This is a genomic window from Thermococcus sp. GR6, assembly GCF_012027415.1.
Taxonomy (GTDB): domain Archaea; phylum Methanobacteriota_B; class Thermococci; order Thermococcales; family Thermococcaceae; genus Thermococcus; species Thermococcus onnurineus.
Window position 1 is genome coordinate 1 of the sequence record NZ_SNUM01000002.1, and the last position, 113675, is coordinate 113675.

The 113675-nt window shown below is 49.4% G+C and carries 118 protein-coding genes, 4 tRNA genes and 1 rRNA gene (1 of these 123 running past the window's edge); 71 read left to right on the forward strand and 52 right to left on the reverse strand.

Annotated elements, in window-relative coordinates; translation table 11 throughout:
- Positions 1-3 precede the first annotated feature (3 nt).
- Positions 4-125, reverse strand: a 5S ribosomal RNA gene (gene rrf / locus E3E32_RS06275).
- Between the two features lie 100 nt (positions 126-225).
- On the opposite strand from rrf, the gene scpB reads away from it, so the two are divergent.
- The 4 genes from scpB to E3E32_RS06295 all read left to right on the forward strand — a co-directional run bounded on the left by scpB (position 226) and on the right by E3E32_RS06295 (position 3183).
- Positions 226-813 (forward strand): SMC-Scp complex subunit ScpB, encoded by a 588-nt coding sequence (scpB, locus tag E3E32_RS06280; protein ID WP_012572918.1) that lies wholly within the window; start codon positions 226-228, stop codon positions 811-813.
- Between the two features lie 124 nt (positions 814-937).
- Positions 938-2002, forward strand: a complete 1065-nt coding sequence (locus tag E3E32_RS06285; protein ID WP_167731033.1) for an OB-fold nucleic acid binding domain-containing protein — start codon at positions 938-940, stop codon at positions 2000-2002.
- A complete protein-coding gene (locus tag E3E32_RS06290; protein WP_167731034.1) occupies positions 2003-2380 on the forward strand; it encodes a replication protein RepA in 378 nt (125 codons plus the stop codon). It begins immediately after the preceding gene.
- Entirely contained in the window at positions 2377-3183 is an 807-nt protein-coding gene (locus tag E3E32_RS06295; protein WP_167731035.1) for an OB-fold nucleic acid binding domain-containing protein, read from the forward strand. The genes E3E32_RS06290 and E3E32_RS06295 overlap by 4 nt, the downstream gene beginning before the upstream one ends.
- 44 nt (positions 3184-3227) lie before the next feature.
- Here E3E32_RS06295 and E3E32_RS06300 read toward each other — a convergent pair whose 3' ends face one another.
- From E3E32_RS06300 to E3E32_RS06310, 3 genes are read right to left on the reverse strand one after another with little or no spacing between them, the layout of a single operon-like run.
- Entirely contained in the window at positions 3228-3608 is a 381-nt protein-coding gene (locus E3E32_RS06300) for a hypothetical protein (RefSeq protein WP_012572914.1), read from the reverse strand.
- A gap of 12 nt (positions 3609-3620) precedes the next feature.
- Complete coding sequence (locus E3E32_RS06305) at positions 3621-4451, reverse strand: geranylgeranylglycerol-phosphate geranylgeranyltransferase (protein WP_167731554.1); 831 nt, start codon at positions 4449-4451, stop codon at positions 3621-3623.
- 44 nt (positions 4452-4495) lie between these two features.
- Positions 4496-5563 (reverse strand): Clp1/GlmU family protein, encoded by a 1068-nt coding sequence (locus tag E3E32_RS06310; RefSeq protein ID WP_167731036.1) that lies wholly within the window; start codon positions 5561-5563, stop codon positions 4496-4498.
- 162 nt (positions 5564-5725) lie between these two features.
- Here E3E32_RS06310 and E3E32_RS06315 point away from each other — a divergent pair, with 162 nt between their 5' ends.
- Positions 5726-6190, forward strand: coding sequence for an Lrp/AsnC family transcriptional regulator (locus E3E32_RS06315; RefSeq protein WP_167731037.1), 465 nt, complete (start codon positions 5726-5728; stop codon positions 6188-6190).
- On the opposite strand, the gene engB is transcribed toward E3E32_RS06315, so the two are convergent.
- Positions 6137-6748, reverse strand: coding sequence for a GTP-binding protein EngB (gene engB / locus E3E32_RS06320; RefSeq protein ID WP_167731555.1), 612 nt, complete (start codon positions 6746-6748; stop codon positions 6137-6139). The two genes, E3E32_RS06315 and engB, sit on opposite strands and share 54 nt — an antisense overlap.
- Before the next feature lie 93 nt (positions 6749-6841).
- Between engB and E3E32_RS06325 the strand changes: the two genes are divergently transcribed.
- Positions 6842-7504: a hypothetical protein gene (locus E3E32_RS06325; protein WP_012572909.1), complete on the forward strand. Its 663-nt coding sequence runs from the start codon at positions 6842-6844 to the stop codon at positions 7502-7504.
- Here E3E32_RS06325 and E3E32_RS06330 read toward each other — a convergent pair.
- Positions 7501-7671: a preprotein translocase subunit Sec61beta gene (locus E3E32_RS06330; RefSeq protein WP_167731038.1), complete on the reverse strand. Its 171-nt coding sequence runs from the start codon at positions 7669-7671 to the stop codon at positions 7501-7503. The two genes, E3E32_RS06325 and E3E32_RS06330, sit on opposite strands and share 4 nt — an antisense overlap.
- Before the next feature lie 144 nt (positions 7672-7815).
- Between E3E32_RS06330 and E3E32_RS06335 the strand changes: the two genes are divergently transcribed.
- The 7 genes from E3E32_RS06335 (at position 7816) to E3E32_RS06365 (ending at position 13881) form a co-directional block, all read left to right on the forward strand.
- Positions 7816-8193 carry a 30S ribosomal protein S6e gene (locus tag E3E32_RS06335; protein ID WP_012572907.1) on the forward strand — a complete coding sequence of 126 codons (378 nt, stop codon included), beginning with the start codon at positions 7816-7818 and terminating at the stop codon, positions 8191-8193.
- Positions 8194-8312: 119 nt separating this feature from the next.
- Positions 8313-9545, forward strand: coding sequence for a translation initiation factor IF-2 subunit gamma (gene eif2g / locus E3E32_RS06340; protein WP_167731039.1), 1233 nt, complete (start codon positions 8313-8315; stop codon positions 9543-9545).
- Between the two features lie 28 nt (positions 9546-9573).
- On the forward strand, positions 9574-9984 hold the full coding sequence (locus E3E32_RS06345) for a PIN domain-containing protein (protein WP_167731040.1): 411 nt from the start codon (positions 9574-9576) through the stop codon (positions 9982-9984).
- A gap of 99 nt (positions 9985-10083) precedes the next feature.
- The gene (locus tag E3E32_RS06350) at positions 10084-10854 is read left to right on the forward strand and encodes an HD domain-containing protein (protein ID WP_167731556.1); all 771 of its coding nucleotides are present in this window, start codon (positions 10084-10086) and stop codon (positions 10852-10854) included.
- 21 nt (positions 10855-10875) lie between these two features.
- Entirely contained in the window at positions 10876-11538 is a 663-nt protein-coding gene (locus E3E32_RS06355; protein WP_167731041.1) for a DUF434 domain-containing protein, read from the forward strand.
- 619 nt (positions 11539-12157) lie between these two features.
- Positions 12158-12796: a DUF432 domain-containing protein gene (locus E3E32_RS06360; RefSeq protein ID WP_167731042.1), complete on the forward strand. Its 639-nt coding sequence runs from the start codon at positions 12158-12160 to the stop codon at positions 12794-12796.
- 2 nt (positions 12797-12798) lie between these two features.
- Positions 12799-13881 (forward strand): mechanosensitive ion channel family protein, encoded by a 1083-nt coding sequence (locus E3E32_RS06365; RefSeq protein WP_167731043.1) that lies wholly within the window; start codon positions 12799-12801, stop codon positions 13879-13881.
- Here E3E32_RS06365 and E3E32_RS06370 read toward each other — a convergent pair.
- The 5 genes from E3E32_RS06370 to dph2 form a co-directional block, all read right to left on the reverse strand.
- Entirely contained in the window at positions 13878-15206 is a 1329-nt protein-coding gene (locus tag E3E32_RS06370) for an RsmB/NOP family class I SAM-dependent RNA methyltransferase (protein WP_167731044.1), read from the reverse strand. The genes E3E32_RS06365 and E3E32_RS06370 overlap by 4 nt on opposite strands.
- A gap of 57 nt (positions 15207-15263) precedes the next feature.
- Entirely contained in the window at positions 15264-16133 is an 870-nt protein-coding gene (locus E3E32_RS06375) for a HEAT repeat domain-containing protein (protein ID WP_167731045.1), read from the reverse strand.
- 50 nt (positions 16134-16183) lie between these two features.
- Positions 16184-17155 (reverse strand): hypothetical protein, encoded by a 972-nt coding sequence (locus E3E32_RS06380; protein WP_206205248.1) that lies wholly within the window; start codon positions 17153-17155, stop codon positions 16184-16186.
- A 65-nt stretch (positions 17156-17220) separates the two neighbouring features.
- The gene (locus tag E3E32_RS06385) at positions 17221-17832 is read right to left on the reverse strand and encodes an METTL5 family protein (RefSeq protein ID WP_012572897.1); all 612 of its coding nucleotides are present in this window, start codon (positions 17830-17832) and stop codon (positions 17221-17223) included.
- The gene (dph2, locus tag E3E32_RS06390; protein WP_167731047.1) at positions 17829-18863 is read right to left on the reverse strand and encodes a diphthamide biosynthesis enzyme Dph2; all 1035 of its coding nucleotides are present in this window, start codon (positions 18861-18863) and stop codon (positions 17829-17831) included. The genes E3E32_RS06385 and dph2 overlap by 4 nt, the downstream gene beginning before the upstream one ends.
- 118 nt (positions 18864-18981) lie before the next feature.
- On the opposite strand from dph2, the gene E3E32_RS06395 reads away from it, so the two are divergent.
- From E3E32_RS06395 to E3E32_RS06420, 6 genes are all read left to right on the forward strand, one after another.
- On the forward strand, positions 18982-19311 hold the full coding sequence (locus tag E3E32_RS06395; RefSeq protein ID WP_167731048.1) for a heavy metal-binding domain-containing protein: 330 nt from the start codon (positions 18982-18984) through the stop codon (positions 19309-19311).
- A 5-nt stretch (positions 19312-19316) separates the two neighbouring features.
- On the forward strand, positions 19317-20021 hold the full coding sequence (locus E3E32_RS06400; protein ID WP_167731557.1) for a YhfC family glutamic-type intramembrane protease: 705 nt from the start codon (positions 19317-19319) through the stop codon (positions 20019-20021).
- Between the two features lie 5 nt (positions 20022-20026).
- Positions 20027-20383, forward strand: a complete 357-nt coding sequence (locus E3E32_RS06405) for a PadR family transcriptional regulator (protein WP_167731049.1) — start codon at positions 20027-20029, stop codon at positions 20381-20383.
- Complete coding sequence (locus E3E32_RS06410; protein ID WP_167731050.1) at positions 20377-21180, forward strand: DUF1648 domain-containing protein; 804 nt, start codon at positions 20377-20379, stop codon at positions 21178-21180. The genes E3E32_RS06405 and E3E32_RS06410 overlap by 7 nt, the downstream gene beginning before the upstream one ends.
- A 4-nt stretch (positions 21181-21184) precedes the next feature.
- Entirely contained in the window at positions 21185-21907 is a 723-nt protein-coding gene (locus E3E32_RS06415; RefSeq protein WP_167731051.1) for an SdpI family protein, read from the forward strand.
- Positions 21908-21986: 79 nt separating this feature from the next.
- Entirely contained in the window at positions 21987-22775 is a 789-nt protein-coding gene (locus E3E32_RS06420; RefSeq protein WP_167731052.1) for a class I SAM-dependent methyltransferase, read from the forward strand.
- A 15-nt stretch (positions 22776-22790) separates the two neighbouring features.
- Here E3E32_RS06420 and E3E32_RS06425 read toward each other — a convergent pair whose 3' ends face one another.
- Positions 22791-23168, reverse strand: coding sequence for a multidrug transporter (locus tag E3E32_RS06425; protein WP_167731558.1), 378 nt, complete (start codon positions 23166-23168; stop codon positions 22791-22793).
- A 251-nt stretch (positions 23169-23419) separates the two neighbouring features.
- A complete protein-coding gene (locus tag E3E32_RS06430) occupies positions 23420-24214 on the reverse strand; it encodes a nitrilase (protein WP_167731053.1) in 795 nt (264 codons plus the stop codon).
- 514 nt (positions 24215-24728) lie between these two features.
- On the opposite strand from E3E32_RS06430, the gene E3E32_RS06435 reads away from it, so the two are divergent.
- Entirely contained in the window at positions 24729-25379 is a 651-nt protein-coding gene (locus tag E3E32_RS06435) for a metallophosphoesterase (protein WP_167731054.1), read from the forward strand.
- A 69-nt stretch (positions 25380-25448) separates the two neighbouring features.
- Positions 25449-25790 carry a transcriptional regulator gene (locus E3E32_RS06440; RefSeq protein WP_167731055.1) on the forward strand — a complete coding sequence of 114 codons (342 nt, stop codon included), beginning with the start codon at positions 25449-25451 and terminating at the stop codon, positions 25788-25790.
- Here the strand turns inward: E3E32_RS06440 and E3E32_RS06445 are convergent.
- Both E3E32_RS06445 and E3E32_RS06450 read right to left on the reverse strand, forming a co-directional pair.
- Entirely contained in the window at positions 25787-27475 is a 1689-nt protein-coding gene (locus tag E3E32_RS06445) for a DUF4910 domain-containing protein (protein ID WP_167731056.1), read from the reverse strand. The two genes, E3E32_RS06440 and E3E32_RS06445, sit on opposite strands and share 4 nt — an antisense overlap.
- Before the next feature lie 64 nt (positions 27476-27539).
- On the reverse strand, positions 27540-28598 hold the full coding sequence (locus tag E3E32_RS06450; protein WP_167731559.1) for a glycosyltransferase: 1059 nt from the start codon (positions 28596-28598) through the stop codon (positions 27540-27542).
- 79 nt (positions 28599-28677) lie between these two features.
- Here E3E32_RS06450 and E3E32_RS06455 point away from each other — a divergent pair.
- The 16 genes from E3E32_RS06455 (at position 28678) to E3E32_RS06530 (ending at position 38334) form a co-directional block, all read left to right on the forward strand.
- Positions 28678-28755: transfer RNA gene (locus E3E32_RS06455), tRNA-Pro, on the forward strand.
- An 827-nt stretch (positions 28756-29582) separates the two neighbouring features.
- Positions 29583-29658, forward strand: a tRNA-Gln gene (locus E3E32_RS06460).
- A 403-nt stretch (positions 29659-30061) separates the two neighbouring features.
- On the forward strand, positions 30062-30277 hold the full coding sequence (locus E3E32_RS06465) for a hypothetical protein (protein ID WP_167731057.1): 216 nt from the start codon (positions 30062-30064) through the stop codon (positions 30275-30277).
- A gap of 4 nt (positions 30278-30281) precedes the next feature.
- On the forward strand, positions 30282-30716 hold the full coding sequence (locus E3E32_RS06470; RefSeq protein ID WP_167731058.1) for a hypothetical protein: 435 nt from the start codon (positions 30282-30284) through the stop codon (positions 30714-30716).
- 182 nt (positions 30717-30898) lie between these two features.
- Positions 30899-31534 (forward strand): DUF1102 domain-containing protein, encoded by a 636-nt coding sequence (locus E3E32_RS06475; RefSeq protein ID WP_167731560.1) that lies wholly within the window; start codon positions 30899-30901, stop codon positions 31532-31534.
- A 1-nt stretch (position 31535) separates the two neighbouring features.
- Positions 31536-32072, forward strand: a complete 537-nt coding sequence (locus tag E3E32_RS06480; RefSeq protein ID WP_167731059.1) for a DUF1102 domain-containing protein — start codon at positions 31536-31538, stop codon at positions 32070-32072.
- 58 nt (positions 32073-32130) lie between these two features.
- The gene (locus tag E3E32_RS06485; protein ID WP_167731060.1) at positions 32131-32640 is read left to right on the forward strand and encodes a DUF1102 domain-containing protein; all 510 of its coding nucleotides are present in this window, start codon (positions 32131-32133) and stop codon (positions 32638-32640) included.
- Positions 32637-33701, forward strand: coding sequence for a signal peptidase I (locus tag E3E32_RS06490; protein WP_167731061.1), 1065 nt, complete (start codon positions 32637-32639; stop codon positions 33699-33701). Before E3E32_RS06485 ends, E3E32_RS06490 begins: the two co-directional genes overlap by 4 nt.
- A complete protein-coding gene (locus E3E32_RS06495) occupies positions 33698-34591 on the forward strand; it encodes a hypothetical protein (protein WP_167731062.1) in 894 nt (297 codons plus the stop codon). The genes E3E32_RS06490 and E3E32_RS06495 overlap by 4 nt, the downstream gene beginning before the upstream one ends.
- Before the next feature lie 307 nt (positions 34592-34898).
- Positions 34899-35921, forward strand: a complete 1023-nt coding sequence (locus E3E32_RS06500; RefSeq protein WP_167731561.1) for a DUF5305 family protein — start codon at positions 34899-34901, stop codon at positions 35919-35921.
- Positions 35922-36032: 111 nt separating this feature from the next.
- Positions 36033-36569 carry an inorganic diphosphatase gene (locus E3E32_RS06505; RefSeq protein ID WP_167711930.1) on the forward strand — a complete coding sequence of 179 codons (537 nt, stop codon included), beginning with the start codon at positions 36033-36035 and terminating at the stop codon, positions 36567-36569.
- Between the two features lie 39 nt (positions 36570-36608).
- Positions 36609-37175 (forward strand): DNA-directed RNA polymerase, encoded by a 567-nt coding sequence (locus tag E3E32_RS06510; protein ID WP_012572876.1) that lies wholly within the window; start codon positions 36609-36611, stop codon positions 37173-37175.
- Positions 37172-37357, forward strand: coding sequence for a transcription elongation factor subunit Spt4 (gene spt4 / locus E3E32_RS06515; protein WP_012572875.1), 186 nt, complete (start codon positions 37172-37174; stop codon positions 37355-37357). Before E3E32_RS06510 ends, spt4 begins: the two co-directional genes overlap by 4 nt.
- Positions 37357-37890 carry a GTP-dependent dephospho-CoA kinase gene (locus E3E32_RS06520; protein ID WP_167731063.1) on the forward strand — a complete coding sequence of 178 codons (534 nt, stop codon included), beginning with the start codon at positions 37357-37359 and terminating at the stop codon, positions 37888-37890. Before spt4 ends, E3E32_RS06520 begins: the two co-directional genes overlap by 1 nt.
- Positions 37880-38176: a 30S ribosomal protein S24e gene (locus E3E32_RS06525; protein WP_012572873.1), complete on the forward strand. Its 297-nt coding sequence runs from the start codon at positions 37880-37882 to the stop codon at positions 38174-38176. Before E3E32_RS06520 ends, E3E32_RS06525 begins: the two co-directional genes overlap by 11 nt.
- A 2-nt stretch (positions 38177-38178) precedes the next feature.
- Entirely contained in the window at positions 38179-38334 is a 156-nt protein-coding gene (locus tag E3E32_RS06530) for a 30S ribosomal protein S27ae (protein ID WP_012572872.1), read from the forward strand.
- A 107-nt stretch (positions 38335-38441) separates the two neighbouring features.
- On the opposite strand, the gene E3E32_RS06535 is transcribed toward E3E32_RS06530, so the two are convergent.
- Together E3E32_RS06535 and E3E32_RS06540 are read right to left on the reverse strand one after the other, a co-directional pair.
- The gene (locus E3E32_RS06535) at positions 38442-39722 is read right to left on the reverse strand and encodes a S8 family peptidase (RefSeq protein WP_167731064.1); all 1281 of its coding nucleotides are present in this window, start codon (positions 39720-39722) and stop codon (positions 38442-38444) included.
- 304 nt (positions 39723-40026) lie between these two features.
- Positions 40027-41307 (reverse strand): S8 family peptidase, encoded by a 1281-nt coding sequence (locus E3E32_RS06540; protein ID WP_167731065.1) that lies wholly within the window; start codon positions 41305-41307, stop codon positions 40027-40029.
- Between the two features lie 258 nt (positions 41308-41565).
- Between E3E32_RS06540 and E3E32_RS06545 the strand changes: the two genes are divergently transcribed.
- Positions 41566-42147: a HemK2/MTQ2 family protein methyltransferase gene (locus E3E32_RS06545; RefSeq protein ID WP_167731066.1), complete on the forward strand. Its 582-nt coding sequence runs from the start codon at positions 41566-41568 to the stop codon at positions 42145-42147.
- Here E3E32_RS06545 and E3E32_RS10175 read toward each other — a convergent pair.
- Positions 42144-42278, reverse strand: coding sequence for a hypothetical protein (locus tag E3E32_RS10175; protein WP_255453211.1), 135 nt, complete (start codon positions 42276-42278; stop codon positions 42144-42146). The two genes, E3E32_RS06545 and E3E32_RS10175, sit on opposite strands and share 4 nt — an antisense overlap.
- 132 nt (positions 42279-42410) lie before the next feature.
- Between E3E32_RS10175 and twy1 the strand changes: the two genes are divergently transcribed.
- The 11 genes from twy1 to E3E32_RS06600 all read left to right on the forward strand — a co-directional run bounded on the left by twy1 (position 42411) and on the right by E3E32_RS06600 (position 55834).
- The gene (twy1, locus tag E3E32_RS06550; protein ID WP_167731562.1) at positions 42411-43397 is read left to right on the forward strand and encodes a 4-demethylwyosine synthase TYW1; all 987 of its coding nucleotides are present in this window, start codon (positions 42411-42413) and stop codon (positions 43395-43397) included.
- Between the two features lie 70 nt (positions 43398-43467).
- Positions 43468-45687: a prenyltransferase/squalene oxidase repeat-containing protein gene (locus E3E32_RS06555; protein WP_167731067.1), complete on the forward strand. Its 2220-nt coding sequence runs from the start codon at positions 43468-43470 to the stop codon at positions 45685-45687.
- A 7-nt stretch (positions 45688-45694) separates the two neighbouring features.
- Complete coding sequence (locus E3E32_RS06560) at positions 45695-46786, forward strand: cell division protein FtsZ (protein WP_167731068.1); 1092 nt, start codon at positions 45695-45697, stop codon at positions 46784-46786.
- Positions 46783-47412, forward strand: coding sequence for a hypothetical protein (locus tag E3E32_RS06565; RefSeq protein WP_167731069.1), 630 nt, complete (start codon positions 46783-46785; stop codon positions 47410-47412). Before E3E32_RS06560 ends, E3E32_RS06565 begins: the two co-directional genes overlap by 4 nt.
- A 39-nt stretch (positions 47413-47451) precedes the next feature.
- On the forward strand, positions 47452-48087 hold the full coding sequence (locus E3E32_RS06570; protein ID WP_167731070.1) for a class III signal peptide-containing protein: 636 nt from the start codon (positions 47452-47454) through the stop codon (positions 48085-48087).
- Complete coding sequence (locus tag E3E32_RS06575; protein WP_240910599.1) at positions 48084-48533, forward strand: hypothetical protein; 450 nt, start codon at positions 48084-48086, stop codon at positions 48531-48533. Before E3E32_RS06570 ends, E3E32_RS06575 begins: the two co-directional genes overlap by 4 nt.
- A gap of 160 nt (positions 48534-48693) precedes the next feature.
- Positions 48694-48987, forward strand: a complete 294-nt coding sequence (locus tag E3E32_RS10120) for a hypothetical protein (protein WP_240910600.1) — start codon at positions 48694-48696, stop codon at positions 48985-48987.
- Positions 48984-50465, forward strand: a complete 1482-nt coding sequence (locus tag E3E32_RS06585; protein WP_167731073.1) for a hypothetical protein — start codon at positions 48984-48986, stop codon at positions 50463-50465. Before E3E32_RS10120 ends, E3E32_RS06585 begins: the two co-directional genes overlap by 4 nt.
- On the forward strand, positions 50462-52588 hold the full coding sequence (locus tag E3E32_RS06590) for a TPM domain-containing protein (protein ID WP_167731074.1): 2127 nt from the start codon (positions 50462-50464) through the stop codon (positions 52586-52588). The genes E3E32_RS06585 and E3E32_RS06590 overlap by 4 nt, the downstream gene beginning before the upstream one ends.
- Positions 52588-55092 (forward strand): DUF2341 domain-containing protein, encoded by a 2505-nt coding sequence (locus tag E3E32_RS06595; RefSeq protein ID WP_167731075.1) that lies wholly within the window; start codon positions 52588-52590, stop codon positions 55090-55092. The genes E3E32_RS06590 and E3E32_RS06595 overlap by 1 nt, the downstream gene beginning before the upstream one ends.
- A 4-nt stretch (positions 55093-55096) precedes the next feature.
- Positions 55097-55834, forward strand: a complete 738-nt coding sequence (locus E3E32_RS06600; RefSeq protein ID WP_167731076.1) for a DUF2101 family protein — start codon at positions 55097-55099, stop codon at positions 55832-55834.
- Here E3E32_RS06600 and E3E32_RS06605 read toward each other — a convergent pair.
- The 3 genes from E3E32_RS06605 to guaA all read right to left on the reverse strand — a co-directional run bounded on the left by E3E32_RS06605 (position 55786) and on the right by guaA (position 57728).
- Complete coding sequence (locus E3E32_RS06605) at positions 55786-56064, reverse strand: TonB-dependent receptor (RefSeq protein WP_167731077.1); 279 nt, start codon at positions 56062-56064, stop codon at positions 55786-55788. The two genes, E3E32_RS06600 and E3E32_RS06605, sit on opposite strands and share 49 nt — an antisense overlap.
- A 163-nt stretch (positions 56065-56227) precedes the next feature.
- Entirely contained in the window at positions 56228-56794 is a 567-nt protein-coding gene (locus E3E32_RS06610; RefSeq protein ID WP_167731078.1) for a GMP synthase subunit A, read from the reverse strand.
- Between the two features lie 10 nt (positions 56795-56804).
- Positions 56805-57728 (reverse strand): glutamine-hydrolyzing GMP synthase, encoded by a 924-nt coding sequence (gene guaA, locus E3E32_RS06615; protein ID WP_167731563.1) that lies wholly within the window; start codon positions 57726-57728, stop codon positions 56805-56807.
- A gap of 449 nt (positions 57729-58177) precedes the next feature.
- Here guaA and E3E32_RS06620 point away from each other — a divergent pair, with 449 nt between their 5' ends.
- Positions 58178-58357 (forward strand): hypothetical protein, encoded by a 180-nt coding sequence (locus tag E3E32_RS06620; RefSeq protein ID WP_167711627.1) that lies wholly within the window; start codon positions 58178-58180, stop codon positions 58355-58357.
- A gap of 231 nt (positions 58358-58588) precedes the next feature.
- On the opposite strand, the gene pdxT is transcribed toward E3E32_RS06620, so the two are convergent.
- The 7 genes from pdxT to guaB all read right to left on the reverse strand — a co-directional run bounded on the left by pdxT (position 58589) and on the right by guaB (position 66469).
- On the reverse strand, positions 58589-59182 hold the full coding sequence (gene pdxT / locus E3E32_RS06625) for a pyridoxal 5'-phosphate synthase glutaminase subunit PdxT (RefSeq protein WP_167731079.1): 594 nt from the start codon (positions 59180-59182) through the stop codon (positions 58589-58591).
- A gap of 33 nt (positions 59183-59215) precedes the next feature.
- A complete protein-coding gene (pdxS, locus tag E3E32_RS06630) occupies positions 59216-60223 on the reverse strand; it encodes a pyridoxal 5'-phosphate synthase lyase subunit PdxS (RefSeq protein WP_167711637.1) in 1008 nt (335 codons plus the stop codon).
- 133 nt (positions 60224-60356) lie between these two features.
- Entirely contained in the window at positions 60357-61190 is an 834-nt protein-coding gene (gene nadC, locus E3E32_RS06635; RefSeq protein ID WP_167731080.1) for a carboxylating nicotinate-nucleotide diphosphorylase, read from the reverse strand.
- Positions 61177-62487: an ATP-binding protein gene (locus E3E32_RS06640; RefSeq protein WP_012572851.1), complete on the reverse strand. Its 1311-nt coding sequence runs from the start codon at positions 62485-62487 to the stop codon at positions 61177-61179. Before E3E32_RS06640 ends, nadC begins: the two co-directional genes overlap by 14 nt.
- A gap of 77 nt (positions 62488-62564) precedes the next feature.
- On the reverse strand, positions 62565-63464 hold the full coding sequence (nadA, locus tag E3E32_RS06645) for a quinolinate synthase NadA (protein WP_167731081.1): 900 nt from the start codon (positions 63462-63464) through the stop codon (positions 62565-62567).
- A gap of 64 nt (positions 63465-63528) precedes the next feature.
- On the reverse strand, positions 63529-64929 hold the full coding sequence (locus E3E32_RS06650) for an L-aspartate oxidase (RefSeq protein ID WP_167731082.1): 1401 nt from the start codon (positions 64927-64929) through the stop codon (positions 63529-63531).
- 79 nt (positions 64930-65008) lie between these two features.
- Positions 65009-66469, reverse strand: a complete 1461-nt coding sequence (gene guaB, locus E3E32_RS06655; protein WP_167731083.1) for an IMP dehydrogenase — start codon at positions 66467-66469, stop codon at positions 65009-65011.
- 440 nt (positions 66470-66909) lie between these two features.
- On the opposite strand from guaB, the gene E3E32_RS06660 reads away from it, so the two are divergent.
- On the forward strand, positions 66910-67194 hold the full coding sequence (locus tag E3E32_RS06660; protein WP_370456361.1) for a hypothetical protein: 285 nt from the start codon (positions 66910-66912) through the stop codon (positions 67192-67194).
- Positions 67195-67226: 32 nt separating this feature from the next.
- Here the strand turns inward: E3E32_RS06660 and E3E32_RS06665 are convergent, their stop codons facing one another.
- Together E3E32_RS06665 and E3E32_RS06670 are read right to left on the reverse strand one after the other, a co-directional pair.
- Positions 67227-68534 carry a hypothetical protein gene (locus tag E3E32_RS06665; protein ID WP_167731085.1) on the reverse strand — a complete coding sequence of 436 codons (1308 nt, stop codon included), beginning with the start codon at positions 68532-68534 and terminating at the stop codon, positions 67227-67229.
- Positions 68535-68538: 4 nt separating this feature from the next.
- A complete protein-coding gene (locus E3E32_RS06670) occupies positions 68539-69432 on the reverse strand; it encodes a hypothetical protein (RefSeq protein WP_167731086.1) in 894 nt (297 codons plus the stop codon).
- A 239-nt stretch (positions 69433-69671) separates the two neighbouring features.
- On the opposite strand from E3E32_RS06670, the gene E3E32_RS06675 reads away from it, so the two are divergent.
- Both E3E32_RS06675 and E3E32_RS06680 read left to right on the forward strand, forming a co-directional pair.
- Positions 69672-71654 carry an IGHMBP2 family helicase gene (locus tag E3E32_RS06675; RefSeq protein WP_167731564.1) on the forward strand — a complete coding sequence of 661 codons (1983 nt, stop codon included), beginning with the start codon at positions 69672-69674 and terminating at the stop codon, positions 71652-71654.
- A gap of 6 nt (positions 71655-71660) precedes the next feature.
- Positions 71661-72254: a hypothetical protein gene (locus E3E32_RS06680; protein ID WP_167731087.1), complete on the forward strand. Its 594-nt coding sequence runs from the start codon at positions 71661-71663 to the stop codon at positions 72252-72254.
- 6 nt (positions 72255-72260) lie between these two features.
- Here the strand turns inward: E3E32_RS06680 and E3E32_RS06685 are convergent, their stop codons facing one another.
- The 4 genes from E3E32_RS06685 to E3E32_RS06700 form a co-directional block, all read right to left on the reverse strand.
- The gene (locus E3E32_RS06685; protein ID WP_167731088.1) at positions 72261-73328 is read right to left on the reverse strand and encodes a DUF1464 family protein; all 1068 of its coding nucleotides are present in this window, start codon (positions 73326-73328) and stop codon (positions 72261-72263) included.
- 123 nt (positions 73329-73451) lie between these two features.
- Positions 73452-75086 carry a thermosome subunit beta gene (thsB, locus tag E3E32_RS06690; RefSeq protein ID WP_012572840.1) on the reverse strand — a complete coding sequence of 545 codons (1635 nt, stop codon included), beginning with the start codon at positions 75084-75086 and terminating at the stop codon, positions 73452-73454.
- Between the two features lie 104 nt (positions 75087-75190).
- Positions 75191-75943 carry an anaerobic ribonucleoside-triphosphate reductase activating protein gene (locus E3E32_RS06695; RefSeq protein ID WP_167731089.1) on the reverse strand — a complete coding sequence of 251 codons (753 nt, stop codon included), beginning with the start codon at positions 75941-75943 and terminating at the stop codon, positions 75191-75193.
- Positions 75944-75971: 28 nt separating this feature from the next.
- Positions 75972-77816: an anaerobic ribonucleoside triphosphate reductase gene (locus tag E3E32_RS06700; RefSeq protein WP_167731090.1), complete on the reverse strand. Its 1845-nt coding sequence runs from the start codon at positions 77814-77816 to the stop codon at positions 75972-75974.
- 305 nt (positions 77817-78121) lie between these two features.
- Between E3E32_RS06700 and E3E32_RS06705 the strand changes: the two genes are divergently transcribed.
- Positions 78122-79147 (forward strand): tetratricopeptide repeat protein, encoded by a 1026-nt coding sequence (locus E3E32_RS06705; protein ID WP_167731091.1) that lies wholly within the window; start codon positions 78122-78124, stop codon positions 79145-79147.
- Here the strand turns inward: E3E32_RS06705 and E3E32_RS06710 are convergent.
- The 6 genes from E3E32_RS06710 to E3E32_RS06735 form a co-directional block, all read right to left on the reverse strand.
- Complete coding sequence (locus E3E32_RS06710) at positions 79144-79368, reverse strand: DUF2283 domain-containing protein (RefSeq protein ID WP_167731092.1); 225 nt, start codon at positions 79366-79368, stop codon at positions 79144-79146. The two genes, E3E32_RS06705 and E3E32_RS06710, sit on opposite strands and share 4 nt — an antisense overlap.
- A gap of 78 nt (positions 79369-79446) precedes the next feature.
- Positions 79447-79722 (reverse strand): elongation factor 1-beta, encoded by a 276-nt coding sequence (locus tag E3E32_RS06715; RefSeq protein ID WP_012572829.1) that lies wholly within the window; start codon positions 79720-79722, stop codon positions 79447-79449.
- 19 nt (positions 79723-79741) lie between these two features.
- The gene (locus E3E32_RS06720) at positions 79742-79921 is read right to left on the reverse strand and encodes a zinc finger domain-containing protein (protein ID WP_012572828.1); all 180 of its coding nucleotides are present in this window, start codon (positions 79919-79921) and stop codon (positions 79742-79744) included.
- Between the two features lie 1017 nt (positions 79922-80938).
- Positions 80939-82054 (reverse strand): ATP-binding protein, encoded by a 1116-nt coding sequence (locus E3E32_RS06725; protein WP_167731093.1) that lies wholly within the window; start codon positions 82052-82054, stop codon positions 80939-80941.
- An 871-nt stretch (positions 82055-82925) separates the two neighbouring features.
- Positions 82926-83003, reverse strand: a tRNA-Ile gene (locus tag E3E32_RS06730).
- Positions 83004-83016: 13 nt separating this feature from the next.
- Positions 83017-83094 (reverse strand) — tRNA-Glu (locus E3E32_RS06735).
- A gap of 452 nt (positions 83095-83546) precedes the next feature.
- Between E3E32_RS06735 and E3E32_RS06740 the strand changes: the two genes are divergently transcribed.
- From E3E32_RS06740 to E3E32_RS06795, 12 genes are all read left to right on the forward strand, one after another.
- Entirely contained in the window at positions 83547-84437 is an 891-nt protein-coding gene (locus E3E32_RS06740) for a glycosyltransferase family 2 protein (protein WP_167731094.1), read from the forward strand.
- 296 nt (positions 84438-84733) lie between these two features.
- Positions 84734-85006, forward strand: a complete 273-nt coding sequence (locus E3E32_RS10230; protein ID WP_255453216.1) for an acyltransferase — start codon at positions 84734-84736, stop codon at positions 85004-85006.
- Positions 84996-86114 carry a 3-hydroxyacyl-CoA dehydrogenase gene (locus E3E32_RS06750; RefSeq protein ID WP_167731095.1) on the forward strand — a complete coding sequence of 373 codons (1119 nt, stop codon included), beginning with the start codon at positions 84996-84998 and terminating at the stop codon, positions 86112-86114. The genes E3E32_RS10230 and E3E32_RS06750 overlap by 11 nt, the downstream gene beginning before the upstream one ends.
- Positions 86115-86127: 13 nt before the next feature.
- Entirely contained in the window at positions 86128-86979 is an 852-nt protein-coding gene (locus tag E3E32_RS06755; protein ID WP_167731096.1) for a polysaccharide deacetylase family protein, read from the forward strand.
- Between the two features lie 39 nt (positions 86980-87018).
- On the forward strand, positions 87019-88272 hold the full coding sequence (locus tag E3E32_RS06760; RefSeq protein WP_167731097.1) for a nucleotide sugar dehydrogenase: 1254 nt from the start codon (positions 87019-87021) through the stop codon (positions 88270-88272).
- Positions 88273-88277: 5 nt separating this feature from the next.
- Complete coding sequence (locus E3E32_RS06765) at positions 88278-89300, forward strand: DUF354 domain-containing protein (protein ID WP_167731098.1); 1023 nt, start codon at positions 88278-88280, stop codon at positions 89298-89300.
- Between the two features lies 1 nt (position 89301).
- On the forward strand, positions 89302-90522 hold the full coding sequence (locus E3E32_RS06770; protein ID WP_167731099.1) for a hypothetical protein: 1221 nt from the start codon (positions 89302-89304) through the stop codon (positions 90520-90522).
- Between the two features lie 12 nt (positions 90523-90534).
- Positions 90535-92379, forward strand: coding sequence for an asparagine synthase (glutamine-hydrolyzing) (gene asnB, locus E3E32_RS06775; protein ID WP_167731100.1), 1845 nt, complete (start codon positions 90535-90537; stop codon positions 92377-92379).
- On the forward strand, positions 92376-93314 hold the full coding sequence (locus E3E32_RS06780; RefSeq protein ID WP_167731101.1) for a sulfotransferase: 939 nt from the start codon (positions 92376-92378) through the stop codon (positions 93312-93314). The genes asnB and E3E32_RS06780 overlap by 4 nt, the downstream gene beginning before the upstream one ends.
- Positions 93311-94306, forward strand: a complete 996-nt coding sequence (locus E3E32_RS06785) for a hypothetical protein (RefSeq protein ID WP_167731102.1) — start codon at positions 93311-93313, stop codon at positions 94304-94306. Before E3E32_RS06780 ends, E3E32_RS06785 begins: the two co-directional genes overlap by 4 nt.
- An 11-nt stretch (positions 94307-94317) precedes the next feature.
- On the forward strand, positions 94318-95412 hold the full coding sequence (locus E3E32_RS06790) for a glycosyltransferase family 4 protein (RefSeq protein ID WP_167731566.1): 1095 nt from the start codon (positions 94318-94320) through the stop codon (positions 95410-95412).
- Between the two features lie 193 nt (positions 95413-95605).
- On the forward strand, positions 95606-97129 hold the full coding sequence (locus E3E32_RS06795) for a hypothetical protein (protein WP_167731103.1): 1524 nt from the start codon (positions 95606-95608) through the stop codon (positions 97127-97129).
- Here E3E32_RS06795 and E3E32_RS06800 read toward each other — a convergent pair.
- Together E3E32_RS06800 and E3E32_RS10190 are read right to left on the reverse strand one after the other, a co-directional pair.
- The gene (locus E3E32_RS06800) at positions 97101-98330 is read right to left on the reverse strand and encodes a lipopolysaccharide biosynthesis protein (RefSeq protein WP_167731104.1); all 1230 of its coding nucleotides are present in this window, start codon (positions 98328-98330) and stop codon (positions 97101-97103) included. The genes E3E32_RS06795 and E3E32_RS06800 overlap by 29 nt on opposite strands.
- A 116-nt stretch (positions 98331-98446) precedes the next feature.
- Positions 98447-98575 (reverse strand): hypothetical protein, encoded by a 129-nt coding sequence (locus E3E32_RS10190; protein WP_255453212.1) that lies wholly within the window; start codon positions 98573-98575, stop codon positions 98447-98449.
- Positions 98576-98928: 353 nt separating this feature from the next.
- On the opposite strand from E3E32_RS10190, the gene E3E32_RS06810 reads away from it, so the two are divergent.
- Positions 98929-99585, forward strand: a complete 657-nt coding sequence (locus tag E3E32_RS06810) for a hypothetical protein (protein WP_167731105.1) — start codon at positions 98929-98931, stop codon at positions 99583-99585.
- A gap of 154 nt (positions 99586-99739) precedes the next feature.
- On the opposite strand, the gene E3E32_RS06815 is transcribed toward E3E32_RS06810, so the two are convergent.
- A complete protein-coding gene (locus tag E3E32_RS06815; protein ID WP_167731106.1) occupies positions 99740-100144 on the reverse strand; it encodes a hypothetical protein in 405 nt (134 codons plus the stop codon).
- A gap of 107 nt (positions 100145-100251) precedes the next feature.
- Between E3E32_RS06815 and E3E32_RS06820 the strand changes: the two genes are divergently transcribed.
- Together E3E32_RS06820 and E3E32_RS06825 are read left to right on the forward strand one after the other, a co-directional pair.
- On the forward strand, positions 100252-103146 hold the full coding sequence (locus E3E32_RS06820) for a hypothetical protein (protein WP_167731107.1): 2895 nt from the start codon (positions 100252-100254) through the stop codon (positions 103144-103146).
- A complete protein-coding gene (locus tag E3E32_RS06825; protein WP_167731108.1) occupies positions 103143-105161 on the forward strand; it encodes an ATP-dependent helicase in 2019 nt (672 codons plus the stop codon). Before E3E32_RS06820 ends, E3E32_RS06825 begins: the two co-directional genes overlap by 4 nt.
- Before the next feature lie 110 nt (positions 105162-105271).
- Here the strand turns inward: E3E32_RS06825 and E3E32_RS06830 are convergent, their stop codons facing one another.
- From E3E32_RS06830 to E3E32_RS06860, 7 genes are all read right to left on the reverse strand, one after another.
- Positions 105272-105700 (reverse strand): hypothetical protein, encoded by a 429-nt coding sequence (locus tag E3E32_RS06830; protein WP_167731109.1) that lies wholly within the window; start codon positions 105698-105700, stop codon positions 105272-105274.
- A 111-nt stretch (positions 105701-105811) separates the two neighbouring features.
- Positions 105812-106060 carry a hypothetical protein gene (locus E3E32_RS06835; protein WP_167731110.1) on the reverse strand — a complete coding sequence of 83 codons (249 nt, stop codon included), beginning with the start codon at positions 106058-106060 and terminating at the stop codon, positions 105812-105814.
- A gap of 636 nt (positions 106061-106696) precedes the next feature.
- Entirely contained in the window at positions 106697-107026 is a 330-nt protein-coding gene (locus tag E3E32_RS06840) for an RNA-binding domain-containing protein (protein WP_206205250.1), read from the reverse strand.
- Positions 107027-107664: 638 nt separating this feature from the next.
- Positions 107665-108312, reverse strand: coding sequence for a hypothetical protein (locus tag E3E32_RS06845; protein ID WP_167731111.1), 648 nt, complete (start codon positions 108310-108312; stop codon positions 107665-107667).
- Positions 108313-109057: 745 nt separating this feature from the next.
- Entirely contained in the window at positions 109058-109207 is a 150-nt protein-coding gene (locus tag E3E32_RS06850; protein ID WP_167731112.1) for a hypothetical protein, read from the reverse strand.
- Complete coding sequence (locus E3E32_RS06855; RefSeq protein ID WP_206205251.1) at positions 109204-109548, reverse strand: DUF234 domain-containing protein; 345 nt, start codon at positions 109546-109548, stop codon at positions 109204-109206. The genes E3E32_RS06850 and E3E32_RS06855 overlap by 4 nt, the downstream gene beginning before the upstream one ends.
- 154 nt (positions 109549-109702) lie before the next feature.
- Positions 109703-110698: a sugar phosphate nucleotidyltransferase gene (locus E3E32_RS06860; protein WP_167731114.1), complete on the reverse strand. Its 996-nt coding sequence runs from the start codon at positions 110696-110698 to the stop codon at positions 109703-109705.
- Between the two features lie 87 nt (positions 110699-110785).
- On the opposite strand from E3E32_RS06860, the gene E3E32_RS06865 reads away from it, so the two are divergent.
- A complete protein-coding gene (locus E3E32_RS06865) occupies positions 110786-111739 on the forward strand; it encodes an NAD-dependent epimerase/dehydratase family protein (protein WP_167731115.1) in 954 nt (317 codons plus the stop codon).
- Position 111740: 1 nt separating this feature from the next.
- Here E3E32_RS06865 and E3E32_RS06870 read toward each other — a convergent pair whose 3' ends face one another.
- The gene (locus E3E32_RS06870; RefSeq protein ID WP_167731116.1) at positions 111741-111980 is read right to left on the reverse strand and encodes a hypothetical protein; all 240 of its coding nucleotides are present in this window, start codon (positions 111978-111980) and stop codon (positions 111741-111743) included.
- A complete protein-coding gene (locus E3E32_RS06875) occupies positions 111971-112690 on the reverse strand; it encodes a hypothetical protein (RefSeq protein ID WP_167731117.1) in 720 nt (239 codons plus the stop codon). The genes E3E32_RS06870 and E3E32_RS06875 overlap by 10 nt, the downstream gene beginning before the upstream one ends.
- 51 nt (positions 112691-112741) lie before the next feature.
- Between E3E32_RS06875 and E3E32_RS06880 the strand changes: the two genes are divergently transcribed.
- Positions 112742-113675, forward strand: the 5' portion of a protein-coding gene (locus E3E32_RS06880; protein ID WP_240910601.1) for a DUF4129 domain-containing protein. It continues 815 nt past the right edge of the window; only the first 934 of its 1749 coding nucleotides appear in the window; the start codon lies at positions 112742-112744; its stop codon lies off the right edge, out of view.

A 113675-nucleotide genomic window follows, 5' to 3' on the forward strand; every position in this document is an offset into this window, starting at 1 on the left:
AGTGGCCGGCGGCGTCCCCGGTTTCCCGCCCCCTCTCGGAGGGCAGTACACCCGGGATCGCTGGCGGGCTTAACTTCCGGGGTCGAAACGAGACCGGGTGTGACCCCGCCGCTATGACCGCCGTACCGCTATTGACCTATCGGGATGGGTTTATAAAGATTACGGTCAAGGAAGGAGAAAAGATTATAGTCATCGCCGGAGAGGCTTTAGGGAGAGGTGATAATAATGGGACTCCTAGAGGACAAGGCCCTTGTCGAAGCTGCCCTTTTCGTTTCTGGTCGGCCGCTGAGCATTAAAGAGCTCTCAAGAGCCCTCGGGATAAGGTCGCTGGATTACCTCGAGAAGCTCATCGAGCTTATAGCAGCTGAATACGCTGAGAGAAAGAGCGCAATCGAAGTGGTTCGCGTTTTGGGCGATAAATACGTCATGCAGGTAAAGCAGGAGTATTCGCAGAGGGTCGTCCACCTGATGCCGAGACCAGACTTAAGGACTGGCGAGCTGAAGACCCTGGCCCTTATAGCCTACCTCCAGCCTATAGAGCAGAGCAAGCTTGTTAAACTCCGCGGGAGTCAGGCCTACGAGCACATAAGGAAGCTCCTCGAGATGGGACTTATCTACGCCGAGCCCTATGAGAGGACAAAGCTCCTTGGAACGACCCCCAAGTTCGCAGAGCTCTACGGCTTCCCAGAGAACGACCCCATGATGATCAAGGAAGCATTCAAGAAAGTGGTTCATGCCGAGTACAGCGACCTGATAGCAAAACTCGAAGGGAAAGAAGAAAAAGAAGAAATGCCTCAGGAAAGCGAAGAGTAATTTCTTGACCCTTCAGTTTACTTATTTCTGTTCTTGGGAGGAATACGGAAGCTTTTTCCGGAAACTCGGCCTCCGGAGAAAAGTTTAAATACCACCACCCTGTATTACCATTAAGGTGAGTGTTATGGTAGTGCTGACAAAGGAGCAGATCATCGAGATGATCGAGATGCAGAAGGGCCTCTCGAGGAATGAAATTGAGGAGAGGATAGCGGAGATAGCATCCCGCGAGGGTATTTCCGAGCACGCGGCAGCTTTAATGCTCGCGGAGGAACTGGGCGTTAATCTGGAGGGCAAGGAGGAACTTCTCCACATAGTGGACCTTGTCCCCGGGATGGCCAACGTCAACATAGTCGCGAGGATCCTGAGGAAGTACCCGCCGAGGGAGTACCAGAAGAGGGACGGCTCAACCGGCCAGGTTGCAAACGTGATAATCTACGACTCAACCGGAAAGACAAGGCTCGTTCTCTGGGACGCTCAGGTGGCAAAGTACTACAACGAGCTGAACCCGGGCGACGTCATCAAGATCATTGATCCGAGCGTTAGAGAGGGAAGGAGCGGAGTTGAGCTCCACGCCAACTTCAGGACGAGGATAATACTCAATCCGGAAGACCCGCGTGTCGAGGAGATACCACCGCTGGAGGAAGTGAGAAGCTACAACTACAGAAGAACAAAGATAGGCGAGCTCATGGGCGGCGAGCGCTTTGTTGAGGTCAGGGGGACGATAGCGAGGCTTTACAGGGTTACCGTTTACGACGCCTGCCCTGAGTGCAGGAGGAAGGTTGATTACGAGCCGGCAACAGATACGTGGATATGCCCCGAGCACGGCGAGATCCAGCCGATAAAGATAACCATCATCGACTTTGGCCTCGATGACTCAACTGGTTACATAAGGACGACGCTCTTCGGTGACGATGCGGCCGAGCTTCTCGGAAAAGACCCAGAGGAGATAGCAGAAAAGCTCAGGGAGCTGGTGGAGGACGGACTGACCCTCAAGGAAGCCGGCAGAAAGCTCGCGGAGGAGGAGTACTACTACCTGCTCGGAAGGGAAATAGTCGTCAGGGGCAACGTCGTGGACGACAAGTTCCTTGGGCTAATCCTCAAGGCCTTTGGCTGGGACGAGGTGGACTACAAGAGAGAGATAAGCCGCGTCAGGGCCGAGCTGAAGGAGGTCATTAAGGAGGTGCTGTGAATGGAGGAGGTCAGGTACAGGCGGCGCAAGCCTGCCGTCGAGAGGAAGATAGGCGAGATGAGGGAAGACGACACGAGAGTTGCGCTTATAGGCAAGGCTTTCAAGGTTGACAAGATGGATTACACCTTCTGGCTCGACGACGGAACCGGGGTCATACTCATCGAGAGCGAGGAGAACGTCCTCCCCCAGAACGGCCAGACCGTTAGGGTTGTCGGCAGGGTCATCAGGAACGAAGAAGGCATTCACATCTACGGCGAGGTTATACAGGACTTCAGCGAGGCAGATTTGGAAGCGCTGGAGGAGATTAGGGAGCTTGAGAGGAAGGTTCTCCCCAGGGTGGAGAGCGTCATCGAGTTCTTTGGAGGTGAGGAGCTATGAAAAAGCGCCTTCCAGCGAGCAGGGTCTACATCAAGGACATCATCGACGGCTACTACGTTAAGAGTGAAGGGGACTTCGAGCCCAACTACCTTATAACGAAGGACGCGAGAAAGGTCTACCGCGTCAAGGTCGTCGCCACCGTCGTTCGCGAGCCGGTTATAAGCGACGACGAGACCTATGGAAAGCTCCAGATCGACGACGGAACCGGAACCATCTGGGTGCTCGGCTTCAGAGACGACACGAGATTCATCAGGCTCGTCAAGAAGGGTGACCTCGTCCAGATAATTGGCAAGGTTGCCGAATGGCGCGATGACAAGCAGATACTTGTCGAGGGTATCTCCAAAGTCCACCCCAACATGTGGATACTCCACCGCTTTGAGACGCTGAAGGAAAAGGTCGAACACGCCAAGAAGGCTCAGATAGCATTCGAGATTTACGATAAGTACGGCATCACTGCGAAGGCCAAGGTTATAGCCAAGAACAAGGGCGTTAGCGAAGACCTACTGCTGACAATTGACGAGCTCTACACGATAATGCTCGAGCACAGGAACCTCGAGGAGGAGCTCTTCGAAGAGGAAGTTCCTGAAGTCGAGGAAAAGACTGAGGAGAACCCAGAGCTCGAAAAGGCTAAGAAGGCCGTCCTTGATCTGTTGAAGGAGAAGCAAAAGGCACTGTCCCACAAGTTCATCATCAAGAAGCTCTCGAAGGAGTTCGACGAGGAGCTCATCGAGGAGGCCATAACACAGCTTCTGGCTGAAGGAGAAATCTACGAACCGGAGATAGGCTACTACGAGCCGCTGTGAGCTCTTTCTCTTTTAATCCCCTCGAAAAATAGAAAAAGCAGGAATCAATACTGCTCCCTCATCGTCCTTATGACAGGGTCGTGAATGAGAGTCGAGGTTATGCTGTCCACCATGCGGAAGAACTCGTCGCGGCCCTTGATGAGATCCATGTTCTCAATCCTTATCAGCTTGCATTTGCCTCCGAGTATCCACTTGCCAAGCACTATCTTCTCCTTTCCGTCTTTTTTCGCGTCTATTCTGACTAAACCATAGGGAATGTCAGCCGTCCACCAGTTGGCCTTAAACGTTATCCTCCAGCCAGCATCTTCAAGTGCCTCTACGAGCTTTTCCAGGGTCTTTCCCGGACCATGAGGGGTTTTGAATGTGATGACTGTCCAGAGCTCTTCCCCCTCAAGGCTTCTTATGAGCTCATCCTTAAACTCCATGATCTCACCTCCTCAAACTATCGCTGCTATAAGGAAAGCCATAACCGCCAGGAAAATGCTCATCTTGAGCAGCTTCTGTGATTTATGTGCAACCTCCCTGTCCTGGCTCCTCAGGATCAGGTAGGCTGCGTAGAGTATGAGTAAATCAACAGGAACCATCGCGTAGTAGCCGACGCCAACACTTGCCTTGACAGGAAGGAACGAAGCGATGACCGTCAGCAGCGCAAAGAGGGCCCCAACGTAGGCCGCTCTCTTCTTCCCCCAGATTATGGGTAGTGTTTTAGCGCCTTTGGCCATATCGCCCTCCACATCCTCGATGTCCTTAATAACCTCCCTGGCAACGTTCACGAGGAAGGCACAGATCGCTAAATAGCCAGCCAGCCCGAGGTGTTCAACAGCGACCGCACCGTAGAGCGGAGTTGCACCGGTAAGGCCGGCAACGACAATGTTTCCGACGAACGGAAGGGGCTTGAGCTTCCAGGCGTAGATGAACATCGTGACGTAGGCTATCACCCCAAGGATGAAGGCGTAGATGTTTATCATGTATGCCAGGGCAAGACCAACCGCAAAGAGGAGCATCGAGTAGTAGAGTGCAACCTTCCTGCCCATTGCTCCCCTTGGCAGAGGCCTCTCGGGACGGTTGATTTTATCTATCTCATAGTCGAAGTAATCGTTTATCGTGTTTCCTCCGGCGCAGCCCAGAGTGACCACTAAGAAGACAAGTAGGGCCGTTTTTGGGTCGGGGAAGTGACCAAGGGCCACTATCGAGCCCAGAAGGCCCACTATCCCGGCAAGGATGCAGTTATGAGGCCGGGTTATCTCGATGAACGCCTTGAGCTCCATTAGGGTCACCTAATTCAATTAGGTTATTGACTTAAAAATCTTTGCTAGAGCTCCTCCCTTCTCAACAGGCCAAGCTCTTCGCCGCTTTCGAGCACCCTTATGCGCCCAAAGCGAAGCTCGACTGCTCTCTCGAGTTCTTCTAAAGATATGGGCGTCAGGACCTGGGCATTCATCTCGCTGAAGTTTATCCACTTCAGTATCCCAACGCCGAGGCAGAGACCGTCTTTATCGATGAAACCAACCAGCAAGTTGCTCAGCTTTTCGAAGTCAACAGCGTGAATAACGAACTTGCTGTAGTGCCTTGGAATGCTCTCGATATCAGCCTTGACGACGGTGTAACGCTCGCCCTTCCAGCCAGACAGAACGAGCCACTTGAAGAGGGACGATAGAAGTTCCTTTTCCTCGGCCGTTAACGGTCTGCCTCTGAAGAGTTCCGTTCCGGTCGGAACGACATTATTCAAATCAACATTAATCAGACCAGCACTTGAGAAGTAAGCCTCCCACTTCTCCCGCCTTATTTCCCTGCGCTCCTCCCTCGAGTGTTCCCTCGCTCTGTCGCTCACTGAGAGGCTCAGGACTTCACCGTAGGGAGAGAGGAGCCGTTTTATGTGAGAGAGCTCGTTCTCCCTCTCAAGGAAAACTATCAGTTCAGGTCTCACGAGCTCGGCTTTGAGGCGCTTCATCTCTACGCCCGGGCCGGTGACGAAGCCGGTAGTATCTACCAAAACGACATCCGCATCCTGAACGGCAATATCAACCAATCTCTTGACACCAACTGCCATCTCACCTGTATACTGGCCGGGAGAAGTGGTTCCAATGAAGTAGTGAGCGTGAGCCTTTAAATTGCTGATCGAGTCAAAGAGACCTTCAGGGAAAGCTAAGCTCACCGTTGCCGGGGGGAGAACTCCTTTCTGGCCGACATCGCTGTCGATTATCGCAACTCTGAGACCCATTTCAATGAGACCGTTCGCAAGGAACGTCAGGAGGGTCGTCTTTCCGCTGTCGGTTCCGCCGATGAGCATTACCCTAAGGGGCCTCTCTGACTGGGCTATCTTGTCAAGGAGTTCAAACCTGTCCGGGGGAACGTCCTCAGTATAGCCCGCTTTGTTCATGTGAGTTGATTAGAGCTGGGAATTAAAAAGCTAACTTTGAGAAAAACTTATAAGTGTGGTCAGGGGCTATCAGTGTGAAGGCCAGAAAAATTTGACATTGACCTTGAAAATAGTTGGTTTAATAAAGGTGTAAATGCTAACCTTGCAAAGGAGGTTTTAAAAATGGAAGAGAAACCCACCCTCACCCCAAGACAGATTAAGTTGCTCAGGAAGTTCTACGAGGAAGGAAAGACCATAGAGGTTCATACCGTTGAGAAGACCCAGGACGAGCTCGCCGAAGAACTCGGAATAACCAGACAGGCCTTAAGCAATCACCTCAAAGTTCTCAAGGAGCTTGGCTACATAAGAACCGGCAGGGGCTTTATCGACCTTACCGACAAGGCCCTCGACCTCCTCGGCGAGAAGAAGGGGGATGTTTTCGTCTTTGTGAGGATAGAGCCAACCAAGAGAAAGTACGTCTACGAACAGATAAAGAGGCTCAAGATAAAGAAGATATACCGCGTCACCGGCGACATCGACCTCATCATCGAGGCAGACAAGACCAGGCTCGACGAGATTCTCGAGGAAATAGCCTCACTCGACGGCGTCAAGGAGACCATTACCCACATCGTCCTTGAAGTCCTCTGAGGGCTTCCTGCCCTCCCTTAGCTTCTTCTCTATTAGCCTTCTAAGCTCGTCGAGGTTCTTTCCGAACTTAGCTGAGATTGGCACGAAAATCTCGTTTATCTCGCTATAGGAAACTCCAAACTTCTCGGCAAGCCTCGTTATGGTCCCCTGGACGTTCTTCACCTTGTCCATCTTGTTCACCGCCACTATCGTCGGTATCTTCAGCTCCCGCAGGAACTGGAAGAACTCTACGTCTATCGGAATCTCACCGCGCTTCTCCCAGCGCTCTATTATCTCCAGCACACTCTTGCCATCTATGACGAGGATTGCCAGATCTATCTCATCGGCGTTGTTCTCTATGAAGTGCACTATCTCATCTTTAATCTTCTCCTGCTTTTCCTTCGGCAGACCGCTCATAAAGCCGAAGCCAGGCATGTCGACGACCTTTCGGTTCCTCCAGTTAACCTCCACAGGCTTTCTCGTAACTCCTGGCCTCTTGCCCCTCCTGACCCACTTTCCAGTAAGACGGAAGATGAGCGTGCTTTTTCCAACGTTCGATCGTCCCACGAAGATTATCATGGCTCTCACCGAAGGGAGTTGAAGTTTTTTCACCTTATAAGGCTTGGCGGAAAAGTTAAGTAGGCCGAGCGATAAATAATCGCGGTGGTGTTTATGGTAGAGGGCAGTGAAGCTAAAGCCAACCAGCTCATCAACAAGTTTGTGATATCCCTCACGGAGGGAAAGATACTCGGGTTTGTGACGGACATCAACGTCGAGGTTGAGGGCGACCAGTTCTACTTCATCCTGAAGATGAAGCTCGTGGAGAACCTTGGAAAGGGTGAACACCCAGGAATGTTCTCCAACGAGAAGAAGATGAAAATAAGGCCAAGCGATATAGTCAACGTTGGTCCAGACGTTATAATCCTCGGAAACGGTAAGGTGCCCCCACTGAGGGAGATAGAGAGGCTCACCCAGATAGCCGAGGAGTACAACGCCCTGGTTAGGGAGCTCGAGACCAAGGAGAGGCTCATAGAAAAGCTCAAGGAGGAGAACTACTCACTTACCAAGCAGCTGGATGAGCTTCAGAGGGAGCTTAGAAAGCTCCATGTCATGAAAGAGGACTTCGAACACCTCAAAGAGCAACTGGTCAGACAGGAGGGCCAGCTCGAAATGGCCAAAGACTACATAAGGCTCCTCGAAGGTCTCAGGCACGACATAGACAAAATAAAGGACGATGTTGACAAGCTCATCCAGAGCCAGCTTGAAGAAATCGTCAGGACAATAATAAACGAAGAGCTGAACGCAAGGGGATTAAAGAAAACGAGCTTCATTTAGCCAAAGATCTGGGGCCCAAAGGCGTGGAGAAGTATCTCAAGGGCAACGAGTATCAGCGTGAGGGCTATAACGCCCCTTGGGCTTATCTTTACTGCCCTGGTGTCCTCATCAAAGAACCTCATGAGACCCGCACCGGTCGGGGGAAGTGTGGCCTTTTCCTTTGCCATCTCTCTCACCTCTTAAGATGGCTACCACCAGAGAGGTATAAAAAAGTTTTGATAGGGGAAACTTTTTAAAAGGTAATCCACAGCCCATGGTGGATAAGGGGTTTCCCCAATGAATCCCGCTAATGACGTAGGAGGTGGGAGGAAATGGCGACCTTTAAGCTTGTCATATCGAACCCGAAGAACGGGATAGCCAGGCAGGTTGAGATAAGCGGCGAAGAGGCAGAGAAGCTCATCGGAAAGAGGATCGGAGAGGAGATCTCCGCCAAGGAGCTTGGCCTCAACCTCACCGAGATATTCGGCGAGGAGATTCCAGCCGATACCAAGCTCAAGATAACCGGCGGAACCGACAAGGATGGCTTCCCCATGAGGCCCGATGTCCATGGTCCGAGGAGGGTCAAGATCCTCGTCTCTAGGGGACCGGGTTTCAGGCCTAAGGAGAAGGGTGAGAGGAGGAAGAAGACCGTTAGGGGCAACACCATCAGCCCCGAGATCGTCCAGATCAACATGAAGCTCGTCTTCTGAGCTTCCTCCTTTCCCCAACTTACTGCTTTTCTGCTTGCCTTGGAGTATGTCCTTCGAGTTCTTCCCCTGAGGTAACCTTAATAAATGTCCAAACTCTCTAAATTTAGGGGTGAGAGAAGATGGCAAAGAAGAAGGAGTTTAGACAGGCCGAGGTTAACATCGGAATGGTTGGTCACGTTGATCACGGTAAAACGACACTCACGAAGGCCCTGACCGGAATCTGGACTGACACCCACAGCGAGGAGCTAAGGAGAGGAATCACCATCAAGATAGGCTTCGCCGATGCAGAGATAAGGAAGTGCCCGAGCTGTGGCAGATACTCAACTTCACCTATATGTCCTTACTGCAGCCATGAAACCGAATTTGAGAGGAGAGTCTCCTTCATCGATGCTCCCGGTCACGAGGCATTGATGACAACAATGCTCGCTGGAGCTTCCCTCATGGACGGTGCCGTTCTCGTCATAGCGGCCAACGAGGGTGTAATGCCCCAGACCAGGGAGCATCTCATGGCCCTTCAGATAGTCGGCAATAAGAACATCGTCATAGCCCTCAACAAGATCGAGCTTGTCGACAGGGAGAAGGTCATTGAGAGGTATCAGGAGATAAAGGAGTTCGTCAAAGGCACCGTCGCCGAGAACGCCCCAATAATTCCGATTTCAGCCCTGCACGGAGCCAACGTTGACGTTCTCTTGGCCGCAATAGAGGAGTTCATCCCAACACCTGAGCATGATCCGAACAAGCCGCCCAAGATGCTCGTTCTGAGGAGTTTTGACGTTAACAAGCCCGGAACCAAGCCGGAAAAGCTCGTCGGCGGAGTCATCGGCGGTTCGATAGTCCAGGGCAAGCTCAAGGTCGGCGACGAGATAGAGATCCGCCCGGGCGTTCCCTACGAGGAGCACGGCAGGATCAAGTACGAGCCGATAACCACCGAGATAGTGTCCCTTCAGGCGGGAGGAAGGTTCGTCGAGGAGGCATATCCAGGTGGACTCGTCGGCGTCGGCACCAAGCTCGATCCGTACCTCACCAAGGGCGACCTCATGGCCGGAAACGTCGTAGGAAAACCTGGCCAGCTTCCGCCGGTGTGGGACGAGCTCAGGCTTGAGGTTCACCTCCTCGAGAGGGTTGTGGGAACCGAGGAGGAGCTCAAGGTCGAGCCGATCAAAAGGAGGGAAGTCCTGCTCCTCAACGTTGGAACGGCAAGAACGATGGGTCTCGTCACCGGACTCGGCAAGGACGAGATCGAGCTCAAGCTCCAGATACCCATCTGCGCCGAGGTCGGCGACAGGGTTGCCATCAGCAGGCAGGTCGGCAGCAGGTGGCGCCTCATAGGCTACGGCTTCATCAGGGAGTGACCCTCTCTTTTCTCATTTGGTGGTCTCCATGCGCCGTGAATGGCTAGTTATTCCCGATACCAACTTTCTCCTCGTCCCGGGACAGTTCGGCGTCGACATAATATCCGAGCTGAACAGGGTTCTCGATGTGAAGTTCAGGATTGTAATTCCAAACGTTGTCCTTCAGGAACTGGACGTCATCGAAAGAAAGTCCCGCGGGAAAGATCTGATGGCCATCAGAATGGCGAAGAAGCTGGCTGAGAGGTTCGAGACCGTGGATATAGGCCGGTTTGGGGAGAGGCCGATAGACGACCAGATTTTTGACTTCGCCCTGAATAACGAGCGTGTTGTGGTCTGCACCAACGATAAGGGGCTGAAAAAGAGGCTCCGCGCGAAGGGCATTCCGGTCGTGTACCTCCGCTCCAAGAAGATTCTGGAGCTTGAAGGAATGCTGGAGTGAGCTATTTCTGCCCAAGCTCACAATCATTCAACAAGTTCTTTTCGCTCGGCTTTCAAAACCCTTAAAACCCCTTTTTCTCCACGCCCTCGGGTGAGAATCATGTACACCGAAGAGGATCTTTTGAGAGAGATTAGGGAACTAATGGAGGACGACGAACTCTACCAGATGTACGAGAGGGCCTTCAGGGAACACATCTACTACTTCGAGACGACCAACTACATAGTGCTGAATATCTACCAGTTCAACGACCACGGACCGATCCACGTTCTCCTCACAACGAGACGGGCCCTAGAGCTACTGAAAATTATCAAAAAGTTTGGAATTGAGACCACAGCGGAGAAGCTCGGCAAGCCTTTCCGCTGGAGCAAGTTCATCGTTGCTTTTGGAGCGCTCTTCCACGACGTCGGCAACATGATACACAGAATAAACCACTACGAGTTCAGTGCCCTGCTTACGGAGCCAATAATAGACAAGCTCGCCAGGGAGTTTGAAACGGATGATTGGCTTCTCCTCAAAGCGCTCACGCTGAACGCCATCTACACGCACGATGAGCACGTGCCGTGCACAACCATTGAGGGGAGCCTCGTCACTATAGCAGACGGCTGCGATATGGAAGCCGGAAGGAGCAGGCTCGTCCACAAGAAGGACCGCGTTGACATACACGCCGTCTCAGCCCTGGCAATAGAGAAGGTCGAGATAAGGGAAGGAAACGAGGAGCAGCCGATACTCATTGAGATATGGATGAAGCACCTCGCAGGAGTCTTCCAGGTGGACGAAATTCTCACCAAGAAGGTCAAGAGCTCAGTACTGGGCGGAAAGGTTAGGATAAGAATTCACGTCGGCGAGGAGATAATGGAGAAGGTTATTTAACCTTCCCTCCCAACTTTCTCCATGCTTCGAGATGCCTACGTTGATCTCAAATATCTGCTCAACAGGGGCTACCGGAAAAGCTATGCATTAGAATTCGTTGCCAACCACTATAGGCTTACGAAAAAAGAGCGGCATCTTCTGGCCAGATGCGTCTTTTCTGAGGGATGGATCACAGAAGTCAAGGAAAAGCTCCTAAAACCCGAAGAACTTGCCGGGAAGGTTCTGGCGATAGACGGTTTCAACGTCCTCATAACCCTCGAATCTCTCCTCGATGGGAAAGCAATACTCTGCGAGGACGGCCTTGTGAGGGACTTGAAGTACCAGGGGAAGTACAGAATCAACGAGAGAACCGGTGATTTGCTTACGGAAATCGCGATGGCCCTGAAGGAACTTGGGATTAAGAAGACGGTCTTCTTTTACGGGAAGAACGTGCCGGGGAGCGGAGAAGTCAAGAGGCTGACCGAGGGGAAGCTGAAGGAATTTGGTATTCCTGGGGAAGTAAAACTGGTTAAAAGCCCCGATTTTGAGCTCAAGGCCTTTGAGGTGGTTGCCACCGCGGATGTGGGGATAATCGTCAGAGTTCCCCACGTCTTTGACCTCGCTGGATACGTCGGCGAGAAGCTCGGAAAGGGAGCTAGGCCATTCGTTGAGTTTGTGGGGAAAATGTGTTCAGAGGAAGTTTAACACTTAGATTTATTTTCTTCGAACAGTTACAGGTTCACTTGAAACTTTTGAAAACCTTTACTAATCACTTTACACCGGAGGGGACGCTGTGGACATCTGAATGAAGTATGGTAATCAGGAATTCGAGTTCTACAACCCCGAAGCGGTCGGCAACATGAGGGGTAACTCCGTACCAGGAAGGAGACATCGATATGATCTCAAACATACCTAATCTGAAGACTATCCACATGAGCTGGTTCGGCTTCTGCAACTTCAGCTTCTGGGCTGTGCTGGAGGGTGAAAACCTCTACAAGACAGGACAGCTGGGGAATACCGGGCCGATAGTACAACTACGAGAGAGCCGGATGGAACGATTGCACTCGGAGGCAAAAACTTCAAAATATCAACGGTCAGGTGGACGTACACTTTTGGCGACGTCACCGGACAGGGGGAGGCTGTTCTAACGGCCAACCTGCCAGTACCCATCGAGGCCAGGGGAGTCTCCATCGAACAGGCGGTGCCAACGTTTTCACCCACGTCAAATCGAGGACATCGGTTTTGAGAAGGTCTGAGGCTTTTTTTGCTTTTCAGTTTTCCACTTTCAGGCAAACTTTAAATCTTTCAAAACCTATTTTCTTTCATGTTCGGAGAGCACGAGCTCAGAACGAAGTTCATCAAAATCCTCAACAAGAAGATACACCTCCTCGAAAGGCCCGATGACAGCGTGCTTTACACGCGGGATGATGTTCGAGTTCTCATAAAGAAAGGCGATGGTGCCTTCAGGGTACTCCCAGCCCCGGCCGAGGGCTACGGCGTCAAGTTCCTCATGATAAGGTTCTCACCAAGGATAGCCGTTCCCCCCAGGGAAAGACTGACCGGATACCTCTCCGCCCCCGTGGACATTGAAGTCAAGAGCGGAAACGCCACGATAGACCGCTTTGTTGTAGGAAGGGAGAAGTACGCCCTCTATGGTGAGAATAACATTGGAGTGATAGCGCGCTATCACGTGAGCGAGTTCCACGATAAGATTCCCGACGAGCTGGGAATCATGAAGCTCGTGATAAACAACCCCACTGACGAATGGAAGCTCGTGGAAAGGATAACCGTCCCGATAAGGAACAGTGTTATGTTCTACTCCAGCGAAAAGGCCTACTATCCCCTCGTGATACTGACGACGAAAGAGCCCTACGAGGTCAACAACACCGGCAACCCGCCCGATGGGACGCTCAAGGCCACCCATAAAGCAGAACCTCTACCGAACTTCAAGATGAGGTGGTGACGATGGCTAACGTGACGGGCAACACGACCACAACTTCACCGAGAGGCGTGGAAAGTCTGGTACCTATTGAGATAAGTCTCTGGACGGGCATTGAGGCGATTCTCATCGTAATAGGCATGATAATCCTCGGGAGAATTCTGAGAAAGCTCATAATTCGAAAGTCAAAGGAAACCACTCTCACCTGGATAATCAACGAAGACACCGCGGATATAGCGTTCCGCATGTTCGTGCTTGGGGGCATGATATGGGCGCTCTACGTGATAGGCGTGATGAACTACCAGATAGGACCCACCAGCGTTGGAAACATCGCCTTTGCGGTCGGCTTCTTCTACTTTGCATACCTCATCGCCAAAAAATCCAAGGACTACCTCATAATGAGCGCGGGCAAGAAACCTTCCCCCGACGTTCAGGTAAAGGCGAAGATATTCTACTATACTTTCATCACCATAGCTTTCTTTCTGGCTCTTAGCTTTGCCGGAATAAGTGCCCAGCTGAGCGCCCTTCTGGCGGCGGCAGGAATAACGGGTATCATCCTCGGTTTCTCGGCACAAACCGTCGTTGCAAACTTCATCTCAGGAGTCTTCATGTACTTCGACAAGCCACTCAACATAGGTGACCAGGTGAAAATAGGCGAACTCGAGGGCATTGTCGAGGACATAAGGATACTTTCAACGAGAATCCGCGCCTGGGACGGAACGCTCATCAGGATTCCGAACGAGAAGCTCTTCAACAGCAATATCATCAACCTTCAGAGATATCCGGCGAGAAGGGTAGAGATTGAGATCGGCATAGCCTACAGTGCCGATGCTGAGAAGGCTATCGAGGTTATAAAAAAGACTCTCAATGAGATGCCCCTCGTTTTAGCCGAGCCAGGGCCGGTCGTGTTCGTAAAGGAACTTGGGGACAGCGCGGTGGTGCTTTCAATCAGAGCCTGGGCGCCGAGCGAGAGATGGTTCGACGTCAGGACTGAAGCCGTATCCAGAATCAAGAAGGCTCTGGACGAGGCGGGAATAGAGATACCGTTCCCGCAGAGAGTGAACTGGTTCGCTAACGAGCTGAGAGTAAAGGTAGATAAGGAGTCCTAATCCTCTTTCTTTTCTATCAGCGCGTAGAAGAAGCCTATCGTCCTATGCCTGTGAGGCCACGCCCTCATCGTTCCGGACAGAAATCCTCCATCGTAGGGGCCGTTTAGTGGTATCAGTTCAGCATCCTCATGCCTCTTCAGGAACCACTCCACAACCCCCTCGTTTTCTTCTGGCAGCATCGAGCAGGTTGAATAAAGCAGCCTCCCCCCGGGCTTCAAAATCTTCCAGGCACTCTCAATAAGCTCCTTCTGGAGCTGGACGACCTTTGGAATATTCTTCTCGCGCAGGCGCCATCTGAGCTCTGGATTTTTGACTATAGTCCCGTCGCTCGTGCACGGTGCATCAAGAAGGACTCTGTCGGCTATTCTCTCACCGAGGATTTCTGGGGCTTTTCTGCCGTCGGCCTTTATAGTCTCGGCTATCTCAACTCCAGCTCTCCTGAGAACTTCTTTCATGCGTTTTATCCTCGCCGAATCAATGTCGAAAGCGTAGATTTTGCCAGTATTATTCATCAGCTCTGCCATGTGTGCGGTCTTTCCGCCCGGGGCGGCGGCCAGATCAACGACGGTTTCGCCGGGTTCCGGGGCCAAAACGAGTGAGGCAACCGCCGCCGCTTCCTCCTGGGGAATTGTCCAGCCCTTGTTGAAGAGCCACTCAGGGTTGAAGGAGTCGAGGATCCTCAAAACTGTTCCAACGCGCTCACTCCTCTCAAAGCGGACATTTTTGCTTTTTAGATAATCCTCGACCTCTTCAACGCTCGTCTTCAGCAGGTTAACCCTCATGCTCATCGGCAGGGTCTCGTTGAGGGCCTTGAGAAGCTCCTCCGCCTCGTCTCCAATGAGTTCTTTCATTCTTTTTATGAACCACTCGGGAAAAAGGTAGTCCCACTTCAGGCGCTTCTCTTCGGTATCGAGCTTTGGAACGTACTCAAGAATCCTCGGAAGAAGGTCGTAGTAGTAATAGCCCACAAAGGGGTGCGTTTTCTTCGATAGAAACTGGGCGAGCCCCTTAAGATGTTGCCTCGTTCTCTCGCTTGGATCCCTAAAGATCGCCACCTCAATGGCAACCCTCAGCGTAGCCCTTAGCCAAGGGTCGAGGATGAACGGGGAAACGCCAACGAGCTCTTCTATTATCTCATCTATCAAACCGAGTCTGCGCTGAATGGAGTAAAATATACCCGTTAGCTTAGAATTTTCCCAGCCTTCGATTTTATACTTGGCGAAGGCCTTTCTCTTAGCCTGCTGGCTCGGCTTAAGCTCCTCACCGAGCTTAACAGCTTCAATGATAGCATAGAGCTGCCTGTCGCTCAGCTTAAGCTTTCCCACTTCAACCCCTCATTGGGTGTTCCTGGTTGAGGTTTTAAAGTCTGCGAACAACTGGAGTCAAGTGGAAATCACGGAATCAATCAGATCAGAAACCCTTTTGGCCTTCAGTCGTATTATGGGTGCTCCTTCCCAGTAAACCAAACCATTCACAATCCGGGAAATCTTCAAGAGTTCGATCTTCACGTCTTCTAGAAGAGGAAAACTCAAAGCTTTTTCAAGCACATCCAAAGCTAGTTCCACAATAAACTCGTTGTCGTTCTGGAGAAGAGAAGGAATCTCATCAAGTATAAGTGTCAAAGGGCCACTATCAGCGGACGAATTCAGCATGTTGAGGAACAGACAAAACCCCGCCACCTTTGTGTAGAGATCAGGGGAAACCACAAGTTCGTTTATGTATGTCCTCACCAATTTCGAATCTTCTAAGGGCTGTAACTTTGAAAGGACATCGATGGTCTCTATCCTCATCATGTCGTCCGGGCTTTCTAACAAGCTAACCAGAGTCTTCGCCGCCTTCAGAAACGTTTTTGATCCCATGGGAACGCCTTTAACTAGATATCCCAGGGCACGAAGGGCCTTGATAGTGACCTTTTCGTTCTCTTGAGATAGTGCATTGATAAACACATCCAAGTGTCTTTCCAGAACCATCATCCTAAGGTCATTGTCGGCCCTTTTGAGAATCTCACCTAAAGCTACGAAAGCTCTAAGGCGTGTGGTTTCATCATCTTCTCCTGCAAGCTCCAGAATCAGAAAAAGCGCCCGCTTATCCTCTAAGGCTAGACTAACTGCGTCCAATATCTGCCACGAAAGCACTAACTCCCTAAGCTCAGTCTTTGATATAGGGTTATTCGCGGGCATTATATTATAGAGTTTGAATCTGTACATATATTGATTTCGCTTTCCGAATTCCAAAGTAACTTCAAGGTTCATTTAACTAATTCGTCAGAGAATACAAACAGAAGTTACGACCTACCCTGGGACTACGGCATCTCATCAAATCTCTGTCCCGGCACGCTGAATGATCCCATACCACTGCCCGTCCCGAGCAGTAGCGAAGAGTCCCCCACGACCAAGGAAAGCATCATAGCCTCTTCAACAAAGCCCTCACTAAGGAACTTCCTAACGGCGTTCCGTGCCTCAATGGGCCTAGAGCGATAGTAATTGTAGAGTGCACCTTCCAACAGACCCATGACTTTCCTGGCTTTTGCGCGCAGGACTAGAGTATCTGCACTCTTTGTGAGCTTCTTGAGGGCGGGAAGAATATTCCCAAGGATCCTTTCCATAGGAAGGACAATGGGAAGCTTTAGCATATTGGCCGCAGCATCAAGACCAACCTCCACGAGGAGGGGATCCTCGCTCCTCAGGAGCTCAGAGATTCCGCTGACTATGGGATCCCAGTTCTCCTCTGAGAGCCCTCCTAAGGCCAGAAGCAACCGAATACCCAGGGCCTTTTCACGAAGATTAAACGAAGTGAGAAGGGAGTCAATCCTAGACAGCACTCCATCGATGGGATACGTCGTAGAAATCTTTTCTGTGAGTTCCACTGCTTCGAGCCACGAAAGACCGTCGTTATCAGAACCTAGCGAAACAAGTGCATCCACAAGCTTAGATAGCTGATTTTTCGTTAGGGGATTTCCTTCAAGCAGACGTTTTAAAACTCTAAGAGCTCTCACTTTCAGCCGCTCATCTTCTTCCTGGAGGGTACTGACTATTGCATCGAAGCCATTCCTCAGTATTAAGGACTTTGTCTTTTTGTCGGCCCCCTTGAGAATCTCTTCCAGAGCGGATAGAGCTCGTATCTTTGTGATACTGTCTTCCTCGCTGATGAGTTCAATGAGAGCCAAGAGAACCTCTTCACTATCCCGAGATAGCTTTACTACATCCCTCATCTGCCAAGAAAGTATTAACTCCCTAATTTTATCAACGGAAACCCCCGTCATTACAGCCACCATTACCGATTATAGCAACTGCTATTAGTTGGAGGTTATCCAATATATTTTTTTCGCTCACCAGTGTTTCAAGTTCTTCCAAACCTATAAATATCTACCAAAATCCTTTCCAGTTTCTTTCTATGGAAGAAGAACTGGGCGGGAATTTCAAAGGTGAGGGTTATTCTATGAGTTATTGAAAAACCAGCATCTCTAACGAACGTTTCAATGAACCTTCTCACCTCAGGCTTCGCGAGGTGAATGGAATAGACAACGTCACTTATCCCAAAGGCCCTCATAAGAAAGGGTCTGTCGGCATGCTTCACCTGGCTGCCAAAGGGAGGGTTCATTATCACGGTATCAACCCGAGCGGAGAAATCTAAGACGTCAGAGTTCACAAACTCAACGCAGTCCTCGATACCGAGAGATTCAATGTTTTCCCTGGCGACCCTTAAAGCCTCCTCATCGATTTCAACGGCGTAGACCCTTTCAGCCCCCATCAGGCATGCACCGGCACTCAGAACTCCCGTTCCGGCACCTAAATCCGCTATAACTTTTCCCCCGATGTCTCCGAGAGAGTGAGCCAGCCAAAGCAGTTCTGCCGCGACATCGCCAGGGGTCCTGTACTGCTCAAGTTCGGGCTTCGGCTCGGGGAAGCCCTTCAGCTTTGAAAGTATCATCGCAAGGTGCTTCTTTTTCACCCTCTCACCCCGTGGGGGGCTATGCCGAGCGGCTCGTCCTTCTCGCGCTTTCCGCCAAGGATTTCATCGAATTGGTAGTCCTCGCGAAGACCTAAGAGAATCTCAACCTCAGGAGGCGTTAGAACTGGCTTTCTCCAGTTTTCGGCGTCGTCTATGGGCACCCTCGGGCAGGCAACGACTACATAGGCATCGAAGTCAAAGCCCTCCAGCGCAGAGTAGCTTATATGGTTCATAGCTATTAGCCTGGCGTATTTGCCATGCCCACGCAGGAGTTCCACAATCTTTTTGGCTTCAGCCAAGCGGAGCTGGCCTTTCTTGGTGCTTACAACGACACCAAACTTTTTGGCATCATAGGCTTTCGCTATCTGGGCCCATCTCTTCCGAATAATCCGCTCAGCCTCTTTCTCCATCCATATCGCGTCGCCACTGTAGGGATTTACTGCCAGAGTGGACTTCTTCGTTGCTAAGGCAACTCCTATCGGATGGAAATATCCTGCCCCAATGAAAAGCACCCCATCGGCGTCAACTTTGGCGGCGGTGAATGTGCAGCCGAGAACCTGGCCGTGCCAGCTTACCCTTCCGTCGCCCGCACCTATAAGGACTTCAAAGCCGGCATTTTCAAGGAACTCCTTGGCCTTTTCCAGCTGGTGTATATGCTGGGCGGTTGTAACGAGCGCTATCTTCCTCCCGAGCTTTTTAATCTCGTCCAGATTCTTCTCCAGCGCAGGAAGAACGTCAACTTTGGCGAAAGCTGGAACAAATATAGTGGGAACCTCAAGGTTAAGCCTCATGTAGCTGTGTCCGAGGTGAATCAGTGCATCACAACCAAGAGCCTTCGCTTCTCTGTCAGCCGGATCACAGGCTCCGTAATTGATGTCGCCGCTTATTATCGCTTCTATTCCGTTTTCCTCAAGGAAATCGGCAAGATTCTGAGCCTCTCTTTTCAGTCCCTCGGGAGTCTGAATGAGGACGCGCGTAGCTTTAAGTTCTCCGAGTATTTTCAATATCTCTCGCTCATCTATCTCGTGCATCCTCTCACCAGTGAGCCTTCATAAGAAGGCCTTAAAATTCTTCCCCAGAAGTGGAGGAAACATTTTTATATTTTCACCCCAACATACCTCGAAGTCCGAGGTATTGGAGGTGAACGTTATGGAGGACATCATTGTGGTTACAACTGAGAGCGTGCCCGGGTACCGGATAGTGGAAGTCAAGGGAATAGCCCGCGGTGGCATCGTGAAGGCGACTCACCTGGGAAAGGACATAATGGCCGTTTTCAGGAACATAAAAGGTGGTGAAGTGAAAGAGTACACCCAGATGATGGCCGAGGCCCGAGAGGAGGCCCTGAAAAGGATGATACTCCACGCCAAGGAGCTCGGAGCTAACGCCGTTGTAAATGTCCGCTTCGCGACTGCGAACGTCGGTTCTAGTGTTGCAGAGGTTTATGCCTACGGTACTGCGGTAGTCGTGGAAAAGGAGTGATTGCCATGTACCTCCTCCCGTTCCCAATAATGGGAGGTTTGTTCGCCTGGGCCACGATATACTTTCTGGGCTTCAAAAGGACGAAGTGGTCGGAGTTCGTATTCGGGCTGGCGATATTCTTCATTGCGATAATCGTCCAAAATCCAATCCAGCAGCTGCCCCTGCTAGCTCTGGGAATACACTCGAACGCAGATGTCATAGCCAAGGGGGCGGCCTTTACCATAGCGGCCTCGCTGTGGCTGGGTTTTGTTGCCGGCCTCGTCCAGGAGGGCACCAAATATCTTCTCGTTAAAGGAAAGAACCTGAGGACTGCTCTCTTCGTGGGACTTGGATTTGGCGTCACCGAGGCTTTCTTTGTGGGGATAATTGCCGCCGTTGCCGCGATAGCGAGCGAGACCCCACTGGACGTTCCGGTCAGCACGGCCCTCTTCTCTCTGGTCGAGCGCTACTTCGCCGTGCTCTTCCATGTAGGGACAACGGTCTTCCTCGCCCACGCATACAGAGAAGGCTTCGGAAAGAAGGGACTGATCGCAATCGTCGGTCTGCATACGGTCGTTGATTCAATGGCAGCATACTACCAGCTGAGGGGGAGCGAGACATTTATGTACGCCACTGAGGCAATCTTTGCCGTAATAGCGCTCGCGCTCATGTACTACATAATCCCCCGGGTAAAGGTCGAGAAACCTGAGGAAGAAAAAGTAATATGGTGAAGTGATTGCTTGGTAACAAAAAGGAGAGGGCACTCAAAAAGCTTCTCAAGGACCTACGCTCCGGTTTTTACTCTTATTTAGTCCTTTCTCTCTTAGAAAAGAGAGGAGAGATGCACGGATATGTGATAAGGAAGGAGCTTGAGAAGCTAAGCAGTGGAAGGCTTGTTCCGAGCGAGGGAACTCTCTACGACCTCCTCAAGAGCCTGAAGAAGTACGGGCTCGTTGAGGACTTCTGGGCCGAGGTCGGCGGAAGGCCAAGGAAGTATTACAGACTTACGGATCTCGGAAGGGAAGTTCTAACCGAGCTGAGGGGTGAAATAAAGGAGATAGTTCGAATAATAGAAAGGAGGGAGGAGTGGTGACGAACCCCGACATCTCAATCGAGGCCTTCACAACGGCGATGGTTTTAATTGCAGGTCTTTTGACCCTTGCCTTTCGAAACAATATTAACAGCTACATCGGGTTAAGGATGGGCTATACATACCTTTCAGAAGAGTCTTGGAGGAAGGGAAACACCGTGGCTGGAATCGGAATGCTCCTTCTCTCGCTTGTCCTTGCAGTCATGATACTCTTCAAAGTCAGGAGAGACGTTTTCACAGTCACCCTTCTGATTGGAGCCTTCGTCGTGATTTGGGCGAGCACTTACGTAGCGAAGAGAACCTACGAGCTTGAAGATTTGAGACGGGAAGCCCCGGAGAAACCCGAGCAAGAAAGACAAATATCCGAATTCAACGTGAGGCCGTACCTCACCATCCAGCTCGCGGTTCTGGCCATCTACCTAATTCTCACTGCTTTCTTCTGGGAAATGATTCCAGACACAGTTGCAATACACTTCGACCTGAGCGGTCAGCCAGACGGCTTTGCGGACAAGGCCACTGGAATTCTCATCATACCCCTGCTAATGTGGGGATTCCTCTTTGCAATAACGTACTTTGTCAAAAGCCCGCTCTTAACCAGCAGGGGATTATTTATTCTGCCCAATATGTCTAAGCGCTTCGCCAAGTTCATGACGGTAGTGAACATAGCCCTAACACCCGTTTATACTATCGTACTGCTCTACAACGTGGCCCTGATCCCAAGCATCTACGTTAACTACGCTGCTTTCTTGGTGCTTGCAGGGATATTCTTTGAGAGTTACAGGCTGCTCTCGGCGAGGTGATACGATGGAGCCCTATCAGCTCCTTAGATTCCTCTACGGCCTCTTCCTTGGCGGCCTGCTCGTCTTCGCAGGCCTGCTCACATATCACTACAGAAACGAACCAAACTATGTCATAGGCTTCCGCATCGGCTACACCTTCCTCTCGCGGGAAGCCTGGAGGAAGGCCAACGCCTTCGGCGGGATAGCCCTAACCCTTCTTGGGGTCGTGACAATAGCCCTAAGCCCGTTCCTAAGCACTACCTGGCTGATAGTCGTTCTTCTCCTTGGAATCACGGTAATCTTGGGGGTTGCCTACCTGCTCGCAAAGGAAGCCTACGAGAAGGAAGAACTCAGTGAAGAAGCCCTGGAAAAGCCTGAAAAGATTATAGAACCGCCCGATATAAGAAAGTACCTTTACGCCCAGATAACCATGATAACAGCCTATCTCCCCCTTCTTGGTAAAGCTCCCTGGGAACTGCTCCTGATAATGTTATTCATGCTCTTCATGACGTTTTTCTCAGGAAAACCGCTCGTCCTCCAGATTTCACCGCGTTTCACAGATAAGCTGGCAAAGGCCAGTGCTGAGTTCATGACATTTCTGACGTTCCTCTGCTTTATGTCTGGAGTGCTAACCTTTTTTGGGGCCGGAACAGGGGTTGGGGTTCTCTTTGCCCTGATATCAATCCCCATTATGTTCATTGAAATGTTCCGCTTCCTGCTGAGGGCTGGGGAAGAGGGGTATGAGTAGTCAGCTCTCAAAGGCTTTTAACTCTTCAGGCTTCCGACGGATTTAAATAACTTTATGTATTATTGGCTGTGGTGATACCATGTCACTGGAGGAGCTCTACCGCTACCTTCGTTGGAGAATGGATCCTGATGATGAACGGGCAGTTGGGAGGTTCTGGAGGATAGTGAAGGTCTTCGAGTTCATGGAGGGGCTCCTGCCAGAAGAGCCCAGAGTGCTCGACCTCTGCGCCGGCACGGGGATTGCTGGGACCGCTGCTGCTAGAGCCACTAATGCCCCGCTGCTGACGGTTCTGGACGCAAGGAAGGAGGACCTTGAGAAGGCCAGGAAGTGGCTCGAGATAGCTGAGATAAGCCCTGAGCTCAGACTCGTCACCGGGGATGTGAGAGAAGTTTCAAAGCTCGTAGGAGAGCACGATCTGGCCGTACTCTGGGGACTCACAATGCCGCACTTCGATCCCTTCGATGCGGTGAGAATATTCGCAAACGTCGCCCTGAGCCTGAGCGAAGACGGAGTTTTCGTTATGGAGGAAACTGACAGGGTCTACGGAATCCTCTACCAGATAGGCTACAAGGACTTCCTTGTTGAATCCAAAACGGAAGACTACACTCTGATTTCGGTTCACGAGGGCTACAACCTCAAGAGGGGCACCTTCAGGAGGACGTACTACAAGCTACCGGGCTTCGAGAAGATCACCGAAGAGGAGCATAGGCTCTGGGATCTCGCTTCCCAGCTGGCCATCGGGAGCATCTTTTTCAGGGAATGGAAGCTCATCACAAGAAACGAGCATGGGATCAACGGTGTTTCCCACCTGCTCTACTTCAGAAGACCAAGGAAGAACACCGCTAGGGAGGTACTCGCTGATTTTTGATCCTCTGTTTTTCATTCAGCGCTCAGCTTTGAACTTTATCTCGACTATCTGGTTCGTGTTCCCGTTCTTCACTACGAGGTAGCAGTTCTCACCCGGCACATCAAAATCGAGTTTGACTTCTGTCACGTTCTCCCAACTGCGGACGACCTCACTCTTTTCAAGGCTCTCAAAGTATCCAGAGTCCGATACAACGACGTAGGCCGAGAACGGGTTCTCTGCCCGTATGTAGCCAGTGACGTGAGTGTCAGCTGGGATAAACTCAGCTTGTATCTTGTCAGAACAAAGATAGCTCTTCTGGTAGACATAGTTGGCCGGGAAGAGTTCAGCCTGCACTGCGAAGCCAATCACCAAGGTGACCATGAGTGCAAGCCCTATGAAGATTGAGCTTCTCATTTTAAGCACCAGTTATTATTTGTGACCTTATTTCTTAAAACCCTTTCGAAAAAAGCCTCCAAAACTGAAACGGAGGGCTGTGGAGAGGTTTTTATGAAATTTATCCAACGAAAATGGTTGGTCATTGTAGGTTATGAAAACCACAACCGTAATGTTTAAGGATTCTGCAACATCGCTGATGACCATCCAAGATATCGCCCTCGGAGAGTGAGACATTTACATAACATCCAAGAAAAGATAAAGGGAAATTATCACAGGAGGTAGAACTCAGGCCGTCTGTCCTTGAATATGTCGTTGAGCTCGTTGAGCCTCTTGTCCCTGGTGAGGTTCAGGTCAATCTCGACGACACCAATCTCTTCCTTATCCTCACTTCCCACCGCCAAAACTTCGGCCTTTGGTGAGGCTATTGTGCTTTTGCCTATGAACTTAAGACCCCGCTCCTCGCCTATGCGATTAGCGGTTATAGTGTAAACACGGTTCTCCAAGGCCCTGATTGGCATGGCCCTCGGTGCGTAGGGCATGACAAGGTTACTCGGATGAGCTATTATCTCCGCCCCCTTCAGAGCGAGTGTTCTTGCCGATTCTGGGAAAAACCAGTCAAAGCATATCATAACTCCGACCTTTGCGATGCCGATGTTGAAAACGTGGAAGCCGAGGTTTCCGGGCTCGAAGAAGAACTTCTCGTGGTAGAAGAGGTGAACCTTGCGGTACTTTCCGATGTAGCCCCAGCCTATCGGGCCAACTATTACAGCGGAATTGTAGAGCCTTCCTTTCTCATCTTTCTCTGCAGTTCCCGCGACGATGAAGACCTCAAGATCCTTGGCGAGCTCAACAAGAAACTCAGTGGTTTCTCCGTCAGGAATCTGGCCGGCGACGCTCTCCACCTCATCCCTGCTCTCAAAGTTGTAGCCGGTGTCGAAGAGCTCAGGGAGAACCACCAGCTTCGCTCCTTCCTTGGCGGCCTCTTTTATAAGCCTCTCCGCTTTGGAGTAGTTCTTCTCGAGCTCTAAAAGCTTTGGCTCCATCTGGACGTAGGCGACCCTCATACTACCACCGTGGGATTTTATCCGGAGAAGTAGATAAGGTTAGTGGAGAAGTGTTTCAAACTTGAAAACAGTCATATTTAATCTACTCCAGCTTACAAGACCAATCTAGACAGTTGCTATATAGTTGACAAAGCATTCAGCCTGAAGACCCATAATAGACCACAGATAAAATATAAAAGCCCCACACATGCTGGAAAAATTGGAAAGCAAGAACCCATCCTCTATCGGCTTTTCGAGCAGGTTAGAGCGTTGGTGCATCTTTTCGACCGTCCAAAGGGAGTTAACCTTTCCCCACGGAAAAGCTTAAAAAGGAGCCGCTGGAGCTAAGGGTGGAGTTAGAGCTCAGGGGTGATGCTCATGAAGAGGAGACCGAGGAAGTGGAAGAAGAAGGGAAGGATGAGGTGGAAGTGGATCAAGAAGAGGATCAGGCGCCTCAAGAGGCAGCGCAGGAAGGAGCGCGGACTCATCTGACGCCCTTCCATTCATTTTCTATTGCTTCCTTTTTGGTGGTGCTATGGACTCTTTTGAAGCCTTTGAAAGACTCTCACTGGAAATTGAAACTTCACGTGGAAGAACTCTTCTCATGGCAGACTCACATATAGGATTCGAGCTTTCCCGCGGGCTGAGGGTAAAGACGCATTTCGAGGAGAGACTGGCCCAGTTCATAGTCGAGAAGGACCCGGACCTGCTGGTTCTTCTGGGGGACGTTAAGGAGCCAATAGGAATGAGCTTCACCATGAAAAGACTCTTAATGGGCTTCTTTTCTGAGCTGAGGGAAATTCCGACTATTATAACCAAGGGCAACCATGACGGAAGAATAGAGGAAGTTGCCGAAAAGTTTCCGAACGTTGAGGTCAGGGAACACATCCTGGCCGACGATATACTCCTTCTACACGGCCATACAAATCTGCCGGAGGTAGAGTTCAGCGAGGCATATCTCGGCCACATTCATCCCGCATACACTTTCAAATCCGGAGGGGTAGCTAGGAAAACCAAGATTTTCCTCAGGGTTGGAAGGTTCCTCATTCTACCTTCGGTGAACCCGTTCATTGAGGGCTTCGACGTGAGGGAAGGTATAAAGATGGTGCCCTTCCTGAAAGACACCAAGAGTGGAAAAGCTTTTCTACCAGAAGGAATCTACGTGGGCGAGGTTCCCTTCAGATAGGCAAGCTTTATTAATGTGTATGAAGATAATGTTTCATAGGTAGGATGAAAGTACATCAGGTGGTGTGAAATGAGCGACGTCTATGAGAAGCTCGAGGCGCTGCTGCGCTCACTGGGGCTCAAGAGGACGGAGCTGAGGATATACAGACTCCTTCTTGAGAAGAGCGAACCTATGAGGATAACCGAAATCCAGAGAGAATTGGGCATAAGCGAGCGCTCAGTCAGAGAGCACGTACTGAGCCTTTATCGCAAAGGCATCCTCAGGAGGAGACTGATAGAGCAGGGCTGGCTCGGCTACGTCTACACCGCCGTGACCCCAAGTGAGGTTCTCGAACACATTAAAGAGAACCTTGTAAAGAGAATAAACGAGCTGGAAAAAGAGCTGAAGAGCTCCTCAGGCCAGAGGAACTAGAGGAGCTCAATGACTCCCGTTTTTTCGAGCACACCGATCAGCTTCTCGAGCTTTTCCCTATCCACCTCTCCGAACTCCTCTTCTAAAGCTTCAAAGGATTCTTCCTTCGGCAGAATCTCGCCAAGCATCAGAAGCTCATGGAGGTGGACGAGAATCTTCCTGTCCTTGGTTAGTTCCTTGAACTCCTCGTAGGCCCCCTTATCCACTTCCTTAATCAGCTCACTGGATACTCTTCCCTTCTTGACCCACCTGAGCCACGGCATCCTCTCGAACTCGTGGCCGCTCTCGATCCCGAGGAAGCGCGAATCCCTAGCGAGGCCAGTCATGACAAGCCGCTCTATTCTCTCCGTGTCTCTGTCTCTACCCAGCTCTCCTAGGTACTTCATGGCATAGCCCCTAGCGAAGCGCTGGAGCTCCTCCTTTTCTGCCTTTGCTAAGGCGAGGGCAGCAGCGAGAACAGCCCTTCCGATGACTTCAATGCTCGTCTTGCTCACCTTATCCACCGTATCCTCGCTGGAGTGGTAGAAGCGGTCAGGCCAGGTTATAGGCATAACCGAAGGAATCCCGAAGAAGTTGAAGACGTCGTGGTCACTGCCCATCTCATAGGGGTATGACTTGAGCTTCAGCCTCGGCATCGGGCTGCCAGAGAAGCTCTTTCCAGCCCCGTTGGACAGCTCGAGGAAGTATTCCAGAACACCGGAAACTATAGAAAATCTCGAAGCCGGCGTTCTGACTAGCATCACCGTCGAGCCTGCCCTGTCCTCGCTCCCGGCAACCATATCGAGGTTTATGACAGCATAGTACTTGTCAAGCTTGGCGTACTTCTCGATGAAGGCCTGGGTTCCGTAGTACTCGGGTATCCAAAGGAAGGCAAAGCCAAAGCGGAAGGAGTCATTGTATAGGCCGTTCAGAACCCTCGCGAGCTCTATGAGCATCGCGCTTCCGCTGGCGTTGTCGTTGGCTCCAGGCTTCGGGTGACAGATGTGGGCGGTGAAGAGTATGAAAGGAGGCTTACCTATCTCGGCGTAGAGGATTGGGAGAACCTGACGCTCGTTTATCTGGGTCTCGACCTCTATTTTCGCTTTAACTGTTTCTCCCGAATTCAGTTTGTTTATGACCCTCTTGGCGAGGCTCTCTGAAACTGCAACGGCAGGGATCCTTGCCCATTCGAGTTCACCCTTCGTGAGGAAAAGGCCAATGTAGGGGATTGCATCCCCGGTTCCCTCACGGTAAGCTATGAAAGCCCTAGCACCAGTCTCGTTGGCCTTTTTGTAGGCCTCACGCCATTCCTTTCCGACGAGAACTATCTTTCCCTCCACTTTTTCCCAGTCCTCTTCCCGGACTATGTGAACCACTTCCCCCTCTGCCTCTCCGCTTGGGGAGTGAGCCATCACAACCAGAGGACTCACCGAAGTCGTGAGAACCTTTCCAAGGAGCTCAACCTTTCCATAGACCAAATCCCAGGCTATCGGCGACTTCAATGTTAGATACCAGCTCTTTCCATCGTAAAACTCCTCAAAGAGCTGGGCGTTAACTCCCCAGATCCTAAGCTCCTCCTTAATGAACCTCACTGCCTCGGGGAGCTCCTTCGAGCCCTGTATCCTGTGGAACTGGCTTATCTCGGCTATGTAGTGGAGAACGTTCGTCGAGTCAAAAACCTCAGTTTCCTTCAGAAAGCGTCTCATATTAATCCCCCAACGGGAGAATAAATCTGGGTATATTTAAGGTTGTCCGGAAAAGAACAAAGAATCAGCCCCAAGTAACGTGCCTGTTCACAAGGAAGCGGACTATGAAAGAGACCACAATGCCGACCATGTTCGCCAGCAGGTAGTGCATCCCGAGGAGAACCAGACCAGCGTAAATTATCCACTGAACGACTGCTCCTGTCAGCGCTGCCAGGTGAAAGCTCAAGAGACGGAGATAAAGCGGTCTCGTCTTAAGATCCCTAAAAGTCCAGAGGTCGTTCCAGGTAAAGTTGTTGAGTATGGCCAGCTCCGTGGCCGGAATGTTGGCCAGTATCTTGTCCCAGCCGAGCTTGGAGACAAAGAACCACAGAAATCCCTGGTTCACGAGAACGCCCGAGAGTCCAACTATCATGAACTTGATCAGCCTGTCAAGCTCGCCCTCCCACTTCATGAGCCTGTAAACGTGCTTGAGGTAATTGAGTATTGTCTTTCCACCAAGCTTGCTCTCGCCGGCGTGTCTGAGGCCGAAGGTGAATGGAACTTCAGTAATCTTCTTGTAGTTCCCCTTGATGAGTATCTCCATAAGTATCTTGAAGCCGATGGGGTTGAGCTGGGCGTTTTCGACGACTTCCCTTTTGAGGGCGAAGAAGCCGCTCACGGGATCCTTAACGTCCCTTATCTTCGGCAGAGCAATGCGGCCGATCATTATGGCCCCCTTGGAGATCAGCTTCCTGTACCAGTACCAGTTCTTAACGCCCCCTCCCTTAACGTAGCGGGAGGCTATGACTATGTCCGCGCCGTTCTCGATGGCCTCCAGCAGCCGGGGAATCACCTCCGGCGGATGCTGTAGGTCGGCGTCCATCACGACGAAGACGTCGCCGTTCGCCTCCTTGAAGCCACGGATGACCGCCGAGGAGAGACCCTTCTCCTTCGTCCGGCGGATAACCTTAACTGGATACTTTTCGGCGAGCTTCTGGGCGAATTCCCAGGTTTTATCAGGAGAATCGTCATCAACAACGATAATTTCATAATCGTAATCAGCAAGGGCCTTGCTTATTCTCTCGAAGAGCTCCTCAAGGTTGTCGCACTCGTTGTACGTTGGTACTATCACCGAGACCTTCATGTTCTCCACTCCTCCACCCTGTACACCAAACTACTCCGTAAACTTTATAAGTCCTGCGAGTCCCCTTATCAGCGGGCATGGGGCCGTGGGGTAGCTTGGCCTATCCTTCCGGCTTCGGGAGCCGGGGACCCGAGTTCAAATCTCGGCGGCCCCACCATAGGAAACTTTTGTCAAGCAAAAGTTTCATTAGGTTTGTGGCTCTTCTTAATGAGCGCCTTGGAGAGTCGTGATTACCTCAAATACGGGGGGATTATTGAGGTAAATCTTCCTCAAATCAAAGCCTTAACTTTGAGTTTAACTCCTATCGACGCCCTCCTGGCTCTTTTTATAAAGAGTCCATTACCTGCTCCAGAGCCCATAAATGGATTTCGCTATTATTAAAAGCAGCTCTGACAATAATCACATCCCTGAATCCACCACTCCAAAAGAATTCTAAAACGCTCGTTTTTAGAGGAGTTTAATCTTCAACCAGCAATCTTGTATTGTTTTACTCTTCTCAAGGCGTCCAAAGGACGCCAGAATAAAATAATGAAACTATTCCCAAGAGCCTGTTTTTGGAGTTAAACCACGTATTCATAAGCATTTCCGGAGTGTACGCTTTAATTCCCGCTCCTTGTGGGAGAAAGGGACTCTTTTGGCCAGGCTTTTTCAAAAGCTTGCTGGCGCAAAGTTCCATCAAAGCTTGTATGTCTCTTTTAAATTGCCAATTCTCACGCGGTTTATTCGTTAACAGGCCATTTTATAGTGTTTTGCTCTAACACGGCACCCGAATGGTACCAAAAGGAAATAGAAACAACTTGAAAATATCAAAGCCTAAACAGAACCCAATCAGTGATTTGTCACTTTAGAAAGACATACAAACTCTTCCCAGATAGACCGAACAGGAACATAAGACTATTGGAAGTCTATGGTCAGCACTTTGTTCGTCCAAAGGTTATAAAGGGTAAAATTTATAAATCCCGCCCTGAACCTATCAACGGGCACAGCCCCGTGGTGTAGCGGCCAAGCATGCGGGACTCTGGATCCCGCGACCGGGGTTCGAATCCCCGCGGGGCTACCATCCAACTGGGCTCCAGACCTCGAACCCCATCCCTTTACTGCTTTCCAAAGTTTCTTCTTCAACCCGCATGTTGTACCACAAAACGTATTTTGTGGCGGGCATTCAGCATTCTGGGATTTGGCCTTTTGGATCCTTATCCGATAAAATACAGTCATTTTTATGTCTGATAGAATCTTTATCAAAATATTGAATATTCTCCAGCGATCCAGGAATTCGCCATTTCAAAAAACAACAAAAAAGACTTTCTTTAACAATTTCTCGAAGATGAATGGCCCTTTTTACTATAACAGACATAAAAGCAGAGAAAATTCGAAAATAAGACTTTTTAGGAACGTTTAAATAACATGAGAGACAATATACATTATAGTGTTACAAACTAGTTGCCTAATATGGAGGTGGAAAAATGAACAGCATTACCGACCTTGGGAATGAGATCCTAAGCCTACTCGAGGTTCACGGTTCACTAAGTGTAGCGTTCCTAACAAGATTCCTCAATGAGAGAGGAGTATTCTGCACGAGGCAGAAGGTGGAGAGAACGCTCAGAAAGATGACGGAACAGAGGAAAGTAGAGGCCTTCTACACCAATGGAAACAAGAGAAAGCACTACCGCGTGAGGTGATACTATGGGTACGACCGCTATGATACTGGGGAACGACAGGAGGATGCTCCTGATAGAGTTCCTTCAGAGACAGGGCGGAAAGGCTGAGCTCAGAGATTTAGTGGAATACATAGCCGAGAAAGAAGGTGACACTGACCGGAGACACAGAAAAAGCGTTTACGTCAGCCTGGTGCAGACGCACCTCCCGAAGCTCGAGAGAGATGGAGTAGTTACCTTCGACCGTGGAGTTATTACGCTCCTGAAGATTCCGGACAATGTCACTGTTTATATGGAGCTTATCAAGAAGAACGACATAAGCTGGAGCACTTTCTACATGGGGGCCTCCATAATATTCATAATCACTGGATGGTACCTGAGCAGCATTCCCCTACTTCTCGCAGCCCTAGTATATCTCGGCATGAGCATCGTGCATCGCGGGAAGATCAAGAGGATGTTTTGAGTGTTAGAAGCGATAACCTGCCTCTTCTAATCCAAAAACAATGTTTCATTGGGGGTAATGGGAGGTTACCGCCTGGTAACTAAGAATTTACTATATAGGTGAAAGACCCAGTTAGTAATTAAGTGCCCCGATGATGCCCTCGCTAGGGACACCAATGTTTGAACAGTTTTGGAGGAAAAACCATGAAGAAAATTTTAGCCCTTGGTATGCTTGGGCTGATGATCGTGGCGGCTTTTGCTTTAGGCACGAGCGCGACCTTCAGGGACTATCGGGCACAGAGGAGCACGCATATCGCGGTTGTAACCGACGATAACGAGCTCATCGATCTGACCCCAGTCCAGCCTTACGCATACATCAACGATGGAGGACAGTTGGTTATCGACTTCTCTGAGAACAACCCCAACTGGCCGGGACATAACGACCCGGACTGGTCTGATAAAAACGGTATTCCCATCAGGGGAATCGGCCTGAGCCCACAGTCAAGATACAACTTTGACCATGTGTTCAACGTCAGCAACCACCTTTGGGAAGGAAAAGTTATTCTGGTGAGGATCATCTCGTCAGACGCTGGGAAAGTATCATTCTACGACCCATACGAGAACATGCGCTCAACTAACACCGGCAGCACTCCCTATAACTCAGACACATCTGCTGGAGACGTTTGCTTCTACCTTGCGCCTGGAGAGGCTCTTGGAGTTGGCATGGAGCTTGTAGCCCCGAACACACTCGGTAGCTACGATGTGGACATAACCATCATGGCATGGCCCGCAGACAACGCACCAATAGAGTGCACAGCACCATACCCGGAGGGTGGTTGAAATGAAAAAGATCATAGGACTTTTCGCACTGATAGCAGGACTTCTGATAGCAGTTGCAGCCAGCAGTGCAAACTTCGCTTACTTTGAAGCCGATAGGAACGTACACATCCAGGTTGTCCCTGACGACAACGAGCTCATCGACTTGAGACCAATCCAGCCCTACGCGTACATCACCGAGAACGGGATGCTCGTGATTGACCTCAGCCACAACAACGAAAATTGGCACGAGGGCTTTGGTGAGGGCGTCAGCCCGAACAGCACCTACATCTTCGAAGAGGTTTTTGGCATAAGCAACGATCTCTGGGAAGGAACCCCTATATGCATGCACCTGACCTACAGCGGCAGCGGCGGAGTTAGCTTCTTTGAGGGCGACTACACCGGCCAAAATGGGGAAACTACCTTTGATGTAACCATCATGCCAGGAGAGGTTGTCAGGATCGGAATGATTATTGACAGCACCGATATGGATGCCGGTAACAACATCGACGGTCAGATACAGTTCTATGCCGAGGCCGGGACCTGCAACAACATATCGTGAATGTAAAGTTTCTTTCTGGAGCCTTTGCTCCTTTTAAATATTTTTTAGGAGGAAGAAAATGAGAACAATAACCAATATCTTTGTTGGCATTGGAATAATCATTTTCCTGATCATGGGGCTTGAGGGCATGTATCCCTCTGAGCCCATAACCGTTGCTTACGCTACTCCAGATGGGGACAACGTCTCAATAGAAAACCCGCTTCCTCCGTATGCGTATTCAAGCGATGGTATTATTGTGGTGGATATAAGTCCTAACAATCCATTCTATCCAGGATGGGGAGATGGGCTCAGTGTTAACAGTATATACGTTTTTGAAGATGTTTTCCTGATTGAAAACAATCAGAGTGAGACAGGTTACAATGAGATATGTGTGAGAATAAGCTCGAATTCTCCTGAGATAGGCTTCTTCTTAAGGAGCTTTAATGGAAACTGGAGCGAAGTTGTTGAGGCGACCATTCTAGCCAACGAAAGCATTGGAGTCGGAATGAGTATCGATACCCACGGACTTCCTCTTGAAGACTACAGTGATGAGATATCAATTGAGGCGTGGGGAGGAAGTTGCAGATGAAGTCTCTAGCCGAATACGCTCTCCTCAGCATCATCGGGATTCTGGTAATAGGTTCTCTCGTTGGAGCTCTCTTCGACAGACCAGTTTTTATGTCATACGCTTATTCAAACAGCATGACGCCAACGATAGACAAAGGTGACGTCTTCTTCATAAATCCTCTCGCTACCAACCCCGATGTTGGGGATGTTATAGTCTTTCGGACCGGAAACACATGGACGGTTCACAGAGTCGTCGCCATAACGGACGATGGATACATAACTAAGGGAGATAACAACATTGCAACAGACCAGCAGAGCCATAGCGTTCTCCCTATAACCCGGAACAAGATAGGAGGAACTGTTGTAACAGTTAATGGAAAAGTTATAACGATCCCAGAGATAGGAAACTACCTCGAAACCGGCCTCACAGAGGGAAGCAAACTTCTCATCAGTGGGATGCTGATTATCATAGGAGCCATAGCCTTCACGGGAGGGAAAGCTTCGAAAAACAGAAAAGGGAAAAAGTTCTTCACTATAAAGTTCAAGACCCCCTACCTGCTTGCTTCAGCATTTCTACTTATTATGATAGCCGTTTCCACCTTTATATCCTGGGAGGCAATTTCAGTAGACTACGCTGTAACTTCAGCGGGGGGATTAAGGGAAGACTGGTACCTGCCAGGTCAAGAGTTCCAACGCGAACTGACCGTCAAGAACTACAACTTCTATCCGATGGCATACTACGTCTCCGCAAGTGTCCCGGTGGTGAACGTCTCTAATAAGGAGTTCAAACTTGGAAGCGGGGAGGAACAGAGCCTAGCTGTAGTCCTCAAGGCTCCCAAGACGACCTCATTGTACTCAACCAAAGTCAAAGTCAACGCCTATCTACCCATTCTGCCCGCTTCTGTGATGGGGACACTGTACCGCATCCATCCAGTGGTCCCACTTCTGGCGATTCTGGTCGAGGTATCTATATTCCTGGGGATGCTGTACTTGGTATCGGGCATAGGGAACGAGGAGGCAATTAGAATCAGAAAGAGAAGGAACTCTACCCTAAGAGGGATCGCGGAGGTGTTTAAGAGATGAAGAGTATTTTCTCAGTGATACTGACATTTGCTCTAGCGTCGTTGATTCTCATGGGTTCAAGTGGAACGTTCGTGAGTTTTGATGCAACTAGGGAAGTGAGGGTCAATGTAGTACCCCACGAAGAAGAATACATAGGTTTTCTGTGCGAGGATGATTACGCCGCCATTGTAGAGGTAGATGTTAACAGCGAAACGGACTTTGACGCACTGACCGTCAGGAACTACCTGAACGAAATGAAAGACGTTTGGATATGGCTCCAGCCGGACTATTCCAACCTTCCAAGCGAGGTTGACATGTTTGTAGAAACAGAAAACGGCGTCGAGAGGATGATAGCCCCGGAAGATGAATACACGTTCAGCGGCCACGTAACCGTCGGCGATATTGAACCTGGAGAGTACGTCATACCAATCACGATGTACGCCCACTGGGAAGGCGGAGACGCAATTATATCGACCTGTCCCATAAAGCTCATCATTACGAGCGGTCCGACGATAGAGAAGGAGCTTCTGAGTGGGGATTTAGTGGTGCCCACCCACACCTACGAGGAGTGGACTTTCCGCATCACAGTAACCAGTCCAGGAGCGGCAAGGAACCTGACGATAAAAGACGTCATTCCTGGAGAATTTGAGATAAAGAACATCTCGCCGAGTACGGGAAGCTACTACGTCATTCAGCACGGTGCCTCCCACCACATCTACTGGGATGTGAAGGTGGAAGCCGATGGAAGTGAGTACCTTGACGTTACCATCTACACCAAACTCAATCCCGCAGGCATTCAAGAATTCACCTCCTGTGGAGATTACATACTGAACGATGGTGCAGAGATAAAAGGCTACGACATCACGAGTGATGGAATAACTGTCACAGCAGAGTGTGGAGGCGACGACTGATGGCAGCGTAACGCTGACTCCGATGCTCGATAGAGGGACACTCGTAATCTTGAGCGTCCATCTTGAAGGTGGAGAAACCGTCTACTTGACCCTGCATAAGCACACGGATGGTATATCCGTCCACCATTGCCACGAGATGGCGGTCGAGCTCATCAGCTCACCACTCACCATAAGTCGAGGAATGCGGATGGATGAGGGGAAGACTCCATAGACATCCTTGTGGTTTACTCGTGCTGTTGCAACTGTTGTGATGGCGGAAATGGAGTTGAATTTGATTTGAATACAGTTTGATGAGGAGATTGTGAAGATGAAGAAGGAAAAAATACTAGGATTTGTTATGAGGAAGGAAGTGCTGGGCGTGTTCCTAGTGCTGTTCCTCATTTTTGGGTTTTACTCCGTAAAGCTCATGAGCGCACACCCATACGTGGTGAGCACTGAAAACCTTGGTAATTACGAGGCGGAGGGAACTCTTAAACACGCTGCTTATTTAGAGCCCAACGAGCTCTACGGCTACCTAGTTACCATGGATAACTATCCAATATCACTGGTTGACAGGTTTTTGCTGAGGTACACCTACAGCTCACAGCCGGCACTGAGTAGCGGAACTTATCGTGTTACCGGAACGGTTGAGTACTACGTTAACAAGGGGAACGAAAAGGTCGTCCTGTGGGACGAAACACTCTTCGACGAGAAAGGCCAGCTTCAGGACGGAGGATTCACCATTGAGTACGTGCTGAACATGGAAGAGCTGGACGACATGAGCGCCCGAATATCCGAGGAGTTGGGTATAAAGAGGCTGAAGAAGAGGGTTACGATAACTGCGAATGTCACAGGCATAGGAACGGTCTATGGGAAGGAGATAAAGGAGAGCTTCAACCACGAAGTGGAGCTCATTAAGGACCCCACCGCGGGGCTGTACTACTTCACAGAGGCGAGCAAGGCGGAGAAGAGAACCCTGACCGAAACGGTTAGGGAAGAAGCCAGTGCCAGCGTTCTGGGAATAACGAGCAACGTTGGAACGGCGAAGACCGTTACCACAGTACTGGCACTGCTGATGCTCGTTCCACTGCTCGGATACGTTTACACTGCCAGAGCACCCAAAGACGAGATGGCAAAGATACGGCCGTACATCGTTAAGGGTTCACCCGGAACGGTTCAAAAAAATATCGTCCTGAGGACTCCCAAGGACCTGGAGACGACGTTCGAGCTGCTGGACAAGCCGATACTGCACTATATAGATGGTGAGGAAGAGGTCTACGCAATAATAGACGACGGCATCTCCTACGAGTACAGGAAACCCCTGCCCAAAGAGGAGAAGAAGGGCAACTGAAGCCCTTTCCTTCTCCCCACTGCTTTTTTCTCGGTTTCACAACCAACAACTTTAAAAGCCCTATCCGAAAGCCTAACCTAGAAGTTCTACAAGGAGTAAGAGGTGGTAAGGATGAACCCGTTCCACGAGCTTGAGCCCGGACCGGAGGTTCCAGAGGTCGTTTACGCTCTTATAGAAATTCCGAAGGGAAGCAGGAACAAGTACGAGCTCGACAAGAAGACCGGCCTTCTCAAGCTTGATAGAGTGCTCTACAGCCCGTTCTTCTACCCGGTTGACTACGGAATCATCCCGCAGACCTGGTACGACGACGGCGACCCCTTCGACATAATGGTCATCATGCGCGAGCCGGTCTACCCGCTCACCATCGTCGAGGCTAGGCCGATAGGCATCATGAAGATGGAGGACAGCGGAGACAAGGACTGGAAGGTTCTCGCCGTTCCCGTCGAGGACCCGTACTTCAACGACTGGAAGGACATCGACGACGTTCCGAAGGCCTTCCTTGACGAGATAGCCCACTTCTTCCAGAGGTACAAGGAGCTCCAGGGCAAAGTCACCACCGTTGAAGGCTGGGGCAACGCCGAGGAGGCCAAGAGGGAAATCCTCAGGGCCATCGAGATGTACAAAGAGAAGTTCGGTAAGAAGGAGTGATTTCTTTCCTCTTATTTCCTTCACCAAGGAGGTAAAGGCATGTACAAGCTCCTGAAGATTAAGGATGTTGTAAGGATTCCCCCCCGGATGTTCACCATGGATCCCAAGGAGGCGGCAAAGATAGTCCTCAGGGAAACTTACGAGGGTATCTACGACAGGGATGAAGGGGTTATTTTAGCCGTCATGGACGTTGAAGAGATAAGCCAGGGTGTCGTCGTTCCCGGCGATGGCGCAACCTACCACGAGGTTGTCTTCGACGTCCTCGTCTGGAAGCCCGAGATGCACGAGGTTGTTGAGGGAGAGGTTATAGACGTCGCTCCCTACGGAGCCTTCATAAGGATCGGTCCGATGGACGGTCTCGTTCACATCTCACAGCTTATGGACGATTACGTAGTCTTCGACGAGAAGAACAAGCAGTTCCTCGGTAAGGAGACCAAGAGAATCCTCAAGCTTGGAGACGAGGTCAAAGCGAGAATTATAGCGATAAGCATTAAGAGCCGCGTTATCAGGGAGAATAAGATAGGCCTCACCATGCGCCAGCCCGGCCTTGGCAAGTCCGACTGGATAGCTAAGGAGAAGCGCAAGGAGGAGGCTGAAGAGGCATGAAGGAGCGCGCCTGCAGGCACTGCCACTACATAACCACGGAAGACCGCTGCCCTGTCTGCGGCAGCAGGGATCTGAGCGACGAGTGGTTCGACCTTGTCATAATCACTGAACCCGAGAAGTCGAAAATAGCCCAGAAGCTGGGCGTCAAAGTCCCAGGAAAGTACGCCATAAGGGTTAGATGATGTTCCACTTCAAGCTAACCCCCGAGCTCAGGAAGGAGTTAAAGGATCCCCTCGGGAAGCTCATCCGGGGGGAGATACCTAAGCCATACCTCAGGATTAGGGAGGAGCTTGAAAGGGCCAGGCACGTCGTCACCGTCGGCGACGTTGTTACAGAAAACGTCCTCAGGCTCGGGATAAAGCCGAGCCTGGCCATCTACGATCATAAAACTAAAAGGCAGGAATACAGTCCGGACATTGAGAGCGATGCGGTCATAATGACCGTGCAGAATCCGCCCGGAACAATAACGAAAGCTTTATTAAACGCAATCAAAAAGGGATTTGGACTGGCCGAGAGGGGCAGAAAGGTTTACATAAAGGTGTGCGGGGAGGAAGACCTCGCGGCGATTCCGGCCGTGCTCTACGCCCCCGAGGGCTCGGTGGTGCTCTACGGCCAGCCCGACGAGGGAGTAGTGCTTATAAAGGTAACACCCGAATGCAAGCTCAAGTGCGGGAAGCTCATGTCTAAGATGGAGGTGGTTCGCGATGGAGATTAAGGTTACCGAGATTAAGGAGAACAAGCTCCTCGGAAGAAAGGAGATATACTTCGACGTCATTCACGAGGGTGAGCCAACCCCGAGCAGGAAGGACGTCAAGGGCAAGCTCGTCGCCATGCTCGACCTCGACCCCGAGACTACCGTCCTCCAGTACATAAAGTCCTACTTCGGTAGCAGGGTCAGCAAGGGTTACGCTAAGGCTTATGAGAGCAAGGAGAGGATGCTCTACATAGAGCCCGAATACATCCTTGTTAGGGACGGAATAATAACCAAGGAGGAGGAGTGAAAATGGGACAGAAGTGGAAGCTCTATGAGGTTCAGGGCGGTAAGGTCAAGAGGAAGAACAAGTTCTGCCCGCGCTGTGGTCCGGGTGTCTTCATGGCCGAGCACAAGGACCGCTGGAGCTGCGGAAGGTGCGGCTACACCGAATGGAAGAGGAAGTGATTTCTTTTTCTTCTAATCCCTCGAACGTTTCTTGAGAACAACTCAGGCTTCTGTTCCAGTTAAGAAAACCTTGCTCAGACTATCAAAGCAGAGAAATAAAAAGAAAATCAGCTGAGAGCAACCTGAACAGCCAGGTCAGCTCTGACTATTCCATAACCGTAGTAGATGTCCCAACCAGCTTCACCGAGATCATCAGCAGTGCTATGCAGGATTCCTCTGACAGTGCTGGTGCTCATGTCATCGAAGGTTCCAACTGGGAGAACCTTGCCGTACTTGTTGTAGTAGGCAGCCTGGATGAGAGCGACGACACCACTGACATGCGGAGTAGCCATGCTTGTACCGCTGAGGGTCTCGTAGGAATCGTCCGGGTAAGTGCTGAGCACATCAACGCCAGGAGCGCTAACCTCGGGCTGGAGGTTGCTGAAGTAGGCAATCTGGTCGTTGATGTCGCTTGCACCGACGGCTATAACCTCTGGATAAGCTGCCGGATAGCTGGGACTGGATGCGCCCTCATTGCCGCTGGCGGCAACGATGACGACACCGTAGTTGTAGGCTTGGATTATAATATCGTGGAGGTACTGGTCGTCGGCGGACCCGCCGAGGGACATGCTTATGACCTCGGCAGCATCGTCATCCGGGTCGCCAACGACTATTCCATCGCCGTCAGCGTCGAGGACTCCATCGGGACCAAGGAGGGCCTGCTCAATGCCCATGGCGATATCAGTATAAGAACCCCTACCACTGGCATCGAGAACCCTAATCGCATAAATCTCAACGTTCGGAGCGACTCCAACGACTCCAATGTCGTTGTTAAGGGCCGCTATGGTTCCTGCGACGTGGGTTCCGTGTCCATTCTGGTCGTAGTAGTCTCTCGGCTTTGTAGAAACTTTGCCCCTCAAGGTGCTAACGCCCCAAGCCAGATTAGCCGCAAGATCTGGATGGTCATAGTCTATTCCAGTATCGAGAATCGCAACCTCAATGACGCCGTTGCTGGAGCCGTCGGTTATACTCCAGACGGTTGGAGCCTGAACACGCTCAATTCCCCACGGAACCGTCTGAGCAGGCTGGGTACTCCCAGGCTTTCCGACTCCCGGGGGCTTCCCTAGGAGAACCGCTTGGTGGTCGAACTCAACCATTTTGACTCCAGGTAGCTTCCTAAGTTTGCCCACCGCAGTTGAGGGTATCTCAACAACTGCGGCATCTATGAGCTTGAACTGGTAGATAACGTGGCCACCAATTCCAAGGACTTCGTTCGGCTTGAACTGGGCCTTATCAATGTGCACTACCACCCTGATCATCTCAGGCTTCTCCGCGGTTGCCGGAACCGGGAGTAGCGACAAGACCAGCAGGGCAAGGAGCAGCGCGCTGATCGCATGCTTACTGACCATACAGCACCACCCCAGCACATATTAGTTCAACAATACCTAATAAAATGCATACTTAAATCTTTCTAGAACTAACATGACACAACGCCACAGAACGTGGAATATCATTGTCAATACATCGACGAGTACACAAAGATTAAACGTTGTAATGGGTACCAAAATATGCACAAAATCAAGAGAACGAGCGTTAAACACAGAAAAGTTGGAGCCAACGTATTCCAATTAGCAATTACAAAGACCTCAAATCTCAATCTTAATTCTACATATGTGTTATCTCAAAAGTGAAAAGTAGTGAAAAATAAGAGAATCAACCAAGGGCCGCCTGGACAGCCAGGTCAGCCCTCACTATTCCATAACCGTAGTAGATGTCCCAGCCGGGGTCGCCAAGGTCATCGGCCGTAACGTGGAGGATTCCCCTGATGGTGTTGGTAGTCATATCATCAAAGGTTCCGACTGGAAGAACCTTGCCGTAGGCGTTGTAGTATGCAGCCTGGATGAGGGCAACGACACCGCTGACGTGCGGAGTGGCCATCGAGGTTCCACTGAGGGTCTCATAGGTGTCGTCCGGATAAGTACTGAGAATGTCAACACCCGGAGCGCTGACCTCGGGCTGGAGGTTGCTGAAGTAGGCTATAGCATCGGTCGAGTCGGTGGCGCCGACGGCGATGACCTCCGGATAGATAGCCGGATAGCTCGGCTGGTCAGCAGCCTCGTTGCCACTGGCGGCAACGATGACAACGCCGTAGTTGTAGGCCTGGATTATCATGTCGTGGAGGTAAGCATCGTCGCTCGGACCACCGAGGGACATGCTTATGACCTCGGCAGCGTCGTCATCCGGGTCGCCAACGACTATTCCATCGCCGTCAGCGTCGAGCACTCCGTCCGGACCGAGAACGGCCTGTTCGATACCAATGGCTATGTCAGTGTAGGTTCCGCTTCCCCTGTCATCAAGAACCTTGATGGCGTAGATCTCAACGTTCGGAGCAACTCCGACGACACCAATGTCGTTGTTAAGGGCCGCTATGGTTCCTATAACGTGGGTTCCGTGTCCATTTCCGTCGTACCAGTCAGCAGGATCCGTGCTGACAACACCACCAAGGGTACTAATTCCCCAAACGATGTTAGCGGCAATGTCCGGGTGGTCCCAGTCGGCTCCGGTGTCGAGGACTGCAACCTCAATGACGCCATTGCTGGAGCCGTCGGTTATACCCCAGACGGTTGGAGCCTGAACACGCTCAATTCCCCACGGAACCGTCTGAGCAGGCTGAGTCGGTTGGCTGATGAGCCACGGCGGACCGCCCCTGTAAACCTGAGCCATGTGGTCGTACTCGACCTTGGTAACGCCGTCGAGCTTAGCCAGCTTGCCGACGGCATTAGCTGGGATATCAATGACAACGGCATCGATCAGCTTGAACTCGTAGACGATTTTACCCCCGATTCCTTTGACGGCATCGGCCTTGAAGTGGCCCCTGTCTATGTGTGCGACAACCCTGATAGTCTCTGGCTTCTCAGCGACAGCGGGGACGGCAAAGATTGCCGCCAGAAGCAACAGGGCCATTAAACTACCTATAGTCACTTTCCTGTTCATTCAACAACACCCCAGTACGATTTTATGCACCCCTACATAAAGGCACACATACTTAAGTCTTTCGTAGGTTACATATGGCAAATCGTCATCAAATGCAAGAAAGTTCTGTCATGTGGCATTTCTAACAGGACAATACGTTGACAAGTATACAAAACACAAGAATCTTTCCAAGATGTTCGAAATATCTTCGGAAAATATTCACCAAAAGTCAAAAAGACACAGCGTTAAACACAAAAAGGTTGAGACACATCTACTTTCATGCTATATTACAAGGGGTTAAAGCTCAGACTTCATCCCCAGGTCTACGAACCAGCGGAGGACACGTTCCTCTTAGCCGAGAACCTAGCGGTTAAACGTGGCGACGTTGCCCTTGACATGGGCACCGGGACAGGCATAATAGCACTTCTGATGGCGAGGAAGGCAGAGTACGTCCTCGGCGTTGACGTAAATCCCCTCGCCATTAAGCTGGCAAGGGAAAATGCGAAGCTCAACGGCATTGAAAACGTTGAGTTCATCCAGAGCAACCTCTTCGAGGGGGTTGATGGGGAGTTTGACGTCATCACCTTCAACGCGCCGTATCTGCCCGGCGAACCCGAGGAGCCGATAGATCTCGCGCTGGTGGGGGGAGAAACCGGAAGGGAAGTCCTCGACAGGTTCATAGACGAAGTTGCCGATTATCTAAAGCCCGGTGGAATCGTTCAAATAGTTCAGAGCTCCATAACAGGAATAAAAGAGACTCTCAAGAGGCTGAAAGAAGTTGGCCTAAAGGGAGAAATAGCCGCTAAGAATCATGTCTTCTTTGAGGACATAGTCCTGATAAACGCCCTGCTTGAGGATTAAGCCAAATGGTGACGTTTAACTTCAAACAGGAACTTAACCTTTGGCTTGTTCTCGATCTCTGGCTCTTCCTCGGGAAAGATCTCGAACTCCTCCTTTTTGAGCATTGGAATCGGTTTTACCCGCTCGAACATGGGCTTAACCTCGAACTTTTCCTTTTAAACTTTTCCCCGATTGACGAAGAGTTTTTCGACGATAAAATATGGGACAGCTTTGTTCCCAACACCTTTTTAAAAGGGTGTCTGAAGTGGAGTTAGGTGAGACTAATGGCGATAACGTTCAAGTCCAATCCAAACATGCCGGGCGAGATTGCGAGACTGTTTAAAAAGCAGCATTACGCTCTCGTGGGCAGACACAGCTCAGTCAAGCTCTGCCACTGGCTCAAGGAGAGCATAAAGCACGACAGGTTCTGCTACAAGCAGAAGTTCTACGGAATACACTCCCACCGCTGTCTGCAGATGACGCCGGTTACTGCATGGTGCAGCCACAACTGCATATTCTGCTGGCGCCCCATGGAGGGCTTCCTTGGAACCGAGCTTCCTGGGCCCTGGGACGACCCGGCTTTCATAGTCGAGGAGAGCATAAAGGCCCAGCGCAAGCTCCTCGTCGGCTACAAGGGCATGCCTGGAATAAACATGAAGAAGTTCGAGGAGGCCTGGAATCCGAAGCACGCCGCCATAAGCCTCTCCGGTGAGCCGATGCTCTATCCATACATGGGCGACCTAGTTGAGGAGTTCCACAAGCGTGGATTCACCACCTTCATAGTCACAAACGGAACCGCTCCGGAGAGACTCGAAGAGATGATTAAGGAGGACAAGCTTCCGACCCAGCTCTACGTCTCGCTCACCGCTCCAGACATAGAGACCTACAACCGCGTCAATGTCCCAATGATTCCCGACGGCTGGGAGAAAATAACAAGAACCCTCGAGCTCATGAACGGTCTGCCAACGAGGACGGTGATAAGACTCACGCTCGTCAAGGACGAGAACATGCACAATCCAGAGGGCTACGCAAAGCTCATAATGAAGGCCAAACCAATGTTCGTCGAGGCCAAAGCCTACATGTTCGTCGGCTTCTCGAGGAACAGACTCACGATAAACAACATGCCGCGCCATGAAGAAATCAAGGCCTTCGCAGAGGAGCTCGTCAAGCACCTGCCCGGCTACCACATCGAGGACGAGTACGAACCGAGCCGTGTCGTTCTGATAATGCGCGACGATGTGGACAAAACGGAACGCTTCATAAAGCACTGAGCTTTCTCTCCCCTTTTTATGGAAAAAGTTTATTTATTCTGGCCGCTTAGAATGAACTTAGGGGTGTAAGATGATGAAGAAAGTTCTGGCTTTGATGATGATTGTTTTCATGTTGATTCCAGCCGTTAGTGCCGGAACGATAGATGGCTCTGTAAAGTTTCTCGGTGACTCGGCCGAATCTACAAAGCAGACGAGGGAAATAAGCCTGGCAGTCATGGCATTATCTGGGGCTGCCAGCGACCTGGACGGGGGCATTGTCCCGGACATCTCAACCCTTTTGGAGACGCTTCTCTCATATCAGAACCCGGATGGGGGATGGGGTCTTTATCCAGGTGAAACAAGCAACGTCCTCGACACTGCCTATGCTGTCATAGCGCTGGAGAGAGCGTATCCCCATCTGGATACAATGACCAGACTCAAAGTAAGGCCTGCCATTCAGAGTGGAGTTTCGTACCTTCTCTCTGCGAAGAACGAAAACGGCTGGGGCTACGTCCCTGGAACACCTGCCTCATGCTATCCAACGATCGTGGCCGTGTGGGCCCTTGGTGAGAGCGGCTACACCTACAACAGCCAAACCGTCCGCGATGCGATTAAATACCTCGAAAACGCCTCCTGTGAGATCTCCGGTTACGAAGCCCTCGCCCTTAAGCTCATCGCATATCACAGCACAGGATATCCCGTCGACAAAGAGACTATAGATGAGGTCAAGGACGTCCTCCTCAACGGCGAGATAACTATGAAAGAGAGGGCGATGCTCACATATGCCCTGGTTCTCCACACCCCAGTCGATTTTGACACCGCGAGAATACTCATAAAACTCGAATCTTACAGAAAAACATCCAACGACCTCGTTTATTGGATGAACACTCCGAATCTGTTCTCTTCCACCGAGCTCATAGCGACAACCTCCTTTGCCCTGATGGCGCTCTCCACGTCCTTTGAGACACTGCCTCCAAGCGAGGTTAAAAACCCATACGAGATGCCCTGCCAAGCCCTGAAGAACATGCAGAACCCCGATGGAGGATGGGGTCTGACTCTGAACTCACCCTCCGACGAGAAGGCTACCTACTACGCCCTTATGGCGATCAAGGAGTGCTATCCCGAGAAGGAGGCCATAGATAAGGCAGTGGCGTGGGCAAGGGAAGCATTCCAGAAGGATGCCCTCTGGATAGAGCAGAACGGCAGGATGTCCGTTGGCTACTACTACGCTCTCGAGATACTCTTCATGTACAATAATCTCACCGAGGAAGAGAAAGCTCAGGCAATAGAGCTCATACGCAACGCTCAGCTCGATTACGGCCTCTGGGGCAACACCGTCCTCGGGCCTCAGCCCTACGAGACCGCTCTGGCCGTTAAGGCCCTCCGCGATTTGGGCGTTCCTTCGGACGACCCGCTAATCCAGAAGGCTAAGGACTGGCTCCTGAGCATAACCAACGACGGTTGGGGAACCTACGTGACAACGAGGTACTTTGCCTACATGCTCAAGCCTGACGTCCTGACCACGCTCACAGTCCTTGAGGCCCTCGACGGAATAGCCACGCCCGAAGAACTTCAACCCCACATTGAGTGGCTCATAGAACAGAGGATTAATGGCGGCTGGCCCTACTGGAAGACCTACTACGTCTGGGAGAAGAACAAAGAATTCCAAGGAACCCCGAGCGTCGAGCTCACCGTCAGGGTCACCGACCTGCTCATCAAGTATGGTCACAACTACACCAATGAGACCCTCGACTTCGTGATGGAAGCCAGGGACAGCGGACTGATAGAGGACAAGACCCTGGAGACAGCGAGCGCTATACTCTACCTCTCGCGCTTCCAGTACGTACCGCCCGTTAACCTCTACGACATTGAGAGGGCCCTTAACACCGACGTGTTCCAGATCATTGCGCCTGGAATGGATCCGGAGAGCGTGAACGAGATAATAACCACGCTGAACGACCTCTTCAGCGGAGGCTTCATACCGGCGAACTCGACGGTCATCGGCGAGGAGAGCTACATAGTGATGGCAAACTTCGGCGACTACTTCATCAGAGACTACAACCCATACATGAGGTTCCACCTTGAGGACGGCACAGTGACGGTTGGCAACATCACTGTTCCGACCGACAAAGCAGTGGTCCTCGTTCCCGGCAAGACTCCCAAGGGCGTCGTGTTCTTCATATTCTACGAACCAGAGAACGTGGAGATAGCGAAGGAGATATTCACCACAGGCTTCATCAGATACATCAGGGGAGAGGCAATGGTGTTCCTCAGTGAGAACGGTAAGGTGCGCGTCATCGTAGTGGGGTGATTAAAAGGTGAGGGCTCTAATCATAGGGGTCGGCCAGTGCGGAACGAAGATAGCCGACCTCTTCGCCCTAGTTGATTTTGAGGCACTGGCGATAAACACCTCCAGGGGAGACCTGGATTACTTAAAACACATTCCTCACGAGAGAAGAATACTCATAGGGGAGGGCCTCACCGGCGGGAAGGGCGTCAACGCCAACCCAATACTCGGCAGAGAGGCAATGAAGCGCGATTTGCCCATGGTGATGCGTAAGATAGGGTCGATAATCGGCTACGAAGACATAGACGTATTCTTCTTAACTTTTGGCTTCGGCGGTGGAACTGGAGCTGGAGGAACGCCAGTTCTGGCAGAGGCTCTAAAAGAGGAGTACCCAGATTCGCTCGTCGTGGCCATTGGAGCACTTCCACTCAGGGAGGAGGGCATAAGGCCGACCATAAACGCGGCTATAACTATAGACAAGCTCTCCAAGATAGCCGACTCCATCATAGCCATTGACAACAACAAGCTGAAAGAGAGCGGTGACGACATAACAAAGGCCTACGAGAGGATAAACTACACGATAGTCGAGCGCATAGCCTCCCTGCTGGCACTTGTCGACGTTCCCGGCGAGCAGACGCTTGACGCGAGCGATCTGAAGTTCGTTCTCAAGGCCTTTGGAAGCTTTGCCACCATTGGTTACGCGAAAGCTGACGCTAACAAGGTCAAGAGCCTCTCAAGGCTCATAATGAAGTCCTTTGAGAACGAGGGGCTTTATTTGGATGCAAACATAGAGTCAGCGCTCTACGGCCTCGTTGCAATTCATGGGCCGCCGGAGCTGCTCAAAGCTACAGAGATATTCGAGGCCCTCGATTACCTCACTAACAAGATACGAGGTAAGCAGATATTCCGCGGCTTCTATCCAGATCCCCGCGAGAGAGAGGTTGAAGTTGTAACCCTGCTGAGCGGCATCTACGAAAGCAAGAGCATCGAAGAGATAGTACTAACTGCCAAGCGCTATGCTCAGTCGTTCATGAAGGCCAAGAAAGAGGCTGAGGCTAAGAAGAAGGAGCTGCTGAGCGGTCTGCCTGACTTCGACGACATATATCCAGGTGATGGGGAATGACCGAGCCAATAAAGGACTCCGTCGAGGTCGCGCTGGAGCTCGACGAGAAGGAGGTTTACGCACACATAGCCCACGAAAGCGCCGAGGACATAATCAGGATAATCTCCTCCCTCGATGCTGAAAGAGCCAGGCTCCATGGAGAGGTCATCTATTACAGGGACGACTGGGACGATTTAATCAGGGAAAGGATTGCAAAGGGAAAGCGTCACACCGCCTTTGACTTCTACAATCCGGCGCTTCTGGACATCTGGGAAAAGAAGGTAGAGGAAATCAAGGGGATAAAGAAAAGGGAAAAAGCAGCATACGCCGCCGTAGGAGGTGTCATTGCAGCCACGGCAGCGGCCTCCCTGCTGCTAAAACAGCCCTACTTAATTCTCGGCCTCGCGATGCTGCCAGTGATTCTCTTCATCAGGGACTACACGAAGGAGAAGCTCGACCTGATTTACTACGAGCTCACCCAGTTCTTCATCGATGAGCTGACTGAACTTGTGGAGAAGCATTCCCTGCCCCCCGAAAAGTACAAGTTCAAGATATTCAGCGGCGATTACTTCGGAGTTGCAACCAGAAAAGTCGGAACGGGCCTTTTTGCAGTAGTAAAAGCTGAAAAATCCGGGAGTAACCATTAAATAGATGTTCACACCATATCAATACTGAGGGGAGAATACATGATGAAAAAAGCGAAGCGTGGCCAGGTTTCACTGGAGTTTATGCTCATATTCGGTATAATGCTTATACTGTTACTTTACTCTGTGAACAACGTTACTTTCCGGGAAGGTTCAACTTCAACCGAAACTCTCCGTATTCAGGTAAGTCTTGAGGAGAAGAACCTCGCCAACGCCATATCCAACACCATAAGCCAAGTTTATGCCCAGGGACCCGGTGCCAAGTCCACCACCTACGTCAAGCTAACTTACCTGAAAGACCCTGGAATGCTTGAGAAGGGTCTGAACGTGGAGAACCCAAAGATATTCATAACCTACGGCAACTACAGCAATGATGGCAACGGTACTTACGTCACGGTCACTGGCACGGGCTTTAACCTCGTTCTTAGTGGTGGAGATAAGAACATATTCTGGAGCAGGGCAATGTATCAAGCTGTGCTGTACGATAACTCGTCCATATGGTCTCCCATAGGAAACATCACTATTGGCGCGGATACCATTTACGGCCTGGAGATAGACCCCCGTGATCTTCCTGCGACCCTAAAGATAGTCGTCGAGTGGAACCCTGACAATCCCAACAGCTGGACGTTTGATTCCACAAAGGGCGAACTTAGAATAAACATTAAAGCTGGTAGATGAATATGAAGAGGGGACAGATAAGCCTTGACTTCCTCTTTGCGGTTACTCTGATAACCTTAACAATGGTTAACCTAGTTTATATTGCCAGTAGCGAGACAACCTACGCCGAGACCTTTGATGCCGTTGCAAAGCTCAAAGCATTCTCGATAGACGTGAGAGATTCGGTTGTAAAAGTCTATGCTGTTGGGGACGGCTTCAGCGTGAAGAAAGAACTTCCCATGGACCTCGATTCAGGCGACAAAGTCACGATTACACTCGTACCATCCAACGATACCATCATGATAAACGCCACGATAGCTGGCAGGAAGTACCTCGTCATTCAGAACAGTCCCGTGCCAATTTACCGGGAGAGCTCAGTGACCCTCACAGAGGCCGATAGAGAATTCCAGATAGTGGCAACGTACAACGAGACGGAGGGAAGGCTGTATGTCGATATCTCATCGTAGGGCTCAAACCGCGATTGAGGCTCTCTTCATAATTGTTATAATCCTGATTGGAGTTCTAATAATAGTACCCTCCTACCTGAATGAGAACAGAGATATCTCACTAGTAGTCTATGCAAGGAATTCTGCGTCCAACGCCTGTGCGTACCTGAACACCGGGGTTGTGATCAACGAAGCTGGATACGCTCCATTGAACGTAATAATAAAGGCTGACAACTACACTTACCACACATTCCAGCTCACATCCATTAGCATGAACGAGCTGGATAGCAAGATACAGGTCAATATCATCATAACGTACTCGGGAAGCGCCGTCCCTGAAGCAACCCTAGAGGCCAACATAAAGCAGTACATAGTCAATGACCTTGCCTCAAACACGAACGTTCGGCTGAGCGGGGGCAAGCTGTATTTTGGTGGAAAAGAGGTTGAGATAAACGTGGATGTGGTGAGAAAATGAGGCGAGGTCAGCTACTTTCCTTTGACGCGATGCTCTCATTGGTCATAGTTATACTCATGCTGGGAATGATAACCAGCACATCCAGTGCACTAAAAGATGACATAACCATCATGCTGGGCTGGTACGAGAGGGCTAATATAGGAGACAACATGCTCGATATCATCGTAAAAAATCCCGGAGTTCCATCTGACTGGGAGTCGAACCCTTCAAATCTAGCCTATCTCGGGCTAGAGAACACAAAATATCCCAACACAATAGACTACAAAAAGATAGAGGCCCTAAATAAGGCCTATACTAATGGTGAGGCCTCTTTGAAGAGTGCACTAGTCAACTTAAGCATGGGGAAAGACTTTACCCTCGGATTTTACCTCACTAGAATTGAAATTGAAGGAGACGTGACAGTAGTGCCTCCCAACGTGGATGGTTCCGTAGATATCCCTTGGGGAGGGCGCCTATCCATCACACCCACACATGGATACGCCTATGGAAACCCGATAGTGGACATCGTGTGGGCCTATCCACTCAGAACAGACCTTCGCGGTACAGGAGGCATAGCAAACATAACCAACCTGACAGCGGGGGAAAGCTTTGTATTCAAACTCGCCGAGGATGCAGACGTGAGAGTTGACATCCCCGCTCCCGGTGGTCCCCAGAACTATAACATACCAGCCGGTGCTACGGTCTATATAGATGTGGACAGTGGGTGGCTCCTCATAGGATGGAACCGTCTCAACGACGGAACTTACGAACTGTGGATACCCTATCATAGGGAAGGAGAACAAGTCACGACAACATGGACAGGGACGATATGGTGGGGCCAGCAGGGAGGCGTATCGTCTACTAACCTTACAATTAGATACGTTTACGCAACGAAGGTCGTCAACGCCGACTACAACATGACAATGATAAACGGCACCTTTGTTGACAACCCATCAATCATAAAAGCCTCTATGGACCGCTCTCCGTGGATCACCTATACCGAGAGAAGGATTCCAATGACTAAGATGCTGTACAACGAAACTTATACTGTGACTCCGGACGCGCTTCCTGAGGAGCTCTACATTGGAACGATATACACGACCATCCCAGACTACATGGCTCTCAAGATCGCGTTCAACAACACGGGCTACATCGTCATGGTTGCCTGGATGAGGGGTGCCAATATCTCTGGCTACTCCGTTATGGCTGCCTACAAGACCGCCGCCGATTCCACAATGAAGATAATCGTCAATCAGACAATCAACGGAAAAACTTACATAAAATCGTACATCTCTGAGAGCCCCTACTACGCGATAATACCCTGGAAGGAGTTTCTGACCCAGATAAACCAAGGTGAAAGCCTGGATATATACGTCTGGGTCTACGAGATGAAGAACATCGATGAGGCCGTAATAACTGACCTAAATGGAATAGATACCATAATGAAGCCCCAGGCGAGCCTCGCCGTGTTAAAGCTGTGGGTGTGGGATGACTCATGAAGAGACGGGGCTTTGTATTCACACTCGACGCCATACTTGCACTCCTGCTCGTAACAATATTTGTGGTTAGCATAAGCCAGATTAACCCGAACGCCCAAGTTTACTCAACATACATGCGTTCTCAGTCCAAATATGTGGCAGAAGATACCCTAACCATGTTCAGAACCCTTCCCCTTAGGGAGCTCGTTCCTCCAGAGAAGCTCGAAGAGTGGATAAGCGATGGGACTCTCAACACAACGCTTGTAACTCCAGATATGTCCCCAATCGATATCGTGGCAACGTACTGGGCCACAGCACCGGTTTTTCCAGATGCAAACCTTAAGCACAAAGCGGAGGTAATAATGGGTTACGTCCTCAACAACACCTTAACGGACTACAACTATGAACTCATGATAAACAACTACACAAGCCCATATCTAAGAAAAACTGGAGCCAACTATTCAACGGCCTCGGACGTGACCCCCGCCACACTCCTACTCAGTGGTTATGCCTACAACCAGACGCCGAGGGGATACATGGCCAGGGCCTTTTTGACGAAGGCGGAGTACACGAGGAGTGACATCTTTGGAATTCAGAGGATTCTAGCCAGATGCCACTATTACGATGGGAAGTACAGGGCAAACACCCTAACCGTTCAGAGCCATTTCCGACTTCCAGACGATGCAGACATTAAAGACGCAGATATAAGGCTCGTTGCGAGAACTGGATATCAGACATCGTACTTTGACCTCAATGGCCACTCTCTCGGAACCGGATACTATCCTAACATTGAGAACTATCTCCAAAGTGGAGATAACGTATTGACGGCAACGTTTTCGACCAACTACAACAGTGATTATTGCTATGAGTTGGGATACGGAAGCGGATCCATGATGTACGTGAAATACTCCACCAACACAACCAGCTTCCAGCTGTTTGACCCTGTCAGGCGTTATGGAGAGCTCTATGACGTCCAGAGCTACACAGGTATCTACTACCTCAACGCTCTATTTGCCCCAGGAAACATAACGGGCATATCAATCCATCTCGTCACTGAGGGAGTCCACGATATACGTATCTACTACTCATACGGTTCAAACCACTACCTGATTGCCCACAAGCAAGTGTCCACCACCGGTGTCCAGACTGTGGACATAAGCGCGCAGGAGATAGAGAGCGCGCTTAACAGCTATGGTTTCACTCTCGACAACCTATCACGAACTTATTTCAAGATCATAATAGCCCTCGACTCTTGGTGGGACGAGGACATGAGGTACTTCAGATATGATACCACTTACCGTCTGAGGCGTCTCTATGGAAACGGTGAGTCCCAGATAGAAATCGAGTACATTCCGAGGGCCATTGTCACTAGATATTCTATCCCTCTGTCCATATTCAAGGACTATGATGAGATTCAGTACAGCGGAGAGAACTATGGAGTCCGGTATCAGAGGATGAGCTTCAGCTACACCCTGCCACCAAAATCAATACCCTGGTACGTTGATATTTGGACTGCTATTCAGTTCACAACGTTCACTCCCACCGCAATCACGACCCTCTCCGAGAACAGTCAAATACTGTACGATGACTACGCGGACATCTACATGATAAGGACTGCCTACTCGAGACTGAATGAGAATATGATGGTTCCTGGACAAGAGAATACCTATGCCGCCGAAAGTTCAGACGCATATCAATACGGCTTCAGGTATCAAGAGAGTAGGGCAATAATAAACTACTTTATCGAGAGCTACGCTGGCTACGGAGAGGTCTTCCCTGAGCCACTCCAAGGATATCCTAACTACAAAGGATACCGGATGACATATTACTACAGTGACGGCTTAGGAACATATCAAAGAACCATACTAATAGGGAACTCACCTTACCTAGACATATCCATTAGTGACCTCAAGCCTGATAAGTACGCCGTGGACGACGCAATTCTCAGGCTATTCAACAAGCTCAATTTCAACGATGATCCTGATCCAGAAGGCTGGAAGAGTGAGCCCTTCGATGGCTCATTCTCAAACCCGATAGATGTTTACCTTCCCGAGAGCATAAGGATTGACTTCGTATCCATGGGCAACATCCCCGGCCTCTTCGAACCAATTGCAATAACTCTCCGTGTGTGGAGGGAAGATTGATGAGAAAAAGACGCGCGTTCCTAATTAACTCAACTGTAATCCTTCTGCTAATACCCCTCATGCTACTGCTCGCCACTTATGAGGACATATCTTCCCAGATAGTGCTCTCTCAGAGTGAGAGGATACAGATAGAAAAAACGTACAGAATAGTTTCATACATTGAGATGGACTTCCAGAGAACGCTGGAGATATCGGGAAAGAGGGCCGTTGTCACGGTCGTTGACTACATCGCGAGCACAGGAAACTTTCTCGATCCAAACAGCACACCGGCGAACGTGACGATGCGAGACCTAATCCTCTCTGAAGAAGCCGACGGCATTGATAGGAGGTACTCCGGTAAGCTCATGAGTGATCAGACCGTATTCAGATGGCTGGTGAACATATCATCCGAACTCAGAAAGCAGGGATACACGCTCGAGATAGAGAACACCACCATCCCGGACATCGTCAACATGGACAAAAACGTAAGAAAGGACTTCCTGGTAAGGAATATAGAGATGACCGTTGCCCCCCTGGACCCCTTCAGAATAGTCATTAGGGCAAAGATGAAGAACGTTAAAATTTCAGACATGTCAAACAAGGTTGTGTATCAGGGGCCAATACCCAGGGAAGGATACGTATATTCCATAGTATCTATTGAAGAGCTTGAGGACCCCATGTTCTCGGCTCTGACAGGAGGAAGATACTTCCGCTCAATAAGGGCCTGTGAGTACCCCTATCCCGAACTCATAGACAGGCCAATAAAAGTTGTCTATGGAAACGGAACAAGCGAGAGTGATCACTTCGCGGGCATTTACTCCCAGACCCTCAACCAAGGTTACATCTTCTTCGGTAACATGTATCCAGGGGATGGTGCCTCAGCCTATGTGCTCCAAAAAGGAACCCTTAATATGACGGATGAGCCTCTCGTTGTGAACACGAGCCTGACTCCAGATGGGTTTCAAGTGAGTCCTGCTTCAGTATTCAATATAGGAGACCTAGGAGTCCTTGTTTTCACTAATGTTTCGTCTGGAGGTGGAGGATCTACCAACTGGTGTTCCCTCCTCGGACACCGGGTTAACCTTACTGTGGAGAATAACGTTGGATTGGACCTAACTGACTACTCCATTCCACTCCTCATAAGCACTGCCAAAGGATTCACGGTCCAGATACTGGACTACATATTCGGCAACACCGCTACAGCGGGCAATGGCGACCCGTACAGAACGAACGCGTCCATAACCATATACGACTCCAACTGCAATCCCATTCCGTTCTGGATCGAGTACTGGGATGCCAATGGTAAAAAGGCACTGATATGGATCAGGGCTTCAATACCGAGAAATGGCAACCTCCAGATACAACTCTACTTTGGGAACGAGATCGAGCCTACCAAAGGGAACGGAAGCACAGTTTTCGAATACTTCGCTGAGGGCATCACAATCGATGGGGGAAATGAGCGAGCGTACCTCCTCACCCCAAACCCCCTAAACATAGATGGAGGATTTGCCGTCAGATTCAGGATGAGAGCCAACGAAAATTATGGAGACTGGGACAGCGGGATAGGGGTGGTAGACACAGACGGCAGGTTACTGTTATTTACTGATGACACCCTAGAAAGCGGCGATGGACTGGCCATTCACAGACCCTGGTGGTACTATCTCTCAACCGTCTCTGCAAGGTATCCAATAAACATCTACCACGTCTACGAGGCCCTCATGAAACCATACTCCAGCTCCCAGAAGGACTCAAAGTTCAATGACATAACTGATGGCCGGGTAAACAACGACAATTACATCAGAACCTGGACTGATCCCCTGAGATACGTGTACCTCGTAACCGACAGCGAAAAAACCAACCGCAGAACCATTTATGACTGGGTGGCCGTCAGGAAATACACAGTCTCTAATGACCTTCTCGAGGATCCCAACTTTAACGGCATTACGTTCTACTGGAAGACAACCTCATTCAACGAACTCATTGAGACCAAACCTTTAGTGGGGGCTGGGTTCACGAAAACGCCCACCAAAGCAAAAGCCTACGACCTTCAGCCATTTGTAGAATGCGTGATGGATCAGAAGTACTTCGGAGCTTACAACGGCTGGTCATTCTTTGAGAGGCTAGAGAACAGCGATGAAAACCATGAAGAGTACTTCGAACTGGCTAAAAAGATGCAGGACGCACTTGGAATAAAGTACGGGAACGAATACTACCCCATCGGCCTCGTCAGCTTTATGGTGCCCTACAGAACCTATGATGAGAAGCTGTTTAACATATTCACAACCCTTCAGATAATCCCTGAAGAAGGAATCTCAAGCGTCGACTATAACTTCCTCAACTACTACTTCAACAACAGACTGGTCATAACCAATCCCGCCTATCGTGTTTGGGGCATATCCTACATTGATCCAGCGAATCCAAACCTCCTACTAGGCAATCCTCTCGAGGTACCGTTCTTTATCGATGAGAATACCGCGATAGCCATTTTCGGAGAGGAAGGTGCACAAGACCTGCTCAAGAGGTGAAATTATGTCGCTGGAAGACTTCCTCTATAGCATAGGAGAATCTGCAGATTCAGCAGTTCACAGAGTGATTGAGTTCATCAAACCATCAAAGGCCAATGAGCCCCCAAGCTTTAAATACCTCAGAAGGCTCATCAAAAAACCCCTGACTGTCCATGAGTTCCTCAGCCTTAAGCTCCAAATTGCATTCCTAAGCTATCTCCTGACAAACCTCGCAATCCTGTTCTTAAAGCTTAATCCCCTCTGGCTCGCTGTGATAGCCCTGATATACTTCCTCTATCTTCGCTACCTGCTCACAAGAAACAGGGAATTCTTCATAGAACCAGAGCCGTACAGATTCTTCTACTACTTCATTTCCCTGATATCCTTTGGTGCGTTTTTCGGCTACGCCTTCATCAGGAGAATCGCCACAAGCATCTACTATTACTACGGCTACCTTGTGCTGGTGTTCATAGCAGTCATGGCATTCAGATGGTACTTCAAGACCAAATACGGACGTGACTGGACCTACGGCATTGTAGAGGAAATCCGTGGGGACATTGTGAAGGTATTCGTCCATGATGACATTTCCGCCAACGTCAAGCCAGGCCGCTACTGGGTCGATGCCGTCGATGATTTAGAGGTCGGAAGGGTCGTGAAGCTAATCGTGGAAGACAGACGGCTGAGAGGCGCGGTGCCGACTAAGATCATAGAGGTCTACTTGTCCTCCCAGACCTCAACGGAGCCGAAAGAAGAAAGCGAGTGAAGGATTAACAGGTAAACCGAGTGGCAGGGCTCAACCAGGTTGGTTTTGGCAAACCCGAACCCTTCTCTTTTTATCTCCAAGGGCTCAACATGAAGACACCCTGAGACCACCAGTACAGACTCCCCCATCTCCACGAATTCATATCCGAGGCCATCGCAGATTCTCTCGATGAACCGCTTGAAGTCATCCCACCGCTCGATTCGAGTGCGATAGTATACCGTGTGTCCCAAGATATCACCATGAAGAGTAAAAAGCAAACTTTAAAAAGTTTTTGATTTTGCAATGCCCAGCCATAATAAAGGAAATGCTTTAAGACAAAGAAGGAGAATAATTGGAGGGATGATGACTAAACCCGTTGCCGATAAAAAGATGAGGAGAGGATCGACTAGCTGATTAGAGCTCTCCGCAGAGCTGAGCAAAGTTGCGGTAAACGTCGCTCCCCCGCTCGGTGTGGGCGACCTCCGGATGGAATTGAACGCCGTAGATTGGCAATTCCTCGTGCTTCATAGCCTCGATCGGACAGGTCTCGCTCTTTGCCAGAAGTTTGAAGCCGGGCGGGAGCTCCTTCACCTCATCCATATGGCTTTCCCAGACTTTGAGTCTCTTGGGAAGTCCTTTAAAGATGTCGTTCTCCTCGAGTATCTCAATCTCTACGAGGCTGTACTCGGCCTTCTCGCCTCTGCCGACTTTACCGCCGAAGTACTTCGCTATGAGCTGGTGGCCGAGGCAGATACCGAGGATGGGTACGTTGAACTCGTCGTAGTGCTCAAGTATGGCACTGCAGTTGCCGGTCTTCTCGATGTCCGGTCCGCCGGAGAAGATTATCCCCTTCGGCTTCATTGCCTTGATTTCTTCGAGAGGCGCAGTGTTAGGGATTATCTTCGCCTCGACGCCGAGGTAGCGAAGAGTGCGCCAGATCCTGTGGACGTACTGGCCGCCGTTATCCATTATGATTATCATTCATTTCACCTCATTCGAACTCTATCGTCGCCGGCGGCTTGTTAGTGATGTCATACAGCACCCTGCCAACCTCTGGAATCTCGCTTGTTATCCTGAAGGCTATCCTCTGCAAAACCTCAAAGGGAACGTTCATGGCGTTGGCGGTCATGCCGTCGAGGCTTTCAACAACGCGAATAGCTATCGTTTCCTTGTAGGCCCTTATGTCACCCTGAACGCCGACAGTCTTGACGCCAAGGAGAACCGCAAAGGCCTGCCACGGTCTCAGTCCAGCTTTAGCTATCTCTTCCTCCACGATGGCGTTGGCCTCCCTGACGATGGCGACCTTTTCGGGGGTAACCTCCCCAAGAATCCTGACGGCCAGCCCCGGGCCCGGGAAGGGCATCCTGTTGTATATCTTCTCCGGAAGGCCAAGCTCCTTTGCCAGTTCCCTGACTTCATCCTTGTAGAGGTCCCTCAACGGCTCGATGAGCTTGAGGTTCAGCCTCTCCGGCAGTCCTCCGACGTTATGGTGGCTTTTGATTTTGCCCTGGCTCTCTATCCAGTCAGGGGCTATCGTGCCTTGAATCAAGAACTCCGCGTCTATTTCCTTCGCAACCTCCTCGAACACCTCTATGAAGACCCTGCCTATTATTTTCCTCTTCTCCTCGGGGTCGGTTACGCCCTTGAGAGCCTCGAAGAATCTCTCCTGAGCGTCAACGTAGTGAAGGTTCATACCGAGCTCGTCCCTGAAGGTCCTCACCACGAACTCCGGCTCGCCCTTCCTTAGGAAGCCAGTGTTCACGAAGACCGCGTGAAGTTTATCCCCGATGGCCCTGTGGGCTAAAACAGCAGCGGTTGAGCTGTCAACACCGCCGCTGAGCGCTATGATGGCCTTCCCATCTCCAACCGTTTCCCTTATCTCATTAACCTTCTCATCAATGAAGCTCTCCCACATGAGCACCACCTTTTGCTCTGCATAATACCGTCAATTTATAAATCTATTCACACAATGTTTTCCAAATTTGTGTCAATATTTCATTGAGCCGGTTTTCGTCTAGAGCTTGCCTTATCTCTATCAACATCTCTCGTCCGGTGCTGATATGCCCCTTGTACCTTGGCCAGCTGTAAGTGAGTCGTGAACGAGAAGATACGACTCCAGGCTGAAGATGCCACCAATCGGAGGTATATCCAAGCCTACCTATGAGGCCGGCGTTCCTCTGAAGGAGATGTTCCAGGTCTTCAACATGGAGCGGTTTCGCTGTCATAGTTTCCAAATGAGGAGAAACCATAAGGATTCTCAGCAAACACTACGAAAACTTTGAGCTCGAAAGATTACGGAAGAGTTGGGAATAGTCGTGGAGAACTGCAGGATAAGGCTTTAATTCCTCCACCCAACTTTTCTTGGTGAACCTGATGGAAATGACCATTAAAAGAAAGGCCTTCCTTGAGGAGCTGTCCAAGATCGTGGAAGACGTCGTTAGGGAATATGGCCCAAAACTGAAGAAGATAGAAATAACTGAAGACGAGAAGGGCTGCTACACAGTTTTCATAACCTACGAGTCTAACTTTAGGCCCACCCAATAAGACACCCGTAGAGCCCCTTATGGGCGTTTATTAGGTCATCTTTATCGAAGTGGAACACCAGGAAGGTCAGAAAAGCCATTGAGGTTGATAGTCTGAATTATCTAAGCGTCGAGGGGCTGAAAAGGCTGTGAGAAAGAAGGAGCTCTGCACTCCCTGTCTCACCGGCGAGTATCAAGAGTGGGCCTTCCGCTTCTGAGCTTCCTTATTCTGAGTATATGAAAATTTATAAAGTCAGAGAGCCTTCCTGAGGAAGTACTCATGCAGCCTCGCGTCGTCGGTTAACTCAGGATGGAACGCTAAGCCAATGATGTTCCCCTGCTCTACGCCAACGACCTCATCACCGTGCCAGGCTATGGGCTTGACCTTATCGCCCAGAAGCTCGACTATCTTTGGAGCACGAATAAAGACACCTGGGAACGGTTCATCACTGAAGGACAGCTTTAATGGGGCTTCGAAACTGTCCACCTGCCTGCCGTAGGCGTTTCTGTTAACCCTGACGTCAAGGAGCTCCAGAAAACGCTGCCCCTCAACGGCTCCCTCGACATCCTTTGCGAGGAGGATTAAACCAGCACAGGTACCCATTATTGGAAGCCCCTCCTCACCGAGCTTCTTAACCGGCTCAAAGAGACCGTTCTTCTGCATCAGCCGCGATATGGTCGTGCTCTCTCCGCCGGGCAGGATTATCGCGTCAATGGCGTTCAATTGCTCGGGCCTCCTCAGCCAGAATGCCTCTCCTTCGACTCCGAGCCTCTCGAAGGCCCTCTTCACCGCCTCGATGTGCTCACTAACTGCCCCCTGAACACCAATAACTCCGACTCTGAGCACTTTCTCACCCCCATAAATATAGAAAAGAAAAGCTCAGACGCCCCTCTCCTCAAGGCGAACCTCGAGCTCCTCAATCTCCAGGCCCTTCATGGGCTCGCCGATCTCTTTGCTTATCTCGGCTATAACGTCCGGCTCGTCCCAGTGGTTAACGGCTTCAACTATTGCCCTGGCCATCTTCTCCGGAGTGGAGCTCTTGAAGATGCCTGAACCAACGAAGACGCCGTCCATGCCCATCTGCATCATCAGGGCGGCGTCGGCTGGAGTGGCAACTCCTCCGGCGGCAAAGTTAACCACGGGCAATCTTCCGAGCTTCTTTATTTCCAGGAGAATCTTGTAGAGACCGTCAACTATCTCGCGGTAGGTGTAGTGGCCGTAAACAGGCTCGTTCTCGAGGATCTGCTCCGGCAGGCCGCTTATTTCCCTTATCTGCCTGGCCAGCCTGAGGTACGGCTCGGCGAACTTTTCAGCCACGGCATAAACCTGCTCGTCCGTCATGCGTTGGATGAGCCTTATGTTGTCGGCGACGAGCCTAACGTGTCTGACTGCCTCGACGATGTTGCCGGTTCCGGCCTCACCCTTGGTTCTTATCATGGCGGAACCTTCCCATATCCTCCTGACGGCCTCCCCGAGATTCCTCGCTCCACAGACGAAGGGAACGTTGAACTCCCTCTTGTCTATGTGGAAGAACGGGTCCGCTGGAGTTAATACTTCGCTCTCGTCTATCATGTCTACACCGAGCGCCTCAAGGACTCTAGCCTCGGCGACGTGGCCTATCCTGACCTTGGCCATAACCGGAATCGTTACCGCGTCCATTATTTCCTGGATCTTCTCTATCGGAGCCATCCTAGCGACGCCGCCGGCCTTCCTAATGTCGGCCGGAACTTTATGGAGGGCCATGACAGAAACTGCCCCGGCCTCTTCCGCAATCCTCGCCTGCTCGGCGTTGGTGACGTCCATTATGACGCCACCCTTCACCATCCTGGCAAAACCGCGCTTCAGCCTCTCCGTTCCCTTGGCTTCAATAACGTGGAGCCTTCCCATCGGTATCACCTTTTCAAGCTGTAACTTGCAATAATCTCAAGAAAAAACTTGAATATAAACCTTGCCGCAGAAACGCCCCGATGTTTCCGAAAAAACCTTCGATCGAGTGATAGGAGAAAAGAAGGAAATCCGCTCAGGCCTTTCCAACTATCTCGAGGCTGACGTCGAAGTTCCTGACGGAATGCGTTAGAGCTCCGAGGCTTATGACGTCAATATCAAGTTTCGCGTACTCCTCGATATTTTCCTCGGTTATGCCGCCCGAGACCTCTATCTTAACTCTCTCCCTGAGCCCTTCCCGCCTGAGGGCTTCCAAAACCTCGGCTATTTCCTCAGGCTTCATGTTGTCGAGCATCACAACGTCGGCACCTGCTCTGGCCGCTTTGATGGCATCCTCAAGGGTCTCGACCTCAACCTCGACGACCTTGTAAACGCTGAAGGCCTTGGCGCGCCTTATGGCTTTTTCCAGGGGGACAAGAGCCAGGTGGTTGTCCTTTATGAGTACCGCATCGCTAAGGGAAAAGCGGTGGGGCTCACCGCCGCCGATGAGTATCGCCCTCTTGTCTATCGGCTTGAGGAGGGTTTTTCTCGTTCCGGCAATGCGAACCTTCGGGTTTACCGCCCTCACCTTCTCGACCAGCTTCCTGACTTCGGTCGCTATGCCGCTCATCCTGCCCATGACGTTCAACGCCGTCCTCTCGACGAGAAGTATTGCCCTCGCGTTCCCTTCAAGCTCAAGGAGGACGTCGCCCCTCTTCACGGCCTCGCCGTCCCTCTTCTTAACCTCAACTTTAACCCCGAAGTGCTCGAAGAGGGCCTTGGCTTCCCCAACGCCCGCTATTATCCCTTCCTGCTTCGCGATGATTACTGCCTTTGCATTCAACTCCTCCGGAATAACCGCCTCGCTCGTGACGTCGCCGAAGGGAGCGTCCTCCTCGATGAAGCGGAGAAGATAACTAAGGTGAATCATTACCTTCACCTCCAAGCAGGAACTTCCAGAGAGGGATGAGCCTGACCTTTTTCCCTCCGACCTCAAGAATGTCATCTCTATTCCAGTTTATTATCGTTAGGTTTTCGCAGTCGAGTTTCTCCGAGGCATTCACCAGTGCCGAGATCTCCCGTTCAAACGTTTCGGGGGCTTCAAGTGAATAACTGACCTGTATGAGCTCCGAGATATCCTTTCCATCCTTCACGAGGAAATCAACCTCTCTCCCGCGCTCGTCCTTGAAGTAGTAGAGCTCCTTCTCACGTCTTCTAAGTTCAAGGAAAACGGCGTTCTCGATGAGCCTACCAATGGTCTCCCCGAAGCGAAGCGAGTAGGCGTTTATCAAACCCGTATCAACGACGTAGACCTTGGGAAGGCTCTTCTCAACCTCCCTCAGGTTGTAGGAAAATTTCTTGAGCGGGAAGATCACGTAAGCTTCTTCAAAGTAGTCGAAGTAGCTGTAGAGGGTGTTCTTGCTGACGTCCACGCCAATGCCCTTCATGTACCTAGCCGTTCGGTTCACCGAGAACTCCTTGGCAAAGGACGTTATGAGAAGCTTCAGGAACAGCCTCACAGCTTTTAAATTCTTTACCCCGTGCCTTTCAACAACGTCGCGATACAGCATCACATCCACATACTCGGAAAGTGTTTTCCGCTTTAGGTATGTGTCCTCGATAAGAACAACCTCTGGAAAGCCGCCGAACTCCAGGTATTCCCTCAGAAGAGTCTTGACAACCGCCTCTTCTCTCGTCGAGAGATACCTACCCACCTCAATCCCCTTCGCTCTAAGGAACTCTCGGAAGCTGAAGGGTAGCATCTCGAATGTTAGAGTTCTTCCCCGAAGGGCCGTTGCTATCTCCCTGCTGAGGAGTTTTGAAGAGGAGCCGGTTAAGTAAACCCTGAACCCATCACGTTCCATGACACGCTTAACGAAAAGCTCCCAGTTGGGGACGTTCTGAATCTCGTCGAGAAAAAGGTACTTCTCGTCGGCATCCGGGAAGAGCTCGTAGAACACCCTCACGAGAGTTGAAAGGTCATCGGGCGTTGGAGGGTATATCCTGTCATCGTCGAGAGGGAAGAAGACGGCTGCTTTACCAGCCTTCCTCAGTTTGGAAAACTTTTGAAGAATGTAGAAAGTCTTTCCAGCCCTTCTTGGGCCGATTATTGTTATTGCTTTGTTTATTCGGATGTCCTCAGAAACCCTCAGCTCACGCTCGACACCTTCAACGCTGAGATTGAGATAGTCCATCACAATTTGGGCTATTGTTTCCTCGCGGCTCATGTTAAATAAAGAGGTAAAAATCCTTAAAAAGTTTCCCTCTGTACTTAACAAAAATGGTGGAATCTTTCCCTACAGACTTAGCTCATCTCCAGCATCCTCTCTATCGCCCTTCTTGCCCTCTCGGCTATCTCCTCAGGTACCGTAACCTCGTACTTCATGTCCCTGAGCGACTCGTAGATGTGGTTGAGCGTTATCGCTTTCATGCCGATGCAGACGGCGTCTTCTTTAGCAGGGTGGAACTTGATGTCCGGATAGAGCTTCTGAAGGCGGTAGACCATCTCCCTCTCCGTGAAGACCACCCACTCGTCGTGCTCGGGGGCACGCCTTATCATTCCGCCCGTGGAGACTATGATGTCGGCCCTCTCCTGTACCTCTGGCTCGCATTCCGGGTGAACCATCAGCTTGGCGTTCGGGTAGAGCTTTCTAGCCCTTTCAACGTCCTCAAGGGTGAACTGCCTGTGCACGTAGCAGTGGCCGTACTCAGGAACGGGGATGACCTTCTTGCCGGTCATCTTTGCCACATAGCTCGCGAGGTTCTTGTCCGGGCCGAAGATTATGACGTCCGAGTCGAGCTTCTCGACTATTTTGAGGGCGTTGGCAGAGGTAACCGTAACGTCGGCGTAGGCCTTGGTCTCGGCGGTGGTGTTTACGTAGAGAACCACCGGCGCGTCCGGATACTGCTCCTTGGCCTTGAGGATGTGCTCGACTTTGAGCATGTTGGCCATCGCGCAGGTTGCCCTCCTCGTTGGCAATAGAACGGTCTTCTCTGGATTGAGAATTTTGGCAGTTTCAGCCATAAAGTCGACGCCCGCAAAAACTATGACGTCCGCATCAACGTTAATAGCTTTCCTCGCGAGCTCGAGGCTGTCGCCGAGGAAGTCAGCTATGTCCTGAATCTCGGGCAACTGGTAGTTGTGGGCCATGATTATGGCGTTTCTCTCCTCTTTGAGTTTAAGTATCTCATCAACCAGGTCCATGTTCTCACCTCGCTTGAAGAAAAGGTCAACGGAGGGACATTAAAACCTTATTGGAGGGGAGTGGCTAAAGTCTGCACCTCCCATCGAAGAAGCTCGGCCTCTCAAACTCCTTCCTCATGAAGGGGAAGTCCTCGCGGTAGTGGCTCCCCCTACTCTCCTCCCTTGCTAAAGCGCACTCAAGAACACCCCTCGCGAGCAGCTTAAGCCTTCCATCAGCCTCGATCTCGTTAAGCTTCTCCAAGCCAGCCCTCAGGCCCGCAGCAGTTCTCACTATTCCAGCGTGCTCCCACAGTATTTCTCTGAGGGCTTCAACATCACCCAGAGAGTCAAAGGTGTAGGGAACCTCTGGAACCTCGCCAAGCCTCGGCCTATCTCTCGATATGGTTCTGGCAACTTCGAGTCCGCTCACAATGCACTCCAGCAGGGAGTTGCTCGCCAGCCTGTTCGCCCCGTGGAAGCCGTTGCTCATAGCCTCGCCTATAGCATAGAGGTTCTTAATACCCGTACGATACCAGGGGTCAACCGCTACTCCGCCGATGGTGTAGTGAGCTATTGGAAAGATTGGAATAAGGTCTTTGGAGGGATCTATGCCCTCCCTGATGAGGAAGGCATATATCTGAGGGAACTTACGTTTAAAGTCCTCTATGCCAGTTGCATCGAGATAGACTCTCTTTCCAGCCTGCATCTGACGGTATATGGCCCTCGCCACGATGTCCCTCGTGGAGAGCTCGTTCACGAAGCGCTCGCCGTCATCCGTCACGAGCCTGGCCCCAGCCCCCCTGACGGCCTCGCTGATGAGCCTGACGCCCTCCTTCCCGATGAAGCCCGTGGGATGGAACTGGACGAACTCCAGCTCTCTCGCGGGAGCACCTTTCATGGCGGCATCGCCTATCAGTGTCCCTAGGTTGAGCGGCGAGCCAGCGGTGTACTTGAAGAGCGAGGCGAAGCCACCCGTGGCCAAAATAGTAGCGTCAAACTTCAGTAACTCCCCCTCCAGAAAAACACCATAGGCAACACCGTCTCTAACTGCGAGCTCTTCGGCAAGACCTTCGACGAAGTTTACCCCATGCTCTTCCGCGGCCATATAGAGAATCTTCATCAGGTGCTTCCCGGTCTCGTTCCTTATCGTGAAGACCCTGTGGAAGGAGTGTCCCCCCTCCGTCTCGTTGGCCTCGAACTCAAGGCCGAGCGCGGTTAGAAAATCATACGCTTCGGGAGCTTTGCTCACAACGCTCCAGACTACCTCCTCATCGTTGAGGTACTTGCCAGCCCTAACCGTGTCGAGGAAGTGAGCCCTAGGTGAATCTCCCTCAAGAATCGAGAAGGCTATTCCAGCCTGGGCTAAATATGAGTTGGTGTTCTTAAATCCTTTACCTATGACCGTGACGTCAAAACCTCTCTTCGCCAGGGCTATGGCGGCCGTTAAACCAGCTGCACCATCGCCGACGATTCCAATCTTGGTCATGCTCTCCCCCAATGGGGCTCAAAAAGGGGGTTTATAACGGTTTTTGGAATCAGGCATAGAAGAACAAAGGAAGAAAAGCTCACTTCCCAACTGGATAGTTCGGAGCCTCGTTGGTGATGAAGATGTCGTGCGGATGGCTCTCCTTAACGCCAGCCTGGGTTATTATCACGAACTCGCCCCTCTCCTTGAGCTCCTCGATGTTCCTCGCCCCGACGTAGCCCATTCCCGAGCGCAGGCCGCCGACGAGCTGGTAGAGAACCTCTCCAACGCTTCCCTTGTAGGGGACGACTCCCTCGACTCCTTCGGGGACGAACTTGCGCGTCTTCATGTGGCCCTTCTGGTAGTACCTTTCAGCCCCTCCCTTCATCATCGCTCCGAGAGAACCCATGCCACGGTACTGCTTGTATTTCCTGCCGTTTATGAGGACCTCCTTTCCAGGGGCCTCCCTGGTTCCAGCCAAGAGCGAACCAAGCATAACAGCGTCGGCTCCAGCGGCTATTGCCTTGACGATGTCGCCGGAGTAGCGTATGCCTCCATCGGCAATGACGTGAATACCGTACTCCTGTGCCCTGTCGGCAACCATGGCTATAGCGGTAATCTGCGGAACGCCGACGCCAGCGACAACGCGTGTGGTGCATATGCTTCCGGGTCCTATTCCAACCTTGACGGCATCGGCGAATGTTAGGTCATCGACGGCCTTCGGGTTGGCGATGTTTCCGACGATTAACTCGGCATCAACAGCGTTCCTTATCTCCTTCATCGCCCTTATCGCTTTGAGGTTGTGGGCATGAGCCGTGTCGATGACTATAACATCAACCCCGGCCTCGTCAAGGGCCTTGGCCCTCTCCAAGTCGAAGGGACCAACCGCAGCGGCAACCAACAGGTCGCCGTTTTCATCTCTTACCGCGTTCCTGTACTTCTTCCTCATCATGAGGTCGCTCACTGTGATGATTCCGACCAGCTTACCGTCCCCATCGACCACGGGGAGGCGGGCAATCCTGTTCTTGACCATAAGGTTGAGGGCATCCTCGACGGCGATGTCCTCTGGAACCGTTATGACGTCCCTGGTCATGACCTCCCTCACGAGCCTGCCTTCCTTCGCAGCTATGTCCTTCTTGGTGATGATTCCGGTAATTTTTCCGTCTTCTCCGACCACCGGAAGGCCGTCGATGTCGTTCTTCTCCATCAGGAAGAGCGCATAGTCAAGGGTCTCATCGGGTTCGATGGTTATGACGTCCTCGACGATGAAGCGCTCGGCGCGCTTGACCTTTTTTACCATCTCGACCTGCTCCTCGATGCTCATGTTCCTGTGGATCACTCCGAGGCCACCCTCCCTGGCCATCGCTACCGCCATCTCCCACTCGGTGACGGTGTCCATAGCCGCGCTGAGAATCGGGATGTTGAGTCTAATCCTCGGCGTTATCCGGGTCGAAACGTCAACGTCCTTCGGCTCGACCTCGGTTGCCTGTGGAACCAGAAGAACGTCGTCGAAGGTGTAGCCCTTAATTGCATTGACAAGTTTTTGTTCAAATTTCCCCATAATTCGCGAACCTCCCCGTCCTTTTTAACATGAACCTGGCAGGGGTTTTTAAGGGTTTTCACCTCGAGGATCGAACTCGGCCGCGGTTTCAATGTACAGCTTCGAACCAGCGGCTTTACATTTGACAACTTTACAAACGTAAACTTTATAAACAAATGTGTACGTTTGGGCACGGTGGCACCCATGAAAAGACTCGCAATAGCCCTATCCTACGCGGCACCGATATTGCTCATCCTTGGAGTCCTCGCCCTGACGATGTGACAAAGAACAATAGGACTACTAAGGAGTTCATCCAAAATTTAGACCTTTTTTCTTCACATTTTGTCATCACATCAATACTTACACCGAAAAGCCAAAATACTTCCAGACAACCATTCATGTGGGTGATTTCACAATGAGGGGGGAGTACCAAACCCATCGCTAAGGAAAAGATTTTGAATGTGAGGAGCTTTAGTTTTGAGGAGATTTTGGGTGAAATACTGAAGGAAGGCCTTTTCTGGGCGGCCCTCGGAAGGCCGTCGGAAGTGATGCCGTTTCTGAGGGGCAAGCTTTTGAACAACGGGTACAGTGAAAGCACCAAGAAGGAGCTCGCGGATCTACTCAGGGAGCTGGAGATATTCTACAACCGCGTCGCCTGCTGCGGTCGCGTTGAAGAAAGGCACATGAAGGCAGTGAAATCCTTCCAAAGGGATATCATCGCAGTAATTTCCTTTGAGAAGGCTTAGCTTTTTAACCCCTCTTCTCCTTGCTTGTCGTTTTATCTTCTTCTCACCTTAACTAACCATCCGATGATGAGCAGCGTGAAGGTTATCCCGAGTAGGGTTAACCAGCGAATCATGGTTTGATCCAAAGGGAGTTTAACGAGTTTAACTTTATACCCGTCAAAATAAGCGAGTTCTTTTTCGTTGGAAAGCAGGCAACCGTTACCACAATCAGCTATGGTGACGTTGAATGGCAGTTTGAAGGTTTTTCCATCATAGATTAACAGAGTGCCGTTGATTGCAACGCTCCTCCCCTCCAAAGTTAAGGGCGCCTTCATGGGCTCTCCCCACTTAAAGACCGCTTGCGGTTCCCTTCTCGTGCAGGACGCCGTTAGGTTTGAGATGTTATCGATTTTCTCAACACATCCTTGGGAGACGAGAAAGTAACCCAAAGTCATCTCGTGGCACTTCAATGAATCATCTCCCAAGCTGTTGCACCAGTGCTTGTACTTCCTAACCACCCACGCCCCATCACGACTCCCAAGGAGTTCGAAGTAAACGTTCTCTCCCTCATCCTTGGCAAAGGAGTCAAGGGGAATCAAGCGAGAGTTCCCGCTCAAGCTGATAACCTGAAGGTAGTACCTCCAAACCGACCCGTTGTAAAAGATCACCTTAAACCAGTTGCTGTCCAAGGCAGCAAAGTGAGTGCCGTTGAAGCACAATCTCCCCACTGAGAGGTTTACGGGGGTTAAGTTCCCAAAAACAATCCGCGAACCATTGACGGCCAGGAGAAAGAGCTCATCCTGATAACTCATCGGGTCTTCTCCTTCGAGGAGGTAACCAGCTGGTAGCTCCCACACTCCCAAGAAATAGAGCGAGCTATCCAAGCTTGGGGGAAAGACCTTGTAAATCTCATCGCCGACTATAGCGTACCAGTTGTAATAATCCCCCCTCTGAGTTGACCAATCAGCCTCAAGAAACAGGTAAAATTTCCCGTTCCAGTAAATTTCACTGCCTACTCCCCAGTTGTTAGTCTCGGAGTAGTTTCCTAAGAAGTGCAATTTCCCATCGTAGACATAAAGCTCGAAATCTTGGAAGAATGGCCCCTTTGAGAGGTTTCGGTAGAGGAGTACTCTGCCCCCTGTGGAGTGGATTAAGGTGAGGTTTAGGAATGTGGCGTTTAAGAGCTTGAAGCCTTTTCCAGGCTCGAAGAACCAGAGCTGAGTGGTGTTGTTGGAGTAATGGGTCAGAACAAGAAAACCGTCCCGGTAGTGGATTATTCCAGTAATCCTTGGAGAATAGGCGGAAGTGTAGGGAGAAAACAGGAGAATTAAAAAGAAAAACGTAAAAATACGCTTCTTCATCACCTCACCATCCCGGACAGTTAGTTCTCATGTAGTCAATAGTGCTCTCCTCCGTGTCAAAATAGTATGCCCTATCTGGCAGCACATAACCAAATGCCTCTCTCTGAGCATCTACGTATTTACAGGCATAATCTTTGGCGTCCTCATTAACCCTAACAGTACCATCGGCTTCCATTTCAATGGAGACGTTTGAGGGCATGTATTTGTGTATTGTTTTCAGGATATCAACAAAAAGAGAGTATGTGTACGGTATCCCTCCCTTAATAGTTTGGCCTTCTATGTTCATGAAATAATACCCTGGCTGGATGAAAACATTGTTGAAATAGTTCGCTATGTTGGGAACGTCCGTTTCATAAGCTACTGCCTCTAAAATATCTTGTTCCGATGAAAAATATCTGCTCACAAAGAGACTCCTCAAGCTCGGTATCCAGATAAACTGGTAATTCTCACTATACTCCCTTCTGTTCTCCATTATTCTGCCCCATATAGTCTCTATCGTGTATCTGCTCAGCTCTCCCGCTTGAATATACCTGATGTTTTCCAGTGACCAATAAAATCCCTTGAGTCTCGAACTACTCCAAGCGGCAGCGCCATCAATCCAGCCAAGCCAGTAGTTCAAGTCTCTGGCATGAGGCTTTTGTTGATATATGAAGTATGGAATCTCCACAATGTAATTCCTGCCCTTTAACCACTGGTTCTCTATCTTTTCGATTAACTCTCCTGCATCGTTATATCCATTGTTGTATCCCACTCCAGAATATTTGGTTGTGAGACCCTCAGTCCCCCCTGTCCCTCCATCGGTAACGATGATGTAATCAAACTTCTGGTCATTCCAATCGCTTAGGACCTCGTACTCTGACCCGTTCCACTTATAATACCACAAGCCCCAAGTCGTCATATAAACCATCCAACAACTTATCATTAAGAACTTTGAGTAGTAGTATATAAACTTTTCTAACTAAGGATATTTATTAATATAACATCCCCAAGTTAAGCACAGGTTAGCTTTTTAACCCCCTTTCTCTACTCTTCTTGGGATGATGAGGGAAGTTTCGTCCGAGTGGTGAGGAAACTCGCATGGGCTGACCAACCCTCAACCTTTTAAGACGTTCTTCTTTCCTCCGCTTGGGAGCGAGAATGGAGCTTGAGAAGTTCATCAACCACCTCAAGGTTCTCGTAGAGTACGAGAGAAAGGCCGAGATAGAAGCCATGAGGGTAGAGATGAAAAGGCTGAGCGGCAGAGAGCGTGAGAAGGTAGGCAGAGCAATCCTTGGCCTGAACGGCAAAATCATAGGGGAAGAACTCGGCTACTTCCTGGTAAAATACGGTCGAGATCGGGAAATTAAGACGGAGATAGGCGTAGGAGATTTGGTAGTTATCAGCAAACGCGACCCCCTGAAGAGCGATCTAGTTGGGACCGTCGTAGAGAAGGGGAAGCGATTCATTACAGTCGCCCTTGAAACTGTCCCGGAGTGGGCGCTTAAAGGAGTAAGGCTGGACCTCTACGCCAATGATATCACATTCAAGCGCTGGATTGAAAACCTTGAACACCTCCATGAGGGCGGAAAGAGGGCACTGGAGTTCTATCTCGGCCTAAGAGATCCAGAAGAAAGTGAGCCGGTCGAGTTTGATCCGATCGATAAAAGCCTGAACGCGAGTCAGAGGAGAGCAATCAGCCAGGCACTCGGGAGCCCCAACTTCTTCCTCATCCACGGGCCTTTTGGAACGGGCAAAACCAGAACGCTGGCCGAGCTGATAAGGCAGGAAGTGGAGCGCGGCCACAAGGTTCTTGCAACGGCAGAGAGCAACGTGGCTGTGGACAACCTCGTTGAGCGATTAGCAGAATCGGGCCTGAAAATCGTCCGGGTTGGACACCCAAGCCGTGTTTCCAAACACCTCCACGAGACAACTCTTGCATATCTCATGACCAAGCATGACCTATACGGCGAGCTGAGAGAACTCCGAGTCACAGCACAGAACCTCGCGGAAAAGCGTGACACCTTCACAAAGCCCCTGCCAAAGTACAGGCGCGGGTTGACCGACATTGAAATCCTTGCGTTGTCGAGGAGGAGGCGGGGCACAAGAGGAGTACCGGCAAAACTCATCAGGGAGATGGCCAACTGGATAAAGCTCAACAAGCTCGTCCAGAAGGCCTTCGATGACGCCAGAAAGCTGGAGGAGAGAATAGCCAGAGAGATAATCCAGGAGGCAGACGTTGTTCTCACTACCAACGCTTCGGCCGGGCTGGAGGTAATCGGCTACGCAGACTACGATGTGGCGATCGTAGACGAGGCGACCCAGGCGACCATACCAAGCGTGCTAATACCTATAAACCGTGCCAAACGCTTCGTTTTAGCGGGTGACCACAGGCAGCTGCCGCCGACAATACTGAGTGAGAAGGCGCGGGAGCTCAGCAGGACACTTTTTGAGGGACTGATTGAGCGCTATCCTGAGAACAGCGCCATGCTGACCGTCCAGTATAGGATGAACGAGAGGCTAATGGCGTTTCCAAGTCAGGAGTTCTACGATGGGAAAATAAAGGCAGCACCCGGAGTTAAGTGCATCACTCTCACAGATCTCGGAATTAAGTGCCACAATTTTGGGGAACCATGGGACGAAATCCTGAAACCAGGCAATGTGCTCGTTTTTATAGACACATCCAGACTGGAGAACAGGTGGGAGAAACAGAGGCGCGGGAGCGAGAGCAGGGAGAACCCACTTGAGGCGAGGATAGTGGCTGAGATCGTTGAGAAGCTCCTCGAGATGGGCGTCAAGCCAGAGTGGATTGGCGTGATAACGCCGTATGACGACCAGAGGGACTTAATCAGCTCGCTCGTTCCCGAGGAGATAGAGGTCAAAACCGTGGACGGCTATCAGGGCAGGGAGAAGGAAGTCATAATCCTCTCCTTCGTGCGCTCCAACGAGAGGGGCGAGGTTGGCTTCCTGAAGGATTTGAGAAGATTAAACGTCTCGCTGACGAGGGCAAAGAGGAAGCTGATAGTGGTTGGGGATTCCGAAACTTTAAGCGTTCATTCAACTTACAAAAGGTTCATCGAGTTCGTGAAAGCTGAGGGTAGGTTCGTTGAGATTGGAAATGATTTTAAGACCAACGGGGGATGAGGGGCCATGTTCCTATTTACCAAGAACTTCGACGAGCAGAAGGCCAGGGCGATGGCAGGCCTTAGGAAGGCCCTGGAAGAGGGCAAGGTGGATGAGGACATAATTCCGCTCTTGGAGAAGATAAACTCGCTTGAGAACTACTTCACAACGTCCTCCTGCTCCGGAAGGATTTCGGTAATGGAGATGCCCGAATTTGGAGACAAGGTCAACGCCGCCTGGCTCGGCAAGTGGCACCGGGAGGTTACCCTTGAGGAGGTCCTCGATGCCATAGGAAGGCACTCCAAGGGCCAGCTCTGGTTTCTCGTTAGGAGTCCAATCCTGCACGTGGCCGCGAGGACGATGGAAGATGCTGTAAAGTTACTCAACCTCGCAATAGGTCTCGGTTTCAAGTACAGCAATATCAAGAGCGTGAGCCACAAGAAGCTCCTTGTTGAGATTCGCTCAACGGAGAGAATGGACGTCCCTCTCGGCGAGAACGGAGAGCTGTGGGTGAGCGATGAGTACATAGCCAGAATCGTCGAGATGGGCAACGCCCAGGTAAGGAGATTCAAGGGGAAGCTGAAGAGACTAAAGGGAGAAATAGAGGCCCTCAAAGAATAAAGGGAATCAAATCTCCAGCGGAAGCTTCACGTACTCAAGAACACTCCCGCGGCTCTTCTTTATCTCAACGTGCTCCACTAAGCCTTTGAACCCTCCGCCGGCGAGGCCGTCCGCTATTATCGCGCTCCCCTGGGCGGCTTCCTTAGCCCTGCCCTCAAGACCCCTCTGCTTGACGACGGGAAGTCCAAAGCGCTCCTCGAAGAGGTCTTCCACGTCCTTTCTGAGCTCGTCTATGCGCATCAGCCTGCCGGAGAGAATTATCTCCTTAGCGTTGCCCACAACGGCCAGCTCGCTCGCAACGGCCTTTAAGAAGCCGTCCTTCATGGCCTCCCAAGCCTTTGCGAACGGTTCTTCGTCGAGCCTCTTGGCAAACTCCTCCGGCGGGAGTATCTCGTTGGCGGCTATTACCGTAGCTCCGCCCCAGAAGAGGTGCCACTTCTTGACCCCTCCCATAAGGTAGGCAACTTCGCCGTCGAGGGCGCCGCTGTTCACGTAGGCCGGACCGGGGAAAATGGTTCCGCCGATGCCATCAACGATTTTTCCGCCTTTAACCGCTCCGGCGTAGTTGTAGCCGAAACCTACCTCAAGGAGGACGAATGAAACTTCACTGTACTCGGTTCCGAACCTTTTCGCTTGGTCGTGGATACCGAGCACTGTTATCGCCATCTTGTCGGCCGTTCCCATGTCAACCTTGTTGTACTTTCTCCACTCCGGCACCGTCGGAAGGTGGATAACGCCAGGGATGAACCAGACGTTCATGCCCTTCTCAGCCATCTCGCTTACCATCTTTTGTAACCCGATGAGGACAGGGATTTCCTTCATCTCCTCCTCTCTCACGAGCGTCATCTCGAAGCGGTCTCTGTCTGTCAGCTCGCTTATGTGCTTCAGCGGGACTCCGTAGCCTGAGGGCCCAATTATAAGATCGGCATTGAAGTCCTCAATGGCCTTGACAATCTTTTCAGGTGCCTTTGCGACCACTTCACTCGGGAAGGTAAGGTCAAGCTTTATCCTCCCGTCTTCAAGCCCTATAACGTCGAAGCTCTTCGTTCCGGGATCGACGCCTATGACCCTCATGGAAAACACCCTTAGGTTTATCTCCAGTTGAGAATGGAAGGTTCTTTAAAAAAGGCTTGCCATAGGGAAGCCCAGCCAAAAGTTGGAGAACAGAAAAGGTAGGAGAGCTAAAGCTCAAAGCCTTCAGTCAAGGTCGCTACCGAAGTCGTCGCCGCCCTTGTCTCCCTTGTCCTTCTCAAGCTTGCTGGCGGCGATGACGTCGTCGATTCTGAGGATCATTATTGCCGCCTCGCTGGCGCTCTTGATGGCCTGCTTCGGAACCCTGGCTGGGGCGATGACGCCCTTCTCGAGCATGTCGGCTGGCTCGCCCTCGAAGACATCGACACCGATGGTCGGGCCCTTCTCCTTGTGGGCGGCGATGACCTTCACGAGGGTCTCGACCGGGTCGAGACCGGCGTTCTCGGCGAGGGTCCTCGGGATAACCTTGAGGGCCTCAGCGAAGGCCTCGATGGCGAGCTGCTCCTTGCCGCCGACCTCCTTGGCGTACTCGTCGAGCCTGATGGCGAGCTCGATCTCCGGAGCACCGCCGGCAGCGACGATCTTGCCGTCCTCGACGATGTCCTTGACGACCTTGACGGCGTCCTCGAGGGCCCTTTCGACCTCGTCAACGACGTGCTCGGTACCGCCCCTGATGAGGACGGTGACGGCCTTCGGGTTCTTGCAGCCCTCGACGAAGATCATGTTCTCGCCGGCGACCTTCCTCTGCTCGACGAGCTCGGCCTCACCGAGGTCTTCGCTGGTGAGGTCGCGGATGTTGGTGACTATCTTGGCACCGGTGGCCTTGGCGAGTTTCTCCATGTCGCTCTTCTTAACGCGCCTGACGGCGAGGATACCGTACTTGGCCAAGTAGTGCTGAGCAAGGTCATCAATACCCTTCTGGACGAAGACGACGTTGGCGCCGACCTCCTTGATCTTCTCGACCATCTCGCGGAGCATGCGCTCCTCCTGCTCGAGGAAGGCCTGGAGCTGCTCCGGGCTGGTGATCCTGATCTCGGCGTCGGTCTCAGTCTCCTTGACCTCGAGGGCCTCGTTGATGAGGGCAATCTTAGCGTTCTCAACCCTCTTCGGCATGCCTGGGTGGACGACCTCCTTGTCGATGACGACACCCCTGATGAGCTGGGTCTCCTTGACGCTGCCGCCCTCCTTCTTCTCGAACTTGATGTTGTCGAGGTCGACCTTGTACTTGTCGCCGACCTTTTCGGCGACCTGCTTGACGGCCTCGACAGCTATCTCGGCGAGGTACTCCCTCTCCTCCTCGGCGGCCTTACCGGTGATGGAGGTCACTGCAGCCTTCTTGAGGACCTCCTTGTCCTCGACGTCAACGTCCTTGGCGATCTCGTCGAGGATCTGCTGGGCCTTCTCGGCAGCTAAAGCATAACCCTTGATGACAATGCTCGGGTGGATGTTCTGGTCGATGAGCTCCTCGGCCTTCCTGAGGAGCTCACCAGCGATGACAACGGCAGTGGTGGTTCCATCACCGGCCTCCTTGTCCTGGGTCTTAGCAACCTCGACCATCATCTTAGCAGCAGGGTGCTGTATGTCCATCTCGTCGAGGATGGTGGCACCGTCGTTGGTGATGACGATGTCGCCGAGGCTGTCGACGAGCATCTTGTCCATACCCTTCGGACCGAGGGTGGTCCTGATGGTCTCGGCGACTATCCTAGCGGCCAGGATGTTGAGCCTCTGGGCATCCCTTCCAACATACCTCTGGGTTCCCTCAGGCAGAATAACAACTGGCTGTCCCGCGAGCTGGGCCATCTCCCCTCACCTCCGCCCGTTCTCTTTTTTATGGGTGGAGGGCTTTTAGTTACAATTAGTGTATCCGTTTTATCGTTCCTTTGGACTATTTATAAGTTTTTCGGTTACGTTGCCTCCATGGTGTTCGCTTGGTCCCAGTTGGTTGTGAGGAAACTGTTGACGTAAACCTTCAGGCCAAGCTCCTTCAGTTTTTCTTTGAGTTCATAGACTTCTTTCCTGGGCCAGCAGTGGGCGGAGCACCATGCTTCGTCGCGAGGATTCGTCAGCGGTTTTCCAACAAGAGGATTAAGGACGACGTAAAACTCCGTATCGAGGTGTCCGAGCCCTTCTTCGATCCATGGCCATACGTCAAAGCCCTTGGGAACGGGAATGCGAAGTTCAAGGGGAAGACCGTAGTCGGATACCAGCTCAAGTCCCCGCAGGAACAGCCTCCAGAGCCGTTCGCTGGCTTCCTCGGGAAGGCCATAGAGAGCAGCCGGGGGTGCCTTCAGGTCGGTCGCGATGTGATCAACGAGCCCGGCATTAAGGAGTTTTTCAAGCGGCCCAACGAGGGTGAGGTTCGTGTTGAGGCTGACGGGAACGTCAAGAGCCTTCACACCGGCTAACAGCGATGAAAGCTCGGCCCACTGCATCAGCGGCTCGCCACCGGTGACGTGAAAGTAATCGATGAGGAAGGAGTTCACCTCAAGCTCCTCAAGCATTGCCCCCCGTTCCAGCTCAAAGCAGCCTTTTCCCCCAGCTATCCGCCAGTTATGACAGAAGGGGCATTTCAAGTTACAACCGCACAGCCAGAGCGTAAAGGTGATCTTCCCGTGAACATCCACCATGCTGACGGCTTTCCAGCCACTTGTGAGCATCGAATCACCCCCAAGAGAAAAGAAGATGTCAGGAGGTGTAGTGCCTCCTCGTCCAGAACTCCTTCTTTCTGAAGGGGTTCCAGTTTTTGAGCGGGCGGTAGTAGCCGATAATCCTGCTCCATATCTCGACGTTCTCGCTTCCGCAGCGCTGGCAGTGGGTGTGCAGGCCCGTAGTTGAGTGGCCGCACTCGTTGCAGACTGTCACTGCAGGTGTGTAGCTCCAGTAGACGAGATCTGTCTTCATGAGCCTCTTGGTAAGCTTCGCTAAAGCCTCCGGGTCCGGCTCTTCTCCTAAGAAGATGTGCATCATCACTCCACCGGTGAAGCTCCTCTGAACCTTCTCCTCTATGCGTATCCTGTCGCCCAGCTCAAGCGAGCCGTAGTAGGGCGCTATGCTGGTGGAGTAAATTGGATTGTCAACGTCGCTCAGGTAGTCCTTTAGCCAGGGGAACTCGCGGAGATCCCTTATGGCAAGCTTTGCCGCAGCGCTCTCTCCCGGAACTTCCTCAACGTTCCACGGCGTCCCACTTTCTTTCATCCACTCCCTCGCCCTGGCCGTGGCGAACTCGACCATCTCCTTCATCAGCTCCGCAGCTTTGAGCCAGTCCTTCCTCGTTCCTTCAGTCCAGAGTCCAGGTTCATTGAGGTAAATTGCAGCCGCCTCGGGCAAACCAAGAATTCCTATTGTATTGAAGTGGCTCGACGGGAACTCCTCGAGGTATAGGTGGATCATCTGATACATCTGGCGGTAGTTCGTTATCAGTCTCACGTAGCGCTCACGGAACCAGTCGGTGGTGTCCCGGACGAACTGGAGAACGCGCTCGTACTCTTCCCAGAACTTATCGTCATCGCCATTGGCTTTGAGTGCAAGTCTCGGAAGGTTGACCGTCGTGACGTTCACAGAGCCAGTGACGTCGGGCATCGCCCAGAGGCCACCGAAGCGCTGGCGTTCAAGCTTCTCTATGGCCTCTTCCTCGACGCTCTTCTCGGAGACGCCGAAGGCGAAGGTCATCTCGGTTTTGTCAATGGCTATGCGGCAGCACATCGCGTAGCTCGCATCGGGGTCAATGACGTTGGTGTTGAGCCAGTAGAAGCTTCCACGCTTTGCAGCGGTTGTAAAGACGGCCTCGAAGACCTCTGGATCGTCCCAGAGCATTTTGGCGGTGACCATCAGGGTGGGGATAGGAAACGTGAAGGGCTGACCTATCGCGTCACCCTCTCTGAGCACCTCAGTCAGGGCTATGAAGAACTCCTTGGCTTCTCTCTCGTACTCTCCGAGCGGATCAAGCTTTTTGCCATCGTAAACCGCGTGGTCGCCTTCGAGCATCTCCTTCGGGGCGTCCAGGGTCACGGTGAAGTTGGTAAAAGGAGTCTGCATCCCCACCCTGCTCGGATAGTTGAGGTTGTAGACCAGTCTCTGAATGTTCTGCCGTATCTTCCTCCTGTCGAGGCCCTCTTTCCTTATGAACGGCCCCGCGTACCACTCGACGCTTGAGAGGGCCTGAGCGCCACTGAAGTAGTGCTGCATGGTTATGAGGTAGTTGGCTATGTGGTCGACGTAGGTGTCGAAGTGTTTGGCCGGCCTCGATATTATCGTTGGCGTCTTTAGACCCTTCTCAAGGAGCCTTGCCGTGCTGTGGCCCGTGCAGTAAGGAATGTAGAGACTGTAGGGAAGCTTGTGGATGTAGATATCGCCGCTGAAGTGGGCCTCCCTGCCCTCCGCCGGGATGAGCGAGAGGTGCTCTTTGAGCGCTTCTTCCATCACGTAGGCAAAGAAACCGGTTGGTCCGGGATAGCGATTTGCATTTTCGAGAACGTCGAGACTCCCCCACTTTGCGTACTCCTGGATAATGTCCTTCCTCACGGTTTCCATTTTCAACCACCTGGATAATTTATCCAACAATTAGAAAGAGCACCCCAGGGATATAACACTTTCCCTGCAGGTGTTGAAGATGAGACAACTAATCCCCCAGAACATGGTCTAGCCACCCACATGGATAAAACGTCCATAATCAAAAAGACAGCTATGAGGGGACGTGAATTTCAATTCATACTCCAACACCGGCAGGTGATTGGCATAACTGCAAAAATTAACTGACTAACCTGTCTAAATATCATCAGTGTATATAAAGCATACCTTTTTAACCCGTTCAGAGAAGCGGAACTGGTGATGAAAAAATGAGCGATATCAAGGCCGAGTGGGAGAAGGCTCTGGAAGAGAAGGACTGCGAGAAGCTGCTCGAGCTGTTTGACGATTACATCGAGACCATCGAAGATGAGGAGACGCTGAGGGAGGAGCTGAAGAGGCTTGAGGAAGTCGTCATCGAGTGCGAGGACCCCTACGATTTAGCGCATGAGATAGCCCACGTCTACGCTCACCTCGACGACGCCGAGAGCGGCATTGAGCTCTACAAGAGGATAGCCGAGAGGAAAAAGGAAGATCCGGAGGAGTACGCGACGGCGCTCTACTACCTGGCCGATGCTTACGAACACTTCGGCATGCCAGAGAAGGCGATAGAGACCTATGAGGAGCTGCTCAAGCTTGAGGAGGAAGTCCTCAAAAACGAGAAGGAGATAGCGCTGACGCTGGCCAACATTGCTGTGAACCTCGACGAGATCGGCGAGACCGAGAAAGCCATAGAGCTCATGGAGCGCGCGAGGGATATATTCGAGAGGCTCAGCGACGAGAAGAACTACCTCATAAGCCTCCTCGACCTGGCGCACTTCAGATACGAACTCGGAGACTACAATACCGCCGAGGCGCTGATAAACGAGGTTCTCAAGAACCCGAGGGACAACGAGATAGAGATAAACGCCAAGCTGGTGGAGGCCGAGATCTGGGCTGGCAGAGAGGACTACGGAAAGGCATTCAGGGCCCTCCGCGACGCGCTCCTGAAGGCCGTCGATACGAACGAAGAGATTTTCGGCCTCGTCTTCGACACGCTCGTTGACTTCATCGAGGGACTGTTCAACGAGGAGGCCTACGAGGACATCTACGAGAACATCGGGCTCTTTGTTGAAGTCTTCGAGGACGACACGGCGGATTTCTTCAGAGCTATAGGCGAGCTCGCCCGCTGGAGGGAGGGCGACGAGGAAGCGAAGAAGAAGTTCGACGAGCTTTACGCCAAGGTTCAGAACGAGGATCTGAAAGCAATTCTCGACGAGTGGAAGAAGCCAAAGCTGAGCCTGAGTTTGGGGCTTTAGGCTTCCATTTTTCTATTCAACGCCTTCGTATAGCGCTCTATTTCCAAGAGGCTTTTTCTGATAACATTCTCCCCAGCGTTCCATATTTCGATCCCGACGACGTTTCCTTCCTCATCGTACTCGAACCACACGTCTTCGTCAACTTCGTCGGTGTCTGCCACCGGGCCCTCTCTGATCAGAATATAGAGGATATCAGCCTTTGGGTCATACCTAACCTTCATACCTCAACCCACCTTAATCGGAGCAGCAAACTAAAAACATCGTGTTAAATCACGAGAGAATAGAAGAAAGTCGAGGATTCAGATCCTCGAAACGGTCTCAACTTCGGCGCTCTCGACGTTCTCGACCTGCCTGAAGAGGTCGGCAACCTCGTCGTAGGAGTAGCCCTCCTCGTCCCTACCGAGGACGTAGAACTTGAGGGCAACGAGACCAAAAGCTATAGGCTCGCGCTCGACCTTGGCGAGGCCGAACTTCTCCGGGATGACGGCCTTGAGCTTCTCCTCGAGCTCGTCGAGGTTGACATCCGGGTCGGTCGGCATGACCTTTATAACGCCAACAAGGTTGTAGTCAGCCATTCTTTTCACCTCCTAAACTTCACGGCCCCTCCCAGCCGCACTTGGGGCACTTGTAGGGGACTGAGAGGACCCTGCAGCTTTCACAGCGCCAGATGATCTCCTCGCCACAGTTCGGGCAGACGAAGTGAGTGGCGTGCTCCCTTGGGGTTATCTCCTTTCCGCATGATGTGCATACGGGTATCTCGAACTTGGCTTCCACTGCGAACACCTCCAAGAAAGGTGGTTTTTAATCACTGGTGGGCATTGAGGGAGTTGGCTTATAAACCTTTCTCTGGGCAGGTTCCGCCAGGCTAGTGATTTTTCTTCGGTTCATGACCGTCTTAGCCAGGATCTCAATAAAATTTTCGGAATAGGTTAAAGGGGTGTAACCTATGGCATTCTATAACCACTCACTTGATATGGTGAGATGCGGGGTTTCACCCCTGCACTCCGGTTTTATTTGAATTACTGGGGGGCTTCGCCCCTCGCCCTCGGAGGTTTGCTTTATCCCCCCGTTCTTTAAGAAGGATCCCCTAATGGGGCCAGATTTTCCGGAGAAATGAGAGGTCCCCCATTATGGGGGAGGTCCAAAGATGTACATAAGAGTTGCGGGAGTTAACCAAACCTTAACAACACCGGCCTCCCCTCATACAGGTTGTATAAAGGGAACTACGAAAAAGCTCAAAGCATCAGGAGAAACATTTCACGGGGGACAAACCACACGCCATTTCTGTTTCCGAGCTTCCCGTTATGGACGACCACGCCACAGTCTAGTCTGTCCGAACGGAATAAAAACCTCGTGGTTTAGTCTGGCTTGAGCAGACTAGAGTTGAACACTTAGCAAGAATCGACCAGAGAGGATCCCCCGCAAATGAACCCCCTTCACTAGGGACGGTGAGACACAGATGGAAGTTCTGGGGGAGGCCTTTGAAGTTAGGGAAGCAGATGGAAAAGTTAGGGATAGTGATGCACATACTATAAAAGGCCAGTGAATTCCCCCAAAAAATTTTGCAAAAATGACAGACCATTTTCAAATTGGGAAAATGCGAGCCGGTTGAACTTTTCTCCCCGGGAAAAGAAGGAGCGCTCGAAGAATGGCGAAAATGAGAAAAGCAACATCTTGAGAACATCACTTCAGTTCCCAAGCTCATCGAAGGGTGTATGTACTTCCAACTACGCCAAACATGTCTATCAACGAACAACTTTCCACATCCCAAGTAACTTGGGATGCATAATCTTATACATCAATGAACACATTTACTACAATAGGATCAAAAATTGTATATCTGTTATGACCTACCTGTTCAATGTATCCATAATCCTCAAGCTTGATGAGTAATTCTCTCACTGTGGAATCATTTAGACCCATATAGTTCTTTATTTCCCCAAACGTCGTATATCCTCTCTCATGAACTTTCTTAGCGATGACCCTCATGACCTTTTCGTAGTTTGATTCTTTTTTCTTGTCTTTTCTCAGTTGCTTGAACTCACTTATCACGTTCCTTTTCGCCTTCTCAATCATGTTTTTGAGCGCTTTTCTGTGAGTGTAGCCTTCAAGGCGGTCATTTGCATAATCAATGAGCCAGCCCGGCGTGCCACCTACCTCATCGTACGCAAGTATGAGTTCATTGAAATCATAATCATCAAACTCGTTTTGCTCAAAGCCCTCCTCAAGGAAGCGTATTGTTTCGTTGGGACTGAAACGGTTGAGGTGGATACGTTTTTCAAAGCGTCCATAGAGCGGGGAATCGCCATCATCAACCGCAAGCCATTTTTCGAGTATGCCAACTTGTGAACCGGTGAAGATAAGTTTTATGTTTTGTAACTCTGGCGAATCAAGTACCGATGCAAAAAGTTCTCTGAGGTCATTTTGTCCATATCTCAGTTCCTGCGCTTCATCAAAGGCTATTACGAAAGTGTGGTCTGTTTCTCCTAGAGCGTCGAATATCTCGGCGAGGGAAAGCTCTTCCTTATTTTCCCACGCTACCTCGATGAACGGGAGTTTCACGGTTATTTTTGCAAAGGGGAATATTTCTTTGAAACGCTTTTTTCCCGATAAGAGTCCAGTCATTTTTTGGGAGATGGGTTTTTCTGGATAGTTTTTGTTCATTGAGATTACTTTCCTCACGTCAATTACAATGGTCTGATAGTTCTTTGATTTATGCAACTCGTTGAGTGTGGAGTAGAGAAAGCTCGTTTTACCAACTCTTCGAGGGCCGGTAATTATGAAGAATCTCCGGTTTGGATTCAGCATCCATCTTTCGAACTTATGTACGTGATAGTCCCTTCCGAAAAGATCGCATACACGGGTTTTTGGTGCCGTACTGAAATAGTTCGGCTTCTGACATCCCATAGCTTTCACCACATAAGGTTTACATGGGAATATGGATAAAAATTTAATTGTGATGAAATTCCCCAATCGTCCGTTTTGTTTTTGAGATGAACCAGAGTTTACGCTGACCGCCCCACCCTGAAGAATTAATCATAAAATAATCACACTTCAGAATAGGTACATCATTTCCACCAGCGCTCCTTGGGAAGCGAAGCTTCCCGAGGTGTTGAGGCAAAAGCCTCAACATGCGAAGGAAGCTTTTGAAAAAAGCTTCACCAAAGAGACTTTGTCCAGCAAAGTTGCTCGGTAGGGATTCATCAAAGTTTGTGATTCTTTCCCAAAGGTGCAGTTGAAGAGAATTTGCACTACCAAACTGCCATTTTAAGCTGGAATTCGCATTTCACAAGCCTCAAAACGCGGGTTTAAACCATTAAAGCGCTCCAACGGAGCGCGGAAGAAGTAAACCCACTTGAATAATGTATTTTCAAAGGAATTCTTCACTAAAAACCGCACACTCAAAAAGGCAAACCCCGTTAAAGAAGCCTCCTAAAAAAGAATCACGAGCTTTTGATCAAACTTTTCGCCAGCAAGCTTTTAGAAAAAGCTTGACCAAAAGTTAGTAGCTCTCCATTAAAATGTAATGTGAGATGGTTTTTGCACTTTGAATGTTCGTTCTCCAAACGAGAACACTTTAAGAGAAAGGATTCATGGGAAGGGTTTACTCTCCGTTGACGCCCTTCGGGCGTCTATTTTAAAGTTAAACCAAATTAAAATGAGGTAATCCCGTGCGTTCTCAACATTCAAGTACACGTTAAAGAAAAACCACTCAAGGACTTGGCTTCGAGAAGGAGCTACAAAATTTGATGAAACTTTGCGCAGGCAAAGTTTCTTATGGTGGGCCCGCGGGGCTTCGAACCCCGGACCTCCCGCTTATCAGGCGGGCGCTCTGACCAGGCTGAGCCACGGGCCCGCGAGAAAGGTTCTGGTGCCCCGGCCGGGATTTGAACCCGGGTCGCGGGATCGAGAGTCCCGCATGATTGACCGGGCTACACCACCGGGGCGTGTCCGAAATTAGGGAGGGAAGAGGATTTAAAAAGTTTTCGGTGATGGGAACAGTGACACCCGGACACTAACAGAGGCCAGACACGGGGGACTACAGGGGAGAGATTGAAAGACCAAAATAAACTAGCGTAGAATTCCAGCCACAGTGGATGATCCGAACGTCATTAAAATGCCCCTTCCGATGTCCAAAGGGGAACATTATTCAAGTTTCAGCATGAATAGTGGTCTTCAAGTACCATAATGTTAAAGAAATGTTCTAGTCTGACACCCTTCGGGACGATTCTCATCAAATAACGTTCTACATGCGAACCAAAATATCCCTCATGGTTAGAAAAACTTAAAAGGGCGCAGACAATAGAGGTTACTTGAATCTCATGTATATATATGTTTTAAATCGTTGGTAGTATCGCTAAAATTTGGAAATACTGCAACGATGTCACCGGTGGGATTTATGTCACATAATATCCTGATTGCCATTCCAGCGTACAATGAGGAGCTGACGATAGGCTCAGTCGTTGCCCTTTCTAAGAGGTACGGTGATGTTCTGGTAGTCGATGATGGTAGTAAGGACAAGACCTATGACATTGCCCTTTCTGCCGGGGTCCACGTGATAAAGCACCCCCGGAACATGGGGAAGGCCCAGGCCCTTAAGACGGCCTTCAAGTATGCGGCAGAAAAAGGCTATGACGTCGTGGTGTGTTTGGATGCCGACGGGCAGCACAACCCCGAGGAGATACCCAAGCTTCTTGAGCCCATTCTGAACGGTAAAGCCGACATGGTCATAGGGTCAAGGTTCCTGGACGGAGCTAAGAAGAACATACCCTTCTACAGGAGGTTCGGTCTGTGGATTCTGAACGCCACCACGAACGTGAGCCTGAACGGGACTCTGAAGATCACCGATTCCCAGTCGGGCTTCAGGGCTATGAACAGGAAAGCCCTCGGTGAGTTGATGGAGATAAGCAGCAACGGCTACAGCGTGGAGAGCGACATGCTGGTGCACCTGGCGGAGAAGGGAGTGAGGATTAAAGAGGTGCCGATAACCGTCAGGTACGACGTCCCGAACAAGCACAAGAAGAACCCGCTGAGCCATGGGGTTGGAGTGCTGGCGGATCTTGTGAGCCTAATAGGATACAGGAGACCTCTCTTGCTCTTCGGGACGTTGAGCCTCGTTTCATTCATTATCGCTACCGCTCTTGGATACTTCGCTTTCCTGCCTTACTACGAGGAGGGCACCGTCTATCTTACCCCTGCCATCGGCTCGGGGGTCTTCGCGATAATCGGGATACAGCTGTTCGTTGCCGGACTGACGCTGAACGTGCTGGCAAAGATGGTGAGGGAGTGATTAAAATGAATTCCGCAGTCCCAAATCCTGAGGAATTAAATAAAAAAGAATTAATGAGATATTGGGGATACAGTGGAACATTTGGAACTATTAAATATTACCTAAAGCTGGTGTGGTATGTTATCCTAGATACTCTAGCAAGACACAGCCCCCATCCTGGATTAGCAGTAGTTTTTCACCGCCTTAGAGGATCTAGGATAGGGAAACATGTATATATTGGCCCAAATGTAGTAATAGACTTCTTATATCCCGAGCAGGTTGAAATTGAAGACTACGTAAGTATAGGTATGAACACAATGATATTTGCCCATGCTAATCCGACCAATTCTATAGAATTGAAGCTAAATTTTTATCCTAGGATCGTCAAAAAAACAAAAATTAAAAGAGGTGCATGGATTGCACCAGGATGTATAATCCTACCAGGAGTCACAATAGGAGAAAACAGTGTTGTTGGCGCAGGAAGCGTGGTCACTAAAGATGTACCGCCGTATACCGTAGTTGCAGGAAATCCAGCAAAGGTTATCAAACACCTACAGCCAAAACCTGAGGTGAAAGATAGTGAACTTTGAACGTATAGCTGTTATCGGTTCGGGAACAATGGGGACAGGCATTGCACAAACATTAGCAACATATGGGTACCAGGTAGTTGTAATGAATAGCAAAAAGGAGAGTCTTAAAAAATGCACGGAAGATATTTCCCATAACTTGGAGAAAATGGTACAAAGAGGTAAAATAGACCCAAATAAAAAAGAAGAGATACTTCAGCAGATAAAAACTACATTGAATCTCAAAGAGGCCATTGAAAACTCTGATTTGATAATTGAGGCTGTTACAGAGAACTTCAATGTAAAGCAAGAAGTCTTTCGCAAAATAAGTCTTTATGCTTCTGAAGAAAGCATAATTTCTTCAAATACCTCTAGTCTTAGCATAACACAACTTTCAAAATATGTAAAAAAACCAGAGAGATTTTTAGGAATTCATTTCTTTAATCCTGCCCCCATTATGAAACTGGTCGAGATTGTAAAGGGGGAACAAACTAGTGAAGAGTATATTTTAGAAGCTTACAAATTTGTACAAACTTTAGAAAAGACTCCTATCCTTGTCCATAGAGATATTCCTGGATTCATTGTAAATAGAATACTCGTTCCTACTATTATTGTAGGGATCCACGACTTGAAAAATTGGAGCAGGGAGGAAATAGATTGGGTGATGCACCATAAATATGGATTTCCAATGGGAGTTATAAAATTGGCTGATTTTATCGGTTTGGATGTTGTATATTACATCAACGAGAATATTGATTTGATAAAGACCCCAAAAACTTTGAGAGAGGTTGTTAAAACCAGAGGGCTTGGGAGAAAGACGGGGATAGGATTCTATAATTGGAAAAACGGATCCCCAAAAATAATAGCGCAATCTATGACTTATCCAGGCCTACGATTGATCTCTGTAATGATTGCTATCGCGACAGAGTTGGCACATTTAGACGTAGCTAAACCCAAGGAAATAGACACTGCGTTTAAATTGGGGACAAATATTTCCGAGGGTCCTTTTGAATTCCTAAAGGATCAAGATCTTGAGAAGGCAATGGGCATGTTAAACGATCTCCATAGGGAGTTTAAATCGCCGATATTTGATGTTTCAAAATTCCAAGAGCGGATCGAGAGTTTGCTATGATAGGTGAGATATCATGATATCAATAACAGTGGATGTGGAATACTGGTGGTGCAATGAATTCCTAAAAAAATACTTGCCAGACAACAAAAAAATATTAATCCACAAAACAGTGGATATTATGTTATCCCTATTTGAAAAATACAACGTAACAACAACGTTTTTTGTTCTTGGAGATGTTGCTGAAAAATACCCAGAAGTTGTTGAAAAGATTTATGAAAAAGGTCACGAAATAGGCTCCCATGCATATTCTCATGAACCATTATACCGACTTACTCGACAAGAAGTCGAGAATGAGATAAGACGAACCAACAAAGCAATATATAAAATCACGAAAGAGAGACCTAAAGGATTTAGAGCACCTCATGCTTCAATAACGAATGAAAACAGATGGGTGCTGGATATTCTCAAAAAATATTCGTTTGTTTATGATTCCAGCATATTCCCTGTTAAAACTAACCTGTATGGCATTCCAAATGCACCATTAGATCCATATTTTCCCTCTAGTGAAGATATAACAAAAAATGATCCAAATGGATGGCTTCTGGAAATACCAATTAGCGCAGTTAGGATATTTAAATTTAGAAGACATTCTGTAAACTTGCCTGTTGGCGGAGGATTTTATTTAAGGACATATCCTTTGTGGCTGATAGAGAGAGCAATTAAGAAGATACTTAAAGAGGGACGGCCCTTTGTGGCTTATGTTCATCCTTGGGAGTTTTATGATAACTTGCCCAGGTTAAATGTGCCATCATGGGTGAAGTTTGAGGCATATCATGGAACCGGAACAACCTTCCTTAGGAAACTTGAAAGTTTATTAAAAGAGTTCCAAACCAAGCCAGTAGGTGATATAATTGAGGAGTTTTGAGAAGTACAAACTATAATTGAGAAAACTGGAGGGAGTTGGATGAAGATTTCAGTCCTCGGACTTGGATATATTGGTCTCCCAACTGCATTACTTTTTGCTTCAGCGGGACACGAAGTGATTGGTGTGGACGTAGACACAAGAAAAGTTGAATTATTGAACAAAGGGAAACTACCATTTCAAGAGCCCGGATTAGAAGGGTTCTTTGAAAAAGCAATGCCCAACTTTAAAGCAACAACACAGGTTGAAGAAAGTGATGTATTTCTCATAGCCGTTCCCACACCTTTGGATGAGTATACAAAAGCAGCAGATTTAAGATATGCACAGTCAGCTGCCGAAATGATATATCTACACTTAAGAAAAGACAACCTCGTGATTTTAGAATCTACTGTTCCTCCCAAAACTACAGAACGCATTCTTATCCCTATACTCGAAAAGAGCAGGTTAAAAGCTGGGAGAGACTTTTATGTAGTTCACTGTCCCGAAAGAGCTATCCCCGGAAAAACAATCTATGAGATGGTACATAATGACAGGATAATTGGAGGGATAACTAAGGAATCTGCAGAACTTGCCAAGAAATTGTACTCCTCTTTCGTTAAAGGAAATATTTATATCACAGACTTAACAACTGCCGAGTTTGTCAAACTAATCGAAAATACTTACAGGGACGTAAACATCGCTCTAGTTAATGAGCTTGCTCAGATAGCTGAGGAGTACGGAATTAACATTTGGAACGCTATTGAGCTAGCCAACAAGCATCCGAGGGTAAATCTCCATAAGCCTGGACCGGGAGTCGGTGGACACTGCATAGCTATTGATCCATGGTTTGTCATTCAGAGTTCCTCCAATGGAAAAATTATTGCACTGGCAAGACATGTCAATGATACAATGCCTAACTACATTCTTCGCAAAGTTAGGGAGATGCTAAAAGACATTAAATATCCCACAATTACGGTTTTAGGTGTAGCATACAAGGGAAACGTTGATGATGCCCGCGAAACTCCTGCATTGAGATTCATAAAGCTGGCAGAGAATGAAGGGTTTAGGGTTAAAGTTTATGATCCGTTTGTAAAAGAATTTGAATATCCCATCTTAAGCTTGGAAGAAGCTGTAAAAGACAGCGATTGTATAGTTGTAATAACTGATCATGAGGTATTTAAGTTCCTCGACCCTGAAAAGATAGGTCAGCTAATGAGGCATAAACTTGTCTTTGATGGAAGGAATATCTTAGATCATAAAAAATGGGCAGAAGCAGGATTTAATATTAAAGTACTTGGAAACAGCAAAGAAAGGTGAACGCAATGTACGACTTGTGGATACACATCACTAATACGCCACAAGTTTTCTTTTTCTATTCTGTTATTAAAGATATTAGAGAGAAATATTCAATATTCATAACTTCAAGAAAAAGGGGAGAGACATTAGAACTCATGAAAAACCTTAAATTGTCGGGAAAAGTTGTTGGAAAAGATTATAAAAATCCCTATATAAGGTCGATATCCGTCGGACTACGTTCATTGAACCTATTAATTAGAACACCAGACTTTAAGACTGCAATTGGATTCGAGACCGCGGAACAGATATTAACTTGTAAACTCAGGCAAAAAAAAGCAGTTTTATTTTTAGATAACGACATAAAACTCCTCGGAAAAGCCTTTTTCCAGAAAATGGAGACCCATATAAAGAAAATGGCAGACTATTTCATTGTGCCAGAGTGTAGTAAAGATAACTTTGCTTGGGCTTTTGATGAATCTAAAATACTGACTTATCCTGGATACAAAGAACATGTGTATATATCAGAATATACCCCAGATGAGAACTTTCTGAGTAATATCCCATTTAAGGAATACGTTGTAATTCGACCAGAATCTCTCACTTCACTTTATGTGTTGCACAACTTTTCTCTTATTCCTAGTCTACTTGGATTATTTGAAAAGGAGGACATTAATGTAATATACCTTCCCAGAGAAAAAGAGGATATGCATCTATCAAAAAATTATAATAATGTTTATATTCCACCAAAGGTGCTAAACGGATTGGACTTGGCATACTATGCAAAAGCTGTGCTAACGGGATCAGGAACCATGGCCAGGGAAGCAGCAGTGCTTGGAACGCCAGCTATATCTTTCTTCCCTGGGGAGCGGTTGCTGGCCGTTGATAAAGACTTGGTGAACAAGGGCAAAATGCTCCATTCAAGAGAACCAGAGGAAATTGTGGAGTATGTATTAGCGAATTGGAACAAGAAACGGAAACCAGAGTTTGAAAAAGCCAAACAAGTTAAAAAACAAGTAATCCACTATATAAACGATATAATAGGGGATTAATATGAATACCCGAATATTCTGGGACTCTCTCAACTCCCTATACTCTTGGGTAAAGAGGGAGAGATACTTGGGTTGGGATCCCTACGATGGGCTTAGTGGAGAAATCTCCAGAAAGTTTGCAGATAAGAAATTATTGAATATCACCATGATCCAGTTGAACTTATATTCACCAGTCAATCTCAGGCCTTTATTGAAGATAAAGAAAGACCGCGCGAATAAAGCGATTGCATTGTTTTCACGGGCTTATCTGCATCTATATCAAATAACAGGGGACTCAAGTTTTAAAATAGAAGCAATAAAACTCCTAAAAGAACTGACAGATAAAAATATATCAAAAGATAAAAGTCAGTTTGCCTGCTCAAGCTATTATTTTGAATATATTGCACCCAAACATCGTTTAGCTCCTGAGATACCAGATATCATCTGCATAACTGAAGCAATAAAATCCTTCATATTAGCCTACGAAATCTTAAAGAAAAGGAGATATCTAACACAATCCAAGAAGGCGATAAATGCTCTCATTGACAATTTGTTCTGTGAAGATGATAAAAATGAAGTGACATATTTCAAGTACACACCTTACGAAGAAGACAGGATTGTCTTTGATGTCTCCGCTCTTGCACTTGAATCAATCTCGGAATTCCTAAGGTACTCCCCAAATCAGGAACTTGTGAACATAGGGAATAAAGTACTAATGTTGCTCATAGAGTATCAAGCAGATAATGGAACTTGGCCATTCTCTTATTACATTCCAAAAAACTCATATTATTGGCAAATAGATTACCACCAAGGCTTCATAATTGATGGGCTGGTTTCATTCTTGCCATATACGAATAAACAGCTCAGACAAAAAACCCGCAGAGCTATAGAACAAGCGGTTTGGTTTTACAAGTACAAACAATTCAATCCAAGAGGATGGTCTTATTACCGATATCCAATAAAGTACCCGATAAATATACACAATCAAGCTCAAGGCATAATAACTTTCACAAAGTTGTATCGTACGTTTGGTACTCTTGAGTACATGGACTTCGCTAAAAGAATAGCCATATGGACAATAAGGAATATGCAGGATCCAACTGGATACTTTTATTCCCATATCTGGCCAGGCTTAGTCAATAAAATCCCCTATATGAGATGGGCTCAGGCTTGGATGATGCTGGCTCTGTCTACCCTCATCAAAGAAGAGATATCGCAGGAACAAGGTGATATTACTAAGTAGGGGGAACATAAAATGTGTGGCATTAATGGGTTTTCTTGGAGTGATGTGACTTTCGTCAAAAAGATGAATCAGGCTATCCACCATAGAGGACCAGACGATGAAGGAGTTTACGTTGATGAAAACGTCAGTCTGGGTCACGTTAGGCTTTCTATTATAGATTTATCTCCTAAGGGCCATCAGCCCATGAAGTATGAAAAAAATGGAAAAGAAGTCTGGATTGTCTACAACGGGGAGATTTATAATTTCCAAGAAATCAGAACCGAGTTAGAACAAAGGGGTTATACATTTAATTCTAATACTGACACAGAGATCATTTTAGCAGCTTACTTAGAGTGGGGAACCAATTGTGTCGAGAAATTTAATGGCATGTGGGCGTTTGCAATTTATGACAAAACAAAAAACATTCTGTTCTTTAGTAGAGACAGATTTGGGATAAAGCCCCTATACTATTACTATGATGGCAATAATATCATATTCAGTTCTGAAATCAAGGGAATACTAGTCCACCCAATTGAAAGGAGACCTAATGATGCAGTAATATTTGACTACCTATACTACAATCTACTTGATCACACTGAAAATACATTTTTTGAGGGGATTAAAAGACTAATGCCAAGCCACAGTGCAATTTTTGACATAAAAACTAGAGAATTAAAAATCTGGAGATACTATGATTTAAAGAACAGAGTTATGAGGAAAAAAGAAAAGGACGATCCTAAAAGGTTCAAGGAACTTTTCTTCAAAGCAGTAAAACGCAGGCTTCTCGCGGATGTTCCAGTTGGCCCCTGCTTAAGCGGGGGCATTGATAGTTCAAGTATAGTCTGTGTTATGAGAGAATTAGCGCCCAACGGAGAAATCAAAGCGTTTTCCTTAGTGTTTCCCGGCAAAAACGTTGATGAGAGCGAATACCAGCAAGCAGTAGTGGAGAAATGTAACATTGAATGGTTTAAGACAACTTTCACACCCACAGACATTCTAAACGATTTAGAAGACCTTGTTAGAGCTCAAGAAGAACCTTTCTTATCCTTAAGCGTTTATGGTCACTACAGAATTATGAAGCTTGCTAGGGAAACCGGGATGAAAGTGCTCCTTGATGGCCAGGGAAGCGATGAAATTTTAGCAGGATATCACTCTCTCTTTGCATACTACTATTATGAGCTGTTCAAGAGCCTAAAGTGGAAAACTCTCCTAAGAGAGATTGTGGCATATAAACAGAATACAGGATCACTCATGGCAGTTAAATATTTCATAGGACTTATGTTGCCCAAGAAACTCCAGAAATGGATTATTAGGAAAAATAATAGTGACTACCTCTCAAGGGGGTTTTTGTCTAGATTTGAAGAGCTCCGAACCGATGCGAGGCTTCAGAAGAAAGACCTTAACACAGCCTTGATGGAGTTAGTCATAAATAACCTCCCATACCTTCTTAGATTTGAAGATAAGAACGCTATGAGGTGGTCCATTGAAACCAGAGTCCCATTTTTAGACCCAGAGCTTGTCGAGTTCGTTCTGGCCACTCCCAGTGATGCAAAGATAAGGAATGGTGTAACAAAGTTCTTATTGAGACGAGGATTAAAGGGGATAGTCCCTGACAAGATTTTGGATAGAACCGACAAAGTTGCATTTGAAACACCTGACCAAGACATGGCGGCATCTTCGGAGGTTAAAGAGTTCATTGAGAAAATTATCACATCTGAACGTTTCAAAAATAGGCCATATTGGGACTGGAAGAAAGTTTACAGATTGTACACGTCCAAGAGGGGAAAAGGAGTTCTTATAGGCGATCCATTGTGGAGAGTGATAATCACTGAAATGTGGCTTAGAGTGTGGATTGACACTGAGGAGGTTCCCTCATGAAGCCGAACAAGATTAGCCTTTATAAACCAGTATTCATAGTAAGTATATATAGAACCGGCTCAACATTGCTCCGGAATATTCTTGACAAAAATCCCTTTATTGCCATGATCCCCGAAGAAGTTCATCTCTGGAATCCTTACCTCTGGAGGAAAGATGTAGTGCAACTATGCAAAAAATCTAAATTAAATAGTCAGAAGGATATCGAGAACCTTATAGAGATGCTTTTTTCAAAAAAGTTGTATGGGCCCTTTTGGAAAAGAATTGATGAGTACAATATTCAAAAAGATCAAATATTAAACCAAGTTAAAATACTCTTAGAACGAAAAGTTAAGCTCACATGTGTTGATATTGTAAATCTAATTTTTTTAGAATATTTGCGTCAGACAGATAAAATATTCCTTGGAGCAAAAAATCCTGTTTATGCCTCAAATATTCAACTCCTTGAAGAGTTATATCCAGGTTGCAAAATAATCTATCTTATTAGAGACCCAAGAGCAATTTACTTATCAAAGACAAATGATGAATTTTCCAGGAATTTAAAGAGAAAAATAAATTCTAAATCCCTTTCTAATCTCTTTGACTTCTTGACTTTAACACGAGTCATCTTAGAGTATACTTTGCTATTTAAGACATATAAAAAGAATAAAAATAAAAGAAACTTATACCTGGTTAGATATGAGGATATAGTCACATCACCAAAAGATACCATTAAAAGAATATGTGTTTTTCTAAACGTTCCTTTCAAAGTTAGTATGTTATACGTAACAGGTAAGCCTTCCAGTATTAATCAAAGAGCATCCAGAAGAAGTATTGACCCCAAAAGCGCATACCTCTGGAAAAAGAGGATACACCCCTGGGAAAATTTGCTGTTAACACGCATATTATATAAAAGCATGAAAGAATTTGGATACATCAAAGAGAGTGATAGAGCATGATTAATATAATAATAACAATAGATTATGAACTATTTGGAAATGGTCGAGGAGATGTTCGGAAACACATTATTGATCCCACGGACCGGTTGATCTCTATTGCTAGTGTGTTTAATGTCCCTCTGACCATAATGTTCGAGGTATTTGAGTACATTCACTTTGAAAAATATAACAAGCAACTACAAAACGACTTGGGATACAGTCCAAAAGACCTAATTAAGAGCCAAATAAAAGAGGCGTATTTATTAGGAAATGATGTACAACTTCATATCCATCCCCAATTTATGGATATGCAATATAGGAATGGCAAGCTCGTTCCAAGGAATCCCCAATTGTCGGTTTTTGATTTAGATGAACATCAGACATATAAGTTAATAAAAACCGCCAAAGAAAAATTAGAATCATTAATCCCCTCGAGTAACTTCAGATGTCTAGCTTTGAGATTAAGCAATATGGGATGGATCGAAGCTCCCCCTCATGCGGCTAGAGCTATGGAAAAATTGGGGATAAAAGTCCACTCCCTCTCAAGTGTGTGTGCACCTGTAGGAGAGAAAGGATATCTTCGATTGTATGATACTAGTGTTTATGAGATACCAATCTATACAATTCCCTCAAGATTATACTCATTCTTGAAACCTAGATTTTTACTGCCCTTGCTTTATCTGTGGTTTTATGATCCTCCCTTCTCTGCGACTGCAAGTCCAAATATAGGAAAGGGTAAATATTCCTCTAGGTTATCCTCCTATAAGAGGGTTAGTATGAAATGGGATTTATCAAAATTATCATGGAGAGATATGATAAATATGCTGGACCATGCCATTAACCATTACAATTACCAAGAGAATGAGATTCCTTTGATTATGATTGGACACACTAAAGACTTTTTCAATGATCATAATTTTAGGAGGTTCCTTGAAGTTGTTAACCAAAAATACGTTCCACAAAATATCGTAAGGTTCACTACTCTTGCAGAGTTCATAAAAGAAAATCTGTAGTGGTGGGTACAATGCGTGTATTGATGGTTGGCACGGTTAGAACAAAGAAATCTGGAGGAATGGCAACACATACTGAAGAGTTAATATCACATTTAAGAGAGTTAGGTATTTATGTTGAGCACTATAAAACAGCTCCCTCTAGGGAATATCCTCCAATAATAGATAAGACAACTCGACTTTATACCCGAACCATTGGATTGTCTCTCAAATTAATAAAAGATTCAAAGAAATTCGACATAGTACATATACAGGTTTCTGGACCGATGGGCGGTTTTATACCCGCAGTTATTGGGGCATTTTGGAAGAAGATGCTAAGATTTAAACTGGTTGTAACTTTCCATTATGGACAAAATGAGAAGTTTCTAGCAAGGTATAAGCGATTTTTTAAATTTGTTCTGTATAATGCAGAAATGTTTTTTGTAGTTTCCCAAAGACAGTGCCAGGATATTACAAGGATACTTGGAGATTATGAGTTACAAAAAATAGTGCTAATACCTAATGGATTCAACTCAAAATTGTTTTATCCTCAAGATCAAGATGTATGTAGAGAACGGCTTGGTTTACCTCAAGACAAAAAAATAATTTTGAATGTTGCCAACCTTTTTCCGGTTAAACGACATGTAGATTTGATAAATGCAATGAAGATAGTCACAAGCCAACGAGATGATGTTATATGCTATATTATCGGAGAGGGACCCGAGAGAAAGCGCCTTGAAAACTTAATAAAAACAAACAACCTCGAAACAACCATCAAACTTGTTGGATCAAAACCCCACGAGGAAATCCCTCTTTGGATGAATGCCGCAGATATTTTTGTGTTGCCGAGCTTGAGTGAAAGCTTTGGCATAGTTCAAATTGAGGCCATGGCCTGTGGAGTTCCTGTCGTTGCTACAATAAACGGGGGAAGTGAAGAGATAATAACCTCCGAGGACTACGGCTTGCTATGTCCACCGACCAATCCGGAGTGTCTCGCAGAGAAAATCTTAATAGCTCTCGACAAGAAATGGGACAAGGAGAAGATAAGGAAGTACGCAGAGCAATTTACATGGGATAAGATTGCAGAACAAACAGTGGGGATGTATAATGAGACTCTCAAAGTCAAATAGCCACATTCTCTTTAAAATTCTTAGCATTTTTTATTTCTTGTTCCTGATAGCCTCTTGGGTAATTTACCTGAATCGCTCGAGTCCGTACGTTAGGCCAAGTTCTTTCTTTTGGATAGTATCATCCATGTCAAGTTTAGTCTCTCTACAAATTGTACTTTTGAGAAGGAATAAAATCGAAAAAGTGCTGATATTCATGGAGATTATAATGCTCTCATTTTTATTCACACTAACCCAACAAGCATTGTATAAGACGGTTCTAGGTAGAGACTCCTGGACTCATTGGGCACTAATTTCCCAGATATTAAAAATGGGTCATATTCCAAATTATGAAACTATAAAAACCCCATATGTATGGCTTCCAAACTTCCATACATTTATAACAACATTAATGTTAATCTGTAGTATGACTTACAAATGGATGTCCTATTTTTCTATTGGGATGACAACTTTGATTTTGGAAGTAGTGATTACATACAAACTCGGACAGTACGTTTTTAAAGATAGTAAATTGTCCCTATTTTCCATTTTGCTTTTGGTGATTTCTGATAATGTTTTAAGCATGGTGGGGAGAAACATAATCCCTAACTCTATAGGAGTAGCAATTGCTCTTTTAGTGTTTTATCTTCTTTTAAGAAGTGAATTAACGACAAAGATAAACTTTATGCTTGCTTTCTTTATTATAAACCTATCCCTACTACATACAGTAAGTTATGTCTTTATGATAACTCAAACTTTATTTATTTTATTAGTCAACATGCATAATATGAGTGCTAATCAAAGAACAGAAATCATAAATAGATTATTTGTACTTATGTGGACTGTTGCCATTCTTGTCTGGGGGTTTATCTCAGGATTTTATTTAAACGTCTTTATACTCTTCATTAGAAAATTACTGATGGGCCCTGATATAAGCGGATATGAATCATCTTTAAGTATTCCATTTAAGTTCATTCTTTTAGGAAGAGCGGGAATGATATTATATTTCATTCTTGCTGGGATTGGAATTTTATGGTATTCTTATTTCAGATTCAAAAAAAAGAGCTTAAGCAGGATTCAACTAACACTATTGGGTAATAGTGGATTCTTTGTGGGTTTCGGAGCTCTTACGTTTTTGATATGGCCAGGAATCGCCCATCGGTTTTGGTACTACGGTGAAATACTAGGGAGCTTCTTTGTGGCATATGTGTTTTATAAAGTTATAACTGGTTCAAGAAAAGTCGGAAAGATTGTTACCCTAACGCTAATTTTCCTACTTTCTTGGTTAATGTTGGTGGCGTCTGTCTCCAATGATGATAATCCATTAGTGAAGGCATACGCGATAAGAACTGGCTGGCTCGATTCCGAACTTCAGACAGGAAAATTCCTATTACGTAATGCAAACGATACATCAGTAGCCTCAGACTGGGATTATATAGTCGATTTAAATAACCTTAAATGGGTATTTGAGGGTATATCTTTTACTCCTCCAAGATATGGAGACATTGGATGGATTATAAAAGCAGAATTTCCAAAAAGTTTCTCAGAAGTATTTGAAAATAGCGAATATATATTCATATTCAGGAAAAATCTTGTTCAAGACAGACTATTCGAGTTAGGCCCCTACTGGGGAAGAAGACAACACCTACCCCTAGAGCAGGAGGTATTCAATATACTCAAAGAGGGATACTGGATAAAAGACACGATTTATACTACAAAAAGTGTAATCGTATGGTATTAATAACAAGGATTACAGCAAGTACAAAGAGATACGTGCCTGTCCATCCATACCCAACTCCAACAATCCCAAACATTGGAACCAGTAGATAGCTCAGCCCAAGGAAAAGGATGGCCTTCAGTATGTATATCGTTGCAACCTCTCTGACCCTTTTCTGGACGTTCAGGATAGTAACGTAGAAGTTCACCACAACAACCAAGAACCCAGAGAGAGTCACAATCCTTAACAAATCAAGTCCCCGCACGTACTCAGGCCCGAAAAAGGCCAGAATAAACTTTCCAAAGAACCACACAAAAATGGAAACAGCTGCAAGATAGGCGTAGCTAAAAATTATCGCCTTTTTCAGTACCCTTTTCATGTTAGCCAGCCCATGGCTCCCTTCTACAAAAAAGGACATGTTTATAGAGTTGGGGACTATGAGCAGTAGGTTTCCCATAGCAAAAGCTATGAAAAAATATGCTGCCTCTTCCTTACTGAGCATCGTTAATACAATTGAAGGCATCAAATAATTGGGAGCAGTGTCGGAAATGTTCGCTATGTAGTTACCGAGAGAGAATCTGAATGCACTCGACAGGTACTCTCTATCGACCGAAAGCGTGATGTGATCTTTAAGAACCAACCCAACATGAACCAGACCAAATAGTAAGCCAAGACCAAATGATCCTATTATACCAGACACGCCAAGCGAAACAAGAAAATACAATAAAACAAATCGAAGCCCAAAAAGGACATTCTGAATGAATCTATGATTAGCTTTTCTCATTGCTATTGCGGCAGTTCCAAGAATGTTGGATGCTGTGCCTATAGCTGATAATGCAATGAATGCCAGCGTGAACTCTAAAGAGAATACCTCGGAGAAGTTCTCAGAGTTTCTGACAATTAAAACGTAAGCTCCTGAAACAATGAAGGCAAAACTCGCCGAGACGACAAGGGCGCTTCCTATAGCACGCTCCCCGTACTCTGGGTAAAATCTTATCAGCGCAGTGTTTAGACCAAGCATTGAGACTCCAAAGATGAGGTTAAGAATTGACACTAAAGAAGATGCTACACCAACGTCCGCAGGAGAATAAACCCTTGAGGCAACGTTCCAGAACACAAAACTTGTAACCGCAGTAGTGAACATGGCTAGCGTTATATACAAGGAATTTCTGTAGAGAGGACTTTTGAGATTTTTGAGTTCACTTTTAATTAAGTCCGCTACCATGCACAATCTCTCCATGTTGTTCTTCAGTACCGGAGCATTGTGAATCCGTCTTCTGGCAAAGCCTTTTACCAATACTATCCCAGAAAATAAAAACCTATCGTGCTATGAGAAGAACATTATCGGCACTGTTTGGAGGAGAAGCCTAGCACGAATCCATCTTCTTCCATGCAAACACTGAACGCCCCGGCAAAAACAATTCCCGTACCCCTTGCAATCTTCTGCAGGGCCTGGCTTGCCTCGCTCATTGGATTCCACCCATTGGTTACATGAGCTACCTCAAGCAATTCAAAGTTTTCATATATAGCCTTTTTGTCCGGCCCCCCAATTCTCACAGGTCTTTAACTGTTGCTTTCACCCACTGCAGGGGATTACCCAAAACAAGTAAAAATCAGGTACCTCCAAGAGCCCCCCCATATAATTAAGATAAAACTCCCATCATCCAAAGAGCACGGTACAAAAGTACACGGTACATCCAGATGTACCCTGTACCGCTGTACCCTGCTTTTTTCATCTCCCTAGAAACGTCTCTTAATATATAACCCCACAAAACCGTTATGTTTAATACTCCGTCTTGCAGCCCGTGCCTCGGGTGTATACTTTGGATGGAAGGTCGAACCGTGCCTCCAAAAGTAAGGCCTTCTCTGTCCAGGAACGCCCCCTCAGGAGCAACCCGCTCGAGCCAGACTACTACAGGCAGTTCCCCGAGATCTTCGACGGACGGCGCTTCCGTCTTCCGGAGGACGTGGCCCATCAGCTGACCAACAGCGAGCTGAGATCCCTGAGAAAGCTGGAAATGGGCAAGACGCTCTCTCCAAAGGATGCCGACATAATCCTGTCCCTCGTCGAGAAAATCCGGCGGCACCGCCGCACCCTGGAGCTGTCTGATGAAGAAATGCTCAAGCACGTTGCTGTCATCCAGGGACACGTCCAGAAGGCAAACCGCGAAAACCCCGGCCCGTGGGGAGAGACCTCCTTCTACAACATGCGAAGGATGGTCCGAGCATACGCGGAAATGAACAGTCTGAACCTCGCGACACTCCTCGAGGAGGCCCTTTCGAGGAAGCTCATCAGCCTCGAAGAGTTCTCCGAGCTGGTCTACAACCTGATGAACGCCCGCAAGCACCTCAAGGTAGGTGACAAGGTACGTCTTGTAGACGGCAGCCACCTGTGGATTACTGGAACAGAACCATTTCCTCCGCAGGGTTCAAACCTCCGCCGGCAGGGTGAAGGAGGAGGCGCTCTGACACCTCTTTAGCCTCGCTGTTTTTCATTTCTTAAGAAGCCAGACAGCGAAAAAAACGCTTCTCTGCACAGCCCTGGACGGCCGGTGAGTTTTCTCATGCAGGATTCAAAATCTGACTTCCTCCCCTCCCCGAACTGCGAGGCTTTCGGAAGAAAAAGATAAAAAATCAGAACACAAGATCCACGAAGGCTCCAAGCTCTTCCTGCTCCAAAGGTATTTCTTCACCCTCGCTGTCAACAGCAACGTACTTGCTGTTCTTCATGAACACTGCATAAACTGGAACCCCGAGCTTTTCCTCCAGCCCGGCCATGAACTCAATGTCCTCCTCCGATGGCTTTTTTGACAAGAATATCAGGACGCCCGCAATCCTGCCGTTTTTGAGTACAAAGAACGCCTTTCTGGTCTTTACTGCCAATTCAAGGTCGAGTGCAAGCCTTGCAAGGCTCAGAACATCACCCACAACGTCCTCCGGAAAGTACTTCAGAACGAGCCACCTGCCCGCACCTTTTGGTACACCAGTTAAACCTTTCGCCGATGCTCTCCTGGAGACGGTTTTTTGTTTATATTGCATTTAATTGCAGATTTTTCGCCATTTTGGTGATTTTCCAAGGGAGTTATATTTAATTGCCCACGATGAACTCCGTATTTTGCCAAAACTTGAATGGAGGTGCAAAGGCCATGAACGGGTTTGAAAAACTGCTCGAAAGAATGTTCGTTCCCGGAGACATAATCGAGGTCAGGGTGCTATCCAGGCGCGGCGGCAAGGGGCATAACATCAGCACCGCCAACAGGGTTCGGCACTTCAGGTACCCTGACGACCTGAAAGCAATGGCTTCCTTCATTGAGAACGCACGACGACGAATTGAGGAGGGTACCTGGGCGGCTCACGGCGTGTACTTCAGCGTCAACCCAAGGGCGAGGCTCAAGAAAGACTCGCAGGGCAGCGGTGAAGAGGACGTCAAGTACGCCCCAACGCTCTTCGTCGACATCGATGTGTTTAAGAAAAAGATAGGCACGGAGGTCTGGATCTCGGTTGACGGCATAAGGGTTATGCCGACTAAGGAGTGGGCGGCCTCCAACAAAGAGACTGCAAAGGCGTTCCTCGAAAGGCTCGCAGTCGAGCTGTACTCCCGCCTCGCCGAACTCGAGATGGCGCCGCAGATAATAACGGACAGCGGCTTCGGGCTGCAGATGTTCTTTGCACTTAACCCGCCAATAGAGAGGAGCGAGGAGTTGCCCCCGATAGAGAGACAGAGGGACTTCAGGGAGCGGTACCGGGACGCCTTCAGGGCCCTCAAGACGATCATTGCAGACGCCATGAGGGAATTCCTCGAAGTCGAGGCGGGGGAAGGGATTGACGCCGGCCAGTTCATCGAGAGCATGGTCGATGATGCCGTTGCGGACGTCGCCAGGGTTGCCCGAGTGCCGGAAGTTCCGAACTCCAAGCTCGCATACATCGTTGAAGACGGCCAGTTGAAGTTCGATCCCGAAGGCCTCATGGAGACGAGGGTGCTCTTCATCGACATCGAGGAGAACGAACTCTTTAGGCACGGAGGGCTTGAAAACAACCCCCTCGACACTGAGGCGCTAATCAGTATGGCCAAGAAAGTGGAGCGGGTGAAGACTTCCAGCAGGGTTAAAGCCACAACCACTATGGAGTTCAGGGACATCGACACGAAGATGGTGGAGCTCCTGGAGCAGAGGGACTTCCCCCGCATTATGGAGAGGGCCAGAGAGCAGGGCATCGAGTTCGTTGAGGTGGAGGATGAAGACACGGTAAACCTTCTCGTAAACAGAATTCTCAGGATGTACCCGCCTGAGGGTATCAGGCACAACTTCTTCCTGCAGTTCCCGAGCTTCTTCATGCTGAGGGGCATCGGGCCGAGGACAACCGTAGAAGTGTTCATCAAGGCGTTCAGGGAGGCGGTAACCCTCGGGTGGGACGAGGAAGGGGAGCTGATGGACCGACTCAGGGCGCTGGTGGACGCTGTTGTGAACTTTCTCAGGTGGAAGCTGGGGGAGAAGTTCCCCAGGCCCCCTACGGGGTGGAGGAGCATAGTGTTTGCTCAGGAGGGCAGAAAGGTCGCCCCCCACTGGCTCCCCCTAAGGAGCATGCTCGCCCAGCTCCCGGAGGAATGGAAGGAGCGGCTGGATATACAAACCTCGGGCGAAATCGACGTCCAGGAGCACGTGGTCTCAACGATACAGTCGCTCAACATGCTGCTCTCAAAGGTCAGGGGCAGCGCCAGCAGGAGATCACGAACGGGCAAGAAGCAGGACTCATCTAATATCCTAACTGAAAGTCTGAAAGACCTCAGAAAGAGGCTCAATTACAGCCCAAAGACATTACACGAGGAAGTGCTCTACGGCCTGGCTAGCGCTCTGGTGAGTGAGGAAGACAGAAGGGAGGAAGTCATCAACCTCTGGAACGAGCTCTTGAAGGAGTACGAGAGGATATTCCTCTCTAAAGAAGGGCCAGTAAGATCTGTCGTGAAGCTAAGGAAGGAGAAGAACACCGGGCCCGCCACCACGGGGCTCCTTTTAATACTGAACAACGGCAGAAGAGACATCGTGGACGTGCCTACCCAAAACGGGGCAGTGCTGTCCATCGAAGAGGACAACGTCCCGAAGCTCTTAGTGGGCAAAGAGAAAAAGCTCCCCGACCCGCGCCCATTTGTAAGGTTGAACGAGTTGATGAGCACGGCTGGCGTAACTCTCTTCCTTACACAGGAGAGGGTAATAGAGCTGCTAGCGTTGATGTTCGGTATGGACAGCTTGGAGTTCGAGGCGAAGCATTCCAAGGCCGCCAAGCTGCTCCTGAAGGGTTACTACTCCCTCGTCTACAGAAGCCTGATTTCAGTAATAGACCTCTTGAAGTCCATGGCAGTGATAGATGTCTCAAGCGACCAGGAGAAGGCCATCAGGCTTGTCCTGGACATCATAGCACTCACCCCTATTGAGGCCGCGAGTAGCGTTTCCAGCGCGGACACGATGGTCATAACTGCAGTCCGAGGCGAAGACAGAGTGGACCTCGTGGTCCCGCTACACGTCCTCATCGAGCGGTTCAGGGAACTCAAGACACTGGCAGGGGGCCTGAAATTCGACAGCGTCCTCGAAGTGCTGACCAAGGTGTTCTCAGCCAAGGAGCTTTATCTCAAGGCGAGCAACGAGAGGTTCCTCGGCAAGGACAAAGTGTACGTGATCAAACTGCAGAGGATCCTCGACGTTGCCAGGGCCTTTGTGCCAGACGCCGAAGGCTTCGAGAGGGCCCTGATCAGTTCCATAGAAGAGGCCGAAGAGAGGTACAGGAGAAGGATAAACGACCTGGCCCAAAAGTTCGCCAGGGCCCTTGTGGGCTACGGTGAACTCGAGTTTGAGCGAGTTTACGCGACAACTGGGGATGTAGCGACCGCCAGGGAAGTGTTCAAACGCGTGAGGGAGCTGGCCGAGGAGAAAGGCCACATAATCAGGGAGGAAGAGAATCCTCTGAGGCTCAAGATACAAGAGGACGACATTGAAGAGGTGGAGTATATCACCGTCCCCAAGGCCGTTACGGGGAGTGGTGAAGAATGACGAAGGAGTTCGTCCTCATAGGCCCGCCAGGGACGGGAAAGACAACGCACCTCATTTCCATCTTCAAGGCGCTCACTGCAGGTATAGTACAGCAGAGCGACATTGAGCGTTCGAAAAAAGTCCTTGGGGGGTGGGTGGACGGCGAGAGACGGTACCGGTTGAAAGAAGCTCTCTTTATAACGTTTTCGACCTCGGCAGAGAACGAGCTCATCAGCAGGATTACGGGGGAGCCCGTGGTCAGCAGGGCCAGGAGAACAGGCATCACCAACCAAATAAGAACAATACACAGTACGGCGACCACGCTGCTCATTTCTGGGACACCCGAGCTGAGCGAGATGACAGCTGAGGCCAGGAAGGCCACCAAAAACCTGCTAAACGAATTCAATGGGAACCCCTTTGCAGCATTTGCGCGGGAAAATAGAATCCCGTACGACCCTACCGGGGAAAGGATAAAGGTCGGCAACGCCGCGGAGAATCTCTATACTAAGATCATCAACACGCTCCCTATTGAGGAGCTGATGGTTCTCCAGGAGAAGCTGTTACAGTCCCCGGACGAGTTCCTGATGGAGCTGAGGGGCATCGTCCCGGCAAAGGCCTCCCTGGAGGCATCAAGGCTGAGTTACCCCCTAGAGAACACGAAGATACCGTGGATCATCGACCGCTACATTGTCTGGAAGTGGGAGAACAATGTGTTTGACTTCTCAGACGTCCTGCTGCACGCATACCTCGGGGGCTACACCCCGTTCGGTACGAAGCTACAGCATATCAGGTTCCTCTTACTTGACGAGGCCCAGGACTTCAGCCCCCTGGCGTGGAGGCTGATAAGGTACCTTAAGAGGGTCAACGGCATCGAGCTTGCCGTGACGGCAGGCGACCCCCTCCAGAGCATCTACAGTTTCCAGGGCGCGGACCTCACCGAGTTCCTGAGGTTCATGGAGGACATTAAAAACCACGACGGCAGGATACACGTGCTGGACTACTCGAGGAGGCTCACCCAGAACGTGAAAAACTTCGCGCTCAGCGTGATAAAGGACCAGGTAGCCCTGCTGGAGGAGTACGGCATCAAATACGACTTCAGAGCCCGGGATGAGGAGGCAAAGATACAAATCTACAACGCTCCCGACCAAGACCTAGAAGTCACAGTAAAGCAACTAATCCCGACTATACAGCCATATCTAGACCAGAGGAAGAAGGTCTTGATACTCGCCCGCACCAACGAGATTGTGCACAGGGTTAAGGAGGTCCTTCTCAATGAGGGCATAGGGGTCATGCCCCTCAAGCGAACTAATGATATGCACGGGAGAGCCATGCCCTTCCTTGAGAGGGTACAGGAAGTCCTCGACAAGGAAGTGCTCACCGAGGAGGAGGCATCGTGGTTCCTGAAGTACACAGTCTTCGGTGCGGGAGTTCGGATGGCGACCCCATTAACCAGAGCGCGGACTGTGAGGGAAAACCTCCTGTACCTCGCGAAGGCTGTTCTAACGGGCCGCATCGAGCCAGAGGACATCCAGGGAGCTACAATATATATCGACGGGAGGTTCATAGAGCTCGAAATTCCCCACGACTTCAGGGACGTGGCACTGACGCAGAGCCCGGCATTCCCGGTACCAACCCGTTTGGACATCAGGGCCATACAGAAGCTCTTCGAGAAGCTCAAGTCATCGCCGAAGGAACTCCTGCACATGGGGACGATCGAAAGGGAGTTAGGAAGCAACGCGGCCAGCCTCATCGAAGCAATGGTGTCCAAAGGCAAGAAGCTCGATAACGTTGACATTGTGTACGTTGACACTATGCACGCGTCCAAGGGACACGAGGGCGACGTGAGCATAGTCTTGGATCATAACGATTCGAGCTACCTGACCAAAGACGACCTGAAGGAAGAAGCAAGGCTGCTCTTCGTCGCCATGACCAGGGCCAGAGAGAGCCTTATCCTGGTCCAGACGCGGCATTCTATACTTCCCCGCGTCACCAAACCATCCAGGGCCCCCATACTCGCGAGTGCATCGGTATTGTGAGCCGGCAGTCTTTATATGTTTTCATTTTGGATTTTCCTTTTATCTTTATCAAAGAAACCCCAAGAACATCAAAGGCCCGAGAAAAAGGCGTGCTCAAAAAAGAAAAGAGATCAGGCGGTGCTGAGGGTGTAGACCCTTCGGGATCCCTCGTCCGACGAAAGCTCGAACCTGACGTACTTTCGTCGTCTCTCAAGGAGGCCCGGCAGGTAGTCGTATATGTCACCCGTCCCGACCACGAGCACTGCCAGGAACCTCCGGGGATACTTGCCGTTCTGGAGCTTTAGCCGGAAGGCCTTTTTGGGACTCAGCTCGACCTTCAGCCTGTTCAGATCCATCCTCAGGGTGTCCTTTGCCCTCGTGTACCTGAAGACTGCTTCCCCGCGCTTGAAGCCTGAGCCGAGCGTTTCCGCTACCAGCGCCACGAATGGGCCAACGGGCAGCTCCAGTTCAGTAATTCCCTGCCACGCTTTTCCCGGGCTGAGCACCTCAATGGATGCCTGACCTTCTCGGAGATATAGTACTACTTGTTCCGCTTTCATGGAACCACCTCATTCGGCACGCTGAGAAAGGGCAATTAAAACTAACGGTCACTTAAATAGCAAAAATTTGCATTTAATGTCCGATACGAAAGATAAAATAATACAAAAAAGTCATACAGCCGCCAGCCCCACAACCTCAAGCTCGGCCTGCCCCTCCAGGTGGGGCGAAAGCTCAAGGACTTCCCGGACAAGCTCCGGGAAGAGGACCTCGTCCACCCCATAGGTCTCCGTGATGTCCCAGAGATCCGCCTGCACCCTTTCGAGCTTCAGTATCCCCTCCCGCCACACCGTGTCGATTATGTTCCTCGCATCCTCGTCAGCCCTGTTCTCCTTTCTCGCCAGCTTAGGAGGAACCCCCACCCCTTCCAGCGTCTCCGGGTCGGCCGTTTTTATCGCCTCAATAATCTCGGGGGTCATACGGGTGGAACCAAAACACCGTGTCGAGTATCTCCCCTGCGGCTCGGGAGGGTGGCATTCCGCCGTCCCTGAGTTCATTCAGGATAGACCGAAGCTGAGTTGCCCAAGGTTTATGCCAAAACACTCACGCAGACAGAAAACCCCTCCAAGACCAGGCCAGCAGAAAAGGGGGATGAGTTCCAGCCAAAGGGCGATTTTAGGCATTGCAAACCTGTCCCAGCAAAAACAAGCATGGAGTACTGGCTTTTTTCAGAAGAGGTTGGAGGGAGTAAATTATGGATGTTCAATATTGTTCATTTTAAGAACAGTAGAGATAGGCCACTTCTGTTGAGGAAGCACCTAAAACTCACGCCCAAAAGAGCGTAAAGATGCCTATCAGCAGGACAATGATGTTTATCGCCTTTTTAAGCCACTTAATTTATGAGCCTTTTATAATACCTTTGAGTCCTTCGAGTGTATAATACGTCCCTCTGCTAGTGACTCCCATTCTTCTCAAAATTCCCATCTTAACGAGTGTATCCAGCTCTCGGAAAGCCTTTGGCTTTGAAACTCCAAACAGCTTCTGATACTCCTTATTCCCTACCTCCCCTTCTCCTTCACATATAGCACGGGCTTAATCTGCCTTTCATTTAAACCCAGCTTTCTCAGGTAATCTTTAGTATAAATCTCTTTCTCAAAACAGATGGACCTATTCCAAGGTTGTGCCTTATTGATCTGGCTAAACTGTCCAGATCCCCAGAAAAAGCCAAAAACTTTTCCATCATCGCCAACACCGAGGAGCGGAATTTCACCGTCAGTATTGGCAAAGGCTGACAGAGTCTTATACACGAAATCATTCAGCTCCCGCTTAAACTTAACAGTTTCACTCTCGCCATTTTTAATCGGCTCATCAACATCTATACAGCCCACCTAACAGAGAGAATGCACTTTTATGGACGATAATGTTCAAATATGGGAGGACTCCACCCACCAGTAGGTGGTGATCCCACAATGCTGTTCAGCAGGGTCAAAACCCCTCGGAATCATATGCTTGCAGTTTGAAAGCTAAGGTTTTTCATGACCTCCTTTATTTCCTCAAAGCTCTCTCGGTCTTCTCTCAAAGAGCTTTCCTTAAGGACTTTAAAGCCAGCGTCAATGAATGTTATATTTGCGAGCGATGTTTTGGACTGCCTTTGTGAGTGGATTCTCTGCAATGCGATACTTTCCGCGCTTTTGCTGTGCTCAACCATTCCCGAGAGAACGAGTTCTTCAATATGCGGGTAAGACTACTGTCGCTAATTTCCTCCCTGCGAAGCACTTCTCCAGCAATCTCCTTCCGCGCTAGGCCAAATTTTGATTGAGCCAGCACCCAGAGTGTCGTTACATAAGCCCTAGTGCTGTAGATGTTGGGAAATGCCTCCAGATCTTGCTCCCAAACATTTGTGGCATAGTTTGAGGCTTCTACAAGCGCTTTATCATGGCCTACACCTATAAAGGATACCCCCGAACCAGTTCGGGGGGTATCCTTTATAACACTTATCGTCTCCCGACAAAAGGCCAGAACCTCATCATGGCCCAATCGCCGCCTTCATCCCCTGGAGCATCTTAACAACCCTATCAATCAGCTCACCGAGGCCCATCTCCTCCGGCGTCGTCTCGATGGTGAGGTTCATCTTAATCGGGACGCTCAGCGTCTCATCAACAGGCACAACAACCGTCTGGTTTATCGGCACCTCAAGGGTCATGTTGAGCGGCACGGTGGTGTCTATGACGTCCCTGACCCTGACTCTCACGGTGGTCACTATCGGGACGTCGACGTAGGTATCAAGCGGTATTATAACCGTCTCCTGCTTGCCGTTCACCTCGACGGTGGTGGTTATGTTCTGGACGATGTGCACCCTCGCGGTGGTGTTGACAGGAACGTCAACGTAGGTATCGAGAGGAACCTTCACGGCAATCTCCTCATTTACCGGAACCCTCGCCACCATGGAAACGGGAACGCTGAGGTTCATCCTGAGAGGCACCTGTATCTCCTGGTCGAACGGGTACTGGATGGTTATCCTCTCGTTCTTCATACCCTCCACGAGGATTATGACGCCCTCTATCTCCTCCAGCGCTATGCTCCTGGCTTTGAGCGCACCGTAGACCATACCGATGTTGAAAATAAACAGAATAACCACAAGAACCGCCAGCACCTTTACTAATCTCTCTCCCATTGCCCACACCCAAACATTAACTTTTGGTTCTCGGAGAATTTAAGGGTTGGGTTTGGAGAAGCAGGAATTCTCTTTTCTCCAAACCGCCACGGGGCGGGAGTGACGTCTTTTATATATTTTTTCAAAAAGATTCGGACGTTTAAGTGTAGTATATAAAAGCAAAGGTTTATATAGTTAAAGCACCTAATAGTATATGAGGAGTGCCCTGTTGGTGAGACCAAAGTAAAAGTTTCACCCTTGACGGGCGCTTAGCCCAACGTGTTCCATAAGTCGAGAGGGCTGGAGTCACGAGCCTAGTGTTCCTTGAGAGCGAGATTTCTAACTAGGTTCCGCTTGCAAGGTGCTCCTCACTATCTTCTCGTTGTATGATTCAAGATTCAACCTGTATCCACGGTGCTCATTAACGCCTCTGTTCAAGCTCCAACACTATTGAAGTTATTTCTGGAAGTTTCCAAAAAATTTTGCCCTAAATAAAAGCAAAGGTTTATATAGTTTAAGCACCTAATAGTATATGAGGAGTGTCTGCTGACAAAGACTGAAGCGAAAGCTTCACCCCAGGCAGATCTAACCCAAATAGTGATTCTTATGCGAGGGCCATAGGATCACCATATAGGGAAAGGTCTGTCAGGAGTGGAACTTCACTCCAGCCTTGTCAGCGATGGCACTCCTCACTATTCTACCGCTCCGTTTCTAAACGGCGCGTGACTATTGCCCAGCATCTCGTTTAAATCTTCCAAATCGTACACTATACCACATAGCCCTTCTTTACCTTCAACCTTCTTCGCAACTCAAGGACTAAATGAATCCTCCGCTTGTTCTCCGCCGCTTCAGCTTTTTTGGACAGCCATTCGAGCTCCTTTTTGGCGTCGCCAAAGCTCAGCTCTTCCCACTTCACCCCAAAAACGCAATGTCTACCCTTCCGAGGGCGACCACATCAATCTCAAAAGAATCCTTACTCTTCTCCTTGCCTTTGAACTTCCCCCAGAGCTTGCCCGTTCTGATAACCTTAAAAGGCACAAGTTTTGGGACAAGCAACTCCACCAGACTCTCAAACTTACGACCAACGTAAGCGTTGAAGTCGTTTTTATCAAAGCTCAGCTCGCTCCTCTCGAGCTTAGAATAATCCCGCCACAGAAACCTGAACCAGAAGTCAACCAGGTTTTGGGTTATGTAATAATCTGTTTCTCCGTTCTGCCTATCCCCTACTCCTTCTGAGGAGTTCAATCTCCCGCTCACGGTCATAAAATCTCATTTTTATACTCCACGGATATTATACCTTTCAGGCATAAAAAGTTGCTGACGCTCCAGTGAGAAATAGCCGAGAATTTCCAAAGTAGAGTATTCAAGGCCAAAAAGTCACCGTTCAAAGATGCAGAAAATACAAGAGGTCTCATTCTCCCCTCTGTATCTTTGCGTGTCCTCCGACGAGGCTCTTCCTGAGCTCGAGGTTCCTTATCTCGCACTTCTCATCGATGATGGAGCGCCATATCGTCGAGTTCCTGATAATGGTCTTCCTGAATATTATTGAGTCGCTGATGTCGGAGTTCTCTATGATACACTCTTCTCCTATGTAGGCATATGGCCCTATTATCGACCTGCCGAGTATTTTGGCGCCCTTCTTTATGACCACCGGCGGGATTATCTTGGCGTAGGGGCTTATTTGAATCTCCTCGACGTGGCTCTCTCTGAGGAGAGTCTTAAGGGCCTCCAGGTAGCTGTCCGCACTTCCTATGTCGTACCAGTACTCGGAGAAGCGGTAGGCCCTGATGTCCTCACCGTTCTCTAGGAGCCACTGGATGAAGTAGCCGGGTGAATCATTGTTTCCGTCGGAGAGGTACTCATCGATTTTCTCCATCACCCTTCTCGGGAAGATGTAAACTCCAGTGCTGACGAGGGTCGACTTCGGCTCGGCTGGCTTCTCCTGGAAGGAGATAACCCGGTCTCCCTCCAAAACGACCACGCCGTAACGCTTGGCCAACTCCAAGTCACCGACGTCGTATACCGCTATGAGGGTCCTCCCGTCGTAGGCCTTCAGGAAGTCCACCAGGCTGAAGGAGAACAGGTTGTCGCCGGCTATGATGAGGTAGTCATCTGAACCGAGCTCCTCCACGGCCTTTTTCATGGCCCCCATCGTGCCCAGCTTCTCTTCCTCGTGGAAGGTGTCCTCGACGATGAGGTTTATGCCATTCATCTCAGCGTAGGAACGGAAGTGCATCTCAAAGAACCGGTTGGTCGATATGTAGGCTTCGAGACCAAGTTCTTTGACCTTCTCCAGAATGTAGTCCAGTATCACCTTGTTCCCGACTGGGAGTAAGGCTTTGGGGTTATCTTTGGTTATAGGCCAGAGCCTCGTCGCGTAGCCGCCGGCCATTATCAGAACCTTCATGGCGCTCACCATTCAAACGTACTTCAACCGCAAAGTTTGCCCCTAACATATTTAAATAATTTCGCTTCATCATAGGTGGTGGTATGAATGAAGGTTCTGGTCACGGGTGGTGCGGGGTTCATAGGCTCCCATCTTGTTGACAGGCTCATGGAGCTCGGATACGAGGTTAGGGTTCTTGACGATTTAAGCGCCGGCACTCTGGACAACCTTAAACGCTGGCTCGAGCATGAGAGGTTCGAGTTCATAGAAGGGGACATGAGAAACCGGGAAATCGTGAAGAAGGCCGTTGAAGACGTAGAGGTAGTCTTCCATCTCGCCGCCAATCCGGAGGTTAGAATCGGCTCCCAGAGTCCGGAGCTGCTCTACGAGACCAATGTCGTCATGACCTACACCCTCCTTGAAGCGATGAGGAAATCCTGGGTCAAATACCTCGTTTTCACCTCGTCATCGACGGTCTACGGCGACGCCGAGGTCATTCCCACTCCAGAGGACTACGCCCCTCTCGAGCCGATAAGCGTCTACGGCGGAGCGAAGCTCGCGGCTGAAGCCCTGATAAGCGGCTACGCCCACACCTTCGACTTCAAAGCGCTTATCTTCAGGCTGGCCAACATAATAGGCAAGCGCTCCAACCACGGCGTCATCTACGACTTCATCAACAAGCTCAGGAAGAACCCGGGGGAGCTGGAAATCCTGGGCGACGGAACCCAGAGGAAGAGCTACCTCCACGTGAGCGACACCATTGATGGGATGCTCCACATCTTCGAGCACTTCAGGAAGGAAGGCAAAACCTACGACGCTTACAACCTCGGAAACGACGACTGGATAACCGTCAGGGAAATCGCCGAGATAGTCAGCGAGGAGATGGGGCTGAATCCAGCCTTCAGGTTCACAGGTGGAGTCGACGGCGGCCGCGGCTGGAAGGGCGACGTCAAGTTCATGCGCCTGAGCATAGAGAAAGCGAAGAAAACCGGCTGGAAGCCGAAGCTCAACAGCTACGAGGCCGTGAGGAGGACGGTGAGAGAGCTTCTCTCGACTATCTGACTCATTTTATTACCTCATACACTTTTCTCGCCACTATGAAGGTGAAGGCGAGAAGGAGCAGATAAGCGGAGAGCTTCAGAGCACTCTTGACGTCCTTTGGGAGGTAGAACTCGCCTATCTCGAGCGTTATCAGGATTCCAATGAGGGCGATGGTCAGGAATATCTCGACAGAGGGGCTTATAAGTGCGGCTATTACGATCCATACCGCAAGGAACAGGACGACGTTCTCCCTCATAGCCATCTCTCAATCCCACCGAGCCGCTCAAGGATCACCTTGACGTAGTCCTTCACGCTCTCAACGGATTCTATCCTCAGGAGTTCTTCCGTTCCGGCGGCGATTCCAAGGAGAACGGCCGAGGCAACGGGGTCAGCGTAGACAGGGCCGTCGCAGAGGGGCTTTACGAAGACCTCTATCGTCCCGTTCTCCCTCTCAAAGGCCTCCGCCGAACCGAGGCCCAGGGCACTTAAGCTGGAGGATACTGCAGAGGAAGCGTATCCGAGGCCCGTTCCGGAGAGCCCGCCGACGTTCTCCTCAATGTAGCTCACAAGCGCCCATCCAGCCGGGGGACTTATCAGAACGCCGCTCTCCTCCTCGGTGCCCGTAACAAAGACGGTTCCCTCGTCGAGCTTTCCAAGACTAAGGGAGACAGTCTCAGACTTGGGAAGGAAGATGCCGCCCTTGGGGAGGTTCTCGTAGGGCGGTATGATCACTGGCTTCCCTCTGAGCTCGAGGTCATTTCTTAGCTTTTCAACGAACTCACAGGAAGGCTCGCACGTTAGGAAAAGGGCCTCCCTGTCAACGTGGCCCCGGGAAGGCATGGCCGCTATTACCAGACCAAGAATTATCGCTCCTATCCCCAGGTTGACCAGAGATGTTATTCCAGACATGCCCCCATAGTACCAGAGGACGATTCCGGTTGCTGAAAGGATACTTCCTAAAATCCTCCCCATTCTAACACCGGAATGAATAAACTTAAAAGGTTTTTATGCCTTATGGATGTGATGGCGATGAGGAGAGCGTTGCTTTTAATAATAACCCTAATTCTAATCGTCGGCTCCGTTCCACTCGCCTCCGGGAAGGCCGTTGAAGAGCCGACCCAGAGGGATGTTTTTCTCTATGAGTACTTCTCCAAGATTATCCTTAGCTTTGAGTACTCCCTGAAGTACGCCCTGGTTAACGAGAGCTACGGCCTAACGCTCGCCAACACCACTCTAAACGAGCTGGAGCTCATCCACCTGGAGGCGCTGTACTACAGGGAGAAAGGGGTTAACTCCACGGTGATGAAAGTCATCCCGCCGTTCTACGAGTTCTCCCGGGAGCTGGTGGTTCTGAACGAGCTCATGCTTGAGTTCCGCAAAAATCCGACACCCGCGGTTACAGCCGGAATCCGGGGCACAGTCCTCAACATGGAGTCCCTCCTGGATGAGATAGACTCTCTGGAACTGATGAACGGGACCGAAATCCTGAAGTTCAATACGGAGAAGGTCAGAAAGTACCTCGGCGAGATAGATAAACTCGTCTCCAGGACTCCCTCCAGCGGGAAGTTCGAGATAGGGATCTCGGATTCAGAGCCGATGCTCTACCAGTCAGTCACGATCTTCGGCTCCTGCCCGGGCAACGAGACTGTCACAGTGGTCATCACAAAAGGGAACTTCACGTCCTTCCTCATAGTCACCCCCCAGAACGGGCTCTTTGCCACCATGTACCGGTTCAGGGAGCTCGGGACTTACACGGTGTACGCCACCCAGGGAGGGCTCAGGTCGAACACCATCAACGTGACGGTGAGGAAGATACCCTCCGTCTTTCTGGTCGAAAACGTCTACAGCGCCTTTCTGAACCAGAGCCTCACCGTCTCCGGAAAGCTCGTTGACTACTACGGCAACCCCCTGGGGGAGAGGGAGATAACGGTTGGAGACGAAACGCTCGTCACCGGGC

Excerpts from the sequence above, each read along its gene's own strand:
- scpB (WP_012572918.1), top strand. The coding sequence starts at position 226 with ATGGGACTCCTAGAGGACAAGGCCCTTGTCGAAGCTGCCCTTTTCGTT.
- E3E32_RS06285 (WP_167731033.1), top strand. The coding sequence starts at position 938 with ATGGTAGTGCTGACAAAGGAGCAGATCATCGAGATGATCGAGATGCAG.
- E3E32_RS06290 (WP_167731034.1), top strand. The coding sequence starts at position 2,003 with ATGGAGGAGGTCAGGTACAGGCGGCGCAAGCCTGCCGTCGAGAGGAAG.
- E3E32_RS06295 (WP_167731035.1), top strand. The coding sequence starts at position 2,377 with ATGAAAAAGCGCCTTCCAGCGAGCAGGGTCTACATCAAGGACATCATC.
- E3E32_RS06300 (WP_012572914.1), bottom strand. The coding sequence starts at position 3,608 with ATGGAGTTTAAGGATGAGCTCATAAGAAGCCTTGAGGGGGAAGAGCTC.
- E3E32_RS06305 (WP_167731554.1), bottom strand. The coding sequence starts at position 4,451 with ATGGAGCTCAAGGCGTTCATCGAGATAACCCGGCCTCATAACTGCATC.
- E3E32_RS06310 (WP_167731036.1), bottom strand. The coding sequence starts at position 5,563 with ATGAACAAAGCGGGCTATACTGAGGACGTTCCCCCGGACAGGTTTGAA.
- E3E32_RS06315 (WP_167731037.1), top strand. The coding sequence starts at position 5,726 with ATGGAAGAGAAACCCACCCTCACCCCAAGACAGATTAAGTTGCTCAGG.
- engB (WP_167731555.1), bottom strand. The coding sequence starts at position 6,748 with ATGATAATCTTCGTGGGACGATCGAACGTTGGAAAAAGCACGCTCATC.
- E3E32_RS06325 (WP_012572909.1), top strand. The coding sequence starts at position 6,842 with ATGGTAGAGGGCAGTGAAGCTAAAGCCAACCAGCTCATCAACAAGTTT.
- E3E32_RS06330 (WP_167731038.1), bottom strand. The coding sequence starts at position 7,671 with ATGGCAAAGGAAAAGGCCACACTTCCCCCGACCGGTGCGGGTCTCATG.
- E3E32_RS06335 (WP_012572907.1), top strand. The coding sequence starts at position 7,816 with ATGGCGACCTTTAAGCTTGTCATATCGAACCCGAAGAACGGGATAGCC.
- eif2g (WP_167731039.1), top strand. The coding sequence starts at position 8,313 with ATGGCAAAGAAGAAGGAGTTTAGACAGGCCGAGGTTAACATCGGAATG.
- E3E32_RS06345 (WP_167731040.1), top strand. The coding sequence starts at position 9,574 with ATGCGCCGTGAATGGCTAGTTATTCCCGATACCAACTTTCTCCTCGTC.
- E3E32_RS06350 (WP_167731556.1), top strand. The coding sequence starts at position 10,084 with ATGTACACCGAAGAGGATCTTTTGAGAGAGATTAGGGAACTAATGGAG.
- E3E32_RS06355 (WP_167731041.1), top strand. The coding sequence starts at position 10,876 with ATGCTTCGAGATGCCTACGTTGATCTCAAATATCTGCTCAACAGGGGC.
- E3E32_RS06360 (WP_167731042.1), top strand. The coding sequence starts at position 12,158 with ATGTTCGGAGAGCACGAGCTCAGAACGAAGTTCATCAAAATCCTCAAC.
- E3E32_RS06365 (WP_167731043.1), top strand. The coding sequence starts at position 12,799 with ATGGCTAACGTGACGGGCAACACGACCACAACTTCACCGAGAGGCGTG.
- E3E32_RS06375 (WP_167731045.1), bottom strand. The coding sequence starts at position 16,133 with ATGAACCTTGAAGTTACTTTGGAATTCGGAAAGCGAAATCAATATATG.
- E3E32_RS06380 (WP_206205248.1), bottom strand. The coding sequence starts at position 17,155 with ATGGTGGCTGTAATGACGGGGGTTTCCGTTGATAAAATTAGGGAGTTA.
- dph2 (WP_167731047.1), bottom strand. The coding sequence starts at position 18,863 with ATGCACGAGATAGATGAGCGAGAGATATTGAAAATACTCGGAGAACTT.
- E3E32_RS06395 (WP_167731048.1), top strand. The coding sequence starts at position 18,982 with ATGGAGGACATCATTGTGGTTACAACTGAGAGCGTGCCCGGGTACCGG.
- E3E32_RS06400 (WP_167731557.1), top strand. The coding sequence starts at position 19,317 with ATGTACCTCCTCCCGTTCCCAATAATGGGAGGTTTGTTCGCCTGGGCC.
- E3E32_RS06415 (WP_167731051.1), top strand. The coding sequence starts at position 21,185 with ATGGAGCCCTATCAGCTCCTTAGATTCCTCTACGGCCTCTTCCTTGGC.
- E3E32_RS06420 (WP_167731052.1), top strand. The coding sequence starts at position 21,987 with ATGTCACTGGAGGAGCTCTACCGCTACCTTCGTTGGAGAATGGATCCT.
- E3E32_RS06425 (WP_167731558.1), bottom strand. The coding sequence starts at position 23,168 with ATGAGAAGCTCAATCTTCATAGGGCTTGCACTCATGGTCACCTTGGTG.
- E3E32_RS06430 (WP_167731053.1), bottom strand. The coding sequence starts at position 24,214 with ATGAGGGTCGCCTACGTCCAGATGGAGCCAAAGCTTTTAGAGCTCGAG.
- E3E32_RS06435 (WP_167731054.1), top strand. The coding sequence starts at position 24,729 with ATGGACTCTTTTGAAGCCTTTGAAAGACTCTCACTGGAAATTGAAACT.
- E3E32_RS06440 (WP_167731055.1), top strand. The coding sequence starts at position 25,449 with ATGAGCGACGTCTATGAGAAGCTCGAGGCGCTGCTGCGCTCACTGGGG.
- E3E32_RS06445 (WP_167731056.1), bottom strand. The coding sequence starts at position 27,475 with ATGAGACGCTTTCTGAAGGAAACTGAGGTTTTTGACTCGACGAACGTT.
- E3E32_RS06450 (WP_167731559.1), bottom strand. The coding sequence starts at position 28,598 with ATGAAGGTCTCGGTGATAGTACCAACGTACAACGAGTGCGACAACCTT.
- E3E32_RS06465 (WP_167731057.1), top strand. The coding sequence starts at position 30,062 with ATGAACAGCATTACCGACCTTGGGAATGAGATCCTAAGCCTACTCGAG.
- E3E32_RS06470 (WP_167731058.1), top strand. The coding sequence starts at position 30,282 with ATGGGTACGACCGCTATGATACTGGGGAACGACAGGAGGATGCTCCTG.
- E3E32_RS06475 (WP_167731560.1), top strand. The coding sequence starts at position 30,899 with ATGAAGAAAATTTTAGCCCTTGGTATGCTTGGGCTGATGATCGTGGCG.
- E3E32_RS06480 (WP_167731059.1), top strand. The coding sequence starts at position 31,536 with ATGAAAAAGATCATAGGACTTTTCGCACTGATAGCAGGACTTCTGATA.
- E3E32_RS06485 (WP_167731060.1), top strand. The coding sequence starts at position 32,131 with ATGAGAACAATAACCAATATCTTTGTTGGCATTGGAATAATCATTTTC.
- E3E32_RS06490 (WP_167731061.1), top strand. The coding sequence starts at position 32,637 with ATGAAGTCTCTAGCCGAATACGCTCTCCTCAGCATCATCGGGATTCTG.
- E3E32_RS06495 (WP_167731062.1), top strand. The coding sequence starts at position 33,698 with ATGAAGAGTATTTTCTCAGTGATACTGACATTTGCTCTAGCGTCGTTG.
- E3E32_RS06500 (WP_167731561.1), top strand. The coding sequence starts at position 34,899 with ATGAAGAAGGAAAAAATACTAGGATTTGTTATGAGGAAGGAAGTGCTG.
- E3E32_RS06505 (WP_167711930.1), top strand. The coding sequence starts at position 36,033 with ATGAACCCGTTCCACGAGCTTGAGCCCGGACCGGAGGTTCCAGAGGTC.
- E3E32_RS06510 (WP_012572876.1), top strand. The coding sequence starts at position 36,609 with ATGTACAAGCTCCTGAAGATTAAGGATGTTGTAAGGATTCCCCCCCGG.
- spt4 (WP_012572875.1), top strand. The coding sequence starts at position 37,172 with ATGAAGGAGCGCGCCTGCAGGCACTGCCACTACATAACCACGGAAGAC.
- E3E32_RS06520 (WP_167731063.1), top strand. The coding sequence starts at position 37,357 with ATGTTCCACTTCAAGCTAACCCCCGAGCTCAGGAAGGAGTTAAAGGAT.
- E3E32_RS06525 (WP_012572873.1), top strand. The coding sequence starts at position 37,880 with ATGGAGATTAAGGTTACCGAGATTAAGGAGAACAAGCTCCTCGGAAGA.
- E3E32_RS06530 (WP_012572872.1), top strand. The coding sequence starts at position 38,179 with ATGGGACAGAAGTGGAAGCTCTATGAGGTTCAGGGCGGTAAGGTCAAG.
- E3E32_RS06535 (WP_167731064.1), bottom strand. The coding sequence starts at position 39,722 with ATGGTCAGTAAGCATGCGATCAGCGCGCTGCTCCTTGCCCTGCTGGTC.
- E3E32_RS06540 (WP_167731065.1), bottom strand. The coding sequence starts at position 41,307 with ATGAACAGGAAAGTGACTATAGGTAGTTTAATGGCCCTGTTGCTTCTG.
- E3E32_RS06545 (WP_167731066.1), top strand. The coding sequence starts at position 41,566 with ATGCTATATTACAAGGGGTTAAAGCTCAGACTTCATCCCCAGGTCTAC.
- E3E32_RS10175 (WP_255453211.1), bottom strand. The coding sequence starts at position 42,278 with ATGTTCGAGCGGGTAAAACCGATTCCAATGCTCAAAAAGGAGGAGTTC.
- twy1 (WP_167731562.1), top strand. The coding sequence starts at position 42,411 with ATGGCGATAACGTTCAAGTCCAATCCAAACATGCCGGGCGAGATTGCG.
- E3E32_RS06555 (WP_167731067.1), top strand. The coding sequence starts at position 43,468 with ATGATGAAGAAAGTTCTGGCTTTGATGATGATTGTTTTCATGTTGATT.
- E3E32_RS06565 (WP_167731069.1), top strand. The coding sequence starts at position 46,783 with ATGACCGAGCCAATAAAGGACTCCGTCGAGGTCGCGCTGGAGCTCGAC.
- E3E32_RS06570 (WP_167731070.1), top strand. The coding sequence starts at position 47,452 with ATGATGAAAAAAGCGAAGCGTGGCCAGGTTTCACTGGAGTTTATGCTC.
- E3E32_RS06575 (WP_240910599.1), top strand. The coding sequence starts at position 48,084 with ATGAATATGAAGAGGGGACAGATAAGCCTTGACTTCCTCTTTGCGGTT.
- E3E32_RS06585 (WP_167731073.1), top strand. The coding sequence starts at position 48,984 with ATGAGGCGAGGTCAGCTACTTTCCTTTGACGCGATGCTCTCATTGGTC.
- E3E32_RS06590 (WP_167731074.1), top strand. The coding sequence starts at position 50,462 with ATGAAGAGACGGGGCTTTGTATTCACACTCGACGCCATACTTGCACTC.
- E3E32_RS06595 (WP_167731075.1), top strand. The coding sequence starts at position 52,588 with ATGAGAAAAAGACGCGCGTTCCTAATTAACTCAACTGTAATCCTTCTG.
- E3E32_RS06600 (WP_167731076.1), top strand. The coding sequence starts at position 55,097 with ATGTCGCTGGAAGACTTCCTCTATAGCATAGGAGAATCTGCAGATTCA.
- E3E32_RS06610 (WP_167731078.1), bottom strand. The coding sequence starts at position 56,794 with ATGATAATCATAATGGATAACGGCGGCCAGTACGTCCACAGGATCTGG.
- guaA (WP_167731563.1), bottom strand. The coding sequence starts at position 57,728 with ATGTGGGAGAGCTTCATTGATGAGAAGGTTAATGAGATAAGGGAAACG.
- pdxS (WP_167711637.1), bottom strand. The coding sequence starts at position 60,223 with ATGGGAAGGCTCCACGTTATTGAAGCCAAGGGAACGGAGAGGCTGAAG.
- nadC (WP_167731080.1), bottom strand. The coding sequence starts at position 61,190 with ATGATTCACCTTAGTTATCTTCTCCGCTTCATCGAGGAGGACGCTCCC.
- E3E32_RS06640 (WP_012572851.1), bottom strand. The coding sequence starts at position 62,487 with ATGAGCCGCGAGGAAACAATAGCCCAAATTGTGATGGACTATCTCAAT.
- nadA (WP_167731081.1), bottom strand. The coding sequence starts at position 63,464 with ATGGACCTGGTTGATGAGATACTTAAACTCAAAGAGGAGAGAAACGCC.
- E3E32_RS06650 (WP_167731082.1), bottom strand. The coding sequence starts at position 64,929 with ATGACCAAGATTGGAATCGTCGGCGATGGTGCAGCTGGTTTAACGGCC.
- guaB (WP_167731083.1), bottom strand. The coding sequence starts at position 66,469 with ATGGGGAAATTTGAACAAAAACTTGTCAATGCAATTAAGGGCTACACC.
- E3E32_RS06665 (WP_167731085.1), bottom strand. The coding sequence starts at position 68,534 with ATGAAGAAGCGTATTTTTACGTTTTTCTTTTTAATTCTCCTGTTTTCT.
- E3E32_RS06670 (WP_167731086.1), bottom strand. The coding sequence starts at position 69,432 with ATGACGACTTGGGGCTTGTGGTATTATAAGTGGAACGGGTCAGAGTAC.
- E3E32_RS06675 (WP_167731564.1), top strand. The coding sequence starts at position 69,672 with ATGGAGCTTGAGAAGTTCATCAACCACCTCAAGGTTCTCGTAGAGTAC.
- E3E32_RS06680 (WP_167731087.1), top strand. The coding sequence starts at position 71,661 with ATGTTCCTATTTACCAAGAACTTCGACGAGCAGAAGGCCAGGGCGATG.
- E3E32_RS06685 (WP_167731088.1), bottom strand. The coding sequence starts at position 73,328 with ATGAGGGTCATAGGCGTCGATCCCGGAACGAAGAGCTTCGACGTTATA.
- thsB (WP_012572840.1), bottom strand. The coding sequence starts at position 75,086 with ATGGCCCAGCTCGCGGGACAGCCAGTTGTTATTCTGCCTGAGGGAACC.
- E3E32_RS06695 (WP_167731089.1), bottom strand. The coding sequence starts at position 75,943 with ATGCTCACAAGTGGCTGGAAAGCCGTCAGCATGGTGGATGTTCACGGG.
- E3E32_RS06700 (WP_167731090.1), bottom strand. The coding sequence starts at position 77,816 with ATGGAAACCGTGAGGAAGGACATTATCCAGGAGTACGCAAAGTGGGGG.
- E3E32_RS06705 (WP_167731091.1), top strand. The coding sequence starts at position 78,122 with ATGAGCGATATCAAGGCCGAGTGGGAGAAGGCTCTGGAAGAGAAGGAC.
- E3E32_RS06710 (WP_167731092.1), bottom strand. The coding sequence starts at position 79,368 with ATGAAGGTTAGGTATGACCCAAAGGCTGATATCCTCTATATTCTGATC.
- E3E32_RS06715 (WP_012572829.1), bottom strand. The coding sequence starts at position 79,722 with ATGGCTGACTACAACCTTGTTGGCGTTATAAAGGTCATGCCGACCGAC.
- E3E32_RS06725 (WP_167731093.1), bottom strand. The coding sequence starts at position 82,054 with ATGGGATGTCAGAAGCCGAACTATTTCAGTACGGCACCAAAAACCCGT.
- E3E32_RS06740 (WP_167731094.1), top strand. The coding sequence starts at position 83,547 with ATGTCACATAATATCCTGATTGCCATTCCAGCGTACAATGAGGAGCTG.
- E3E32_RS10230 (WP_255453216.1), top strand. The coding sequence starts at position 84,734 with ATGATATTTGCCCATGCTAATCCGACCAATTCTATAGAATTGAAGCTA.
- E3E32_RS06755 (WP_167731096.1), top strand. The coding sequence starts at position 86,128 with ATGATATCAATAACAGTGGATGTGGAATACTGGTGGTGCAATGAATTC.
- E3E32_RS06760 (WP_167731097.1), top strand. The coding sequence starts at position 87,019 with ATGAAGATTTCAGTCCTCGGACTTGGATATATTGGTCTCCCAACTGCA.
- E3E32_RS06765 (WP_167731098.1), top strand. The coding sequence starts at position 88,278 with ATGTACGACTTGTGGATACACATCACTAATACGCCACAAGTTTTCTTT.
- E3E32_RS06770 (WP_167731099.1), top strand. The coding sequence starts at position 89,302 with ATGAATACCCGAATATTCTGGGACTCTCTCAACTCCCTATACTCTTGG.
- asnB (WP_167731100.1), top strand. The coding sequence starts at position 90,535 with ATGTGTGGCATTAATGGGTTTTCTTGGAGTGATGTGACTTTCGTCAAA.
- E3E32_RS06780 (WP_167731101.1), top strand. The coding sequence starts at position 92,376 with ATGAAGCCGAACAAGATTAGCCTTTATAAACCAGTATTCATAGTAAGT.
- E3E32_RS06785 (WP_167731102.1), top strand. The coding sequence starts at position 93,311 with ATGATTAATATAATAATAACAATAGATTATGAACTATTTGGAAATGGT.
- E3E32_RS06790 (WP_167731566.1), top strand. The coding sequence starts at position 94,318 with ATGCGTGTATTGATGGTTGGCACGGTTAGAACAAAGAAATCTGGAGGA.
- E3E32_RS06795 (WP_167731103.1), top strand. The coding sequence starts at position 95,606 with ATGGAGATTATAATGCTCTCATTTTTATTCACACTAACCCAACAAGCA.
- E3E32_RS06800 (WP_167731104.1), bottom strand. The coding sequence starts at position 98,330 with ATGGTAGCGGACTTAATTAAAAGTGAACTCAAAAATCTCAAAAGTCCT.
- E3E32_RS10190 (WP_255453212.1), bottom strand. The coding sequence starts at position 98,575 with ATGAGCGAGGCAAGCCAGGCCCTGCAGAAGATTGCAAGGGGTACGGGA.
- E3E32_RS06815 (WP_167731106.1), bottom strand. The coding sequence starts at position 100,144 with ATGCAATATAAACAAAAAACCGTCTCCAGGAGAGCATCGGCGAAAGGT.
- E3E32_RS06820 (WP_167731107.1), top strand. The coding sequence starts at position 100,252 with ATGAACGGGTTTGAAAAACTGCTCGAAAGAATGTTCGTTCCCGGAGAC.
- E3E32_RS06825 (WP_167731108.1), top strand. The coding sequence starts at position 103,143 with ATGACGAAGGAGTTCGTCCTCATAGGCCCGCCAGGGACGGGAAAGACA.
- E3E32_RS06830 (WP_167731109.1), bottom strand. The coding sequence starts at position 105,700 with ATGAAAGCGGAACAAGTAGTACTATATCTCCGAGAAGGTCAGGCATCC.
- E3E32_RS06845 (WP_167731111.1), bottom strand. The coding sequence starts at position 108,312 with ATGGGAGAGAGATTAGTAAAGGTGCTGGCGGTTCTTGTGGTTATTCTG.
- E3E32_RS06860 (WP_167731114.1), bottom strand. The coding sequence starts at position 110,698 with ATGAAGGTTCTGATAATGGCCGGCGGCTACGCGACGAGGCTCTGGCCT.
- E3E32_RS06865 (WP_167731115.1), top strand. The coding sequence starts at position 110,786 with ATGAAGGTTCTGGTCACGGGTGGTGCGGGGTTCATAGGCTCCCATCTT.
- E3E32_RS06870 (WP_167731116.1), bottom strand. The coding sequence starts at position 111,980 with ATGGCTATGAGGGAGAACGTCGTCCTGTTCCTTGCGGTATGGATCGTA.
- E3E32_RS06875 (WP_167731117.1), bottom strand. The coding sequence starts at position 112,690 with ATGGGGAGGATTTTAGGAAGTATCCTTTCAGCAACCGGAATCGTCCTC.